At 58.9% G+C, this 113895-nt stretch carries 106 protein-coding genes, 1 tRNA gene, 1 other RNA gene and 1 riboswitch (2 of these 109 running past the window's edge); of the genes, 72 read left to right on the forward strand and 36 right to left on the reverse strand.

The window, feature by feature from the left end; all coding sequences use genetic code 11:
• The 3 genes from ACV8MC_RS11465 to ACV8MC_RS11475 form a co-directional block, all read right to left on the reverse strand.
• Positions 1-381: the 5' portion of a TMEM165/GDT1 family protein gene (locus tag ACV8MC_RS11465; protein ID WP_016773243.1), read on the reverse strand. 204 nt of this gene lie to the left of the window's left edge; only the first 381 of its 585 coding nucleotides appear in the window; the start codon lies at positions 379-381; its stop codon lies off the left edge, out of view.
• An 88-nt stretch (positions 382-469) separates the two neighbouring features.
• Positions 470-594, reverse strand: a riboswitch (yybP-ykoY riboswitch).
• Positions 595-633: 39 nt separating this feature from the next.
• The gene (locus tag ACV8MC_RS11470) at positions 634-1632 is read right to left on the reverse strand and encodes a methyltransferase (protein WP_457265311.1); all 999 of its coding nucleotides are present in this window, start codon (positions 1630-1632) and stop codon (positions 634-636) included.
• 32 nt (positions 1633-1664) lie between these two features.
• Positions 1665-2630 (reverse strand): 2-hydroxyacid dehydrogenase, encoded by a 966-nt coding sequence (locus ACV8MC_RS11475; protein ID WP_457265313.1) that lies wholly within the window; start codon positions 2628-2630, stop codon positions 1665-1667.
• Positions 2631-2870: 240 nt separating this feature from the next.
• Here ACV8MC_RS11475 and ACV8MC_RS11480 point away from each other — a divergent pair, with 240 nt between their 5' ends.
• The 7 genes from ACV8MC_RS11480 (at position 2871) to ACV8MC_RS11510 (ending at position 13541) form a co-directional block, all read left to right on the forward strand.
• On the forward strand, positions 2871-3500 hold the full coding sequence (locus tag ACV8MC_RS11480) for a LysE family translocator (RefSeq protein ID WP_056790244.1): 630 nt from the start codon (positions 2871-2873) through the stop codon (positions 3498-3500).
• A gap of 268 nt (positions 3501-3768) precedes the next feature.
• The gene (locus ACV8MC_RS11485; RefSeq protein ID WP_252876884.1) at positions 3769-5451 is read left to right on the forward strand and encodes a fatty acid--CoA ligase; all 1683 of its coding nucleotides are present in this window, start codon (positions 3769-3771) and stop codon (positions 5449-5451) included.
• Positions 5452-5788: 337 nt separating this feature from the next.
• Positions 5789-7678 carry a DUF1302 domain-containing protein gene (locus ACV8MC_RS11490; protein ID WP_056790239.1) on the forward strand — a complete coding sequence of 630 codons (1890 nt, stop codon included), beginning with the start codon at positions 5789-5791 and terminating at the stop codon, positions 7676-7678.
• A gap of 27 nt (positions 7679-7705) precedes the next feature.
• Positions 7706-9070 carry a DUF1329 domain-containing protein gene (locus tag ACV8MC_RS11495; protein ID WP_024014265.1) on the forward strand — a complete coding sequence of 455 codons (1365 nt, stop codon included), beginning with the start codon at positions 7706-7708 and terminating at the stop codon, positions 9068-9070.
• 175 nt (positions 9071-9245) lie between these two features.
• Complete coding sequence (locus ACV8MC_RS11500) at positions 9246-11981, forward strand: LuxR C-terminal-related transcriptional regulator (protein WP_457265316.1); 2736 nt, start codon at positions 9246-9248, stop codon at positions 11979-11981.
• Between the two features lie 60 nt (positions 11982-12041).
• On the forward strand, positions 12042-12686 hold the full coding sequence (locus ACV8MC_RS11505) for an MBL fold metallo-hydrolase (protein ID WP_041479973.1): 645 nt from the start codon (positions 12042-12044) through the stop codon (positions 12684-12686).
• Between the two features lie 120 nt (positions 12687-12806).
• On the forward strand, positions 12807-13541 hold the full coding sequence (locus ACV8MC_RS11510) for an OmpA family protein (RefSeq protein WP_041479972.1): 735 nt from the start codon (positions 12807-12809) through the stop codon (positions 13539-13541).
• 255 nt (positions 13542-13796) lie between these two features.
• On the opposite strand, the gene ACV8MC_RS11515 is transcribed toward ACV8MC_RS11510, so the two are convergent.
• Positions 13797-14231: a YhcB family protein gene (locus tag ACV8MC_RS11515; RefSeq protein WP_042609742.1), complete on the reverse strand. Its 435-nt coding sequence runs from the start codon at positions 14229-14231 to the stop codon at positions 13797-13799.
• Between the two features lie 144 nt (positions 14232-14375).
• Here ACV8MC_RS11515 and ACV8MC_RS11520 point away from each other — a divergent pair, with 144 nt between their 5' ends.
• The 3 genes from ACV8MC_RS11520 to zapE all read left to right on the forward strand — a co-directional run bounded on the left by ACV8MC_RS11520 (position 14376) and on the right by zapE (position 17570).
• Positions 14376-15005: an alpha/beta hydrolase gene (locus tag ACV8MC_RS11520; protein WP_252878192.1), complete on the forward strand. Its 630-nt coding sequence runs from the start codon at positions 14376-14378 to the stop codon at positions 15003-15005.
• A 24-nt stretch (positions 15006-15029) separates the two neighbouring features.
• Positions 15030-16385 (forward strand): tryptophan--tRNA ligase, encoded by a 1356-nt coding sequence (locus ACV8MC_RS11525; RefSeq protein WP_457265319.1) that lies wholly within the window; start codon positions 15030-15032, stop codon positions 16383-16385.
• A gap of 90 nt (positions 16386-16475) precedes the next feature.
• Positions 16476-17570 carry a cell division protein ZapE gene (gene zapE, locus ACV8MC_RS11530; protein WP_150638826.1) on the forward strand — a complete coding sequence of 365 codons (1095 nt, stop codon included), beginning with the start codon at positions 16476-16478 and terminating at the stop codon, positions 17568-17570.
• Between the two features lie 46 nt (positions 17571-17616).
• Here zapE and ACV8MC_RS11535 read toward each other — a convergent pair whose 3' ends face one another.
• The 5 genes from ACV8MC_RS11535 to ACV8MC_RS11555 form a co-directional block, all read right to left on the reverse strand.
• Positions 17617-18603, reverse strand: coding sequence for an asparaginase (locus ACV8MC_RS11535; RefSeq protein ID WP_150741837.1), 987 nt, complete (start codon positions 18601-18603; stop codon positions 17617-17619).
• Between the two features lie 69 nt (positions 18604-18672).
• On the reverse strand, positions 18673-19878 hold the full coding sequence (locus ACV8MC_RS11540) for a hypothetical protein (protein WP_457265322.1): 1206 nt from the start codon (positions 19876-19878) through the stop codon (positions 18673-18675).
• A 14-nt stretch (positions 19879-19892) separates the two neighbouring features.
• Entirely contained in the window at positions 19893-20780 is an 888-nt protein-coding gene (locus ACV8MC_RS11545; protein WP_038860996.1) for a nitrilase family protein, read from the reverse strand.
• 176 nt (positions 20781-20956) lie between these two features.
• On the reverse strand, positions 20957-22906 hold the full coding sequence (locus ACV8MC_RS11550) for a flavin monoamine oxidase family protein (RefSeq protein WP_457265324.1): 1950 nt from the start codon (positions 22904-22906) through the stop codon (positions 20957-20959).
• A gap of 183 nt (positions 22907-23089) precedes the next feature.
• Entirely contained in the window at positions 23090-23986 is an 897-nt protein-coding gene (locus tag ACV8MC_RS11555; protein WP_163012735.1) for a GlxA family transcriptional regulator, read from the reverse strand.
• A 250-nt stretch (positions 23987-24236) separates the two neighbouring features.
• On the opposite strand from ACV8MC_RS11555, the gene ACV8MC_RS11560 reads away from it, so the two are divergent.
• Positions 24237-25373: an acyl-CoA dehydrogenase family protein gene (locus ACV8MC_RS11560; RefSeq protein ID WP_041479969.1), complete on the forward strand. Its 1137-nt coding sequence runs from the start codon at positions 24237-24239 to the stop codon at positions 25371-25373.
• 156 nt (positions 25374-25529) lie between these two features.
• On the opposite strand, the gene ACV8MC_RS11565 is transcribed toward ACV8MC_RS11560, so the two are convergent.
• Positions 25530-26570, reverse strand: coding sequence for an NADP(H)-dependent aldo-keto reductase (locus ACV8MC_RS11565; protein ID WP_039761359.1), 1041 nt, complete (start codon positions 26568-26570; stop codon positions 25530-25532).
• 244 nt (positions 26571-26814) lie between these two features.
• Here ACV8MC_RS11565 and rplM point away from each other — a divergent pair, with 244 nt between their 5' ends.
• The 7 genes from rplM (at position 26815) to ACV8MC_RS11600 (ending at position 31704) form a co-directional block, all read left to right on the forward strand.
• Positions 26815-27243, forward strand: a complete 429-nt coding sequence (rplM, locus tag ACV8MC_RS11570) for a 50S ribosomal protein L13 (protein ID WP_003228062.1) — start codon at positions 26815-26817, stop codon at positions 27241-27243.
• 14 nt (positions 27244-27257) lie between these two features.
• Complete coding sequence (rpsI, locus tag ACV8MC_RS11575) at positions 27258-27650, forward strand: 30S ribosomal protein S9 (RefSeq protein ID WP_003228056.1); 393 nt, start codon at positions 27258-27260, stop codon at positions 27648-27650.
• A 273-nt stretch (positions 27651-27923) separates the two neighbouring features.
• Positions 27924-28517 carry a ubiquinol-cytochrome c reductase iron-sulfur subunit gene (petA, locus tag ACV8MC_RS11580; RefSeq protein ID WP_041479967.1) on the forward strand — a complete coding sequence of 198 codons (594 nt, stop codon included), beginning with the start codon at positions 27924-27926 and terminating at the stop codon, positions 28515-28517.
• A complete protein-coding gene (locus ACV8MC_RS11585; protein WP_016773261.1) occupies positions 28517-29728 on the forward strand; it encodes a cytochrome b in 1212 nt (403 codons plus the stop codon). Before petA ends, ACV8MC_RS11585 begins: the two co-directional genes overlap by 1 nt.
• Positions 29728-30510, forward strand: coding sequence for a cytochrome c1 (locus ACV8MC_RS11590; RefSeq protein WP_016773262.1), 783 nt, complete (start codon positions 29728-29730; stop codon positions 30508-30510). Before ACV8MC_RS11585 ends, ACV8MC_RS11590 begins: the two co-directional genes overlap by 1 nt.
• A 146-nt stretch (positions 30511-30656) precedes the next feature.
• Positions 30657-31274 carry a glutathione S-transferase N-terminal domain-containing protein gene (locus ACV8MC_RS11595; RefSeq protein ID WP_007961620.1) on the forward strand — a complete coding sequence of 206 codons (618 nt, stop codon included), beginning with the start codon at positions 30657-30659 and terminating at the stop codon, positions 31272-31274.
• 16 nt (positions 31275-31290) lie between these two features.
• Positions 31291-31704 (forward strand): ClpXP protease specificity-enhancing factor, encoded by a 414-nt coding sequence (locus ACV8MC_RS11600; RefSeq protein ID WP_016773263.1) that lies wholly within the window; start codon positions 31291-31293, stop codon positions 31702-31704.
• A 153-nt stretch (positions 31705-31857) separates the two neighbouring features.
• Here ACV8MC_RS11600 and ACV8MC_RS11605 read toward each other — a convergent pair whose 3' ends face one another.
• The 4 genes from ACV8MC_RS11605 to ACV8MC_RS11620 form a co-directional block, all read right to left on the reverse strand.
• Positions 31858-32436: a BON domain-containing protein gene (locus tag ACV8MC_RS11605; RefSeq protein WP_024014250.1), complete on the reverse strand. Its 579-nt coding sequence runs from the start codon at positions 32434-32436 to the stop codon at positions 31858-31860.
• Positions 32433-33026: a phosphoheptose isomerase gene (locus ACV8MC_RS11610; RefSeq protein ID WP_008082788.1), complete on the reverse strand. Its 594-nt coding sequence runs from the start codon at positions 33024-33026 to the stop codon at positions 32433-32435. The genes ACV8MC_RS11605 and ACV8MC_RS11610 overlap by 4 nt, the downstream gene beginning before the upstream one ends.
• 101 nt (positions 33027-33127) lie before the next feature.
• Positions 33128-33490 carry a YraN family protein gene (locus ACV8MC_RS11615; RefSeq protein ID WP_016773265.1) on the reverse strand — a complete coding sequence of 121 codons (363 nt, stop codon included), beginning with the start codon at positions 33488-33490 and terminating at the stop codon, positions 33128-33130.
• The gene (locus ACV8MC_RS11620; RefSeq protein WP_095181681.1) at positions 33490-35301 is read right to left on the reverse strand and encodes a penicillin-binding protein activator; all 1812 of its coding nucleotides are present in this window, start codon (positions 35299-35301) and stop codon (positions 33490-33492) included. The genes ACV8MC_RS11615 and ACV8MC_RS11620 overlap by 1 nt, the downstream gene beginning before the upstream one ends.
• A 177-nt stretch (positions 35302-35478) precedes the next feature.
• Between ACV8MC_RS11620 and rsmI the strand changes: the two genes are divergently transcribed.
• The 18 genes from rsmI to lpxC all read left to right on the forward strand — a co-directional run bounded on the left by rsmI (position 35479) and on the right by lpxC (position 55067).
• A complete protein-coding gene (gene rsmI, locus ACV8MC_RS11625) occupies positions 35479-36384 on the forward strand; it encodes a 16S rRNA (cytidine(1402)-2'-O)-methyltransferase (protein WP_016773267.1) in 906 nt (301 codons plus the stop codon).
• A 73-nt stretch (positions 36385-36457) separates the two neighbouring features.
• An RNA gene (gene rnpB, locus ACV8MC_RS11630) (RNase P RNA component class A) lies at positions 36458-36810 on the forward strand.
• Positions 36811-37212: 402 nt separating this feature from the next.
• Entirely contained in the window at positions 37213-37668 is a 456-nt protein-coding gene (gene mraZ, locus ACV8MC_RS11635; protein ID WP_007917012.1) for a division/cell wall cluster transcriptional repressor MraZ, read from the forward strand.
• Positions 37665-38612 carry a 16S rRNA (cytosine(1402)-N(4))-methyltransferase RsmH gene (gene rsmH, locus ACV8MC_RS11640; RefSeq protein ID WP_024014247.1) on the forward strand — a complete coding sequence of 316 codons (948 nt, stop codon included), beginning with the start codon at positions 37665-37667 and terminating at the stop codon, positions 38610-38612. Before mraZ ends, rsmH begins: the two co-directional genes overlap by 4 nt.
• Entirely contained in the window at positions 38609-38902 is a 294-nt protein-coding gene (ftsL, locus tag ACV8MC_RS11645; protein WP_016773269.1) for a cell division protein FtsL, read from the forward strand. The genes rsmH and ftsL overlap by 4 nt, the downstream gene beginning before the upstream one ends.
• Positions 38902-40641, forward strand: coding sequence for a peptidoglycan D,D-transpeptidase FtsI family protein (locus tag ACV8MC_RS11650; protein ID WP_174823877.1), 1740 nt, complete (start codon positions 38902-38904; stop codon positions 40639-40641). Before ftsL ends, ACV8MC_RS11650 begins: the two co-directional genes overlap by 1 nt.
• Complete coding sequence (locus tag ACV8MC_RS11655; protein WP_016773271.1) at positions 40641-42104, forward strand: UDP-N-acetylmuramoyl-L-alanyl-D-glutamate--2,6-diaminopimelate ligase; 1464 nt, start codon at positions 40641-40643, stop codon at positions 42102-42104. The genes ACV8MC_RS11650 and ACV8MC_RS11655 overlap by 1 nt, the downstream gene beginning before the upstream one ends.
• Positions 42097-43464: a UDP-N-acetylmuramoyl-tripeptide--D-alanyl-D-alanine ligase gene (locus ACV8MC_RS11660; RefSeq protein WP_457265329.1), complete on the forward strand. Its 1368-nt coding sequence runs from the start codon at positions 42097-42099 to the stop codon at positions 43462-43464. Before ACV8MC_RS11655 ends, ACV8MC_RS11660 begins: the two co-directional genes overlap by 8 nt.
• A complete protein-coding gene (mraY, locus tag ACV8MC_RS11665; RefSeq protein WP_016773275.1) occupies positions 43464-44546 on the forward strand; it encodes a phospho-N-acetylmuramoyl-pentapeptide-transferase in 1083 nt (360 codons plus the stop codon). Before ACV8MC_RS11660 ends, mraY begins: the two co-directional genes overlap by 1 nt.
• A 5-nt stretch (positions 44547-44551) precedes the next feature.
• On the forward strand, positions 44552-45898 hold the full coding sequence (gene murD / locus ACV8MC_RS11670; protein WP_375122668.1) for a UDP-N-acetylmuramoyl-L-alanine--D-glutamate ligase: 1347 nt from the start codon (positions 44552-44554) through the stop codon (positions 45896-45898).
• Positions 45895-47112: a putative lipid II flippase FtsW gene (gene ftsW, locus ACV8MC_RS11675; protein ID WP_016773276.1), complete on the forward strand. Its 1218-nt coding sequence runs from the start codon at positions 45895-45897 to the stop codon at positions 47110-47112. Before murD ends, ftsW begins: the two co-directional genes overlap by 4 nt.
• Positions 47102-48172 carry an undecaprenyldiphospho-muramoylpentapeptide beta-N-acetylglucosaminyltransferase gene (gene murG, locus ACV8MC_RS11680; RefSeq protein WP_236168914.1) on the forward strand — a complete coding sequence of 357 codons (1071 nt, stop codon included), beginning with the start codon at positions 47102-47104 and terminating at the stop codon, positions 48170-48172. Before ftsW ends, murG begins: the two co-directional genes overlap by 11 nt.
• Positions 48165-49625, forward strand: a complete 1461-nt coding sequence (murC, locus tag ACV8MC_RS11685) for a UDP-N-acetylmuramate--L-alanine ligase (protein ID WP_024014243.1) — start codon at positions 48165-48167, stop codon at positions 49623-49625. The genes murG and murC overlap by 8 nt, the downstream gene beginning before the upstream one ends.
• A complete protein-coding gene (locus tag ACV8MC_RS11690) occupies positions 49622-50596 on the forward strand; it encodes a D-alanine--D-alanine ligase (protein WP_457265332.1) in 975 nt (324 codons plus the stop codon). The genes murC and ACV8MC_RS11690 overlap by 4 nt, the downstream gene beginning before the upstream one ends.
• Before the next feature lie 4 nt (positions 50597-50600).
• Positions 50601-51467: a cell division protein FtsQ/DivIB gene (locus ACV8MC_RS11695; RefSeq protein WP_039761388.1), complete on the forward strand. Its 867-nt coding sequence runs from the start codon at positions 50601-50603 to the stop codon at positions 51465-51467.
• 15 nt (positions 51468-51482) lie between these two features.
• The gene (ftsA, locus tag ACV8MC_RS11700; RefSeq protein WP_016773282.1) at positions 51483-52742 is read left to right on the forward strand and encodes a cell division protein FtsA; all 1260 of its coding nucleotides are present in this window, start codon (positions 51483-51485) and stop codon (positions 52740-52742) included.
• A gap of 104 nt (positions 52743-52846) precedes the next feature.
• The gene (ftsZ, locus tag ACV8MC_RS11705) at positions 52847-54043 is read left to right on the forward strand and encodes a cell division protein FtsZ (protein ID WP_016773283.1); all 1197 of its coding nucleotides are present in this window, start codon (positions 52847-52849) and stop codon (positions 54041-54043) included.
• 112 nt (positions 54044-54155) lie between these two features.
• Entirely contained in the window at positions 54156-55067 is a 912-nt protein-coding gene (gene lpxC, locus ACV8MC_RS11710) for a UDP-3-O-acyl-N-acetylglucosamine deacetylase (protein WP_007916984.1), read from the forward strand.
• A gap of 179 nt (positions 55068-55246) precedes the next feature.
• On the opposite strand, the gene ACV8MC_RS11715 is transcribed toward lpxC, so the two are convergent.
• The 7 genes from ACV8MC_RS11715 to ACV8MC_RS11745 form a co-directional block, all read right to left on the reverse strand.
• Positions 55247-56755 (reverse strand): sensor domain-containing diguanylate cyclase, encoded by a 1509-nt coding sequence (locus ACV8MC_RS11715; protein ID WP_457265335.1) that lies wholly within the window; start codon positions 56753-56755, stop codon positions 55247-55249.
• Between the two features lie 185 nt (positions 56756-56940).
• A complete protein-coding gene (locus ACV8MC_RS11720) occupies positions 56941-58299 on the reverse strand; it encodes an OprD family porin (RefSeq protein ID WP_457265337.1) in 1359 nt (452 codons plus the stop codon).
• A gap of 152 nt (positions 58300-58451) precedes the next feature.
• Positions 58452-58673 (reverse strand): hypothetical protein, encoded by a 222-nt coding sequence (locus ACV8MC_RS11725; protein ID WP_016773285.1) that lies wholly within the window; start codon positions 58671-58673, stop codon positions 58452-58454.
• A gap of 299 nt (positions 58674-58972) precedes the next feature.
• Entirely contained in the window at positions 58973-60337 is a 1365-nt protein-coding gene (locus ACV8MC_RS11730; protein WP_252868270.1) for a heavy metal sensor histidine kinase, read from the reverse strand.
• Positions 60327-61004 carry a heavy metal response regulator transcription factor gene (locus ACV8MC_RS11735; RefSeq protein ID WP_016773287.1) on the reverse strand — a complete coding sequence of 226 codons (678 nt, stop codon included), beginning with the start codon at positions 61002-61004 and terminating at the stop codon, positions 60327-60329. Before ACV8MC_RS11735 ends, ACV8MC_RS11730 begins: the two co-directional genes overlap by 11 nt.
• Positions 61005-61011: 7 nt before the next feature.
• Positions 61012-64125 carry a multidrug efflux RND transporter permease subunit gene (locus ACV8MC_RS11740; protein WP_252876876.1) on the reverse strand — a complete coding sequence of 1038 codons (3114 nt, stop codon included), beginning with the start codon at positions 64123-64125 and terminating at the stop codon, positions 61012-61014.
• On the reverse strand, positions 64122-65282 hold the full coding sequence (locus ACV8MC_RS11745; RefSeq protein ID WP_457265339.1) for an efflux RND transporter periplasmic adaptor subunit: 1161 nt from the start codon (positions 65280-65282) through the stop codon (positions 64122-64124). Before ACV8MC_RS11745 ends, ACV8MC_RS11740 begins: the two co-directional genes overlap by 4 nt.
• Positions 65283-65688: 406 nt before the next feature.
• On the opposite strand from ACV8MC_RS11745, the gene ACV8MC_RS11750 reads away from it, so the two are divergent.
• Positions 65689-65928, forward strand: coding sequence for a hypothetical protein (locus tag ACV8MC_RS11750; RefSeq protein WP_016773292.1), 240 nt, complete (start codon positions 65689-65691; stop codon positions 65926-65928).
• Positions 65929-66063: 135 nt separating this feature from the next.
• Here the strand turns inward: ACV8MC_RS11750 and ACV8MC_RS11755 are convergent, their stop codons facing one another.
• From ACV8MC_RS11755 to norR, 5 genes are all read right to left on the reverse strand, one after another.
• A complete protein-coding gene (locus ACV8MC_RS11755) occupies positions 66064-66813 on the reverse strand; it encodes a YkgJ family cysteine cluster protein (protein WP_457265342.1) in 750 nt (249 codons plus the stop codon).
• A gap of 83 nt (positions 66814-66896) precedes the next feature.
• Positions 66897-67223 carry a hypothetical protein gene (locus tag ACV8MC_RS11760; protein ID WP_056790191.1) on the reverse strand — a complete coding sequence of 109 codons (327 nt, stop codon included), beginning with the start codon at positions 67221-67223 and terminating at the stop codon, positions 66897-66899.
• 144 nt (positions 67224-67367) lie between these two features.
• Positions 67368-67850 carry a GNAT family N-acetyltransferase gene (locus tag ACV8MC_RS11765; RefSeq protein ID WP_236168920.1) on the reverse strand — a complete coding sequence of 161 codons (483 nt, stop codon included), beginning with the start codon at positions 67848-67850 and terminating at the stop codon, positions 67368-67370.
• 3 nt (positions 67851-67853) lie between these two features.
• A complete protein-coding gene (locus ACV8MC_RS11770; RefSeq protein WP_016773296.1) occupies positions 67854-68756 on the reverse strand; it encodes a chemotaxis protein CheV in 903 nt (300 codons plus the stop codon).
• Between the two features lie 579 nt (positions 68757-69335).
• Positions 69336-70898 (reverse strand): nitric oxide reductase transcriptional regulator NorR, encoded by a 1563-nt coding sequence (gene norR, locus ACV8MC_RS11775; RefSeq protein WP_252882656.1) that lies wholly within the window; start codon positions 70896-70898, stop codon positions 69336-69338.
• A 163-nt stretch (positions 70899-71061) separates the two neighbouring features.
• On the opposite strand from norR, the gene hmpA reads away from it, so the two are divergent.
• The 10 genes from hmpA (at position 71062) to ACV8MC_RS11825 (ending at position 80088) form a co-directional block, all read left to right on the forward strand.
• Positions 71062-72243, forward strand: a complete 1182-nt coding sequence (hmpA, locus tag ACV8MC_RS11780) for an NO-inducible flavohemoprotein (protein ID WP_305381505.1) — start codon at positions 71062-71064, stop codon at positions 72241-72243.
• 223 nt (positions 72244-72466) lie between these two features.
• Positions 72467-72976 (forward strand): disulfide bond formation protein B, encoded by a 510-nt coding sequence (locus ACV8MC_RS11785; protein ID WP_256809626.1) that lies wholly within the window; start codon positions 72467-72469, stop codon positions 72974-72976.
• 827 nt (positions 72977-73803) lie between these two features.
• Positions 73804-74745, forward strand: a complete 942-nt coding sequence (gene cyoA / locus ACV8MC_RS11790) for a ubiquinol oxidase subunit II (RefSeq protein ID WP_024014231.1) — start codon at positions 73804-73806, stop codon at positions 74743-74745.
• 3 nt (positions 74746-74748) lie between these two features.
• On the forward strand, positions 74749-76779 hold the full coding sequence (gene cyoB / locus ACV8MC_RS11795) for a cytochrome o ubiquinol oxidase subunit I (RefSeq protein WP_041479948.1): 2031 nt from the start codon (positions 74749-74751) through the stop codon (positions 76777-76779).
• A gap of 3 nt (positions 76780-76782) precedes the next feature.
• Positions 76783-77406 (forward strand): cytochrome o ubiquinol oxidase subunit III, encoded by a 624-nt coding sequence (gene cyoC / locus ACV8MC_RS11800; protein WP_024014230.1) that lies wholly within the window; start codon positions 76783-76785, stop codon positions 77404-77406.
• The gene (cyoD, locus tag ACV8MC_RS11805) at positions 77406-77741 is read left to right on the forward strand and encodes a cytochrome o ubiquinol oxidase subunit IV (RefSeq protein ID WP_011335842.1); all 336 of its coding nucleotides are present in this window, start codon (positions 77406-77408) and stop codon (positions 77739-77741) included. Before cyoC ends, cyoD begins: the two co-directional genes overlap by 1 nt.
• A 10-nt stretch (positions 77742-77751) precedes the next feature.
• The gene (cyoE, locus tag ACV8MC_RS11810) at positions 77752-78639 is read left to right on the forward strand and encodes a heme o synthase (protein ID WP_016773305.1); all 888 of its coding nucleotides are present in this window, start codon (positions 77752-77754) and stop codon (positions 78637-78639) included.
• A gap of 115 nt (positions 78640-78754) precedes the next feature.
• Positions 78755-79099 carry a hypothetical protein gene (locus tag ACV8MC_RS11815; RefSeq protein WP_041479945.1) on the forward strand — a complete coding sequence of 115 codons (345 nt, stop codon included), beginning with the start codon at positions 78755-78757 and terminating at the stop codon, positions 79097-79099.
• Entirely contained in the window at positions 79096-79410 is a 315-nt protein-coding gene (locus ACV8MC_RS11820; protein WP_041479944.1) for a helix-turn-helix domain-containing protein, read from the forward strand. Before ACV8MC_RS11815 ends, ACV8MC_RS11820 begins: the two co-directional genes overlap by 4 nt.
• 186 nt (positions 79411-79596) lie before the next feature.
• Complete coding sequence (locus ACV8MC_RS11825; RefSeq protein WP_016773306.1) at positions 79597-80088, forward strand: RidA family protein; 492 nt, start codon at positions 79597-79599, stop codon at positions 80086-80088.
• 361 nt (positions 80089-80449) lie between these two features.
• On the opposite strand, the gene ACV8MC_RS11830 is transcribed toward ACV8MC_RS11825, so the two are convergent.
• Both ACV8MC_RS11830 and ACV8MC_RS11835 read right to left on the reverse strand, forming a co-directional pair.
• A complete protein-coding gene (locus tag ACV8MC_RS11830; RefSeq protein ID WP_016773307.1) occupies positions 80450-81151 on the reverse strand; it encodes a hypothetical protein in 702 nt (233 codons plus the stop codon).
• A 134-nt stretch (positions 81152-81285) separates the two neighbouring features.
• Positions 81286-82212, reverse strand: coding sequence for a LysR family transcriptional regulator (locus ACV8MC_RS11835; protein WP_236168923.1), 927 nt, complete (start codon positions 82210-82212; stop codon positions 81286-81288).
• A 102-nt stretch (positions 82213-82314) separates the two neighbouring features.
• Between ACV8MC_RS11835 and ACV8MC_RS11840 the strand changes: the two genes are divergently transcribed.
• Positions 82315-83487: an aspartate aminotransferase family protein gene (locus ACV8MC_RS11840; protein ID WP_305381502.1), complete on the forward strand. Its 1173-nt coding sequence runs from the start codon at positions 82315-82317 to the stop codon at positions 83485-83487.
• 123 nt (positions 83488-83610) lie between these two features.
• Here ACV8MC_RS11840 and ACV8MC_RS11845 read toward each other — a convergent pair whose 3' ends face one another.
• From ACV8MC_RS11845 to ACV8MC_RS11855, 3 genes are all read right to left on the reverse strand, one after another.
• Positions 83611-85530 carry an alkaline phosphatase D family protein gene (locus ACV8MC_RS11845; RefSeq protein ID WP_457265348.1) on the reverse strand — a complete coding sequence of 640 codons (1920 nt, stop codon included), beginning with the start codon at positions 85528-85530 and terminating at the stop codon, positions 83611-83613.
• Positions 85531-85601: 71 nt separating this feature from the next.
• On the reverse strand, positions 85602-86336 hold the full coding sequence (locus ACV8MC_RS11850) for a hypothetical protein (protein WP_457265349.1): 735 nt from the start codon (positions 86334-86336) through the stop codon (positions 85602-85604).
• Between the two features lie 100 nt (positions 86337-86436).
• Positions 86437-86802, reverse strand: a complete 366-nt coding sequence (locus ACV8MC_RS11855; protein ID WP_016773311.1) for a hypothetical protein — start codon at positions 86800-86802, stop codon at positions 86437-86439.
• A gap of 115 nt (positions 86803-86917) precedes the next feature.
• Here ACV8MC_RS11855 and ACV8MC_RS11860 point away from each other — a divergent pair, with 115 nt between their 5' ends.
• Positions 86918-87667, forward strand: coding sequence for a hypothetical protein (locus ACV8MC_RS11860; RefSeq protein WP_252882648.1), 750 nt, complete (start codon positions 86918-86920; stop codon positions 87665-87667).
• Positions 87668-87702: 35 nt separating this feature from the next.
• Here the strand turns inward: ACV8MC_RS11860 and ACV8MC_RS11865 are convergent, their stop codons facing one another.
• Positions 87703-88032 (reverse strand): hypothetical protein, encoded by a 330-nt coding sequence (locus ACV8MC_RS11865; protein ID WP_016773313.1) that lies wholly within the window; start codon positions 88030-88032, stop codon positions 87703-87705.
• Between the two features lie 221 nt (positions 88033-88253).
• Between ACV8MC_RS11865 and ACV8MC_RS11870 the strand changes: the two genes are divergently transcribed.
• The 5 genes from ACV8MC_RS11870 to ACV8MC_RS11890 all read left to right on the forward strand — a co-directional run bounded on the left by ACV8MC_RS11870 (position 88254) and on the right by ACV8MC_RS11890 (position 94820).
• Entirely contained in the window at positions 88254-88472 is a 219-nt protein-coding gene (locus ACV8MC_RS11870) for a DUF6429 family protein (protein ID WP_236708192.1), read from the forward strand.
• A 171-nt stretch (positions 88473-88643) separates the two neighbouring features.
• Entirely contained in the window at positions 88644-89000 is a 357-nt protein-coding gene (locus ACV8MC_RS11875; protein ID WP_236249004.1) for a DUF7079 family protein, read from the forward strand.
• Positions 89001-89791: 791 nt separating this feature from the next.
• Positions 89792-92437 (forward strand): ORC-CDC6 family AAA ATPase, encoded by a 2646-nt coding sequence (locus tag ACV8MC_RS11880; RefSeq protein ID WP_457265351.1) that lies wholly within the window; start codon positions 89792-89794, stop codon positions 92435-92437.
• Positions 92434-93585, forward strand: a complete 1152-nt coding sequence (locus ACV8MC_RS11885) for a hypothetical protein (protein ID WP_457265353.1) — start codon at positions 92434-92436, stop codon at positions 93583-93585. Before ACV8MC_RS11880 ends, ACV8MC_RS11885 begins: the two co-directional genes overlap by 4 nt.
• On the forward strand, positions 93585-94820 hold the full coding sequence (locus ACV8MC_RS11890; RefSeq protein WP_457265355.1) for a hypothetical protein: 1236 nt from the start codon (positions 93585-93587) through the stop codon (positions 94818-94820). The genes ACV8MC_RS11885 and ACV8MC_RS11890 overlap by 1 nt, the downstream gene beginning before the upstream one ends.
• Here ACV8MC_RS11890 and ACV8MC_RS11895 read toward each other — a convergent pair.
• The 3 genes from ACV8MC_RS11895 to ACV8MC_RS11905 form a co-directional block, all read right to left on the reverse strand.
• The gene (locus tag ACV8MC_RS11895) at positions 94807-96021 is read right to left on the reverse strand and encodes a Druantia anti-phage system protein DruA (protein ID WP_457265357.1); all 1215 of its coding nucleotides are present in this window, start codon (positions 96019-96021) and stop codon (positions 94807-94809) included. The genes ACV8MC_RS11890 and ACV8MC_RS11895 overlap by 14 nt on opposite strands.
• Before the next feature lie 804 nt (positions 96022-96825).
• Complete coding sequence (locus tag ACV8MC_RS11900) at positions 96826-97392, reverse strand: hypothetical protein (protein WP_457265359.1); 567 nt, start codon at positions 97390-97392, stop codon at positions 96826-96828.
• Between the two features lie 66 nt (positions 97393-97458).
• A tRNA-Leu gene (locus ACV8MC_RS11905) sits at positions 97459-97543 on the reverse strand.
• Between the two features lie 108 nt (positions 97544-97651).
• Between ACV8MC_RS11905 and queA the strand changes: the two genes are divergently transcribed.
• The 6 genes from queA to ACV8MC_RS11935 all read left to right on the forward strand — a co-directional run bounded on the left by queA (position 97652) and on the right by ACV8MC_RS11935 (position 103756).
• A complete protein-coding gene (queA, locus tag ACV8MC_RS11910) occupies positions 97652-98716 on the forward strand; it encodes a tRNA preQ1(34) S-adenosylmethionine ribosyltransferase-isomerase QueA (protein ID WP_016773315.1) in 1065 nt (354 codons plus the stop codon).
• 14 nt (positions 98717-98730) lie between these two features.
• Positions 98731-99846: a tRNA guanosine(34) transglycosylase Tgt gene (gene tgt / locus ACV8MC_RS11915; RefSeq protein ID WP_160768392.1), complete on the forward strand. Its 1116-nt coding sequence runs from the start codon at positions 98731-98733 to the stop codon at positions 99844-99846.
• A 43-nt stretch (positions 99847-99889) separates the two neighbouring features.
• Positions 99890-100228, forward strand: a complete 339-nt coding sequence (gene yajC, locus ACV8MC_RS11920) for a preprotein translocase subunit YajC (protein ID WP_016773317.1) — start codon at positions 99890-99892, stop codon at positions 100226-100228.
• Positions 100229-100293: 65 nt separating this feature from the next.
• On the forward strand, positions 100294-102162 hold the full coding sequence (gene secD / locus ACV8MC_RS11925) for a protein translocase subunit SecD (RefSeq protein WP_016773318.1): 1869 nt from the start codon (positions 100294-100296) through the stop codon (positions 102160-102162).
• 9 nt (positions 102163-102171) lie between these two features.
• Positions 102172-103086: a protein translocase subunit SecF gene (gene secF / locus ACV8MC_RS11930; protein WP_041479932.1), complete on the forward strand. Its 915-nt coding sequence runs from the start codon at positions 102172-102174 to the stop codon at positions 103084-103086.
• 121 nt (positions 103087-103207) lie between these two features.
• Complete coding sequence (locus tag ACV8MC_RS11935; RefSeq protein ID WP_039761427.1) at positions 103208-103756, forward strand: glycine zipper 2TM domain-containing protein; 549 nt, start codon at positions 103208-103210, stop codon at positions 103754-103756.
• A 249-nt stretch (positions 103757-104005) separates the two neighbouring features.
• Here the strand turns inward: ACV8MC_RS11935 and suhB are convergent, their stop codons facing one another.
• Complete coding sequence (gene suhB, locus ACV8MC_RS11940) at positions 104006-104824, reverse strand: type III secretion system regulator SuhB (protein WP_016773320.1); 819 nt, start codon at positions 104822-104824, stop codon at positions 104006-104008.
• Positions 104825-104969: 145 nt separating this feature from the next.
• On the opposite strand from suhB, the gene trmJ reads away from it, so the two are divergent.
• From trmJ to rlmN, 12 genes are all read left to right on the forward strand, one after another.
• On the forward strand, positions 104970-105740 hold the full coding sequence (gene trmJ / locus ACV8MC_RS11945; protein ID WP_041479930.1) for a tRNA (cytosine(32)/uridine(32)-2'-O)-methyltransferase TrmJ: 771 nt from the start codon (positions 104970-104972) through the stop codon (positions 105738-105740).
• Between the two features lie 3 nt (positions 105741-105743).
• A complete protein-coding gene (gene cysE, locus ACV8MC_RS11950; RefSeq protein WP_024014221.1) occupies positions 105744-106520 on the forward strand; it encodes a serine O-acetyltransferase in 777 nt (258 codons plus the stop codon).
• A gap of 240 nt (positions 106521-106760) precedes the next feature.
• Positions 106761-107252, forward strand: coding sequence for a Fe-S cluster assembly transcriptional regulator IscR (iscR, locus tag ACV8MC_RS11955; RefSeq protein WP_016773323.1), 492 nt, complete (start codon positions 106761-106763; stop codon positions 107250-107252).
• A 50-nt stretch (positions 107253-107302) separates the two neighbouring features.
• Positions 107303-108517: an IscS subfamily cysteine desulfurase gene (locus ACV8MC_RS11960; protein WP_016773324.1), complete on the forward strand. Its 1215-nt coding sequence runs from the start codon at positions 107303-107305 to the stop codon at positions 108515-108517.
• A 100-nt stretch (positions 108518-108617) separates the two neighbouring features.
• On the forward strand, positions 108618-109004 hold the full coding sequence (gene iscU / locus ACV8MC_RS11965) for a Fe-S cluster assembly scaffold IscU (RefSeq protein ID WP_003227907.1): 387 nt from the start codon (positions 108618-108620) through the stop codon (positions 109002-109004).
• Between the two features lie 34 nt (positions 109005-109038).
• Positions 109039-109362, forward strand: coding sequence for an iron-sulfur cluster assembly protein IscA (gene iscA / locus ACV8MC_RS11970; RefSeq protein WP_003227904.1), 324 nt, complete (start codon positions 109039-109041; stop codon positions 109360-109362).
• An 8-nt stretch (positions 109363-109370) separates the two neighbouring features.
• A complete protein-coding gene (gene hscB, locus ACV8MC_RS11975) occupies positions 109371-109892 on the forward strand; it encodes a co-chaperone HscB (RefSeq protein WP_016773325.1) in 522 nt (173 codons plus the stop codon).
• A 50-nt stretch (positions 109893-109942) separates the two neighbouring features.
• Positions 109943-111808 carry a Fe-S protein assembly chaperone HscA gene (gene hscA / locus ACV8MC_RS11980; protein ID WP_457265365.1) on the forward strand — a complete coding sequence of 622 codons (1866 nt, stop codon included), beginning with the start codon at positions 109943-109945 and terminating at the stop codon, positions 111806-111808.
• Positions 111808-112149, forward strand: a complete 342-nt coding sequence (gene fdx / locus ACV8MC_RS11985) for an ISC system 2Fe-2S type ferredoxin (protein ID WP_016773327.1) — start codon at positions 111808-111810, stop codon at positions 112147-112149. The genes hscA and fdx overlap by 1 nt, the downstream gene beginning before the upstream one ends.
• 14 nt (positions 112150-112163) lie before the next feature.
• Positions 112164-112364, forward strand: a complete 201-nt coding sequence (iscX, locus tag ACV8MC_RS11990; RefSeq protein WP_315435904.1) for a Fe-S cluster assembly protein IscX — start codon at positions 112164-112166, stop codon at positions 112362-112364.
• Between the two features lie 88 nt (positions 112365-112452).
• Entirely contained in the window at positions 112453-112878 is a 426-nt protein-coding gene (ndk, locus tag ACV8MC_RS11995) for a nucleoside-diphosphate kinase (protein ID WP_024014216.1), read from the forward strand.
• A gap of 28 nt (positions 112879-112906) precedes the next feature.
• A protein-coding gene (rlmN, locus tag ACV8MC_RS12000) for a 23S rRNA (adenine(2503)-C(2))-methyltransferase RlmN (protein WP_024014215.1) crosses the window boundary here: on the forward strand, positions 112907-113895 show its 5' portion. Its footprint extends 160 nt past the window's final position; 989 of the gene's 1149 nt are visible here — the first part of the coding sequence; it begins with the start codon at positions 112907-112909; its stop codon lies off the right edge, out of view.

Raw genomic sequence — 113895 nt, forward strand, 5'->3', positions numbered from 1 at the left:
GAGCATCACCGTGGCGATCTGGGTCTTGTCGCCGATTTCCGCCAGGAAGAATGCGATCAGTGTGGTCAGGAACGGCCCGAACTTGCGCGCCGTGCTGGCCTCGTCGTCATCCATCTTGTCCGGGACCAGTGTCCACAGTGCCGTGGCGGCGAAGCTGGCGGCGAGGATCCAGTGCAGAACGGCGTCGGAGAAGAAACTGCCGAACCAGGCGCCTACCGCACCGGCTGCTGCGTGGTTGGCCAAAGTCGCGGCGACAATCCCGGCAATGATCGGCCAGGGTTTGCGAAAGCGAGCGGCGAGAATCAGCGCGAGCAGTTGCGTCTTGTCGCCGATTTCGGCCAAGGCAACGATAGCGGTGGGAACGAGTAGCGAGTCCAGCATCAGGGATTTCCTAAGGGGCGGGTCGACACGGCTATGACACGTACAGCCTTCCCGCCCCGGGTAAGGTGTGCGTGTCATAGGTCTTGTCAAACCCTGCGATCCGTCTGGTGCGGACGCTTGGGTCGCATACGCCATGATCTGAGGATCAAGTATGTTGACGTATGCCGGACGAGCTTGGCGCTCGTGGGAGACTACTCCCCTAGGACGGAGCGGATTCTGCCTAGGCAAATCCGATTGGGCAAGAACAAATTTTCAACCGCGCTTGGCCCGGTAAATCCGGAAACCGTTGCCTTCAGCCTTGATCGCACACACGCCCAGGTGCTCCTCGATCAACGGCTGATACTTGAGAAAGCTGTTCGCCACAAGGCGCAGTTCGCCACCGTTTTTCAGATGTTTCGCCGCTTTTCGCAGCAGGTTCTCCGTAGCGAAATAATCGGTGTGCACGCCGACATGGAACGGCGGATTGCTCAGAATCGCGCTCAAACCCATCGGCGCCGCATCGATGCCGTCCCCGGTCAGCACTTCCGCCTCCAGGCCGTTGGCGGCCAGGGTCAGACGGCTGCTGGCGGCGGCGAACGCGTCGACATCCAGCAAGGTGACCTGATTGTGCGGATAGCGACGTTTCACCGCAGCCCCGAGCACGCCGGCGCCGCAACCGAAGTCGAGCAGATGGCCGCTCGGCAGTTTGTCCAGATGCTCCAGCAGCAGGGCGCTGCCGCGATCCAGTCGACCGTGGCTGAACACGCCCGGCAGGCTGATGACTTTCAACGGCCCTTCGGCCAGCGGCAGTTCGTAGGTCTGCGCCAGGCTTTCCAGCGGTTTCGCTTCAGGCGCATCGGCCACGGTGACTTGCCAGAGCTGGCAGTGACGGGCGCTGTCGAGTTTGCGCGGCTTGCCAAACGGATTGAGCTGCTTGGACGCTCCTTCGATGCCGCTGCGTTTTTCCCCGACCAGAAACACCTCACGCCCGGCCAGACGCGACGCCACGGCGTTGAGGATGTAATCGGTCAGGTCCTTGGATTTGGGCAGGAACACCACAGCGCTGTCGAACTCGCGCTCCGGGACATTCACGCCGAACTGGCTGCGGCCCTCGAAACGCGCGTCCAGTGCGGCTTGGTCGCCAGCGTGCCAGCACCAGCCGAACGCATTGGGCAGGCGTCCGAGCAGATCATCGGCGGGCAGGCCGGCCAACAGCAGCGAACCCTGGAATAACTCGGCCTGACGAAGCAGTACTTCACTGCGCGGATCCATAACTGCTCCTTGAAAAAAAGTGCCGCAGTTTATCAACTGACGACCCGCAGCGCCTCACCGCTGAAGAACGCCTGGGCGTTTTCGCTCAGTTGGCCGACGATACGCTGGCGTGCCTCGCGGCTGCCCCAGGCGTTGTGCGGGGTGACGATCAGGCGCGGGATATCGGCGGCGAGCAGCGGATTGCCCTGGGTCGGTGGCTCGACACTCAACACATCGGTCGCCGCACCGCCGAGGTGACCGCTGCGCAAAGCGTCGGCCAGCGCCTGCTCATCGATCAGGCCGCCCCGGGCGGTATTGACCACAAATGCGCCAGGCTTCATCGCGGCCAGTTGGCGGGCACCGATGAAATGCCGGGTGTGCTCGTTGAGCGGGCAGTGCAGGGTCAGGGCGTCGATCTGCGGCAGCAGTTCTTCCAGCGGCAAGCGATCCGGCCGAGCCGGGCGCCCGGGAATCTGCCCGAGCAACACACGCATGCCGAACGCTTCGGCCAACCGCGCCACGGCACCACCAAGTTCGCCATGGCCGAGCAGGCCGAGGGTTTTGCCTTGCAGTTCGATGATCGGGTAGTCGAGCAGGCAGAACTGTTTCGCCTGTTGCCAGCGGCCTTCGCCCACTGCTTGCTGATAGTCGGCCAGGCGCGTAGCGAGGTTGAGCAACAGCATGATCGTGTGTTGCGCCACCGACGGCGTGCCGTAAGCCTGGCAATTGCACACGGTGATGCCGTGAGCGCGGGCGGCAGCGAGGTCGACATTGTTGGTGCCGGTGGCGCTGATCAGGATCAGTTTCAGTTGCGGGTTGGCGGCTATGGCAGCAGCGTCGATCACGACTTTGTTGGTGATCGCCACACTGGCGCCGTGCAGGCGTTCGCTGACCTGTTCCGGCAGAGTCTGGGCGAACAGCTGCAAGTCGCTGAAGCATTCGCGCAACGGACCGAGGTCCAGATCGCCGAGATCCAGCGAAGGGTGATCAAGGAATACCGCGCGGCGCGTGTTCGTCATCAACTGTACCTTTTGTGCTGTGAGCGGAGGGCGTACTCTGCCGAGCCTACCAGATGAAACAATTGGTTACTCGACACCGAGATGCCTTGAACTCTTGTGGGAGCGAGCCTGCTCGCGAAAGCTCTGGCCCAGTCAACATCTCTGTTGGCTTACCCAGCGCTTTCGCGAGCAGGCTCGCTCCCACAGGGAAAGCATTCGGCAATGAGTCCAGTGTGAACATTCGAATCCTGAGGAGCCCCCATGTACTGGACCGAGTTCTTGACCGTTGCCCTGATCCATCTGCTCGCCGTTGCCAGCCCCGGCCCGGACTTTGCCGTGGTCGTGCGCGAGAGCGTGACCCACGGGCGTCGCGCCGGCACCTGGACCGCGCTGGGCGTGGGCTCGGCGATTTTCCTGCATGTCGGCTATTCGTTGCTCGGCATCGGTCTGATCGTGTCGCAATCGATCGTGCTGTTCAACGCGCTGAAGTGGGCCGCCGCCGCGTATCTGCTTTACATCGGCTTCAAGGCCTTGCGCGCGCAACCGGCGAAAACCGTCACCGATGATTTGCACCGGGAAACCGGCGTACGCACCGCGCGGGGCGCGTTTACCTCGGGCTTCGTCACCAACGGCCTGAACCCGAAAGCCACGCTGTTTTTTCTCTCGCTGTTCACCGTGGTGATCAATCCGCACACGCCGCTGGCCGTGCAGGCCGGTTACGGCGTTTACCTGGCGGTGGCGACGGCGATCTGGTTCTGTCTGGTGGCGATGCTGTTCAGCCAACACCGCGTGCGCGCCGGCTTCGCGCGCATGGGCCATTGGTTCGACCGCACCATGGGCGCGGTGCTGATCGCTCTCGGCGTGAAAATCGCGTTCACCGAGATGCACTGACCGGGCCGCATTGTTCTCTTGTAGGAGCTGACGAGTGCAACGAGGCTGCGATCTTTTGATCTTGTCTTTTCATAAGCAAATCAAAAGATCGCAGCCTTCGGCAGCTCCTACAGGGGCCATATCCAATTTCCCGATACCTGGGGTGCTGGCGCAAAGCTAGCATTTGTACGGCTCTGCAAATCATTCCTTTGGCTGATTTGACTGTCATGCAGGCGCACTAGAGTACGAATCTCTCCGCCAACACCGTGCAGTCAGAAAAGGGATTCTTATGTTGCAGACTCGGGTCATTCCGCCGGCCGATGGGGCCTACCAGTATCCATTGCTGATCAAACGGTTGCTGATGTCCGGCGCCCGTTACGAGAAAACCCGCGAAATCATCTACCGCGACCAGTTGCGCTATAGCTATCCGACCCTGATCGAGCGGGTTGCGCGGCTGGCCAACGTGCTCACGGCTGCCGGGGTCAAGGCCGGTGACACCGTGGCGGTGATGGACTGGGACAGCCACCGTTATCTGGAATGCATGTTCGCCATTCCGATGATCGGCGCGGTGATCCACACCATCAACGTGCGTCTGTCGCCCGAGCAGATCCTCTACACCATGAACCATGCCGAGGACCGCTTCGTGCTGGTCAACAGCGAGTTCGTCGGGCTGTATCAGGCGATTGCGCCGCAGCTGACCACGGTGGAGAAAACCCTGCTGCTGAGCGATCTGCCGGAGAAAACCGCAGAGCTGCCGAACCTCGTCGGCGAATATGAGCAACTGCTGGCCGCTGCGAGTGCGCAATACAATTTCCAGGACTTCGACGAAAACTCGGTCGCCACCACGTTCTACACCACCGGCACCACGGGCAATCCGAAAGGCGTGTATTTCACCCATCGGCAACTGGTGCTGCACACCATCGGCGTGGCGACGATCATGGGTTCGATCGACAGCGTACGGCTGCTCGGCACCAACGATGTGTACATGCCGATCACGCCGATGTTCCACGTTCACGCCTGGGGTTTGCCGTACGTGGCGACCATGCTCGGGCTCAAGCAGGTCTACCCGGGGCGTTACGATCCGGAGTATCTGGTGGAGTTGTGGCGCAAGGAGAAGGTCACTTTTTCCCATTGCGTGCCGACCATCCTGCAGATGCTGCTCAACGCCAAGGCCGCGCAGGGTGCCGACTTTGGCGGCTGGAAAATCGTCATCGGCGGCAGCGCGCTCAATCGCAGCCTCTATGAAAACGCCAAGGCCCGTGGCATTCAGCTGACAGCCGCATACGGCATGTCGGAAACCGGGCCGCTGGTGTCTTGCGCGCACCTCAACGACGAACTGATGGCCGGCAGCGAAGACGAGCGCACCACTTACCGGATCAAGGCTGGCGTGCCGGGGCCGTTGGTCGAAGCGGCGATTGTCGACGGCGACGGCAATTTCCTTCCCGCCGACGGTGAAACCCAGGGCGAACTGGTGCTGCGCGCGCCGTGGCTGACCGAAGGCTATTTCAATGAACCGCAGAAGGGCGCCGAGCTCTGGGCCGGTGGCTGGTTGCACACCGGCGACGTCGCCACGCTCGACAGCATGGGCGTGATTGATATTCGTGATCGCATCAAGGACGTGATCAAGACCGGCGGCGAGTGGATCTCCTCCCTTGACCTCGAAGACCTCATCAGCCGGCATGCGGCGGTACGCGAAGTAGCAGTGGTGGGCATCGCCGATCCGCAGTGGGGCGAGCGCCCGTTTGCCTTGCTGGTGGTCCGCGAAGGGCAGGTGATCGGTGCACGGGAACTGAAGGAACACCTCAAGCCGTTCGTCGAGCTGGGACACTTGAGCAAGTGGGCGATCCCCAGTCAGATCGCCCTTGTTACCGAAATTCCCAAGACCAGCGTCGGCAAGCTCGACAAGAAGCGCATTCGCCTCGACATCACCGAGTGGCAAGCCAACAACAGCACCTTCCTTTCCACACTTTGAGTGCCTGCTGGCGCGCCGAAACCGGCGCGCCAGACCCACCAAGCAAGCGCTTGGCTTGTGAAATAGAAAAAATCAGCCATCCTTGCCCTGCCGACGTGTGTCGGACTGGCGAAAGGACTGTTCCAGAGTGGTTGGCGGCTGCAAATCACACTTTAGAGGGATCAAGCACTACCACCCGCTGGATATAGTCCGCTCAAGGACTTTTTAGAAACGGAGCACACGCACTGATCGGGGCGAGCAACTCTGGAGCGATTTCGGGCAGCCTTGGCGCCCGGTCCTCCACAGCGTTTTTAAAAGTACTCACTGCCATAACAATAATGCACATGGAGTAGCGTCGATGACCTCAGTAAACCAGTTCTGGCGCCGGGCGAAACTGCCTCTGGCGGTCAGTCTTGCCTCCTCGCTCGCCGGGCCTGCATTCGGCGTCAGTTTCAACGTCGGTGAAATCGAAGGCCAGTTCGACTCGTCCCTGTCGATCGGTGCCAGTTGGTCTACTCAGAGCCCGAACAAGAACCTTATCGGCGTCAACAACGGCGGCCGTGGCCTGTCGCAGACTTCCGATGACGGGCACGCCAACTTCAAGAGCGGCGAAACCTTTTCGAAGATCTTCAAGGGCATCCATGACCTTGAATTGAAATACGGCGACACCGGCGTGTTCGTCCGTGGCAAATACTGGTACGACTTCGAACTGAAGGACGAGAGCCGCGAATTCAAGGACATCAGCGACAGCAACCGCAAAGAGGGCGCCAAGTCCTCCGGCGGGCAGATCCTCGACGCCTTCGTCTACCACAACTACGCGATTGCCGATCAGCCGGGCTCCGTGCGTCTGGGCAAGCAGGTAGTGAGCTGGGGTGAAAGTACCTTCATCGGCGGCGGCATCAACTCGATCAACCCGATCGACGTCTCCGCGTTCCGTCGTCCGGGCGCCGAGATCAAGGAAGGCCTGATTCCGGTCAACATGTTCTACGTGTCGCAGAGCCTCACCGATAACCTCTCGGCCGAAGCGTTCTACCAACTGGAATGGGACCAGACCGTCGTCGACAACTGCGGCACCTTCTTCTCCCAGCCGGACATCGTTGCTGACGGTTGCGACAGCAATCTGCGCGTACTGAACAAGCGTTCGCAGATTCCGGCGATCGCTTTGGGGCCGTTGGCCGCCAACGGTGTGAACGTCGACCAAGAAGGCGTGCTGGTGCGCCGTGGGCCGGACCGTGACGCGCGCGACAGCGGGCAGTGGGGCGCGTCCCTCAAATACATGTTCGAGCCACTCGACACCGAGTTCGGCGCCTACTTCATGAACTACCACAGCCGTGCGCCGATCTTCAGTGCAACCGGCGCACCGCAGTCGGTCTACAACACTGCCGCCGCGCTGCCGGGGCCGTTCGCCGCACTGGCACCGCTGCTGGTCGCGGGCAATTCGAATTACTTCATCGAATACCCGGAAGACATTCGTCTCTACGGCCTGAGTTTCTCCACCACCCTGCCTACCGGTACGGCGTGGAGCGGTGAGATCAGCTACCGTCCGAACGCGCCGGTACAACTGAACTCCACCGACATCCTGTTTGCCGGCGTGCGTCCACTGGGCGGCGCGCTGACCAACGCTTCGTTGCTCACTGGCGTGCCGGGTCAGGACCTGCACGGCTATGAGCGCAAGGAAATCACCCAGATCCAGACGACGTTCACGCACTTCTTCGATCAGGTCATGGGCGCCAGCCGTCTGACCCTCGTCGGTGAAGTCGGCGCCACCTACGTCGGTGGCCTGGAAAGCCGTTCCGACAAGCGCTATGGCCGTGATCCGGTCTACGGTCCGGGTGAGTTGCCGGCTACTGGCACAGTCGATACCTGCGCCAACATCCTCAACAACAGCACCATCAACGGCGCAGGTCCCGGTTCGCCGCAGAACAACCGCAGCCGCAATTGCGAAAACGACGGCTTCACCACGTCGATGTCGTGGGGCTACCGTGGTCGGGCGATCTGGGAATACAACGACGTGTTCGCTGGCGTGAACCTGAAGCCGAACGTGGCCTGGTCCCACGACGTCAGCGGTTACTCGCCAGGCCCTGGCGGCAACTTCGAGGAAGGTCGCAAAGCGGTCAGCCTGGGCGTCGACGCCGAATACCAGAACACCTACACCGCGAGCCTGGCTTACACCAATTTCTTCGACGGCAAGTACACCACCGTGGATGACCGCGACTTCGTGGCGCTCAGCTTCGGCGTGAACTTCTAAGCACTGCATTTCAGGACGAACGAATTTATGAAAATAACAAAGAGTCTGTTCCACGCCGGTGTTCTGGGCCTGTCGCTGCTGGCGACCAGCGTCATGGCGGCGGTGCCTGCTGCCGAAGCGGATAAACTGGGCAAGAGCCTGACGCCGATGGGCGCGGAAATGGCCGGTAATGCCGACGGTTCGATCCCGGCCTGGAAACCGCTGCCGAAAAATGCCGGCAGCGTCGACAGCAAGGGCTTCCTGTCCAACCCTTACGCCAGTGAGCAGCCGCTGTTCACCATCACCGCCAAGGATGTCGACAAGTACAAGGACAAGCTTGCGCCGGGCCAGTACGCGATGTTCAAGCGCTACCCGGAAACCTTCAAGATGCCGGTCTATCCGTCCCATCGCGGCGCCACCGTGCCGGATGACGTGTTCGCCGCGATCAAGAAGAACGCCACCAGCACCAACCTGGTGTCCGGCGGCAACGGTCTGGAAAACTTCGATACCGCCGTACCATTCCCGATCCCGAAAACCGGTGTGGAAGTGATCTGGAACCACATCACCCGCTATCGCGGCGGGAGCGTGACCCGTCTGGTGACCCAGGCCACGCCGCAACCGAACGGCTCGTACAGCCTGGTGTACTTCCAGGATCAGTTCGTGTTCCGCGACAAGATGAAGGACTACGATCCGGCGAACCCGGGCAACATCCTGTTCTACTTCAAGCAGAAAGTGACCGCGCCGGCGCGTCTGGCCGGTGGCGTACTGCTGGTGCACGAGACGCTCGATCAGGTCAAGGAGCCGCGTTCGGCGTGGGTCTACAACGCCGGGCAGCGTCGTGTGCGCCGTGCACCGCAAGTGTCGTATGACGGCCCGGGTACTGCCGCCGACGGCCTGCGTACCTCGGACAACCTCGACATGTACAACGGCGCGCCGGATCGTTACGACTGGAAGCTCGAAGGCAAGAAAGAGATGTACATCGCCTCCGACAGCTACAAGCTCGACGATCCGAAACTGAAGTACTCGGACATCATCAAGGCCGGTCACATCAACCAGGACCTGGCACGCTACGAGCTGCGCCGCGTCTGGCACGTGGTCGCGACCCTGAAGGAAGGCCAGCGCCACATCTACGCCAAGCGTGACTTCTACATCGACGAGGACACCTGGCAGGCAGCGGTCATCGACCACTATGACGGTCGCGGCCAACTGTGGCGTGTAGCCGAGGCGCATGCCGAGAACTACTACGACAAGCAAGTGCCGTGGTACGCCCTCGAAACCCTCTACGACCTGCAGTCCGGCCGCTATCTGGCACTGGGCATGAAGAACGAAGAGAAGCAGGCGTATGACTTCGGCTTCACCGCTACCACCAGCGACTTCACCCCGGCCGCTCTGCGTCAGGATGGTGTTCGCTAAACCTGCGTAAACCCGAGGCCGCATCCTCGTGAAAACGCCCCGACCGGTTCGGGGCGTTTTTGTGTCTGTAGCCTTTTTGTAGCCATTTGTAGCAGCGACCTTCATTACCTCTTCGTTTAAGGCTAGGCTGCGGACATCTGCAACGCCGCCAATCGCCTTCGAACAAGAGCCGGCCATGACTGATCTGTCCCCACTTCCGGGTCCCGCAAGCATCACCGTCGCAGCACTGGACGGGCGTTTTTTCCGCCCGCCGCTGCCTGATGGCTATGTCTTGCGGCCGCGCCTTTGCCAGCGTCTGCAGGCCGGGCTCGGAGGTCGGTTGCTGCTGGTCAGCGCCCCGGCCGGGTTCGGCAAAAGCTCGCTGGCGGTGGAGTTCTGTCAGAGCCTGCCGGCGCACTGGCAAAGTCTCTGGCTGGGCTTGAGTCCGCGTGACAATGATCCCGGACGTTTTCTCGAGCGCTTGCTCGAAGGTCTGCAGGACTACTTTCCGGCCTTGGGCGCTGGCGCTCTTGGTCTGCTGAAAATGCGTCAGCGTCATCAGCCATTCGCTTTTGAAGAATGGCTCGACGGTCTGCTCGATGAGCTGGCGCTGCATCTCGATCCTGCCGCGCCGTTGCTGCTGGTTCTCGACGACTACCACCTCGCCCAAGGGCCGGTGCTGGATCGTTGCCTGCAATTCTTCCTCAATCATCTGCCCGATGGCTTGCTGGTGATGGTCACCAGCCGTCAGCGCCCGGACTGGCATCTAGCGCGTCTGCGCCTGTCGCGGCAGTTGCTCGAGCTGCACGAACAGGACTTGCGCCTGACCCACGACGAAGCCCTGACCTTGCTCGACCGCCACAGCAGCTCACTGCGCGGCGAAGCACTGGAAAGCCTGATCCAGCGCAGCGAAGGCTGGGTCGCCGGCCTGCGCTTCTGGCTGCTGGCGGTGGCCGAGGCGGGCAACGATGCCGCGCTGCCGCAAGCATTGAACGGCGGGGAAGGGCTGATTCGCGACTATCTGCTCGAAGAAGTCATCGATTGCCTGCCCGCCGAAGTGCAATCCTTCCTCTACGAAACCGCTCCGCAGGAACGCTTTTGCAGCGAGCTGTGCGACGCCGTCCGCGAAGCCCACGACAGCGCCGAGATCCTGCGTTTTCTCCTCGCTCACCAAGTGTTTCTGGTGCCGCTGGACGAGCACGGTCACTGGTATCGCTATCACCATTTGTTTTCTGACTTGTTGCGCAGCCGGCCGATCGCCCAGGCGATGGTGCCCAACGCTACCCTGCATTTGCGCGCCTGCCGCTGGTTCAATGCGCAAGGCCTGCTCGACGAAGCGGTGGAGCAGGCGTTGCGTGCCGGGCATCTCGACGTCGCGGCGAATCTGGTACAGAACCTGTCCGAAGAACAGCTGCTCGCCGAGCAGAACGTCGGCATGCTGCTGCGCTGGAAAATGGACTTGCCCGACAGCCTGCTGATCAGCACGCCACGGCTGATCGTGCTCTACAGCTGGGCGCTGGGGCTGGCCTGTCAGCTCGACGCCGCTGAAGAGCTGGCCAGCCATTTGAGCCGTTTCCTGCCGGCGCCTTCGGCCACCGCGCAGAAGTCGATGCTGGCGCAGTGGCTGGCGCTGAGCGGGATCATCGCTCGCGGGCGCGGCCATCGCGATTTGACCCTGCGTTATTGCAGTGAAGCGCTGGAGAGCCTGCCGGCCAAGCGTTATGGCCAGCGGCTGATGTGCCTGTCGACCTTGTCCAATCTGGCGATCGCCGACGGCGATCTGTGGCGCGCCCGTGGGCTGAACCGTGAATCCCTCGAGCTGGCGCAACGGGTCGGCAATCCATTATTCGAAGCACTGGCGCATTACGACAGGGCGCGGGTTCTGCAATCGCGGGGCGAGATTCTGCGCGCGCTGGATGAAGTGCATCAGGGCCTGGAACGCTTGCGCGGTCTGTCGCCGCAACGCCTGTACGCCGTGCGCGCGCGGCTGACGTTGTACGAAGGTTTCCTGCTGGCGATGCGTTTGCAGCCGCAAGCCGCACGCGTGCGTCTGCTGGCCGGCATTGGCGAGGCGCGCGCCTGTCGCGACATCAGCGTGCTGATCGGCCACTGCGTGATCGCTCGGCTGGACGGCGCCAGTGGCGAATTCGCGAAGGCCTTCGCCGAACTCGCCGAAGCCGAACGCCTGATGCACATCTGGGACGTACCGCCGATCTACTATCTGGCGATGATCACCCTGGTCAAATGCGAACTGTGGCTGGCCCAGGGCCGGATTGATCTTGCCGAGGCGTGGCTTGCACGATTGGGCCAGACCTACACCGGCGAACACGCTGCGGCACCGCCAGAGTTTCATCCGCAGCTGCCGCTGCATGTGGAACTGCAACAGGCGCTGCTTGATGTGATTCAGGGGCAACCGATGCTCGCCGAAGGGCGGCTGAACGTGTTGCATGAAAACGGCCAGCGGACCGGCCGGCAGTTGCTGAGCGTGATGGCGTTGACGCAGAAGGTGGCGCTGTTGCTGTCCAGTGGACGCGAGCCCGATGCGCGCAAGGTGTTGAGTCAGGCGCTGGAAGCTGCGGCCGGCGGCGTCTTCCAGCCCTTCGATGCGCTGCTGAAAAGTCATGCCGACTGGATGCGCGGGCAATTGCAGGCGCTTTCCTGCCACGCCGTCAGCCAGCAATTGCTCACACAGTTCCCAACAGCCGCGCCGCGACCGAGCGTAGAAAGCTCAACTACCGAACAACTCAGCAGCCGGGAATTGGCCGTGCTGCGCCTGATCGCCCAAGGCTGTTCCAATCAGGAAATCAGCGAGCAGTTGTTCATTTCCCTGCACACCGTGAAAACCCATGCCAGCCATATCAACAGCAAGCTCGGGGTTGAGCGGCGTACGCAGGCGGTGGCGCGGGCGAAGGCGTTGGGGTTATTGCTCTAGCGACGGTAAAATTCGCCATCGGCCGTTGCCAACGGCGTTGACCCTGTCCAGGATTTTTCCATGACCACGCCCAGCCCTGCGCTTATCCGCGAAACCTTCCCCGTCGGCCCGCTCCAGTGCAACTGCACGATCATCGGCGACCCGCTCACAAAAAAAGCCATCGTCGTCGACCCGGGCGGCAACCCAGACTTGATCATGGCGCGCCTCGACGCCCATGGCCTGAAAGTCGTCAGCATCATCCACACCCACGCCCATCTCGATCACTTTCTCGCTTCCGGGCAGATGAAGGAGAAAACCGGCGCGACCCTGCATCTGCACAAGGAGGATCAATTCCTCTGGGACAACCTTGAAATGCAATGCCAGATGTTCGGCGTGCCTTACACCCCGGTGCCGTCGCCGGATCGCTGGTTGAGCGATGACGAAGAACTCGCCTGCGGTTGCGGTGTGGCACTGCACACGCCGGGACATACACCCGGGTCCATGAGCTTTTGGTTTTCCGAGGCTAAGCTGTTGATAGCCGGCGACACGCTGTTTCGTCGCGGGGTAGGGCGCACGGATTTGTGGGGTGGCGATCAGGCGACCATCGTGCGTTCGATCAAACAGCGGCTGTATACGCTGGACGAGGACGCAACGGTTGTCACCGGGCACGGTCCGGACACGCGTCTGGGTGATGAGATGCGTGAGAACCCGTTTGTGCGTGCCTGAATTTTTTGTCACGGGCAGCGGGCGGAATTTTTAGGCATTGTCATGATCCAACGCCCGCGCAGGTCCATTGATTGATCAGTGGCCGCTGCACCACAGAATGCAGAAAACCAGGAGCTCTCCATGTTCACCACGCGTCGTTTGATTATTGTCGCTACTGCCGTGGCCGTGCTGTCCGGCTGCGCCTCGCCTAATCCGTATGACAATCAGGGTCAGGCCGACGGTGGCTCGCAAGGCATGAGCAAAACCGCCAAATACGGTGGCCTTGGTGCACTGGCCGGCGCACTCGCCGGTGCCGCCATCGGTCACGACAACCGTGGCAAGGGCGCCTTGATCGGCGCTGCTGTCGTCGGTGCCTCCGCAGCAGGCTACGGCTACTACGCCGACCAGCAGGAAAAGAAACTGCGCGCGAGCATGGCCAACACTGGCGTTGAAGTGCAGCGGCAGGGCGATCAGATCAAGCTGATCATGCCGGGCAACATCACCTTCGCCACCGATTCGGCGAACATTGCCCCGAGTTTCTACCAGCCGTTGAACAACCTGGCCAACTCGCTGAAGGAGTTCAACCAGAACCAGATCGAAATCGTCGGTTACACCGACAGCACCGGCAGCCGCCAGCACAACATGGACCTGTCCCAGCGTCGTGCGCAGAGCGTGGCGACCTACCTGACCTCGCAAGGTGTCAGCGGTGCCAACCTGTCGGCCCGTGGCGCCGGCCCGGATAACCCGATTGCCAGCAACGGCGACGTGAATGGCCGCGCGCAGAACCGCCGGGTCGAAGTCAACCTGAAGGCGATTCCGGGCCAGCAGTATGGTGGTCAGCAGCAACAGCCGGGTACGGTGCAGCAGTATCCATAAGCGATTGCCTGAATGAAGAAATGCCCGATCCTGTGATCGGGCATTTTTTTGTCTGGGCAGTGCCGGCCTCTTCGCGGGCAAGCCCGCTCCCACAGGTATTGGCGGTGGCCACAAAATCTGTGTTCCACACCTGACCCCTGTGGGAGCGGGCTTGCCCGCGAAAAGGCCAGTGTTGTCACCGCAAAATCAGCCGATACAAAAAAGCCCCCGGACAACAGCATTGTCCGGAGGCTTTTTGTTGGGCGCGAAACCCGATTACTTCTTCAGACCATAATGCTCATCGAGCATGCCCGGCGAGTTTGGATTCTTCGGTGCATAGTCACGCGGTGGTTCCTGATCGCGCGGTGGCGTCAGGCGTTCACGTGGTGCCTGCGCTGCGTCGGCGTGCAGGGCGGCGATCAGGCGCTGGCGGGTCTGCTCGTCCAGGGCCAGACGATTGGCGCCCTCGGCGAGGTGGTCCTGCACTTCCTGATAGCTCTGGGTCAGTTTCTTGACCAGCATCGCTGTGCTGTTGAAGTGGGTGACCACTTCGTTCTGATAACTGTCGAAACGCTCCTGGATATCATCCAGTTGACGCTGCGTGCGGCTCGGTGCGGCGTTCGGCGCAACGCGCGCGATCAGGAATCCAATGGCGACACCCACAACCAGGGCAAGAGTCGGTAACAACCAAACTAAGAGCGAGTGTTCCACGAGTCCTTCCTCTATAAACGGCTTTGCTTTACGTTAACGGCTCGAACCTGCGCTGTATACCGCGATTCACTCGCAATAGATTGGCACAGACAATTTGCTAGACGAGTCGACCCGATTCGAGGTCACGGAGTTCCTCCCTTGCTGATGCGTGAAACCCCTGTAGTGATTGACGGCCCTGTCGGCCAAATTGAGGCTTTGTATCTGGATAACGAGCAGCCGCGCGGCATCGCGCTGATCTGCCATCCGAACCCGGTACAGGGCGGCACCATGCTCAACAAGGTCGTCTCGACCCTGCAGCGCACCGCGCGCGACGCAGGCCTGATCACCTTGCGTTTCAACTATCGCGGCGTCGGCGCCAGCCAGGGCACGCATGACATGGGCACCGGTGAAGTCGACGACGCCCAGGCCGCCGCCACATGGCTGCGGGAAAAACACCCGGATCTGCCGCTGACCCTGTTCGGTTTCTCCTTCGGCGGATTTGTTGCAGCAAGTCTCGGCGGCCGTCTCGAAGCCCAGGGCGTGCAGCTTGAGCACCTGTTCATGGTTGCCCCGGCGGTGATGCGTCTGGGCGAGGAGGATCAACTGCCGCAGCACGGCGGGTTGACCGTGATCCAGCCGGAAACCGATGAAGTCATCGATCCGCAACTGGTCTACCAGTGGTCGGAACAACTCCAGCGCCCCCATGAGCTGCTGAAAGTGGCAGAATGCGGACACTTTTTTCACGGCAAGCTGACCGATCTCAAGGATCTGCTGCTGCCGCGTCTCTCGAATTGATTGCAGTCTGACAAGCGATTACCCATGACCAACCGTACCCGCATTCTCACCGGCATCACCACCACTGGCACGCCGCACTTGGGCAACTACGCTGGGGCCATTCGCCCGGCAATCCTCGCCAGCCGCGACAGCCAGGCCGATTCGTTCTATTTCCTGGCCGACTACCACGCCCTGATCAAATGCGATGACCCGCTGCGCATCCAGCGCTCGCGTCTGGAAATCGCCGCGACCTGGCTGGCCGGTGGCCTCGATGTCGACCGCGTGACGTTCTACCGCCAGTCCGACATCCCGGAAATCCCCGAGCTGACCTGGCTGCTGACTTGCGTCGCTGCCAAGGGCCTGCTCAACCGCGCGCACGCCTACAAGGCCTCGGTGGACAAGAACGTTGAGACGGGTGAAGACCCGGATGCCGGCATCACCATGGGCCTCTACAGCTATCCGGTGCTGATGGCGGCGGACATCCTGATGTTCAACGCGCACAAGGTGCCGGTCGGTCGCGATCAGATTCAGCACGTGGAAATGGCCCGCGATATCGGTCAGCGTTTCAACCATCTGTTCGGCCAGGGCAAAGAGTTCTTCACCATGCCCGAAGCGCTGATCGAAGAAAGCGTGGCGACCTTGCCAGGCCTCGACGGTCGCAAGATGTCGAAGAGCTACGACAACACCATTCCGCTGTTCAGCAGCGCGAAAGAAATGAAGGACGCGATCTCGCGGATCGTCACCGACTCCAAGGCCCCGGGCGAAGCGAAAGATCCGGACAACTCGCACCTGTTCACTCTGTTCCAGGCCTTCGCCACCCCGGCGCAGGCTGACGAATTCCGCAGCGAACTGCTCGGTGGTCTGGGTTGGGGCGAGGCGAAGAATCGCCTGTTCCAGTTGCTAGACAATGAGCTGGGCGAGGCGCGCGAGAAGTATCACCAGTTGATCGAGCGTCCGGCGGACCTGGAAGACATCCTGCAGATTGGTGCGAAGAAGGCCCGCGCCGTGGCCACTCCGTTCCTCAACGAATTGCGTGAAGCCGTTGGCCTGCGTTCTTTCGTCAATCAGGTTCAGGTCGCCGCCGCCACCAAGAAGAAAGCCGCGAAAGCCGCACGTTTCGTCAGCTTCCGCGAGGACGACGGCAGCTTCCGTTTCCGTCTGCTGGCGGCCGATGGCGAGCAATTGCTGTTGTCGCGCAACTTCGCCGAAGGCAAGACTGCCGGCCAGGTGACCAAACAGTTGCAGTCCGGCGAGTCGCTGGATGTGCGTACTGATGACCTGAGCTTCAGCGTCTGGCTGGCCGGTGAGTGCGTGGGCGACAGCCCGGCGTTTGCCAGCATCGGTGCGCGGGACGCCGCCATCGAGGCGTTGCGCGTCGCACTGACTCCAGCTCAAGACTGATCGGCGGCACGACCCGACCAAGGGCCGATTGCCATTCCCATAGGCCGTCGCTACAGTGACGGCCCGTTTTTGTTGCCTTGCTAACGAATTATGACGCCCCTAGAACGATATCAAGCTGATCTGAAACGCCCGGACTTCTTCCATGACGCCGCGCAGGAAACTGCCGTGCGTCACTTGCAGCGTCTGTACGACGACTTGATCGCCGCTGACCAGAACAAGCCGGGTCTGTTCGGCAAGCTGTTTGGCAAAAAGGATCAGGCGCCGGTCAAGGGCCTGTATTTCTGGGGCGGCGTCGGTCGCGGCAAGACTTACCTGGTCGACACCTTCTTCGAAGCGCTGCCGTTCAAGGAAAAGACCCGCACGCACTTCCACCGCTTCATGAAGCGTGTGCACGAAGAAATGAAGACCCTGGGCGGCGAGAAGAACCCGCTGACCATCATCGCCAAGCGCTTCGCGGCCGAGTCGCGGGTGATCTGCTTCGATGAATTCTTTGTCTCCGACATCACCGACGCGATGATCCTCGGCACGCTGATGGAAGAGTTGTTCAAGAACGGCGTGACCCTGGTCGCGACGTCGAACATCGTGCCGGACGGCCTGTACAAGGATGGCCTGCAGCGCGCGCGCTTCCTCCCCGCCATCGCGTTGATCAAGCAGAACACCGAGATCGTCAACGTCGACAGCGGTGTTGACTATCGTCTGCGTCACCTCGAGCAAGCCGAGCTGTTCCACTATCCGCTCGACGAAGCCGCCCACGAAAGCCTGCGCAAGAGCTTCAAGGCACTGACGCCGGAGTGCACGGCAGCGGTGGAAAACGATGTGCTGATCATCGAGAACCGCGAAATCCGCGCTCTGCGCACCTGCGACGACGTGGCCTGGTTCGACTTCCGCGAACTGTGCGACGGCCCGCGCAGCCAGAACGACTACATCGAACTGGGCAAGATTTTCCACGCCGTGCTGCTCAGCGGCGTCGAACAGATGAGCGTCACCACCGACGACATCGCCCGTCGCTTCATCAACATGGTCGACGAATTCTACGACCGCAACGTCAAACTGATCATTTCTGCCGAAGTCGAGTTGAAGGATCTGTACACCGGCGGACGCCTGACCTTCGAGTTTCAGCGCACGCTGAGCCGACTGCTGGAGATGCAATCCCACGAGTTTCTGTCGCGGGCGCACAAGCCTTAAGCGGAGTCTCGGCGACAAAAAAGGGCCTGCGATTGCAGGCCTTTTTTTATGGGGCCAGTTCAGCGAGGCAGGTTGCCAACGTTGATTGCTGTTGGCAGCCAACCAGAAGCCAGAGCAGAATTCTTGCTTTGCGCGGGCATAGGAACCCAGCCATCACGGCACCTTTACGCGTCATATCGATTTCACTGCCGACGAAGCCATAGGTCACTTGCGCCGTCGCGCCACAACCGGTGCGGGTGGCGATGATCACCGGAATATGTCGGGCAATGCCTTCGATGACGTTGGCCCAGTCCGCTGAAACATGGCCGGCACCGAAGCCAGCGATCACTAGGCCGGCGTAACCTAGCTCCACAACCTTCTCTAGCAGCAGACTGTCTGCACCGAGCGAAGCTTCCAGCAAAGCAATATTCTGGCGGGTGTCTCGGGGCATCGGCAAAACATGGCGCGCAACCGGCGCATGGAAGTAGCGCGGAGCGCCTTCCACTATCAAGCCAGCAGGGCCGGTCAAGGGCGAGGCGAAGGCGTGCATGGCCATTGAATCGACTTTGCGCACGCTACTGGCGCGGTGAATCTCGCCGTTGATAACCACCTGTGCTCCGCGCCCATGACTGCATGCCGCCAACGCAACGCGACCAGCATCCAGCAGGTTTGCCGGGCCATCAGCCCCCGCTTGCATGGCAGAGCGCATGGCGCCAGTCAGCACCAATGGCTCGTCGTGCGCCCACAGGTAATCGAAGAAAGTGGCGGATTCCTCCAGAGTGTCCGTGCCCTGGATGATGATGACTGCGGCCACGCCTTGGCTGATCTGCGCGTTGGCCCAGTTCAATACGTCCAAGAGGTATTCGAAATCCAGCGAAGCGCTGGGTAACAGACCGAAAGTCTCGACGGTTGCTCGTGCGAGCATATTCAACTCCGGCACGGTGTTCAGCAACGCTTCGCCGGACACCGCCGGAACGACGCCTTGGCCGTTTTGCGTCGATTGCATGCTGACAGTGCCGCCGAGCGCGGCAATGGCCAGTTTTGGCAGTTCCATGTGATACCTCGCGAAGAAAGACCGACTGTACCGGGGACTATCCAGATGCCAGCCGGGGCAGGGGAAAGATCAGTGGCTGGCCAGCCATCCGACGATTGGCAGGATCAATAGCGTACTGAGAGCCATCGACAACACGTTACCGATAAAGCCATGCATGAAGCCTGGCAGCCGCTGCGCGAGGGCGCAGGCCAGTGGCGGGGCGATCAGGGCGCCGAGCAGCGCACTGGAGATGATCACTTGCCAAGCGCCGCCGAAGGTAAGGATCGCAGCCGGAACAACGGACACCAGCGGCACATAAGTCGGATACCAACCGCGCTCCATCCACTGCCTGCGCCAGATCACCACGCCCAGTGCCGAGGTCAGCGCCTGACCGACCAGCAATTGCGGCAGCAGACCAGTGCCGTAGACCGGGCTCATCGGGTTGAGTGTAAATGCGAGCAACGCACCGACAATCAGTCCCAGGCTCGCCCATTCATTGCCGAAGAAAGGTGCCTCGGAGAAATCCGCCAAGACCCGGCGCATGCTCCATACCACGCCATAACCCGGCGCCTTGCCGGACACGGTCATGCTGACTTCCTCGGCAGCCGGCTCGGGCTCCGCTGGTCTCACCAGGCTTGGCACGTAGCGACAAAGCACGAAGGCGCCGATGCTGGCGATGGCCATGCCCGAAACATTGCCAATCACCACGGGCAAACCGAGTGGGTTGCATACGTAATTGACCATCAGCAGACACAGAGGTGTCACGAACAGGGCGCCCATGATGGCTCCGTTGATCGCGACCTTCCAGCCTGCACCGAACATCAATACCATTGCGGCAGGCAACGACACGAATGCCGCGAAGGTGGGCTGCCAACTGGTCGCGGTGACGGTCCAGCCCCACAGCAAATTGCTCAGCACCAGACCCAGTAGTGAGCTTGTCACCAGCCACGGCCAGAGCCCGCTGCCGTAACAGATCGTGAAGCCTTGCCAGGCTTTTCCCGTTCGATTAGCCCAATAGCCCAGATATGCACCGGCCAGAAGGCCAATCGAGGCAAACTCGTGTTTATAAAACGCCACCTCGCTGATATCTCCAAGCACCCAACGCAGCCAGGCAGCAGCGTCGGGAAAACTCGAAACCATATGGCTGTAGTCCGGCCAGCGCGCCGACCACAACGAATGATGGGTGAGCGATAGCCAGCCAATCAAAACCGTCGCACCCAGAATCAGGCCGATAATGGTGCTGTCCATCGCGGTTCTGGCCACGATTGTTTTGCGTTGCTTTGCGTGAATGTCCATAGCCCGGCCTCCGGTTAACGCGGCAGGCACGGATGCTGGGTGTAACCGAGCATTCGATCGTAGACATCACAGCGCCGATCACGGTGCAAATCGTTCAGGTCGTTCCAGATTGGCGCACTGCGCGAGCTGGTCAGGTCGATATCGGCGTAGAGGATTTCCTGCTGGTCGGCGGACGCCACGCGGCCAATCGGCCAGCCGTTAGTGCCAGCAATCAAAGAGCATCCAAGGTAACGAGCGCCACGCTCTTCGCCGATTCGGCTGGCCGCCGCAATGAACACATTGTTGACGTGCGCCGCGGTCATGGTCAGGTACGAAGCCATGCACTTGCCGGCGTCATCGAACAAGGGCGGTGGTGTCCAGACCCAGTTGTTCAGGCTGCAGATAATGTCCGCGCCCTGCTGGCTGAGGATTCTCGGGACCTCGGGAAACCAGATGTCCCAGCAGATCAGCAGACCGATACGACCGATCGGCGTTTCGAACACCGGGAAACCGCTATCGCCTGCGGTGAACCAGAGCTTCTCCAGATTCCACAGGTGCGCCTTGCGGTATTTGCCGATGAAACCGTCAGGTCCCAACAACACGGCTGTGTTGTACAACCGTGCCCCTTCGCGCTCGGTCAGCCCTGCTACCAGATACACCTGATGCTGGCGGGCAAAATCCTCCCATCGGCTCACGCTCGGCCCATCCGGAACCGATTCGGCGTGATCGAACGCATCCTGTCGAGTGCGAAAGAAATAACCGGTGTTTGTCAGCTCGGGCAAAACGATGAGGTTGGCACCGCCATTGACCGCCTGCAGTGCCAACTCCAGGCTATTACTCAGATTCGCTGCACGATTTTGCGTACCGACCTGCGGATCACATTGCACAACCGCAACACGAACAGGGCTTGTTGACTCACTCATTTTTCATGATCCCTTATTGTTGTTTTCACGCCATCGGGTGGCGGGGAACATAAGAGTCGAGTCAGCACTGGAAGGTAAGTCGGCGCTTTCCGGTTAAGTTGTAGTACGCCTCCTAGGACGATTAAACACATATCGACGATGCACGTTCAGGACGCTGAATTGCGTGACTGAAAACTTCATGGTCCGGCCTGGTAGTGTGGATAGTCGGTTATCTGGAAGCCGCCATTGAACTGCGCCGAGGTTTTTTCGCAAATATGAATCACCGCATCGATGGCACCGCGAAAGCAGGGCTCGGTCCAGCCGGCATCCACTGAAAACGACTCGCCAGAAAGATACAGCCCGGAAACACTGGAATAGTCGCGGTTGTATTTCATCAGGCTTACAGCGTCGTAGTAGGCGCCGGGGCGGTAAAGTTTGGCGCACCCCAGTGAGTTCTTATCGGTGATCCAGCGCTGTACGACGGCCTGATTGAGGCCAATGAAAGGCGAGATGCGCTGCCCGATATTGCTGCAGTTCATCAGGATTCGATCAAGTTCTTCGGCACATTTGGCGACCAGCTCCTTGTCGCTGAAACAGCAGAGTTTGGTAGCGTCATCTTCCCAGGTGTAACTGAGAAGAATGCAGTCGTAGCTGTAGTGATCGTTATAGCGGTAGGTATAAACATCGTGGATAAAACTGTCCGTGACGATCGCTTGGGGGATGGCGGTATTGCCGGACAGGAAGGATTTCTTCAGCGGCGCGAACACTTTGCAGCTGGTTTCCCAATGTGCAGTCTTGTACGCATTGATCGTTTCGAACGGCAGCATTTGTGCCGTGAAGTTTTCAAGCCTGATTCGTGTTTCGATCAACCACGAAGGCAGCGTCATGATCACGGAGTCATAATCGCTGAAATGTTCCTGGGCCTGATGGGGGCGACTTTGCTTCCAGTTGTAGTAGACACGGGTTTTACCGCTGTCGAGCTTTTTCAGCCGAGTGACGGCGCTATCAGTCAGCAAACCTTCGCGGTATTGCAGGCTGTGTTCGTGGAAAGACTTCGCTGTTTCATCAGGTTTGATGAACATAAGGCTTTCACTCAGCGCCGCGAGACCGAGGTAGCGCGGGCCTTCGAACTGCAGCCCGGTTGAATCGAAAACCGCATTGCTGCGGATATGCGGTGAGTCAGGCAGAGGATCGCCTTTTTCATCTACCCGACCCAGCACCAGTTGCAAGTGACTGCTGAACCCGAATATGGCAGTGCGCAGCGGGTACAGTGCACAGACATCATAAAATGCGCCCCAGCTGCCGTCACCGATGCCGATGGCATAAAAAATGGCCGATTCCTCTGGCGACATTCCCATCCCGCCAAAATCGCCCGGCGCGTCTTTTTTCCAGCGTTGCAGCACCGGCATGCTCACCAGATCACGGAAGGAAATGGCGTGATACCTGGCGACAATAGCTGCCCACATGGACTCCCATTCCTCGCTCGCATAACTGTCGCAAACGTGCCGGGTCATGCGGTCGGCGAACGCTCTCCATTTTGCATACACCGCTCGCAGCTCCTCGCCGGGAGGGCGGGTCTGACCGTCGGCGTTTTTCCAGATAAGCATTTGCGGCGTAGCCTGCTCTGACAGGCTGCCCTCGCGCAGATAGATGCCGGTTGATTTGACCCATTGGCTGCCGGGATTGGCAAAGTCTGAAAGGGCCAGGTCGAATATCGTCGCGTAGTAGGCCATCAGCGAACGACCTTCCTTCGGCGATTCTCCTTCGCGATTGAACAAAGGCATACGCATCGCACCCATTTCGAACGGGGTATGGCTGGCCTTGGATTGAGGACTGCCGGGAACGGTCAGGTGCCTGCCGCCGATTCGCGAGGACTGTTCGATCAGCGTGATCTGGGTGAAGCCGCAGCGCAGCAATTCTCTCGCTGCCGTCAGGCCTGTGATGCCTGCGCCGATGATGCAGATTCGATGGCTCGAATCAGTCGCTCGGGCGATTCCGCCTGGCTGCTCCAGTAACGCGCGGTAGTCAAAACACAGGTCCGGCGGATTGGGGAAACGGGCTTTCCAGTTGTTCTGTGGCGAACGTTTTTTGCGTTTTTCAAGGCCAGGAGCCCGTGAGGGATAGTTGTAGCTGGAGCCGATGGTCACTGTTGATCTTCCCTGATGCGATGTGCTTGGGAAGTAGTCTGGTCGGCGCAGGCACGTCCGAACAGTCGTAAAACACAGCCAGACGCTGTTCTGTTTTCGTTCATTTGTGTCGGACGAATCACAACTTACAAGTCGGTCCCCGTGGAAGGACTACACCCACAGGGACGTCAGTCTGGCGGAAGTTTACGCAGCCTGCTGAAACTGTTGCCGATACTGGTTAGGCGACAGTTCGGTGTGCTGGCGGAACAGTCGCGCGAAGAAGCTCGCATCGTCGTAACCGACCTCATAACTGATGGTCTTGATGCTCTTGCGCGTGCCCGAAAGCAGGCCCTTGGCCGTCTCGATGCGCAGGCGCTGCAAGTAGTGCAGCGGTTTGTCGCCGGTGGCGGTCTGGAAGCGGCGCATGAAGTTGCGGATGCTCATGCCGTGCTCGCGGGCGACGTCTTCGAAGCGGAACTTGTCGGCGAAATGCTCTTCGAGCCACTGCTGGATCTGCAGGATGATCACGTCCTGATGCAGCTTCTGCCCACCGAAACCGATACGTCCCGGCGAATAGCTGCGCTGCACTTCGTAGAGGATGTCGCGGGCCACGGCTTGCGCCACGTTCGCGCCGCAGAAGCGTTCGATCAGATAGATATAGAGATCGCAGGCCGAGGTAGTACCGCCGGCGCAGTAGAGATTGTCGGCATCGGTCAGGTGCTTGTCCTGATTCAGATAGACCTTGGGGAAGCGCTCGGCGAAGGCATTGAAGAAGCGCCAGTAGGTGGTCGCTTCCTTGCCGTTGAGCAACCCGGCTTCGGCGAGCCAGAACACCCCGGTGGCTTCGCCACACAACACCGCGCCGCGCGCATGCTGTTCGCGCAGCCACGGCAGGATTTGCGGGTAACGGCCGCACAGCGTATCGAAGTCGTCCCAGAACGCCGGGAGGATGATCACATCGGCGTTTTCCAAGCCACCGTCGACTGGCATGACCACGTCGCTGAAGCTTTTTACCGGTTTGCCATCGGGGCTGACCAGGCGCGTTTCAAACGCCGGTGTCAGGCCGTGGCCCAGTTGTTTGCCGTAACGCAGGCTGGCCACATGGAAAAAATCCTTGGCCTGCATGAGGGTGTAAGCGAAAACCCGGTCGATGGCCAGGATGCTGACGCGCCGCAAGGGCGGGGAGACGTGCTTAGACATAATTCAACTTTTGTTTTGTTTTTATAAGGGAAAGTGGTCACCAGACGGCTGGATCGTCTTATTTTTTGTCGGATGTGTCCAGTGTCCCGTAGCGGAAGCGGGGCTTAGTCTCTGAGAGCCGAATCCCTCCAACAACAAAGAAAGGTGCCGCATGATCCCTAGAACCCTGTTCAGCCCCGAACACGAATTGTTCCGCGACAGCGTGCGAACTTTCCTCGAAAAAGAGGCCGTGCCGTATCACGCGCAGTGGGAGAAGCAGGGGCACATCGATCGCGCACTGTGGAACAAGGCGGGGGAGGCGGGGATGCTTTGTTCGCATCTGCCGGAGGAGTACGGTGGGCTGGGCGCGGATTTCCTCTACAGCACCGTGGTGATTGAAGAAGTCGGGCGTCTGGGACTCACCGGCATCGGCTTTTCCCTGCACTCGGATATCGTCGCGCCGTACATCCTGCATTACGGCAGCGAGGCGCTGAAACACAAATACCTGCCGAAACTGGTCTCGGGCGAAATGGTTACGGCGATTGCCATGACCGAGCCTGGCGCCGGTTCCGACCTGCAAGGGGTGAAAACCACGGCGGTGCTCGACGGCGACGAATATGTGATCAACGGCTCGAAAACCTTTATCACCAACGGCTTTCTGGCTGACCTGGTGATCGTGGTGGCCAAGACCGACCCGAAGGCCGGGGCCAAGGGCACCAGCCTGTTCCTGGTGGAGGCGAATACGCCGGGCTTCGAGAAGGGCAAGCGCCTGGAGAAGGTCGGCATGAAGGCGCAGGACACCTCGGAACTGTTCTTCCAGGACGTGCGCGTGCCGAAGGAGAACCTTCTCGGCCAGGCGGGGGCCGGGTTTGCCTATCTGATGCAGGAGTTACCGCAAGAGCGCCTGACCGTGGCGATTGGCGGCCTGGCCTCGGCTGAAGCGGCGTTGCAATGGACGCTGGATTACACCCGTGATCGCAAGGCGTTCGGCAAGTCGATTGCCGATTTCCAGAACACCCGCTTCAAACTGGCCGAGATGGCTACCGAGATCCAGATCGGCCGGGTTTTTGTCGACCGCTGCCTGGAGTTGCATCTGCAAGGCAAACTCGATGTGCCGACGGCGGCGATGGCCAAATATTGGGGCACCGACCTGCAATGCAAAGTGCTCGACGAATGCGTGCAACTGCATGGCGGCTACGGCTTCATGTGGGAATACCCGGTGGCCCGGGCGTGGGCGGATGCGCGGGTGCAGCGGATTTATGCCGGCACCAATGAAATCATGAAAGAGATTATTGCGCGGTCGCTCTGATGATCGTTCCTACGCTCTGCGTGGGAATGCCGCCGGGGACGCTCCGCGTTCCGCTGTTGAGGTAATCCGACTGGCCTCTTCGCGAGCAGGCTCGCTCCCACAGGGGATCACGGTACCTGTGGGAGCGAGCCTGCTCGCGAAGCTTTTGGCGGTCAGTTACGGCGCGGGATTCGGATGATCCTTGTGAATCGCCTCGATCCCGGCCAGCACTTCATCGGACAGTTTCAGATCAAAACTGGCAATGTTGCTGTCCAGTTGCTCAAGCGTCGTCGCGCCAATGATGTTGCTGGTGACGAACGGTTGCTGGGTCACGAAGGCCAGTGCCATTTGCGCCGGGTCCAGACCGTGTTCACGGGCCAATGCAACGTAACGGCTGCACGCCGCTTCGGATTGCGGGTTGAAATAGCGGCTGAAGCGGCTGTAGAGGCTCAGACGGCCTTTCGGTGGTCGGGCGCCGCCTTCGTACTTGCCGGAAAGGAAGCCGAACGCCAGTGGCGAGTAGGCGAGCAGGCCGCACTGTTCGCGGATGGCGATCTCGGCCAAGCCGACTTCGAAGCTGCGGTTGAGCAGGTTGTACGGGTTCTGGATCGACACTGCACGCGGCCAGCCACGGGCTTCGGCCAGAGCCAGAAAGCGCATGGTGCCCCACGGCGTCTCGTTGGACAGACCGATGTGGCGAATCTTGCCGGCCTTCACCTGTTCGTCGAGGGCTTCGAGGGTGTCTTCCAGCGGCGTCAGGTTGGCTTCGATCTTGTGCTTGTAGCCCAGCTGTCCGAAAAAGTTGGTGCTGCGTTCCGGCCAGTGCAGTTGATACAGATCGATGTAATCGGTCTGCAGGCGCTTGAGACTGCCGTCCAGCGCCTCGGTGATGTGCTGGCGGTTGTGGCGCAGGTTCTTGTCGCGGATGTAATCGATGGTGTTGCCGGGGCCGGCGATCTTGCTGGCGAGGATCCAGTCGGCACGGTCACCGCGACTCTTGAAGTAATTGCCGATGTAGCGCTCGGTGGTGGCGTAGGTTTCGGCTTTGGGCGGCACCGGATACATTTCGGCAGTGTCGAGGAAATTGATCCCGGCTTCCTTGGCCCTTTCGATCTGGGCGAAGGCTTCAGCTTCAGTGTTTTGCTCGCCCCAGGTCATGGTGCCGAGGCAGATTGCACTCACGTTCAGATCGGTACGGCCTAGCTGGCGATAGTCCATCGGGTGCTCCTTGGGCAAAACAATCATAAAAGCAGGTTGAAAAATTTTTCGCAATCTGCATAATTGCCGACCTCTTTCTGCAGTGGAAGTGATGCGCCGCCGCCGAAGAATCTTGCCGTTGAACGGACGCGCCGACCCGAGCCCCCGAAAGCGTCTGTATCCGGCTGCCTTTGACTTGTCAAAGTACGCACTATTCAGTAAGATCCGCCGTCTTATTTACAGGCGGCCCCTGAGGCTATAAAGAATGAAAACTTTTACTGCTAAACCGGAAACAGTAAAGCGCGACTGGTTTGTCGTCGACGCTGCTGGTCAGACCCTGGGTCGTCTGGCCACCGAAATCGCGAGCCGTCTGCGTGGCAAGCACAAGCCTGAGTACACTCCTCACGTTGACACCGGCGACTACATCGTCGTCATCAACGCCGAGCAGATCCGTGTTACCGGCGCTAAAACCACTGACAAAATGTACTACTCCCACTCCGGTTTCCCGGGCGGCATCAAGTCGATCAACTTTGAAAAGCTGATCGCCAAAGCCCCTGAGCGCGTGATCGAGACCGCGGTTAAAGGCATGCTGCCTAAAAACCCACTGGGTCGCGACATGTACCGTAAGCTGAAAGTCTATGCGGGCGCTGCACACCCTCATACTGCTCAGCAGCCCCAAGAACTGAAGATTTAACGGAATAGTTCATTATGTCGGCGACTCAAAATTACGGCACTGGCCGTCGCAAGACCGCAACCGCACGCGTTTTCCTGCGTCCGGGTACTGGTAACATCTCCATCAACAACCGTTCGCTGGATAACTTCTTCGGCCGCGAAACTGCCCGCATGGTAGTTCGTCAGCCGCTGGAGCTGACCGAGACTGTCGAGAAGTTCGACATCTACGTCACCGTGATCGGCGGTGGTGTAAGTGGTCAGGCTGGCGCAATCCGCCACGGCATCACCCGCGCTCTGATGGACTACGACGAAACCCTGCGTAGCGCTCTGCGCAAAGCTGGCTTCGTTACCCGCGACGCCCGTGAAGTTGAACGTAAGAAAGTTGGTCTGCGTAAAGCGCGTAAGCGTCCGCAGTACTCGAAGCGTTAATTCCGCTTCCGCGTTCAAAAAAGAACGCCCGCCTCCTCACGGAAGCGGGCGTTTTTTTATGCGTGCGATTTATCAAAGAATTGCGTTGTGACAACTTGCCACAGCCGTAGACCCCCTATACTCCAAGGCTTGAGGGGTTGATCCCCGGGGAATTAACCTTGTCAGAATTGGGGGTTTTCATTACCATTCGGGCAAAATTTTTATAAGTAACATTTGATTTATTTAGTAGACGCCTGATTTAACAGGCCAAAAAAGCTGATGGGAGAGGACTGAATGAGCAATGACGGCGTGAATGCAGGCCGGCGTCGCTTCCTGGTGGCAGCCACATCCGTGGTGGGTGCTGCAGGAGCGGTGGGGGCTGCGGTCCCGTTCGTGGGGTCATGGTTTCCCAGTGCCAAGGCGAAAGCTGCCGGTGCACCGGTGAAAGTGAATGTCAGCAAAATCGAGCCAGGCCAGCAGATGATTGCTGAATGGCGCGGCCAGCCGGTGTTCATTGTCCGCCGTACCGAGGAAATCCTGGGGAATCTCAAGAAGATCGAGGGTCAGCTCTCCGATCCGACCTCCAAAAACTCCACGCAACCCACTTATGTCGACCCGGAAGTACGCTCGATCAAGCCGGAAATTCTCCTGCTGATCGGGATCTGTACGCACTTGGGTTGCTCACCGACCTTCCGTCCCGAAGTGGCACCTGCGGATCTGGGCAAAGACTGGGTAGGCGGCTATTTCTGCCCGTGCCACGGTTCCCACTACGATCTGGCTGGCCGCGTCTACAAGTCGCAACCTGCGCCTTTGAACCTGCCAGTTCCCCCGCATTCCTATGAGACCGATGAGCTGATTGTCATTGGCGTCGATACGGAGAAAGCGTGATGAGCAAGTTCATGGATTGGGTTGATGCGCGCTTTCCCGCGACCAAAATGTGGGAAGACCATCTCAGCAAATATTACGCACCAAAAAACTTCAACTTCTTCTATTTCTTCGGCTCGCTGGCGCTGCTGGTGCTGGTCAACCAGATCGTCACCGGCGTCTGGCTGACGATGAGCTACACGCCGTCGGCAGAAGAGGCCTTCGCCTCCGTCGAATACATCATGCGCGACGTCGAGTACGGTTCGATCCTGCGTCTGCTGCACTCGACCGGTGCTTCGGCGTTTTTCATCGTCGTCTATCTGCACATGTTCCGCGGCCTGCTCTATGGTTCGTACCAGAAGCCGCGCGAGCTGGTCTGGGTGTTCGGCATGCTGATCTACCTGGCACTGATGGCCGAAGCGTTCATGGGTTACCTGCTGCCTTGGGGCCAGATGTCGTACTGGGGCGCCCAGGTGATCATCTCGCTGTTCGGTGCGATTCCGCTGATCGGCGATGATCTGACCCAGTGGATTCGTGGTGACTACCTGATCTCCGGAATCACCCTGAACCGCTTCTTCGCCTTGCACGTTGTCGCGCTGCCGATCGTGATTCTCGGTCTGGTGGTGTTGCACATTCTGGCGCTGCACGAAGTGGGCTCGAACAACCCTGATGGCGTCGATATCAAGAAGCACAAAGACGAAAATGGCATCCCGCTGGACGGCATCGCGTTCCACCCGTACTACACGGTGAAGGACATTGTCGGCGTCGTGGTGTTCCTGTTCATCTTCTGCTTCATTGTGTTCTTCTTTCCGGAAATGGGCGGCTACTTCCTCGAAAAACCAAACTTCGAGCCGGCTAACCCGTTCAAGACGCCTGAGCATATTGCCCCGGTCTGGTACTTCACTCCGTTCTACGCAATCCTGCGTGCGGTGCCGGATAAGCTCATGGGCGTTATCGCCATGGGCGCGGCGATTGCGGTGCTGTTCGTGCTGCCATGGCTGGATCGCAGTCCGGTGAGATCGATGCGCTACAAGGGCTGGATGAGCAAAATCTGGCTGGTGGTGTTCTGCATTTCTTTCGTGATTCTCGGCATCCTCGGCGTTCTTGCGCCGACGCCGGGGCGCACGTTGCTGTCGCAGGTCTGCACCTTCCTGTATTTCGCCTACTTCATTCTGATGCCGTTCTACACCCGGCTCGAGAAGACCAAACCGGTTCCGGAAAGGGTGACTGGCTGATGAAAAAGTTATTTCTTGCTCTGATTTTTACTGCGCTGCCTTCCCTGGCTTTTGCTGCCGGGGGCCATGGCCCGGAACTGGAAAGTGTCGATATCGACGTCTCCGACAAAGCTGCCCTGCAGGATGGCGCGCGGACCTTTGCCAACTATTGCATGGGTTGTCACAGTGCCAAGTTCCAGCGTTACGAGCGCGTCGCCGATGACCTCGGCATCCCGCACGAGTTGATGCTGGAGAAGCTGGTGTTCACCGGTGCCAAGATTGGCGACCACATGAACATCGGCATGCAGCCGGCCGACGCCAAGACCTGGTTCGGCGCAGCGCCGCCGGACCTGACTCTGGTAGCGCGGGTACGCGGCACCGACTGGCTCTACGGTTACCTGAAGTCGTTCTACGAAGACCCGGCGCGTCCATGGGGCGTGAACAACAAGGTCTTCCCGAACGTCGGCATGCCTAACGTGCTGGTCGGCCTGCAGGGTCGTCAGGTCGTCGGCTGCAAACAGGTGCAGATCGTCGAGGACGGCAAGAAGCAATACGATCCGCTGACCGGCACGCCGCTGACCCATGAAGCGTGTGATCAGTTGACCATCGTGCCGAAGTCCGGTGCTCTGAACGAAGAGCAGTTCGATGAGAAGGTCAAGAATCTGGTAACCTTCCTGGCTTACTCGGCTAACCCGGTTAAGCTGCAACATCAGCGCATCGGTACTTATGTCTTGCTGTACCTGGCGTTCTTCTTTGTGTTCGCCTACCTGCTCAAGCGTGAATACTGGAAAGACGTGCACTGATACGCTTCAAGCATTGCTGTTAATCGCGCGCGCCCAAGGGCGCCTCCGCTAAAGCAGGGTCTGCTCAGTCAGACCCTGCGGGAGGTGCCCTCTGGGCGCGCGCGTTTTTCCGGTTCCGACAAATTCAACAAGCGAGGAGGATCGCCATGGGCGTGACCAATCGGTTGGCCTGTTACTCCGACCCCGCCGACCACTATTCCCACCGAGTGCGCATCGTGCTTGCAGAGAAGGGTGTCAGCGCCGAAATCATTTACGTGGAAGCGGGCCGCCAGCCGCCTAAACTGATTGAGGTGAACCCTTACGGCAGTCTGCCGACGCTGGTCGATCGTGACCTGGCGTTGTGGGAGTCGACCGTGGTGATGGAGTATCTGGATGAGCGTTACCCGCACCCGCCGCTGATGCCGGTTTACCCGGTGGCCCGGGCCAACAGTCGTCTGCTGATCCACAGGATTCAGCGTGACTGGTGCGGGTTGGTGGATCTGATTCTGGATCCCAAGAGCAAAGAGGCTGCACGGGTCGTGGCGCGCAAGGAACTGCGCGAAAGCCTGACCGGCGTTTCGCCGCTGTTTGCCGACAAACCGTTCTTCCTCAGTGAGGAACAAAGTCTGGTGGATTGCTGCCTATTACCCATACTCTGGCGTTTGCCGATTCTGGGTATTGAACTGCCGCGGCCGGCCAAGCCGCTGCTTGATTATATGGAGCGCCAGTTTGCGCGTGAGGCTTTCCAGGCGAGTCTGTCTGGTGTCGAACGCGATATGCGCTAAGGCTTAAGGAGCCGCTATGAACTCCAGTCGACCTTATCTGGTCCGCGCGCTCTACGAGTGGATTGTGGATAACGATTGCACCCCGCACATGCTGGTCAACTCCGAGTACCCGGCGGTGCAGGTGCCACAGGGTTTTGCCAGTGACGGCCAGATCGTCCTGAACATCTCGCCGAGTGCCGTGCGTCATCTGCACATGGACAACGACGTGGTGACGTTCGAAGGCCGCTTCGGCGGTGTTCCGCACAGTCTCTACGTGCCGATCAGCGCGATCCTGGGCATTTATGCGCGGGAGAACGGCCAGGGCATGGTGTTTGACCTCGAGTTGCCGATGGACGACGAGGAAGACATCGATCCGGATGACGACTCGCCGCCACCGGGCAGCGAGCCGCCACGTCCGAGTGGCCGGCCAAGCTTGAAGGTTGTGAAATAAAAAAAGGCGATCCGGATGGATCGCCTTTTTTGTGCCTGCATTGGTCGCGTAGGAGCTGCCGGAGGCTGCGATCTTTTGATTTTTAAAAGCAAGATCAAAAGATCGCAGCCTCGTTGCACTTGTCAGCTCCTACACAACTCCTGCGTAATCAGGTCAGTCGATGTATTCGAACAGCTTCACAATCTTCTGCACACCAGACACACCCTGAACCAGATTGGTTGCCTGAGTGGCTTCCTGTTTGGTCAGCAGGCCCAGCAGGTAGACGATGCCGTTCTCGGTCACGACTTTGATGCGCGAGCCAGGAATGCTGGCGTCGGTGAGCATCTGGGTCTTGATCTTGGTGGTCAGCCACGCGTCGTTCTGGCGCGCGAGCAGGGAGGACGGTTGCAGCACTTGCAGTTCGTTGTGCACCTTCTTCACGCGCTGGACGTTGGCGGCGGCCTGTTCGGCTTTGGCCTTGAGGTCTTCGCGCGGAGTCTGGCCGGCGAGCAGGACGACGCCGTTGAAGCTGGTGATGACGATGTGCGAGTCGTTGTCCAGTGCCGGATCGGCCTTGGCGATGTTCACGCCTGCTTTGGTTTCGATCAGCGAGTCGTCGATCTTGCTGCCGAAGGTGCGCGTGCCACGGTCGTCTTCGATCGGCGCTTCACGGCTGGCGTTCACCACCGAGGTGCAGCCGCTGATGCCGAGGCACAGGGTCAAGGCCAGAAGGCCAAGGCGATTAGGGGTCATTCTTCACTCCCGAACAGTTGGCTGTCGATCAGATCGCAAAGGCAATGGATCGCCAGCAAGTGGACTTCCTGAATACGTGCAGTGACGTTGGCCGGTACGCGAATCTCGACGTCCTCGGGCAACAGCAGCGACGCCATGCCGCCGCCATCGCGTCCGGTCAAAGCTACGACAATCATTTCGCGATCATGTGCGGCCTGGATCGCTTGAATAATGTTCGCCGAGTTGCCACTGGTCGAAATCGCCAGCAACACATCGCCCGGCTGGCCGAGCGCGCGGATCTGCTTGGAGAACACTTCGTTGTAGCTGTAATCGTTGGCGATCGAGGTGATCGTCGAAGTGTCGGTAGTCAGCGCAATCGCCGGCAGGCTCGGACGCTCGCGCTCGAAGCGGTTGAGCAGCTCCGAAGAAAAATGCTGGGCATCGCCGGCCGAACCACCGTTGCCGCACGAGAGCATTTTGCCTTCGTTGAGCAGGGCGTTGACCATGATCTGGCTGGCTTGCTCGATGTGCGGTGCAAGTACGTCCATCGCCTGTTGCTTGGTGTCGATACTGGCCTGGAAAAGCTGGCGAATTCGGGATTGCATGTCCATCTGTGTGACCTTAAGTGGCGCGGCTGTTCGGCACGTGAATGTGCAGCCGGCAAAGCAAAGAGCAAAATGTGTCGGACGAAAACAGGGCAGGGTGCAGGCGATCAACTGTCGAAAGCATTCTGCAACCAGTTCAGCTGATTCGGGTGGCTGTCGATCGCCACCACATCGAAGCGGCAGGGGGAATTGGCCCAACGCGACTCGCGCTGAAGAAAATACTGTGCTGCAAAGATCAGTTTCTGCTGCTTGCGCTCGTCGATACTGGCGAGCGCGCCACCCCATTGAGTGTTTTTTCTGTAGCGAACTTCAACGAATACTACTGTATCGCCATCAAGCATGACCAGATCAAGCTCGCCGCGTTTGCATAACCAGTTCTGCGCCAGCAGGCGCAGACCTTGTTGTTGCAGATGTTCGAGCGCCTGGCGCTCGGCATCCTTGCCGCTTTGCGAGCGTGACCTGTCGGGCATCAGCGCGGGGTGTCCGGCAGACGCTGCACCTGACCGCTGACGAACTGTGCCCACGGCAACTGGCGCACAACGCGCTGGGTCTGGGTCATGCCGAGGCTGCCCGACTGACCTTCGATGCGGCTGTCCGGCAGGGCCTTGAGTTGGCCCAGGCGCGGTGCCAGGCGATAGGCATCGGCGCCCATGGCGTACAGGCGGCCGAGGCTGCCATTGGCTTGCGGCCACTGCGCAGCCACTTGCTGGCGCAGCGGATCGCTGGTTTCCAGCAACCATGGGGTTTCGCAGAAGCGAATGCCGTTCATGTCGTTGTACTGGTTGACGTCGCCGCTGGCGCTGTACACATGGGAGGTCGCGTAGACCGGCACGTCACCGGCGTACTGGAAGTTCAGGGTCGGCTTGATCTGCTGGGCCTGTTGCGGCGTGGCGGCCAAGAAGATGAATTCGATGTCCTGGCGACGCGAAGGCTGCGCGGCGACATTGGTGCCGGCAACATTCTGCAGGCTCTTGGCGCGGGCTTCGCTCTGGCGCAGCTGGAACATGTCGGCGATCTGCTGGGCCAGTTGCACCGGCTGATCGACACGTTCGGTGGCAACGATGCTGCCGCCATTGGCTTGCCAGTCCTGGCTGAAGGCACGCAGGACGCGATCGCCCCATTCGCCTTTCGGCACCATGATCGCGGCGCGATGCAGGCCGTCGGCGCGGGCGCGACGGGAGACTTCGCGAGCTTCATCTTCAGCAGCGAGGCCGAACTGGAACAGTTGCGCCGGGCCTTGTTCGCCTTCGCTGTAGTTCAGCGCCAGGGTGGTGATCGGCAGTTGCGGGCGAGTGCTCAGTTGCTTGACCAGTGGTTTTTCCAGTGGGCCGACCACCAGTTGCACGCCGTCAGCCTGAGCCTTGCGATAGAACTCGTCCATCGAGGTCAGCTTCGAGCTGTCGTAGAACTCGATGGCAGGTGGGTTCTGGCCGGCCTGTTGCGCCTGATAATGCGCGGCCATGAAGCCTTCGCGCAGCGCTTTGCCGACCGACGCCAACTGGCCGTCCTGTGGCAGCAGCAGGGCGATTTTGCTCAGTGGCTGGCTGGCCAGTTCCTTGAGCTTGGTCAGCGGCAGCGGCAGGTTGATCGCCGCCGGGTGCTTTGGATTCTGCGCACGCCAGTTGTCGATCGCGGCTTGTTGCTGTTCCAGCGTGCCTGCGGTTTTCACCGCTTGCGCCAGTGCCATCCAACCGCCGAGATCGTCGGTGTTGTTCGGTTGCAATTGATCGGTTGGCAGCGAAGCGATCAGGGTCCAGATCGCTTCGTGGTTCTTGCTCGCCGCTTCGCCTTCCAGCATCGGTGCGATGAACACACGCTCACGGGCAGCGGCCAGCGTCTGGCCATCGGCTTCAAGGGCGCGGGCGTGAACAGTGCCAGTGCGCACTTGCTGCTCTTCCGGCATTTCGCTGAGCTTCTGGAAGCTCGGATGGCTCAGGGCGGTCAGCGCAGCTTTAGGCTGATTGCGCGTCATGGCCAGTTCGGCGGACAGCGTATTGGCGAAAATCTGCTGGCCTGGCTTGAGTTGCTCCACCGGCACTTGTTGCAGGATTTGCGCGGACTGGCCGGCATTGCCTTGGCGGTAAGCCTGGTCCGCCGCGCTCAGGCGCAGCAGGGCGGCTTGTTCCGGGGTTTTAGCCTGGGCAGCCTGTTCGAGCAGTTGCTCGATGCTGGCGTCCGGAGTCCGTGGAAGTTCGCCAAGGCTGGAGGAAGGGGAGCTGGCACACGCGGCCAACAAGGCAGCGAGGCAGAGGGCAGTGAACAGCCGCAGGCAAGCGATCATGTAAGTGTTCCTGATACTCGATCAAATTAGCGTGGAATTGTACCCAAGCACTGGCCGGGGCGCGATGTTACTGGCGTGAATCGGTCAATTTAGCTGGAGTAAATGTTGCGGCAGCGCACAACCGGGCGAAAAACCGCACTCGGCGGGAGCGCATCGCAAGCCTCATGACGCGCTACAATGGCCGCTTTTACCGATCACGAGGTGTGCGCTTTGACTGCTCCAGGTCCTTTGAATTCCGCTGCTGGCTCGCTTTATGTGGTGGCGACGCCCATCGGCAACCTGGACGACATCAGCGCCCGGGCCTTGAAAATCCTGCGTGAAGTGGCGCTGATTGCAGCGGAAGACACCCGGCATTCGGCGCGCCTGATGCAGCACTTCGGCATCGGCACGCCGCTGGCCGCATGTCACGAACACAACGAACGGGATGAGGGTAGCCGCTTTATTACCCGGTTGCTGGCGGGCGACAACGTCGCGCTGATCTCCGATGCCGGCACGCCGCTTATCTCCGATCCGGGTTATCACCTGGTGCGTCAGGCCCGTGCGGCCGGCATCAACGTAGTGCCCGTGCCGGGTGCCTGTGCGTTGATCGCAGCGCTGTCGGCGGCGGGCTTGCCGTCCGACCGTTTTATCTTCGAAGGTTTTCTGCCGGCCAAGTCGGTCGGGCGCAAGGCGCGGCTGGAAGCAGTCAAAGAAGAGCCGCGCACCCTGATTTTCTATGAGGCGCCGCATCGCATTCTCGAATGCCTGCAGGATATGGAAGCAGTGTTTGGCGGCGAGCGTCAGGCTCTGCTGGCGCGGGAAATCACCAAAACCTTCGAAACCCTTAAAGGCCTGCCGCTCAGCGAGCTGCGTGCGTTCGTCGAGTCCGACAGCAATCAGCAGCGCGGTGAGTGCGTAGTGCTGGTGGCCGGCTGGACCGCGCCGGAGTCGGAGGACGCGGTCAGCAGCGAAGCCATGCGCATCCTCGATCTGCTTCTGGAGGAAATGCCGCTCAAGCGCGCCGCCGCACTGGCAGCGCAAATCACCGGCGAGCGCAAAAACGTGTTGTATCAGGTGGCGCTGGATAAACAGAAAGGCGTGTAAGCCGTCGCCCATGGCGGTATGGAGGGTTTTAGCGCTTGTTCTTCCGGCGCTCTGCCGTTAACCTTCGCGGCGGAGAGTCGATCGGACAGTCGCTGCCCTCTATGAGAATTAGGGGGGGAGGAAAGTCCGGGCTCCATAGGGCGAAGTGCCAGGTAATGCCTGGGAGGCGTGAGCCTACGGAAAGTGCCACAGAAAATAACCGCCTAAGCGCGCAAGCGCCGGTAAGGGTGAAAAGGTGCGGTAAGAGCGCACCGCACGTCTGGCAACAGTTCGTGGCTAGGTAAACCCCACTTGGAGCAAGACCAAATAGGGTCCCAAGGCGTGGCCCGCGCTGGGACCGGGTAGGTTGCTAAAGATGTCCAGTGATGGCCATCGTAGACGAATGACTGTTCAAGACAGAACCCGGCTTACAGATCGACTCTCCACCTTTTTCTTTCCCTGCTTGAAACAAAGAAGACGCGGCTGTGTAATATCAGCCGGCCTGGTCTGAAATTCCGGCAGCGGCAAACGCGGTAATAGCCTTTTCCCACCCTGCTTCAATCAACAGCCGAAGCGCCTTTGTAATACCGAAAAAATCTTACTCTTAACAAACTACTTTAACTTTCGAGCGCAGCTTTCAGTGCTGCATCAAGTTATTGACCAAAACTTCACGTCAGATTCTCGTTGAGCCTCCTTTTACGTCGCTAAATCTCCGTTCTGTAAGGCTTTTCCTTTAATCCGCGCCTTGACGGTGTGGTGGGCGCATTCCTATAGTGTGCGCAAGTGGCGGAAAGTGGCATGAAGTGGGTTTTTTGAGCTCAAAACGATAAAAATTGGAGAAACGCTGACGTGTTTCGCGGAGCTAACGCTATCAGTCTCGATGCAAAGGGCCGTCTCGCCATGCCGAGCCGGTACCGTGACGAGCTCGATTCGCGCAGTTCCGGCCAATTGATCGTGACCATTGATGCCGTTGATCCATGCCTGTGTGTCTATCCGCTCGATGAGTGGGAAATTATTGAAACCAAGTTGCGCGCACTCCCTTCGCTTCGCGAAGAGAACCGTCGCCTGCAACGTTTATTGATTGGTAATGCCGTCGACCTCGAACTCGATGGCAGTGGTCGTTTCCTGGTTCCGCCGCGTTTGCGCGAATACGCCAAGCTCGATAAGCGCGCGATGCTGGTCGGCCAACTGAACAAGTTCCAATTGTGGGACGAGGATGCATGGAATGCGGTATCTGCCGCTGACCTTGCTGCTATTCAACAACCGGGCGCGATGCCTGATGAACTGCGTGATTTGATCCTGTGACTATTGATAGCGGCTTTAACCACATCACCGTACTGCTTGACGAAGCCGTCGAGGCTCTCGCCGTACGTCCTGATGGCTGCTATCTGGATGGCACGTTCGGGCGCGGCGGGCACAGTCGGTTGATCCTCAGCCAGCTCGGGCCGGACGGTCGACTCATCGGATTCGACAAGGATCCTCAAGCGATTGCCACCGGGCAAACGCTAGCGGCCGAAGACGGCCGCTTTGTCGTTGTGCAGCGCAGCTTTGCCGAGCTCGGTTCGGTGGTTGCCGAGCAAGGCCTGACCGGCAAGGTCAGCGGCATTCTGCTCGACCTCGGTGTGTCTTCGCCGCAGCTCGATGACGCCGAGCGCGGCTTCAGTTTCCTCAATGACGGGCCGCTGGACATGCGCATGGACCCGTCCCGTGGCATCAGCGCTGCCGAATTCGTCAACACCGCGCCTGTGGAAGAAATCGCCCGGGTGTTCAAGGAATACGGCGAAGAACGTTTCTCCGGGCGTATGGCCCGTGCCGTTGCCGAGCGTCGTGACATCAAGCCGTTCGAGCGCACCGCCGATCTGGCCGAAGTGCTGAAAGTCGCCAACCCGGCGTGGGAAAAGGGCAAGAACCCGGCCACCCGCGCGTTCCAGGGGTTGCGCATTCACGTCAATAACGAACTCGGCGATCTGGAAGCCGGTCTCGACGCCGCGCTGGAAGCGCTGGAAGTTGGCGGCCGTCTGGTGGTGATCAGCTTCCACTCGCTGGAAGACCGCATCGTCAAACTGTTCATGCGCAAGCTGGTGAAAGGCGAGGCCGACAATTTGCCGCGCAACCTGCCGGTTCGCCACGTCGCCTTCGAACCGAAAATCAAAATCCACGGCAAAGCGCAGACGGCCTCCGACGCCGAACTCAAAGCCAACCCACGTTCCCGTAGCGCCGTCATGCGTGTCGCGGAGAAGTTGCGGTGAGCAAGCTTTTCGCCAAACCACTGCCCGGCGGCAGCTTTCTGATGCTGCTGCTGTTTATCGGCGTGCTGTTTTCGGCCATTGCCGTGTCGTACAGCGCGCACTGGAACCGGCAGTTGCTCAACACCCTTTATAACGAACTCAGCGTGCGCGACAAGGCGCAGGCCGAGTGGGGCCGCTTGATTCTCGAGCAGAGCACCTGGACTGCGCACAGCCGCATCGAAGTGCTGGCCACCGAACAACTGAAGATGCACATACCTGGCGCGGCTGACGTGAAGATGGTGGCGCCATGATGAAACTCGAAGGCGCGCTGTTCCCATGGCGCTTCCGCCTGATGGTGGCGCTGCTCGGTCTGATGGTCGCGGCGATCTGCTGGCGCATCATCGACCTGCAAGTGGTCGACCGTGACTTCCTCAAAGGGCAGGGCGATGCGCGCAGCCTGCGGCATATTCCCATTCCCGCGCACCGTGGCCTGATCACCGACCGTAACGGCGAGCCTCTGGCTGTCAGTACCCCAGTGACCACGCTGTGGGCCAACGCCAAGGAAATGCAGTCGGCCAAAGAGAAGTGGCCGGCACTCGCCGCCGCGCTGGGCCAGAACCCGAAAGCCCTGAGCGAACGCCTCGAAGCCCAGGCCAACAAAGAATTCATTTATCTGGTGCGCGGGCTGACCCCCGAGCAGGGTCAGGCTGTGCTCGATCTGAAAGTGCCGGGCGTCTATGGCATCGAAGAATTCCGTCGTTTCTATCCGGCCGGTGAAGTCACCGCGCACATGGTCGGCTTTACCGACATCGACGATCACGGTCGCGAAGGCGTCGAGCTGGCCTATGACGAATGGCTGGCCGGGGTGCCGGGCAAACGACAAGTCATCAAGGATCGCCGTGGCCGGTTGATCAAGGATGTTCAGGTCACCAAGAACGCCAAGGCCGGCAAGCCCTTGGCGTTGTCGATTGACCTGCGTCTGCAATACCTGGCCAACCGCGAGCTGCGCAACGCGATCATCGAAAACGGCGCCAAGGCCGGCAGTCTGGTGATCATGGACGTAAAGACCGGCGAGATCCTGGCCATGGTCAACCAGCCGACCTACAACCCGAACAACCGTCGCAACCTGCAACCGGCGATGATGCGCAACCGCGCCATGATCGACGTGTTCGAGCCGGGTTCGACCATGAAAGCCATTTCCATGAGCGCGGCAATCGAAACCGGCCGCTGGAAACCGAGCGACACCGTCGAGGTGTATCCGGGCTCGTTGCAGATCGGCAAATACACCATTAAAGACGTGTCGAAGACCGAAGGGCCAGTGCTCGATCTGACCGGCATCCTGATCAATTCCAGTAACGTCGGCATGAGTAAAGTCGCCTTCGATATCGGCGGCGAAACCATTTTCCGTCTCGCGCAGAAAGTCGGCCTCGGTCAGGACACCGGCCTGGGCTTCCCCGGCGAACGCGTCGGCAATCTGCCCAACTACCGCGAATGGCGCAAGGCTGAAACTGCAACCTTGTCTTACGGCTATGGTATTTCCGTGACCGCGATCCAGTTGGTGCACGCGTTCTCGGCACTGGCCAACAACGGTCGTCTCGCGCCACTGACCCTGATCAAAACCGACAAGATGCCGCAGACCACCCAAGTGCTGCCGGAAGCCGTGGCGAAAACCATGCAGGGCATGTTGCAGCAGGTAATCGAAGCGCCGCGCGGCGTGTTCCGTGCGCAGGTGCCGGCTTATCACGTCGGCGGCAAGTCGGGTACCGCGCGCAAGACCTCGGTCGGCACCAAGGGCTACGCAGAAAATTCCTACCGTTCGCTGTTCGCCGGCTTCGGCCCGATGAGCGATCCGCGTTACGCCATCGTTGTGGTGATTGATGAGCCAACCAAGGCCGGTTACTTCGGTGGTCTGGTGTCGGCGCCGGTGTTCAGCCGTGTGATGTCCGGCACCCTGCGCCTGATGAACGTGACCCCGGACAACTTGCCGACCACCCAACAGGCCAACGCCACCCCGGTCGTTCCGCTGAAAGCCAATGGAGGGCGCGGCTGATGTCATTAAGTCTGAACAAGATATTCCCCCACGCCGGCCACGATCTGTTGATCCGTGAACTGGCGCTGGACAGCCGCAACGTGCGCGCCGGCGATCTGTTTCTCGCCGTGCCCGGCGGCCGTTTCGATGGCCGTGCGCATATCGCGGATGCCTTGCAACGCGGCGCGGCTGCCGTGGCTTATGAAGTCGAAGGCGCCACCGTGCTGCCGATCACTGACGTGCCGCTGATTCCGGTCAAGGGTCTGGCGGCGCAGCTGTCGGACATCGCCGGGCGTTTTTACGGTGAGCCGAGTCATCACCTGAACCTGATCGGTGTCACCGGCACCAATGGCAAGACCAGCGTGACCCAACTGGTCGCGCAGGCGCTGGATCTGCTCGGCCAGCATTGCGGCATCGTCGGTACGCTGGGTTCCGGTTTCTACGGCGCGCTGGAAAGCGGCCTGCACACCACGCCGAACCCGATTGCCGTGCAAGCGACCCTGGGTGACCTGAAAAAGGCCGGTGCCAAAGCCGTGGCCATGGAAGTCTCGTCCCACGGTCTGGATCAGGGCCGGGTCACCGCGCTGGCGTTCGACGTGGCGGTGATGACCAACCTGTCCCGCGATCATCTGGATTATCACGGCACCATGCAGGCGTACGCCGAGGCCAAGGCCCGGCTGTTCGCCTGGAATGACCTGAAGTGCCGCGTGGTCAACCTCGACGACGATTTCGGCCGGCAACTGGCGGCGGAAAAACGCGAGTCGCGTTTGATCACCTACAGCCTGCTCGACAGCAGTGCCTACCTGTTCTGCCGCGAAGCGCAGTTCGACGACCATGGTGTACGCGCCACGCTGGTCACGCCGCAGGGCGAGCATCACCTGCGCAGTACGCTGCTTGGTCGTTTCAACCTGAGTAACGTGCTGGCCGCAGTCGGCGCCTTGCTCGGTCTGGATTACGCTCTCGACGAAATTCTCAAAGTGCTGCCGAAGCTCGAAGGCCCGGCCGGTCGCATGCAGCGTCTGGGTGGTGGCACGCAGCCGTTGGTGGTGGTCGATTACGCCCACACCCCGGATGCACTGGAAAAAGTTCTCACAGCACTGCGCCCGCACGTAAAAGGCCAATTGCTGTGCCTGTTCGGCTGCGGCGGTGATCGCGATCGCGGCAAACGTCCGTTGATGGCCGAAGTGGTCGAGCGTCTCGCCGACCAGGTGCTGGTCACCGATGACAACCCGCGCACCGAAGATCCTGCTGTGATTTTCGACGACATCCGCGCCGGTTTCACCGCTGTGGATAAAGTCACTTTCGTCGCCGGTCGCGGCCAGGCCATTGCGCAATTGATTGCCGGCGCGACCGCTGACGACGTGATTGTGCTCGCCGGCAAAGGTCACGAGGACTATCAGGAAATCAACGGCGTGCGCCATGCCTTTTCCGATCTGGTCGAGGCAGATCATGCCCTGACCGCGTGGGAGGTGGCCCATGCTTAAGGCCCTGACACTCAGCGCACTGACCAACGCACTCGAGGCCCGTTTGATCGGCGCTGATGCGAGTTTCGACGGCGTCAGTATCGACAGCCGTGCGATCCAGCCCGGCCAGTTGTTCATCGCCCTGACCGGCCCGCGTTTCGACGGTCATGATTATCTGAACGACGTTGCCGGCAAAGGCGCCGTGGCGGCACTGGTCGAGCGCGAAGTCGCCGACAGCGCGTTGCCGCAATTGCTGGTCAAGGACACCCGTCAGGCGCTGGGCCAACTCGGCGCGTTGAACCGTGCTGCGTTCACCCAGCCAGTGGCGGCGGTGACCGGTTCCAGTGGCAAGACCACGGTCAAGGAAATGCTCGCGAGCATCCTGCGCACGCGCGGTCCGGTGCTGGCGACCCGTGGCAACCTGAACAACGACCTCGGCGTCCCGCTGACCCTGATCGAACTGGCGCCGGAACACACCTCCGCCGTGATCGAACTGGGCGCTTCGCGTCTCGGTGAAATCGCCTACACCGTCGGCCTGACCAAGCCGCACGTAGCGATTCTGAACAACGCCGGCACCGCTCACGTCGGTGAGTTCGGCGGTCCGGAAAAAATCGTCGAAGCCAAAGGTGAAATCATCGAGGGTCTGGCCGCCGATGGCATCGCCGTGCTCAACCTCGATGACAAGGCCTTCGGTATCTGGAGGACCCGCGCTGCCGGTCGTCAGGTGCTGACCTTCGCTCTCAGCAACAGCGAGGCGAATTTCCACGCCAGCGATCTGGCCACCGATGCCCGTGGTTGCCCGGCGTTCAATCTGCACACGCCTGAAGGTAGCGAGCGCGTGCAACTGAACCTGCTCGGTACTCATAACGTCGCCAATGCCCTGGCTGCCGCCGCTGCTGCTCACGCCTTGGGCGTGTCGCTGTTCGGCATCGCCACCGGCCTCGGTGCGGTGCAACCGGTCAAGGGGCGCACCGTCGCGCAACTGGCAAAAAACGGCATGCGCGTGATCGATGACACCTACAACGCAAACCCCACCTCGATGTGCGCGGCCGTTGATATACTCGCCGGCTTTTCCGGCCGCACCGTCCTGGTGCTCGGCGATATCGGCGAGTTGGGCGACTGGGCGGAGCAGGGGCACCGCGACGTGGGCGAGTACGCCCGAGGCAAGGTTTCTGCGCTTTACGCGGTCGGGCCGAACATGGTCCACGCGGTAAACGCTTTCGGTGAGCAGGCGCAGCACTTCGGCACCCAGGCCGAGCTGATCCAGGCCCTCGCCGCCGAGCAGGACACAAACACCACCATTTTGATCAAGGGTTCGCGCAGCGCAGCGATGGAAAACATCGTTGCGGCTCTGTGCGGGTCCAGTCTGGAGAAACATTAATGCTGCTGCTGCTAGCGGAGTATCTGCAACAGTTCTACAAAGGCTTCGCGGTCTTCCAGTACCTGACCCTGCGCGGGATTCTCGGTGTGCTGACCGCGCTGGTCTTGTCGCTGTGCTATGGCCCGTGGATGATCCGTACTCTGCAGAACCGTCAGATCGGCCAATCGGTGCGTAACGACGGTCCGCAATCGCACCTGTCCAAATCCGGTACGCCGACCATGGGTGGCGCGCTGATTCTGTCTTCGATCGGCGTCAGCACCTTGCTCTGGGCTGACCTGAGCAACCGCTACGTCTGGGTGGTGCTGCTGGTGACCCTGCTGTTCGGCGCCATCGGCTGGGTCGACGATTACCGCAAAGTCATCGAGAAGAACTCCCGTGGCCTGCCGAGCCGCTGGAAGTATTTCTGGCAGTCGGTGTTCGGCCTCGGCGCTGCGATCTTCCTTTATATGACTGCCGCGACGCCGGTGGAAACCACGCTGATTCTGCCGATGCTCAAGGACTACAGCATCCCGCTGGGCGCCGGTTTCATCGTGCTGACCTACTTCGTCATTGTCGGTTCGAGCAACGCGGTCAACCTGACTGACGGCCTCGACGGCCTGGCGATCATGCCGACGGTGATGGTCGGCGGCGGCCTGGGGATTTTCTGCTACCTGTCGGGCAACGTGAAGTTCGCCGAATACCTGCTGATTCCTTACGTGCCGGGCGCAGGCGAATTGATCGTGTTCTGCGGTGCACTGATCGGTGCCGGCCTCGGTTTCCTCTGGTTCAACACCTATCCAGCGCAGGTGTTCATGGGCGACGTCGGTGCCCTGGCACTCGGCGCGGCACTGGGCACCATCGCGGTGATCGTCCGTCAGGAAATCGTCCTGTTCATCATGGGCGGCGTGTTCGTGATGGAAACCCTGTCAGTGGTCATTCAGGTTGCCTCCTTTAAGCTGACCGGTCGCCGCGTGTTCCGCATGGCGCCGATTCACCACCACTTTGAACTCAAGGGCTGGCCCGAGCCGCGCGTGATCGTCCGTTTCTGGATCATCACCGTGATTCTCGTCCTGGTCGGCCTTGCCACCCTGAAGCTGAGGTAGAACGAGTGTCTCTGATCGCTTCTGACCACTTCCGCATCGTTGTCGGCCTCGGCAAGAGCGGCATGTCCCTGGTTCGCTTCCTGGCGAATCGGGGCACGTCGTTTGCTGTGGCCGACACGCGGGAAAATCCACCGGAACTGGCCACGCTCAAGCGTGACTATCCGCACGTGGAAGTGCGTTGTGGCGAGCTGGACGTCGAATTCCTCTGCCGTGCCGACGAGCTCTACGTGAGCCCCGGCCTGGCGCTGGCGACCCCGGCCCTGCAAGCCGCCGCTGCCCGTGGCGTGAAAATGTCCGGCGACATCGAACTGTTCGCGCGTAACGCGCGGGCGCCGATCGTCGCGATCACCGGCTCCAACGCGAAAAGCACCGTGACCACGCTGGTCGGCGAGATGGCGGCTGCGGCGGGCAAACGCGTCGCCGTTGGCGGCAACCTCGGCACCCCGGCGCTGGATCTGCTCAGCGATGATGTCGAGTTGTACGTCATGGAGTTGTCGAGTTTCCAGCTGGAAACCACCGACCAGCTCAACGCCGAAGTCGCCACCGTACTGAACATCAGCGAAGACCACATGGATCGCTACAGCGGTCTGCCGGCCTATCACCTGGCCAAGCACCGGATCTTCCGGGGCGCGAAGCAGTTTGTGGTCAACCGTCAGGATGCCCTGAGCCGTCCATTGATCGGTGAAGGTCAGCCATGCTGGACCTTTGGCCTGAGCAAACCGGATTTCAAAGCGTTCGGCATTCGCGAAGAAGACGGCGAGAAGTACCTCTCCTTCGAATTCCAGAACCTGATGCCCGTGCGTGAACTGAAGATTCGCGGTGCGCATAACCAGTCCAACGCGCTCGCCGCATTGGCACTGGGTCACGCTGTGGGTCTGCCGTTCGACGCCATGCTCGCGGCGCTGCGCACGTTTGCCGGGCTCGAACACCGCTGCCAGTGGGTGCGCGATCTCGATGGCGTGGCCTATTACAACGATTCCAAAGCCACCAACGTTGGCGCCGCTCTGGCGGCCATCGAAGGCCTCGGTGCGGACATCGACGGCAAGGTCATTCTGATCGCCGGCGGTGACGGCAAAGGCGCCGAATTCAACGATCTGCGCGATCCGGTGGCGGCCAACTGCCGCGCCGTGGTGCTGATGGGGCGTGACTCCGACAAGATCGGCGAGGCCATTGGCGATGCCGTGCCGCTGATCCGCGCGACCTCGCTGGTCGACGCCGTCGCGCAATGCCGCGCAGCTGCCCAGCCGGGTGACGTGGTGCTGCTGTCTCCGGCCTGCGCCAGTTTCGACATGTTCAAGAATTACGAAGACCGTGGTCACCAGTTCGTCCGCGCTGTGGAGGAACTGGCATGAACTTGAGAAACATCATCAAGCCGTACCCGTCGCCGCTGATCACCGGGCGTGGCATCGACCTCGACTTCCCGATGCTCGCCGGTTGCCTGGCGCTGCTCGGCCTGGGCCTGATCATGATCGCTTCGGCGTCCACCGAAGTGGCGGCGGCGCAGTCGGGCAGTCCGCTGTATTACATGATTCGCCACCTTATCTATGTGGTGCTGGGTCTGGGCGCGTGCATTGTCACCATGATGATCCCGATCGCCACTTGGCAGCGCCTCGGCTGGATGATGCTGATCGGTGCGTTCGGCCTGTTGGTGATGGTGATCATCCCCGGCATCGGCCGCGAAGTGAACGGTTCGATGCGCTGGATCGGTTTCAGCTTCTTCAACGTGCAGCCGTCGGAAATCGCCAAGGTGTTCGTGGTGATCTACCTCGCCGGTTATCTGGTGCGCCGGCAGAAAGAAGTGCGCGAGAGCTGGATGGGCTTCTTCAAGCCGTTCATCGTCCTGCTGCCGATGGCGGGTCTGTTGCTGATGGAACCGGACTTCGGTGCCACCGTAGTCATGATGGGCGCGGCGGCGGCGATGCTGTTCCTTGGCGGGGTCGGGCTGTTCCGCTTCTCGCTGATGGTGGTGCTGGCGGTTGGCGCGGTGGTTCTGCTGATTCAGATGCAGCCGTATCGAATGGCGCGTCTGACCAACTTCGCCGACCCGTGGGCCGACCAGTTCGGTGCCGGCTATCAGTTGTCGCAGGCCTTGATCGCTTTCGGTCGCGGCGAGTGGCTGGGCGTCGGCCTGGGCAACAGCGTGCAGAAACAGTTTTATCTGCCGGAAGCGCACACCGACTTCGTGTTCTCGGTACTTGCCGAAGAACTGGGCGCCGTGGGTTCGTTGTGCACCGTCGCGCTGTTCGTGTTCGTGTGTATTCGCGGCATGTACATCGGCCTGTGGGCGGAGAAGGCCAAGCAGTTCTTTGCCGCTTACGTGGCTTACGGCTTGTCGTTCCTGTGGATTGGTCAGTTCCTGATCAACATCGGTGTGAACGTCGGCCTGCTGCCAACCAAGGGTCTGACCTTGCCGTTCCTCAGTTACGGCGGCAGCTCGCTGGTGATCTGCTGCGCCTGTCTGGGCCTGTTGCTGCGCATCGAGTGGGAGAGTCGAACCCACCTGGGCAGCGAAGAGATGGAATTCCAGGAGAGCGACTTCGCCGAGGAGCCGACTCATGGGCGCTAACGTATTGATCATGGCCGGCGGTACCGGCGGCCACGTGTTCCCGGCGCTGGCCTGTGCCCGCGAGTTTCAGGCGCGCGGCTACACCGTGCACTGGCTCGGCACGCCACGGGGGATCGAAAACGAACTGGTCCCGGCGGCAGGGCTTGAACTGCACCGGATCAACGCCAGCGGTTTGCGCGGCAAGGGCAAGCTGTCGCTGCTCAAGGCGCCGCTGATGCTGCTGAAATCGGTGTGGCAGGCGCGGGCGATCATGCGCCGCTTGAAACCGGTGTGCGTGGTTGGCTTCGGCGGTTATGTGACCGGCCCCGGCGGTCTTGCCGCAAAACTGGCCGGCGTGCCAGTGATCGTTCACGAGCAGAACGCTGTCGCCGGCACCGCCAATCGGTTGCTGGTGCCGTTCGCCGCCCGAGTGTGTGAAGCGTTCCCCGACACCTTTACTCTGTCGGACAGCCGCCGTACCACCGGTAATCCGGTGCGCAGCGAGCTGTTCCTCGACACATCGCGACCGGCGCTGACCGGGCGCAAAGCGCGTTTGCTGATCCTTGGCGGCAGCCTGGGCGCAGAACCGTTGAACAAATTGCTGCCTGAAGCCCTGGCCCAAGTCGCTGCCGACCTGCGCCCGGAAGTGTTTCATCAGGCCGGTAAAAACCACGATGAAGTGACTGCCGAGCGTTACCGCGCCGTGGGCGTGGAGGCGCAGGTGCAGCCGTTCATCAAAGACATGGCCCAGGCCTATGGCTGGGCTGACCTGGTGGTGTGCCGCGCTGGCGCGTTGACCATCAGTGAGCTGGCGGCCGCCGGTCTGCCCTCGATGCTGGTGCCCTTGCCCCACGCGATCGACGATCACCAGACCCGCAACGCCGATTATTTGGCCCGCGAAGGCGCTGCCTTCCTGATGCCGCAAAGAACGACTGGTGCCGCGGATCTTGCCGCGCGCCTGACAGAGGTCTTGATGCAACCGCAACGACTCGAAGCAATGGCCCAAGCGGCCCGCCGACTGGCCAAACCCGATGCCACCCGTAGCGTGGTCGATACCTGTCTGGAGGTGGCCCATGGTTGAGAATCAGAAAGCCATGCCACAACCGGAAATGCGCCGCATCCGTCGCATCCACTTCGTCGGCATCGGCGGCGTGGGCATGTGCGGTATCGCTGAAGTGTTGTTGAACCTGGGCTATCAAGTCTCCGGTTCCGACCTGAAAGCCTCGCCGGTCACCGAGCGCCTGGAAACCTTCGGCGCGCAGATCTTCATCGGTCACCGTGCCGAGAACGCCGCTACCGCCGACGTGCTGGTGGTGTCGAGCGCGGTAAACACGTCCAACCCGGAAGTGGCGACTGCCCTTGAGCGCCGCATTCCAGTGGTGCCGCGCGCAGAAATGCTCGCCGAGCTGATGCGCTATCGCCACGGCATCGCCGTTGCCGGTACCCACGGCAAAACCACCACCACCAGCCTGATCGCTTCGGTGTTCGCGGCCGGTGGTCTGGACCCGACATTCGTGATCGGTGGTCGCCTCAATGCAGCGGGCACCAATGCCCAGCTCGGCACCAGCCGTTACCTGATTGCCGAAGCCGACGAAAGCGATGCGAGCTTCCTGCATCTGCAGCCGCTGGTGGCCGTGGTCACCAACATCGACGCCGACCACATGGCGACCTACGACGGTGACTTCAACAAACTGAAGAAAACCTTCGTCGAGTTCCTGCACAACCTGCCGTTCTACGGGCTGGCGGTGATGTGCCTGGACGATCCGGTGGTGCGTGAAATCCTGCCGCTGGTCAAGCGTCCGACCGTGACCTACGGCTTCAGCGAAGACGCCGACGTACGCGCAATCAATGTGCGCCAGCAGGGCATGCAGACCTTCTTTACCGTGCTGCGCCCGGATCGCGAGCCGCTGGACGTGTCGGTGAACATGCCCGGCAACCACAACGTGCTCAACTCGCTGGCGACCATCTGCATCGCCACCGACGAAGGCGTCAGCGATGAAGCCATCGTTCAGGGCCTGTCGGGCTTCCAGGGTGTTGGCCGACGCTTCCAGGTCTACGGTGAACTGCCGGTGGACGGCGGCAACGTGATGCTGGTCGACGACTACGGTCACCACCCGACCGAAGTCGCTGCGGTGATCAAAGCCGTGCGCGGTGGCTGGCCGGAGCGTCGTCTGGTGATGGTCTACCAGCCGCACCGCTACAGCCGCACCCGTGATCTGTACGACGACTTCGTCAATGTACTGGCCGACGCCAACGTGCTGCTGCTGATGGAAGTCTATCCGGCCGGCGAAGAGCCGATCCCGGGCGCCGACAGCCGCAAGCTGTGCAACAGCATCCGCCAGCGCGGTCAGCTCGACCCGATCTACATCGAGCGTGGCGTTGACCTGGCGCCGTTGGTCAAGCCGCTGCTGCGCGCCGGCGACATTCTGCTGTGCCAGGGCGCTGGTGATATCGGCGGTCTCGCGCCGAAGCTGTTGAAAAGTGAATTGTTCGCCGGCGCCGTGGCGGCGCCGGTCGAGGGGAAGTTGAAATGACTGCTGCCTACGCCAATCTGTTCTCCACCATCGCGCCGAAAGACTTCGGCCGCGTCGCCGTGCTCTTCGGCGGCCTGAGTGCCGAGCGTGAGGTTTCGCTGAAATCCGGCAACGCCGTGCTCGAGGCGCTGCAAAGCGCTGGCGTCGATGCGTTCGGCATCGATGTCGGTGAAGACTTCCTGCAGCGTCTGCTCAGCGAAAAGATCGACCGTGCGTTCATCATTCTCCACGGTCGCGGCGGTGAAGACGGCAGCATGCAGGGCCTGCTCGAGTGCGCGGGCATCCCGTACACCGGCAGCGGCATCCTCGCCTCGGCACTGGCGATGGACAAGCTGCGTACCAAGCAGGTCTGGCACAGCCTCGGGATTCCGACGCCGCGTCACGCCGTGCTGTGCAGCGAAGCCGATTGTATTTCCGCAGCGACGGAACTGGGCCTGCCTTTGATCGTCAAACCGGCGCATGAAGGTTCAAGTATCGGGATGGCCAAAGTGAATTCTGCGTCCGAGTTGATCGACGCATGGAAAGCGGCCAGTACCTACGATTCGCAAGTGTTGGTCGAGCAATGGATTCAAGGTCCGGAGTTCACCATCGCCACCCTGCGTGACCAGGTGTTGCCTCCAATCGCCCTGGGTACACCGCACACATTTTACGACTACGACGCCAAGTACATCGCCAACGATACCCAGTACCGCATTCCGTGCGGGCTGGACGCGGCCAAGGAACAGGAACTCATGGAACTCACGGCCAAGGCCTGTGAGGCGCTGGGTATCGCCGGTTGGGGCCGGGCGGACGTGATGCAGGACGCCGATGGGCAGTTCTGGTTCCTCGAAGTCAATACCGCACCGGGCATGACCGATCACAGCCTGGTGCCGATGGCGGCGCGGGCTGCCGGTCTGGACTTCCAGCAACTGGTTCTGGCCATTCTGGCCGCCAGCGTTGAAGACGCAGGCGCAACAGAGGCGCGAGGTTAAGACCATGCAAGGCGCTCATCTCAGACATCAGCCACCCGCACCCGGCCGCAAGCCGGTGCCGCGGGGTGCCAGCCGAATGGTGGCGAAAGAGCCGATGTCCGCGCGCCTGCCGAAAGCCAATTTCAGCTTTCTGAAAAGCCTGTTCTGGCCAGTGCTGCTGGTGGCGCTGGGGTTTGGCACCTACGAAGGCGCGCAGCGTCTGCTGCCGTACGCGGACCGGCCGATCAGCAAGATCGCGGTGCAGGGCGACTTGAGCTACATCAGCCAGCAGGCGGTGCAGCAGCGGATCGCGCCGTTCGTGGCGTCGAGCTTCTTCACCATCGACCTCGCCGGTATGCGTACCGAGCTCGAGCAGATGCCGTGGATCGCCCATGCCGAAGTGCGTCGGGTGTGGCCGGATCAGGTGGTGATCCGCCTGGAAGAGCAATTGCCGGTGGCGCGTTGGGGCGACGAGTCGTTGCTCAACAACCAGGGCCAGGCGTTCACGCCCAAGGAACTGGCGAACTACGAACACCTGCCGCAGCTGTTCGGCCCACAACGGGCTCAGCAGCAGGTGATGCAGCAGTATCAGGTGCTGAGCCAGATGCTGCGCCCGCTGGGTTTTTCGATTGCACGCCTGGAATTGCGTGAACGCGGCAGCTGGTTCCTGACCACCGGTGCCGGCAGTTCCGGCCCCGGCATCGAGTTGCTGCTGGGACGCGGCAACCTGGTGGAAAAGATGCGCCGCTTTATCGCCATCTATGACAAGACGCTGAAAGAGCAGATTACGAACATTGCGCGCATCGATCTGCGCTACGCCAACGGCCTCGCTGTTGGCTGGCGGGAACCCGTAGCGCCGACGACAGCCCAACCCGCTGTCGCAAAGAATTAAGAAGAGGCAGGACCCATGGCAAACGTGCAAAGCGGCAAAATGATCGTCGGTCTGGATATCGGCACCTCCAAAGTGGTGGCGCTGGTAGGCGAGGTCGCGGACGACGGCCAGCTGGAAATCGTCGGGATCGGCACGCATCCGTCCCGCGGCCTGAAGAAGGGCGTGGTGGTCAACATCGAATCCACCGTTCAGTCGATCCAGCGCGCGATCGAAGAAGCCCAACTGATGGCCGGCTGCCGCATTCACTCGGCGTTCGTCGGCGTTGCGGGCAATCACATCCGCAGCCTGAACTCCCACGGCATCGTCGCGATCCGTGATCGCGAAGTCAGCTCGGCCGACCTTGAGCGTGTGCTCGACGCCGCTCAGGCCGTGGCGATCCCGGCTGACCAGCGCGTGCTGCACACCCTGCCGCAGGATTACGTGATCGATAACCAGGAAGGCGTGCGCGAGCCTCTGGGCATGTCCGGCGTGCGTCTGGAAGCCAAGGTTCACGTGGTCACCTGCGCCGTCAACGCTGCACAGAACATTGAAAAATGCGTGCGTCGCTGCGGTCTGGAAATCGACGACATCATCCTCGAGCAACTGGCCTCGGCCTACTCGGTGCTGACCGACGACGAGAAAGAACTGGGCGTGTGCCTGGTCGACATCGGCGGCGGCACCACCGACATCGCGATCTTCACCGAAGGCGCGATCCGTCACACCGCCGTGATCCCGATTGCCGGTGATCAAGTGACCAACGACATCGCCATGGCGTTGCGCACCCCGACCCAGTACGCCGAAGAGATCAAGATCCGTTACGCCTGCGCCCTGGCCAAACTGGCCGGTGCCGGTGAAACCATCAAGGTGCCGAGCGTTGGCGACCGTCCACCGCGTGAGCTGTCGCGTCAGGCCTTGGCCGAAGTGGTCGAGCCGCGTTACGACGAACTGTTCACCCTGATCCAGGCCGAGCTGCGTCGCAGCGGCTACGAAGACCTGATCCCGGCGGGCATCGTGCTCACCGGCGGTACGTCGAAAATGGAAGGCGCCACTGAACTGGCCGAAGAAATCTTCCACATGCCGGTGCGCCTCGGTGTGCCGCATGGCGTGAAAGGTCTGGATGACGTGGTGCGCAACCCGATTTATTCCACTGGCGTCGGTTTGTTGATGTACGGCCTGCAGAAGCAGTCCGACGGAGTTTCGTTCTCCGGCATCGGCAGCCGCGACAGCTACAGCAGCGAAGAGCCTCAGGCGCCGCTGCTGGACCGACTGAAAAAGTGGGTTCAGGGCAATTTCTAAAAGCAGCCTGGAGCGACAAGCTTCAAGCGGCAAGCAACTGCAGTAGATACACCGCAACAAACAGCAGTAGGCGAAAAAAACTAGAGAATGTAAGGAGAGGGAAAATGTTCGAACTCGTAGACAACATCCCCGCAAGCCCGGTAATCAAAGTTATCGGTGTCGGCGGTGGCGGCGGCAACGCTGTCAATCACATGGTCAAGAGCAACATCGAAGGCGTTGAGTTCATCTGCGCCAACACCGATGCTCAAGCGCTGAAAAACATCGGCGCGCGGACCATCCTGCAACTGGGCACCGGCGTGACCAAAGGCCTGGGTGCCGGCGCCAATCCTGAGGTCGGCCGTCAAGCCGCTCTGGAAGACCGCGAGCGCATCGCTGAAGTGCTGGCCGGCACCAACATGGTGTTCATCACCACCGGCATGGGCGGCGGTACCGGTACCGGTGCAGCGCCGATCATCGCTGAAGTGGCCAAGGAAATGGGCATCCTGACCGTTGCGGTCGTGACCCGTCCGTTCCCGTTCGAAGGCCGCAAGCGTATGCAGATCGCCGACGAAGGCATTCGCATGCTTTCGGAAAGCGTCGACTCGCTGATCACCATTCCGAACGAAAAACTGCTGACCATCCTCGGCAAAGACGCAAGCCTGTTGTCGGCTTTCGCCAAGGCTGACGATGTTCTTGCCGGTGCCGTTCGCGGTATCTCCGACATCATCAAGCGTCCGGGCATGATCAACGTCGACTTCGCCGACGTACGCACCGTGATGAGCGAAATGGGCATGGCGATGATGGGCACTGGCTGCGCCAGCGGTCCGAACCGTGCACGTGAAGCTACCGAAGCGGCAATCCGCAACCCGCTGCTGGAAGACGTCAACCTGCAAGGCGCGCGCGGCATTCTGGTGAACATCACCGCCGGTCCTGACCTGTCCCTGGGTGAGTACTCCGACGTGGGTTCGATCATCGAAGCCTTCGCTTCCGAGCACGCGATGGTCAAGGTCGGTACTGTTATCGATCCGGACATGCGCGACGAGCTGCACGTGACTGTGGTTGCCACCGGTCTGGGCGCGAAAATCGAGAAGCCTGTAAAGGTCATCGACAACACCGTTCACACCTCCATGGCCTCGGCGCAGGTGCAACAACCGGCTCCGGCCCGTCAGGAGCAGCCAGCGGTGAACTACCGTGATCTGGACCGTCCGACCGTCATGCGCAACCAGGCTCAGGCCGGTGCTGCGGCTGCCGCGAAGATGAATCCGCAGGATGACCTGGATTACCTGGACATTCCGGCATTCCTGCGTCGTCAGGCCGATTGATGGAATGTATCAGGGCTATGAAGGTGATTGGTGTTCAGCAAAGGCATGGTCTGCTATCATCGCCAGCCTTTGTTGATACCAGTTCGCAATTTGCGCTGAAGCGGCCCAAGCCATGATTAAACAACGCACACTGAAAAATATTATCCGTGCCACAGGTGTAGGCCTGCATTCCGGCGAGAAGGTCTATCTGACCCTCAAGCCTGCGCCTGTCGACACTGGCATTGTGTTTTGTCGCGCTGACCTCGACCCTGTGGTGCAGATTCCTGCCCGCGCGGAAAACGTCGGTGAAACCACTATGTCGACGACGCTGATCAATGGCGACGTCAAAGTGGACACGGTAGAGCACTTGCTCTCGGCCATGGCTGGCCTGGGCATCGATAACGCCTACGTCGAGCTCTCCGCGTCCGAAGTCCCGATCATGGATGGCAGCGCTGGACCCTTCGTATTCCTGATTCAATCGGCAGGCCTGGAAGAACAGGACGCCGCCAAGAAATTCATCCGCATCCTGCGTGAAGTGACAGTGGAAGACGGCGACAAGCGCGCCACTTTCGTCCCTTTCGAAGGCTTCAAGGTGAGCTTCGAGATCGATTTCGATCACCCGGTATTCCGGGACCGCACCCAGAGTGCAAGCGTGGATTTTTCCAGCACTTCGTTCGTAAAAGAAGTCAGCCGCGCCCGTACCTTTGGTTTCATGAGTGACATCGAGTACCTGCGCAAGCACAACCTCGCACTCGGCGGCAGCGTGGAAAACGCGATCGTGGTCGACGCTGATGGCGTGTTGAACGAAGACGGTCTTCGTTATGAAGACGAATTCGTCAAACACAAGATCCTCGACGCGATTGGCGACCTGTACCTGCTGGGCAACAGCCTGATTGGTGAGTTCAAAGGCTTCAAGTCCGGTCATGCACTGAACAACCAGCTGCTGCGCAAATTGATTGAGCAGACAGATGCGTGGGAAGTGGTGACGTTCGAAGACGCCAGCACCGCACCGATCTCTTACATGCGCCCGGTTGCGGCGGTGTAAGTAAAAAACCTCTCTAGTTTTTTGAAGGCCATCCTCGGATGGCCTTTTTTTATGCCTGTGGTTTCTCTAGTGCCTGATCAGGCCTCTTCGCGAGCAGGCTCGCTCCCACCTTTGAAAAGCATTCCAACCGTGGGAGCGAGCCTGCTCGCGAAGGCGCCGGTGCCTTCACCCTGGAAACATCAGGCTGACACTACAACGCGATTGCGCCCGCCTTCCTTGGCCTGATACAGCGCCTTGTCCGCTGCAAACAGCAGCTGCTCAAGTGTCATCTCGCTCGCCGATGTCCAGGTGGCGATGCCGATACTCACCGTCATCGCCCGCTCAGCGCCTTCAACCCATGGCAAGTTTTCCACAGCCCGGCGAATCTGCTCGGCGATCTGCTGCGCCCCGGCGCTGTCGGTCTCGGCGAGAATCACCGAAAACTCTTCACCGCCATACCTCGCGACCAGATCCGCCGGGCGCCGCACGTTCGCGGTGATTACCTTGGCCAGTTCGCGCAACACCTGATCCCCGGCCTGATGGCCATGGCGATCATTGAAGGCCTTGAAGTGGTCAGCATCGATCATCATCACCGACAGCGGCTGGCCGGAGCGCTGCGCGCGGAACCATTCGTGGCGCAGGGTCTGGTCGAGCATGCGTCGGTTGGCAACGCCGGTCAGATCATCGGTCGCAGCCAGTTGCGCCAGTTCGCGTTCGGCGCGATGGCGCAAACGCAGTTCCCGAGCGAGCAGCCAGGTCAGCCACAACAGCCCCAGGCACAACACGCCGGTGGCGCCGCTGATCAGAATCGCTGTGCGGCGCCAGGTGCCGAACACCTCCTCGCTGGACAGCGCGACCATCACCGTCAACGGCAGATTGCCGACCCGCGAGTAGGTATAGAGCCGGCGTTGTTTATCCATGCTCGAGGTACTGGTGAAACTGCCGCTGCCATCGCGATCGTTGAGAATCCGCACGACGTTGGGCCGGTTGCCGAAACTCTTGCCGACCGAATCGCTTTGCAAATAGGGCTTCTGCGCGAGCAGCACGCCATCGCTGTTGATGATGTTCAGTGTGCTGTCGGTGCCGATGTCGAGGCTTTTGAACAGGTCGTCGAAGTAGTCGAGTTTCAGCGACGCCACCGCTACGCCGAGGAATTCACCGGTCTGCGCGGAGATGCGCCGGCTGAAGCTGATGCGCCACTGATCGGCTTCTTCACAATCGCAACGGGTCTTGAACGGGCGGCTGATGAACATGCCCATGTCACGGTTGAACGCATGGGCGAGGAAATAATCGCGGTCGGCGAAATTGCCCGGTTTCGGTTCGATGCGCGAGGAGTCGGCGATCACCTCGCCATGCTTGTCGAGCAGCAGGATGTCGCCTTTGAAGCGCGCGGTGGCAGAGCGATCGAACAGCGCCAGATGACGGATCTGCGGCGAGACGTTCTGCAGGTCGTCACGCTGAGCGGCGGCGATCAGGCCTTGCAGCGTCAGGTCGTACAGCTCGACGGTGCGCAGCACATCGGCGTCGATCAATTGCGCAATGGTCGTGGCGCGGCGCGTCGCGACTTCCTGCGCACTGGCGTACTCGCGGATCAGCAGAAATGTGACGATGCACACCATCGCAATCACCGTCAGCAGGCTGCCGAGGATCAGCAGGCGCTCGGGGCGACCGGTAAGGCCTGTGATGGAGGGCGTGCGGCTGGCGATCATGATGGGGAGCCGATTGGAGTGGTTTCATAAGCTTAGTTGGGCTGACGCCGGACGAACCTGTGGGAGCGAGCCTGCTCGCGAAAGCGGTGTGTCATTCAACACAGATGTTGACTGACAATCAGCTTTCGCGAGCAGGCTCGCTCCCACAGGGTAGATCACAGGATCTGAAAAACGCAGCGCCGATCTTAGAAGACGTTGACCGGGTAGTCGATGATCACGCGGTATTCATCTGTATCCGAATCAATCGCGCCGTAGCCGTTGCCGCCACGGTTGGTGGCCCATTGCAGGCGCACCGCGAGATCCTTGGCCTGGCCGCTTTGCACGACGTACTGCAAATCGATGTCGCGTTCCCAATGCTTGGCGTTATGGCCGTCGGCGCTGTACCAGCTGGAATAGCCTGCGCTGTTCGGGTCGGCTTTGGTCAGATCCACCGTGCCGCGTGAATAGGACAGCGCCGAGGTCAATCCGGGCATGCCGAGGCCAGTGAAGTCGTAAGCGTACTTGAGCTTCCAGGAGCGTTCGTTCGGACCGTTGAAGTCCGAATACTGCTGCGAGTTGTCTAGATAAACGCTGTCGCCCTGGCTGATGTAGTCGAACGGCGTGTTGCCGTTGACCCGCTGATAGGCGGCAGTGACGCTGTGGCTGCCGATGCCGACGGTGAGATGCGCGCTCCAGGTGTTGTTGTCGATATCGCCGAGCAGCGCATCACCGGTGTCTTGCGTGTGGTAGAAGTGCACGCCCGGATTGAGGCTGACCAGATCGTTCAAGTGCCACGTGTAATCCAGGTCGTAGTAGTACTGGTTCCAGATGTCCTTGAGCTCGGACGCGTAAAGGCTGCTGGTCAGGCCCTCAACGCCGCTCCAGGCCACACCGGCCCAGTTCAAGTGTTGGCTGTCATCGCCATCGGCCAGCGTGCCGTAGGACGTGCCGATTCGGGGATGACCGCTCTGGTTATACGGCTTGGTGAAACTGGCCTGGCCACCTTCGATCAGCCAGCCGTCGAAGCTGCGGTTACTCAGGCTGATGCCACGAAACGTCTGCGGCAGCATGCGTGTATCGCCGCCGGCAATCACCGGGTTGGTGAGGAACAGGTCACCGGCCTTCAGTTCGGTATCGAATGCTCGCAGCTTCAGGGTCCCGCCGGCGGTTGAAAACGAGCCCGGCGCTTTGCCGTTGCCGTCGCTGATCGGCAGGATGCTCGAACCGTCGGTACCGCCTCCGCCATCGAGTTTCAAGCCGAGCATGGCATGAGCATCGACGCCGAAGCCGACCGTGCCTTCGGTATAACCCGATTCGAAAACCCCGAGAAAACCTTGCCCCCATTCAATGTTGTCGTCCGCTTTCTGCAAGCGGTTGCGATTCATGTAGTAGTTGCGGGCATTGAGGCTGAGGCTTGAGCCTTCGACGAAACTTTGTTCAGCGAGCTCGTCGGCGTGGGCGGCGGAAGCAATCGTTGCGGCAATTGCAATGAACAGCGGGGTGAGGCGGGCAGGGTAAAACACGTGCGGTGGAGCTCCTTGGGTCAGCGGGCCGCTCTGGTTCATGAGCGGCTTGATGTTTCTTGTTTTTTCAGACGCGCCAGACGGCTTTCAGACCACAACGAAAAAAGGCCGCTGAATGGCAGCGGCCTGGAGTGACGACGGTTGAACGGGAAGAGCCAAACAACCGCGTCGAGGGAAACCTTTCGCGGTGCGACTCAGCTGTCTTTCTCGAGCGCTTGAGCCTGGGAAGTAGCGGCTTGCGGGGATTGCGTCGCGTCTTGAGCCTTGGCCATCACTTCGGCCTGATGCTGATCGAATGCCTGCGCGCGAGCGACGTTGTGCGCCACGAACGCTTGCGATTCTTCAGCCATCGCCATCGGCGACAGGATCAATGAGGACAAAACGAATGCGCTGGCAATACCCATACTGTTGGACATCTTGAAAACCTTCTCGCTTGGCGAGTGCTGTTTGGTGCGGGCAAAGATAAGGTTGCCGAGGGTTGGGAAACAGCGCGATTTTCATAAATGACTGTTACAGCAAAAGCAAAGATCGGCACGGGTAACAACCCGGTCTGTGCGTGATGGTGGCCTGTGGCGAGGGGATTTATCCCCGTTGGGCTGCGAAGCGGCCCCAAGAATTCCAGCCTCAAAGATTCTTGGACCTTGTGCACAGGATTTGCGACTGCTGCGCAGCCGAGCGGGGATAAATCCCCTCGCCACAGGGCTTGGCTGAGCATTCAGACCGGGAGATGGATGCCAAAGGTGTTCATGCCCCGATCACTGCGCACAAACACATCCCCGCCATGCATCAGCGCAATCGCCTTGACGATCGCCAGCCCCAGGCCGTGGTTATTGCCGCTGTTGCTACGCGAGGCATCGACCCGATAAAACCGTTCGAACAACCTCGGCAGATGCTCGCTGGCAATCGGCGTCCCGGGATTGGCCACGCCAATGCTCACCTGGTGTTCTTCAACCTCGATGCGCACCTCGATCACCTGGCCCGGATCGGTATGCTGCACCGCGTTGCTGAGCAAGTTGATCAACGCCCGGCGCAGGTGCGCGACCTCGATTTGCACTTGCGCATCGCCGCTGACCTGCACTTCAACCTGCGCGTCCTCAAGAATGAAATCCAGATAGTCCAGTGTCGTCGCCACCTCATCAGCCAGTGACGTCGAGGTCAGTTTGGTCGCCTTGTTGCCCTGATCGGCGCTGGCCAGAAACAGCATGTCGTTGATGATCGAGCGCAGTCGCTCAAGCTCTTCGAGATTGGATTGCAGCACTTCGAAATAGTGTTCGGCGGAGCGCCCGCGAGTCAGTGCGACCTGGGTCTGGCCGATCAGGTTGGTCAGCGGCGAACGCAGTTCATGGGCGACGTCGGCGTTGAACGATTCCAGCCGCGAATAGGCCAGTTCAACCCGTTCCAGAGTTGAGTTGAACGATTCGACAAACTGCTCCAGTTCCGGCGGCAGCGGCGACAGACGCAAGCGCCCGGCGCGCAGTGGTGGTGCCAGACGCTGGGCTTCCTGCGACAGTTTGATCAACGGCTTCAGACCGATTCTTGCGACCCAATAGCCCAATGCCGAGGCCAGCAGCACCCCGACAATCGCCAGACTGATCAGGGCGATGAGCAAGTGATGCTGGGTCTGATGCAGCGTCTCGGTGTCGATGCCGATCATGAAGCGCAGCGGCGGGCGCTGATCCTTGGCCGGGAACTGACTGACCAGCACTTTCAGTGGGTAGGGTTGATCGGGCAGTTGCAGATCGTGCATGCCCAACGGGCCATTGATGGCGGCACGAATCTGCGGGGTGAGATTGCCGTATTCGTAGCGCGGATCACCGCTGCTGATCCAGAAACTGATGCGCTTGTCTTCCTCGCCGAGCAGTTTGAGCTTGTTGTTGATCTTCACCCAATGCTCCGGCGTGCCGTAACGCCCGACGGTGGATTCGAGCACGCTGTACCGCGCATCCAGCTCGGCTTCGGGCAACAATCCCAAGCCCTTGTCGACCTGTTGATACAGCGCGCCGCCAATTAACAGAAACACCACCAGCGCCACCAGCGTGAACATGCCGCTCAGGCGCAAGGCAATCGAGTTACTGGACACCACGGCTCTCCAGCACATAACCCATGCCGCGAATGGTGTGCAGCAGTTTTTCGTTGAACGGCCCGTCGAGCTTGGCGCGCAGGCGTTTGATCGCGACTTCGACGACGTTGGCGTCACTGTCGAAATTGATGTCCCAGACCATTTCCGCGATGGCGGTTTTCGAGAGAATTTCGCCTTGGCGCCGGGCGAGCACACTGAGCAGGGAAAATTCTTTCGCCGTCAGGTCCAGGCGCGTGCCGGCGCGGGTGGCCTTGCGGCTGATCAAATCGATCCACAGGTCGGCGATGGTCACTTGCACCGGTTCGTGGCCGCCGCTGCGCCGGGTCAGCGCTTGCAGGCGGGCGACCAGTTCGAGAAAGGAAAACGGTTTGCCGAGATAATCGTCGGCGCCGTCGCGCAGGCCCTTTATCCGATCTTCGACGCGCTCGCGGGCGGTGAGCATGATCACCGGGGTCTGCTTGCGCGCACGCAATGCGCGCAGTACGCCGAAGCCATCGAGCCCCGGCAACATGACGTCGAGGACGATCACGGCGTAATCGCATTCCAGCGCCAGATGCAGGCCTTCGACGCCGTCGCGGGCAAGGTCCACGGTATAGCCCTGTTCGGTCAGGCCCCGGTGCAGATAGTCCGCGGTTTTTTCTTCGTCTTCGATAATCAGAACGCGCATGACCGCCTCAGTCTGTGGTCGCCAGTGCCGTTGCGGGCGTTGGGGCTGGTGGGTGTGAGTGCCGGTGAAACAGCCGCTCGAGCCATAAGTATATGACCGGCGTGGTGAACAGCGTCAGCATCTGGCTGACCAGCAAACCACCGACCACGGCAATGCCCAACGGCTGGCGCAGTTCGGCGCCGGTGCCGTAACCGAGCATCAGCGGCAATGCGCCGAGCAGGGCGGCGAGGGTGGTCATGATGATTGGCCGGAACCGGGTGATGCACGCTTCGAAAATCGCCTCCTGCGGCGCCAGGCCGCGCTGGCGCTGCGCCTCGAGCGCAAAGTCGATCATCAGGATGCCGTTCTTTTTGACGATGCCGATCAGCAGCACCAGACCGATCAACGCCATGATCGAAAAGTCCTGGCCGCAGATCCACAGCATGATCACCGCGCCGAGGCCTGCTGCCGGCAGGGTCGAAATGATCGTCAGCGGATGCACGAAGCTTTCATAAAGCACGCCGAGAATGATGTACACCGCCACCAGCGCCGCGAGAATCAGCCATGGCTGGCTGGCCAGCGAACTCTGGAACGCCTGCGCCGCGCCCTGGAAATTGCCGCTGATCGCGATGGGCATGCCGATCTCGGCCTTGGCTTGATTGAGCTGAATCACCGCATCGCCCAATGCCACGCCGGGGGCGAGGTTGAATGACATATTGGCGGCGGGGAACATACCGTCATGGGCAATCGACAGCGGGCCGATGGTCGGCGCGTCGAATCGGGCCAGAGCCGAGAGCGGCACCATTTCCCCACTGAGTGGTGAGCGCAGGTAAAAATAGTTGAGGCTTTCGGCCTTGCCGCGTTGTTTGGTATCCAGTTCCAGAATCACGTTGTACTGATTGACCTGAGTCTGGAATTCATTGATCTGCCGTTGGCCGAACGCATCGTACAGCGCCTCGTCGACATCGCTTGCCGTCAAGCCGAAACGCGCCGCTGCGCTGCGATCGATGCTGATGTGGGTGATGCTGCCGCCCAGTTGCAGATCGTTGGAAATGTCGCGAAACGCCGGGTTGCTGCGCAGTTTCTCGGTCAGGCGCTGGGTCCAGGTGGCGAGGGTCGCGCCGTCATTGCTCTTGAGTACGTATTGGTACTGCGCACGGCTAGGGCCGGAGCTGAGGTTGATGTCCTGCCCGGCGCGCAAATAAAGGACGATGCCTGGCACTTTCATCAGTTGCGGGCGGATGCGATCGATGAACTGGCTGGCGCTGACATCGCGATCGCCACGTTTTTTCAGGGCGATCCAGAAGCGCCCGTTGGCGATGGTCTGGTTGCTGCCGGAAACCCCGACGGAGTGCGAGAACGCCTGCACCGCCGGATCGGCTGCAACGATTTCGGCCATCGCCAAGTGTTTTTTCACCATGTCGCCGTAGGAAATATCCGCAGCGGCTTCGGTGGTGCCGAGGACGAACCCGGTGTCCTGCACCGGAAAGAAACCCTTGGGAATAAAGATGTAACCGGCAACAGCCAGCGCCAAAGATAAGCCGAACACACCAATCATCAGTTTCTGATGATCGAGGGCGCGGCGCAGGCCTTTTTCGTACCAGCCGAGCAAGCGCTCGCTGAAACCCGGTTTGGCGCTGGCGTGATGCACCGGTTTGCGCATGTACAGCGCAGCAAGGGTTGGCGCCAGCGTCAGCGACACCACCACGGAAATCATGATGGTGGACGTCGCGGTCAGGGCGAATTCCTTGAACAGGCGCCCGACCACACCGCCCATGAACAGCAGCGGAATGAATGCCGCCACCAGCGAGAAACTGATCGAAACGACGGTGAAGCCAATCTCGCCGGCTCCCTTGATCGCCGCCTCGCGCATATCGTCACCGGCCTCGAGATGGCGATGAATGTTTTCCACCACCACGATCGCATCGTCCACAACGAAGCCGACCGCGACGACGATCGCCACCAGCGTCAGGTTGTTCAGGCTGAAGCCGAGGACGTACATCAGGGCGAAACTGGCGATCAGCGAGACACCGAGCACCGCCGAGACAATCAGCGTCGCCGACAACTGGCGCAGGAACAGCGCCATGACCGCGACCACCAACAGGATCGCGATCAGCAAAGTGATTTCCACTTCATGCAGCGAGGCGCGAATGGTCTGCGTGCGGTCGATCAGGGTTTTCACCTGCACCGAGGCCGGCAGCATCGCTTCGAGGCCGGGCAGGGCGGCCTGAATGCGATCAACGGTCTCGACAATGTTGGCGCCAGGCTGGCGGAAAATCACCAGATTCACACCAGGTCGATCTCCGGCCCAAGCCTGCACGTAGGCATCTTCCGCACCGTTGACGACTTTGGCGACATCGCGCAGGTGAACCGGGGCGCCATCCTTGTAGGAAACGATGAGCTGGCTGTAGTCCTCAGGGTGGAACAACTGGTCGTTGGTCGACAACGTGGAAATGCTCGACTCGCCGTACAGCGCACCTTTGGCCAGGTTGAGGCTGGTCTGCTGAATCGCCAGCCGAATGTCGGCCAGGGTCAGGCCGATGGCCGCGAGTTTGTCCGCCGAAGCTTGTACGCGAATCGCCGGGCGTTGCTGACCGGTGATGTTGATCTGGCCGACGCCGTCGATCTGACTGATCTGACGCGAGAGCAGGGTTTCCACCAGGTCGCTGAGTTCGGTGCCGGGCATTTGCGTCGAGCTGACGCTGAGAATCAACACCGGGCTGTCGGCCGGGTTAACCTTCTTCCATGTTGGCAGCGTCGGCATGTCTTTGGGCAACTTGCCGGCGGCGGTATTGATCGCCGCCTGCACTTCCTGGGCGGCGGTGTCGATGCTTTTGTCGAGAGTGAACTGCAAGGTCAGCAGGGTTGAGCCCAGCGCGCTGCTCGAGGTCATCTGGGTCATGCCGGGGATGGCGCTGAATTGCACCTCCAGCGGCGTCGCCACCGAGGAAGCCATGGTGTCGGGGCTGGCGCCGGGCAACTGCGCCGACACTTGAATTGTAGGAAACTCCGCTTCCGGCAGTGGCGCAATCGGCAAACGCGGGAAGGCAATTACGCCGACCAGTACCAGAGCGAACGTCAGCAAAATCGTCGCTACCGGGTGATCGATGCACCAGGTCGAGATGCCCTTGTGCGAGTTCATGGCTTGGGCTCCGCCTGCACCACTTGCGGCGGCTCGCTCATGATTTGCACGCTCGCCCCGGGCTTGAGCCGCGACTGGCCGTCGGTCACCAGTACGTCACCAGCGTTGACGCCTTTGATGATGTCCTGACCGCTGCCCTGATAAATCATCTGTACCGGCACTGCCTCGACCTTGTCGTCCTTCACGCGGTAAACGAAGTGTTGTTCGAGGCCACGCTGTACGACGGTGGGCGGAACCGCCAACGCATCTTTATCCACAGCGGTCTGAATTTTTACCGTCACCAGCAAACCCGGCCAGAGCTTCTGGCTGGCATTGGCGAACTCGGCCTTGGCGCGGATGGTGCCGGTGTTGGCGTTGATCTGGTTGTCGATCAGGGTCAGCTGACCTTCGCCGAGCAGATTGCCGGTTTCGCCATCAGTATCGGCTCCGATGTACGCCTTGACCGGGGCGCGTTGCGGGTCGCTGATCAGGCTCTGCAGGGTCGGCAGCATCTGCTGCGGCAGGGAGAACTCGACGGCGATCGGGTCGATCTGCGTGACGGTGAACAGGCCCTGGGTGTCGGTCATGCGCAGGAAGTTGCCTTCATCGACCGTACGAATGCCGACGCGCCCGGTGACCGGGGAGCGAATCTGCGTGTAGGACAGTTGCACCTGCGCCGCATCGATCGAGGCCTGATTGCCTTGCGCGGTGGCTTTGAGCTGATTGACCAGCGCTTGCTGCTGGTCGAAGGTCTGCTTCGACACGCCGTCGTCGACGCTGAGCAGTTTGTAGCGCTTGAGATTGACCAGCGCGACCTGCAACTGCGCCTGACTCTCGCCCAACTGCGCGCGGGCCTGGTCGAGGCTGGCGCGGATCGAGCGGTCGTCAATGGTGGCGAGCAGGTCGCCTGCTTTGACCAGCTGACCTTCCTTGACCAGAATCTTCGTCAGAATGCCGTCGATCTGCGGACGCACCACCACGCTGTGCAGCGAGAGCACGGAGCCGATGCCGCTGGTATAGCGCGGCACGTCTTTTGCGCTGACCGTCACCACCCGCACCGGGATGGCAGTCGGTGTAGCCAGTTTGGCCGGCGCCGGTTTCAGCGCGAACCACAGGCCGGCGGCTGCCAGCAGAATCAGGAGAGTGGCCAGCAGGATTTTGTTTTTCTGGATGGACATGCGCGGCGCCGAAGTCTGGAGTTTGGGCAGATTGACCAGTTATAAACCGCTCAGGCGGTCGGCAGGGTGACGGCTGGCTGTCAGGATTGTCAGTTTCGTTTGTATAGATGGGGAGTAGCAGTGTGCGGCGATGCTCTTGTGTTGGATTCGCCCCTCACCCCAGCCCTCTCCCCAAGGAGAGGGAGCCGATTTGTGGGCTTTTCGAACCTGAGTTCGACTCGGTATCCCATGTCGGCGAACCTCGAGTAAACACCTCACCCTAACCCTCCCCAGGGCGAGGGTTAGGGTGAGGGGAAAACCGTTCAGCGCACGGTGCAAATCTTCAGATGCCGAGCCAGAGCGCACAGGTATACTGCGCGCCTTTGCGGCTCACTGATCGGGCCGACTTTTTGTTCCCGGAGCTTTTATGACTTCCCCGACCCAACCGCCGGTTGACGACGCTGTGAGCGACGTCCCGGCTGAAGTGGCTGACGCCAGCGAAACCAAGGCCGAGATCCCGGCGTTCAAGTTCCCGTTCAAGCCGGGCGAGCTTGCCTCGGCGAAAGGCTCGAATCAGCCGTGGTACAAGAATGGCGCGAAGAATGGCCACACCAAAACCCCGGGCATGGCGCCGCCGGGGACGCGTCGGTCGATGGGCAAGCGCTGACATCGGAAAGTGATGGTGCTTGTGCTGGCCTCTTCGCGAGCAGGCTCGCTCCCACAGGTTTTGTGTTTGGCGCAGATCCAATGTGGGAGCGAGCCTGCTCGCGAATGCGACAGCCGCTACAGCACAAATGTCAGATCAAGCCGCGCGCAATGAAATAAACGCATAAGTCTGCGCCGGTTCAGTCACCACCAGCCCACCCGCAGCCAGCACCTGTCCGGCCACGTCATCGCCGGACAAATGAAACAGCCATTCACTGGTTTGCGCCGCTAGCGGTTGCGCGCTCACTTGGTCGATCACTGCCGCAAAGGCATCCATGTTCGGCAAGTACGCGGTGAACCCGTCACCCTTGAGCGCCGTGGTGCGAATTCCCAGGATTGCGCAGATCGCATCCTTGAGTCTGATGTCGTCCCGATCCGCCTGACGTGAACGCTGAATCAACTCAACCAGTTCCCGATCAACCAACTCGCCCCCCACAATCAGCTCCGGTCCCTGTTCCCAGGACTCCGGTGGGCAATCCTTGGCAGCAGGATTGAGCGGGATGTGCGGATTGATTTCCGCCGGGTAAATCCGGCACACCAGCGGGCGACGCTCGTAGATCCGGCAGCGCTTTTCGTCGTCAAGATTCCGGCAGGGGCCGACGTTGTAGGCGGCAAAGGTGATCGCCACGTGAGCATCAGTAGTGCCACTGCGAACCACCGCCGAACGGCGCTCGGCATGTTCGCGCTGTTGCGCTGGCAGCCCCAGGCCATTGCCGAGAAACGCCTCGACCAGCACGATCACCTGACCGCCATCCGCCGCCCACATGCGGGCTTCGGCGAGCGTCAGTGGGACATGGTGATCGGTGCAGCATTTGCCGCAACCTACGCAGGAAAACGTCGTATTCATTGAGCGATCTGTCTTCAATCAGGGTGTGAAACGGTGGCGGAAAACCACCGCACAGGGCCGGGTCGAAGCAAGTTGTGCGCCATTCACTGAGGTTTGGCGGTCGGGCGAATCGAATCCCACTCGGTGACGTACGCGGTTTTCGACTGTTTGTTGTACAGGCACAGCTCGCTGCCTTGCTGGCCTTTCATGTGTTTTTGCGGGTATTGGCCTTGCAGCAGAACGGCGGTGTAACCGACGCGGTCGTCGAATTGCGCCGGTGTGCCGACCGGTTTGACGTTTTTCAGGCCACTGGCCTTGGTGCAGCTGGCGAGGACGGTCTTGTCATAGGCAGCCCAGGCGTCGGGGCTGGAGGCATGGGCCTGGGAGGCGAGGGCGATGAGGCTGAGCAGCGCCAGGGTGATGGCTTTCATGGTTGGGGCATCCTTGGTTATGGCCAAGGTTGGAGTCTGTCGGATAGCGGAAGTTGCCAGTGCTGCCCTTCGCGAGCAGGCTCGCTCCCACAGTTTGAAATGCAATCCACCTGTGGGAGCGAGCCTGCTCGCGAAAGCGGTAGATCAGTCGGGCACAGGCTCGCGCCGAACCACAACCATCCCGGCATTTTCATACAACCGCCGCGCCCGCAGGTTGTCCTCCAGAACCCGCAAATCGACAAACCCCTCGCGCCGCTGTTGAAAGACGCTGAAGGCATGCAGCAACAACGCGCGTCCAAGCCCCCGGCCCTGCATTCGCGGGTGCACCACCAGATTCTTGATATACGCACTGGTCCAGCACTGCGCCACGCCCACCACACCCTCGGCATCGCAGGCGACGAAACACAGCGCTGGATCGTATTCAGGGTCGCTGGCAAAGCGCCGCTGCCAATCGTCCAGTGACGGCACTCGACCGCCACCTTCCAGCTGTCCGAGCTGCATCAGCTGATGCACTGCCGGCGCCAGTTCCTCGCGGTAGACGGACAGCTCAATCCCGTCCGGCCACTGAGCATCCGGCAGAGGTCCACTCAAGTCGCGGCGCAGCAGAAAGCAAAACGTCTCGGCCAAGACTCAGTGCCCGTTGGCCGCGACGTGCTTGGCGGCTTCGATCAGGCGTTGGGTCAGCTCCGGCGAGGAGAACTTGGTCAGCACCGCGTTGGCACCGGCCAGGCGAGCTTTTTCACTGTTCATCGCGCTGTCGAGCGAGGTATGCAGCAAGACGTACAAGTGAGCGAAATCCGGGGTTTCGCGCAGGGTACGGGTGAAGGCGTAGCCGTCCATTTCCGACATTTCGATGTCGGAGACGATCAGATTGATCTGCTGCGCGGTGCCTTGCAGGTCGAGCAGGCAGTCGATGGCTTCCTTGGCACTGCGCGCGGTGTGGCATTGCAGGCCGAGGTTGCGCAGGGTGTGCACCGATTGCTGCAGGGCCACCTGGCTGTCATCGACCACCAGAATGCGCGCGTTGCCGAGCACTTCGGCGTCTTCCATGGTCAGGTCGGTCGGCGCCATTTCGATCTGCGCCGGGGCGATGCTGTGGATGACTTTTTCGATATCCAGCACCTGCACCAGCGTGCCGTCCACCGAGGTCACGCCGGTGATGTAGGCACGCGAGCCGCCGGAGCCGAACGGTGGCGGCTTGATGTCGGTGGTCAGGCAATGGACGATCTTGCTCACCGCCTGCACATGCAAACCCTGCTTGGAACGGCTGACATCGGTGACGATCAGGCAGCCACCGTTGGGATCTTCCAGCGGCCGCTCGCCGATCGCGCGGCTGAGGTCGATCACCGACAGCGATGCACCGCGCAGCGAGGCGATGCCTTTGACGTGCGGGTGCGACTCCGGCAGCTTGGTCAGCGGCGGGCAGGGAATGATTTCACTGACTTTCAGCAGGTTGATCGCCATCAGCTTGCCGCTGCGCAAGGTAAACAGCAGAAGCGAAAGTGAATCTGCGCGGGCTTTGGTGGAGGACATAAGAACCTTCTGTGGGGCGAGAGTGGAAATCGCCAGAAACCTTTGATGCCGTGTTATCGGCGTTAAAGGGGTGGGCTTTAGGTTAGTTGTCGGCTAGTCGGCTTGAGTTGATCGCTGTTCTCTCTATCACTGCCCCTCACCCCCAGCCCTCTCCCAGAGGTAGAGGGGGCCGACGGAGGTGTCTGGCGTTTTACACCGACCTGAACGACCGAGTCGATTATGGATTCGGAAGAAATCTTTCACGTCAGTGGAATTCTTCAATATCCCCCGATCAGTCCCCTCTCCCAGAGGTAGAGGGGGCCGACGGAGGTGTCTGGCGTTTTACACCGACCTGAACGACCGAGTCGATTATGGATTCGGAAGAAATCTTTCACGTCAGTTGAGTTCTTCAATATCCCCCAATCAGTCCCCTCACCCAGTGGTAGAGGGGGCCGACGGAGGTGTCTGGCGTTTTACACCGACCTTAACGACCGAGTCGATTATGGATTCGGAAGAAATCTTTCACGTCAGTGGAGTTCTTCAATATCCCCCAATCAGTCCCCTCTCCCTCTGGGAGAGGGCTAGGGTGAGGGTGTGCTTTTAGCTCTTCATGCCTAGTCGTTTGGCCATGCGCCCAAGATTCGCCCGATCCACCCCCAACTCTCGCGCCGCGCTCGCCCAGTTATCCTGATGACGCTCCAGCGCTGCACTGATCAGGCGCCGCTGAAACTCATCGGTGGCACTGCGCAAATCACCACCGATCATCGGCATCACACTGGCCAAGTCTGCATTGGCAGGCGCAACCACGTTATCCACAACCTCACGGGGCAAATCCAGATCCGCCGCGCTCAGACTCAAAATCTTCGGCCGCACTTTGCAGTTACCCAGCGCCTTCAGCGCACTGCGCCCGATCAAATGCTCCAGCTCCCGGACATTCCCCGGCCAGGTGTAGGCCAGCAGCGCTTCCTGAGCATCACTGTTCAAGCGCAGGCTGTTGAGGCCCATGCGCGAGCGGTTCTGTTCCAAAAAGAAGCCACTGAGCAGCAACACATCACGTCCACGATCGCGCAGCGCCGGCACCCGCAGCGGATACACGCTCAAACGGTGATAGAAGTCGGCGCGGTAGCGACCGCTGCGCACTTCCTCGGCCAGATCGCGATTGGTCGCTGCAATCAGACGCACATCGACCTGATGCTCCTTGTCCGAACCCAGGCGCTGCAACTGACCGCTCTGCAGCACGCGCAGCAACTTGGCCTGGACCGTCAGCGACAGCTCGCCGACTTCATCAAGAAACAGCGTGCCGCCATTGGCCAGTTCGAACTTGCCACGCCGATCGCTGGTGGCGCCGGTGAAAGCGCCGCGCACGTGGCCGAACAGTTCGCTTTCCACCAGCGTGTCGGGGAGGGCGGCACAATTGAGGCTGATGATCGGTTTGTCGGCGCGCGCGGAGGCGGCGTGGATGGCTTGGGCTACCAGCTCTTTGCCGACCCCGGTTTCGCCGGTGATCAGAACAGTCAGATCACTGCCGCCGACCAGATTGATTTCTTCCACCAAACGTTTATGCGCCTTGCTCTGGCCGATCATTTCGCGGTGCTGCTGGCCGCTGGCCTGACGGTAGACCTCGGCGCGCTGATGCTCGTCTTCGGCGCGGGTGGCCAGACGTTCGATGCGTTCGGCGGCGTTGACCGTGGCCGAGGCGAGGCTGGCGAAGGCTTGCAGTGCGTCGAGTTCGATCGGCTCGAAACGCTCCGGGTCCAGCGCGTCGAGGGTGATCAGGCCCCAGAGTTTTTCATCGACGAATAAAGGACAGCCGAGGCAGTCGTGAACTTCAAGATGATCGTCGAGGCCATCGACCAATCCGTCATAAGGATCGGGCAGGTCGCTGTCGGCAGCGAAGCGCGTCGGCCCGGCGCCGGCCAGCAGGATTTCAAAACGCGGATGCTCGCTGACCTTGAAGCGGCGGCCGAGGGTGTCGGTACTCAAGCCATCCACCGCCAGCGGCACCAATGATTCGCCATCCAGACGCAACAACGCGGCGGCATCGCAAGGCAGCAAAGCGCGCATGGCTTCGAGCAGGCGCCGATAGCGCTCGCCCTCGGGCAGTTCGCGGGACAGGTCAGCGACCAGAGGCAGCAGGGCGGTAAGCAGGGATTTGGCGGTCATGGGTATGTAGTCAAATAGACAAGATGTAGTCGCGATGACTATACGTTCATTTGTGTCGAAATGACTATGAAGGTTTCAAGTTATTGAATTAAAAGGATTAATTAGTTGGCATGAAAGCTGATATCCCTAAGGCAATCTTTCCAGAAAGCCCAGGAGTCACCTTATGCTTAGCGTCCAGGATCGTGCCATCGTCAAATCCACCGTGCCTCTGCTGGAAAGCGGCGGCGAGGCGTTGATCACGCATTTCTACCGCATGATGCTCTCCGAATACCCGCAGGTGCGCCCGCTGTTCAACCAGGCGCATCAGGCCAGTGGCGATCAGCCGCGTGCCTTGGCCAACGGCGTGCTGATGTACGCCCGGCACATCGATCAGCTCGACCAGTTGGGCGATCTGGTGGCGAAGATCATCAACAAACACGTCGCCCTGCAGATTCTGCCGGAGCATTACCCGATCGTCGGCAGCTGCCTGCTGCGCGCCATCTCCGAGGTGCTCGGCGAAGAGATCGCCACGCCTGAGGTGATGAGTGCCTGGGGCGCTGCGTACGGGCAACTGGCCGACATCCTGATCGGCGCGGAAGCCGCGATCTATGACCAGAAGGAACAAGCGGTCGGCGGCTGGCGCGGTGCGCGTGAATTCATCGTCGCGGCGAAGGTGCAAGAGAGCGCGGAAATCACCTCGTTCTACTTCGAACCGGCGGACAAAGGGCCGATTCTTGCGGCCGAACCGGGTCAGTACATCGGCATGAAGCTGATGCTCGACGGCGAAGAAATCCGTCGCAACTATTCGCTGTCGGCACTGGCCAACAATGGTCAGTACCGCATCAGCGTCAAGCGTGAACCGAACGGTCGCGCGTCCAACTATCTGCATGATCAACTGCACGTCGGCTCAAGCATTCAGCTGTTCCCGCCGTCGGGCGAATTCACCCTGGCGGCCAGCGACAAGCCGCTGGTGCTGATCAGTGGCGGCGTCGGCATCACTCCGACTCTGGCGATGCTGGAAGCAGCGCTGGCAACCGAGCGTCCGGTGCACTTTATCCACTGCGCGCGCAACGGCAGCGTCCACGCGTTCCGCGACTGGGTCGATGGGCTGGCGGCGCGTCATCCGCAGCTCAAACGCTTCTATTGCTACGCCGAAGAAGATGGCGTCAGCCCGGCGGCGGACAAGGTTGGCCTGCTCAGCGAAGAACTGCTCGGCCAGTGGCTGCCGGCGCAGCGTGATGTCGATGCTTACTTCTTGGGACCGAAAGGGTTCATGGGCGCGATCAAACGGCACCTGAAAGCGTTGGGCGTGCCGGAGAAGCAGAGCCGTTACGAGTTCTTCGGCCCGGCTGCTGCTCTGGAGTGATCCGAGACCGCCTTGTCTCGTTCGCGAGCAGGCTCGCTCCCAGCGGATTTGCGTTCGACGCAGATCCATTGTGGGAGCGAGCCTGCTCGCGAATCTTCTGCGCCCCGCAAAAGCCATGTTGGTTAATCATTCCTTAACCGCTCTATCGTTTATTGCCCCGGTGTAGACTTGCGACAATTTCAGCCGCCGGCTGGCTGGACCATGGACTTACAAAGGAAAGGCAATGAGCGAGGAAACGATGCGGTTGGGGCGTGAGCGGCGCTATCTGGTGTTGCTGGGGATCATCTGCCTGGCGTTGATCGGCGGCGCACTTTACATGCAGGTCGTGCTCGGCGAAGCACCTTGCCCGCTGTGCATCCTGCAGCGCTATGCACTGTTGCTGATTGCACTGTTCGCCTTCATTGGCGCGGGCATGCGCAGCCGTCGCAGCATCACCGTGTTCGAGACACTGGTAGTGATCTGTGCGATCGCCGGGGCCGGTGTGGCCGGGCATCACGTCTATACGCAGTTCTATCCGGCGGTGAGTTGTGGCGTCGATGTGCTGCAACCGATTGTCGATGATCTGCCGTTGGCGAAAATTTTCCCGCTGGGCTTCCAGGTCGACGGTTTCTGCTCGACGCCGTATCCGCCGATCCTCGGCCTGTCGCTGGCACAGTGGGCGCTGGTGGCGTTCGTGCTGGTGGTGATTCTGGTGCCGTTGCTGACCTCGCATAATCGAAAAGCGCTGCGCTGAGTCAACTTCTCGGCAGAGCTGCCGATAAACAAAACGCCCCGATTTTCGCTGATGAAAATCGGGGCGTTTTGCATTTCAGAGCGTTTGTGAAAACACCGTGACGAACGGCAATGAAGCGTGCGGCAAATGTGCGACATGTTGTCACACAGGGGCTGTCGCAGGGACTCGGGAAGCGGCGGATTGGCCGCCTGTTACATAAAAACATTGGCCAGTTTTATCGTTTTCGGGCTTGAGCACGGACGTACCAGAGCAGGCAGTTTTAACAGGCGCCGGCAGATGGACGAAGCCCTTGGAACATCGGGCTTTGCGCCGCTCCAGCGTTTGTAGAACGGGTGCAGAGCTGTCTGATTTGAGGCGGTTACGCTGGCAGATTTTGCCGCTTTTATTGAGAAACGCTTTCGATAACTTGCGCAACTTTTGCAAAAATGGCGATGGATTGTTGCTCTGAGTGATAAAAATTATTTCGGGATAAGACATGGTGTATAGGGCGCTACCTATCTACAATCGCCCGCACTGAATTCCCGACGCTGTTCAGCCTTTATCAAGGAACTGATCAGGAGGTCGGGTGTCGAGCGAGCCGCGAGGCTTTCGAGACACCCTGGTGTCGGTGCCTTTCCAATTTTCCGCACCAAATGGAATTGGTCTGTAACAAGGCCTTTGACCACGAATTCGAATAAGAACTGAACGCTGTCCCAAGGTTTTGTCGAGCGTGAGACGCGCGACGGGCGGCCCTTATTCAATCCAAAGAAAATGCCAACCCTTGGCAGGGTGAAGTGTTGGCGATCAAAACCCAACTGCATTGCGCAAGCTGCTTTAGAGGTCGTGAGATGAGTAAAAACAGGTACCCCAGATTACTAGGCCTAGTGCCGCTGCTCGGCACGTTGTTGCTGGGAGGCTGCAACATGACCTTGCTCAATCCAACGGGCCAGGTCGGCCTGGAACAGCGCAACCTGATCATCACCGCCACGCTGCTGATGCTGTTGGTCGTCGTGCCGGTCATCGTCATGACCTTCCTGTTTGCCTGGAAGTACCGCGCTTCGAACAAGAACGCCGTCTACACGCCGAAGTGGTCGCACTCGACCAAGATCGAAGTGGCCGTATGGACCATCCCGGTGCTGATCATCATCGCCCTGGGCTACATCACTTACATCTCGACTCACGAGCTGGACCCGTATCGTCCGATCGAGTCTGACGTCAAGCCGGTGACCATCGAAGTCGTCGCGCTGGACTGGAAGTGGCTGTTCATCTACCCGGAACAAGGCATTGCCACGGTCAACAAGATCGTGTTCCCGGCGCACACGCCAATCAACTTCAAGATCACCTCCGACGCCGTGATGAACTCGTTCTTCATCCCGGGCCTGGGCGGCCAGATCTACGCGATGGCGGGCATGCAGACCAAGCTGCACCTGATCGCTGACCGCAACGCTGAAATGGACGGTATCTCCGCCAACTACAGCGGTGCCGGTTTCACCGGTATGAAATTCAAGGCTATCTCCACCACTCAGGAAGATTTCGACGCCTGGGTAAGTGAAGTCAAGAAGTCGCCTAAACAGCTTGATCAGGCTGAATACGCGGCCCTGGCCAAACCGAGCCAGAACAACCCAGTCGAACTCTACTCGTCGGTCACGCCGAACCAGTTCCAGATCATCGTCGACAAGTACGAAGGTATGAAGCCGGGCAAGCCGCTGAAGCACGAGAAGAAAGAGAAAGAAGTGGCGGCCACGGATATTGACGCGGGTTCGCATTCAGCTGCCGGGGCAGAGGAGTAAACGATGTTTGGTAAATTAAGTTGGGAAGCAGTCCCATTCCACGAGCCGATCGTGATGGTGACCATCGCCATGATCGCCCTCGGTGGTCTGGCGCTGTTCGCTGCGATCACTTACTTCAAGAAGTGGACGTACCTGTGGACCGAGTGGCTGACTTCGGTCGACCACAAGAAAATCGGCGTGATGTACATCATCGTCGCCATGGTCATGCTGCTGCGCGGCTTTGCCGACGCGATCATGATGCGTACCCAGCTGGCCATGGCCACCGAGGGTTCGCCTGGCTACCTGCCACCTGAACACTATGACCAGATCTTCACCGCTCACGGTGTGATCATGATCATCTTCATGGCGATGCCATTCTTCACCGGCCTGATGAACCTTGCAGTGCCGCTGCAGATCGGCGCGCGTGACGTTGCGTTCCCGTTCCTGAACTCCCTGAGCTTCTGGCTGCTGGTGTCCGGCGTTGTGCTGATCAACCTGTCCCTGGGCGTCGGCGAGTTCGCCAAGACCGGTTGGGTTGCGTATCCGCCGCTGTCGGGTCTGCAATACAGTCCTGGCGTGGGTATGGATTACTACATCTGGGCGCTACAGCTATCCGGATTGGGTACGACGTTAACCGGGGTCAACTTCCTCGCGACCGTACTGAAAATGCGTACCCCTGGCATGAAACTGATGGACATGCCGATCTTCACCTGGACCTGCACCTGGGCAAACGTTCTGATCGTGGCTTCGTTCCCGATCCTGACCGCTACCCTGGCACTGCTGACCCTTGACCGTTACATGGATTTCCACATTTTCACCAATGAACTTGGTGGCAATCCAATGATGTACGTCAACCTGTTCTGGGCCTGGGGCCACCCTGAGGTTTACATCCTGATCCTGCCGGCATTCGGCATCTTCTCGGAAGTGATCTCGGCGTTCACCGGCAAGAAACTGTTCGGCCACCACTCGATGATCTACGCCTCGGGCGCGATCTCGGTACTGGGCTTCATGGTCTGGCTGCACCACTTCTTCACCATGGGTTCGGGTGCGAGCGTCAACGCCTTCTTCGGTCTGGCGACGATGCTGATTTCCATCCCGACGGGTGTGAAGCTGTTCAACTGGCTGTTCACCATCTACCAGGGTCGTCTGCGCTTCACCAGCCAGGTAATGTGGACACTGGGCTTCATGGTGACCTTCGCCATCGGCGGCATGACCGGCGTACTGCTGGCCATCCCGGGTGCTGACTTCGTGCTGCACAACAGCCTGTTCGTGATCGCGCACTTCCACAACGTGATCATCGGCGGTGCGGTATTCGGTTACATCGCTGGCTTCGCGTTCTACTTCCCGAAAGCGTTCGGCTTCAAGCTGCACGAAGGCTGGGGTAAAGCAGCGTTCTGGTTCTGGATCTCGGGCTTCTTCGTCGCGTTCATGCCGCTCTATGCACTGGGCTTCATGGGCATGACCCGTCGTCTGAACGCCACCACCAACCCTGAGTGGGTACCGTACCTGTACGTTGCCATGTTCGGTGCGGTGATGATTGCTGTGGGTATCGCCTGCCAACTGATCCAGCTGTACGTCAGTGTGCGTGACCGCAACAAGCCAGAGAACGTTTGCGATCACGGTGACCCGTGGAATGCACACACCCTGGAATGGTCGACCTCGTCGCCACCACCGTTCTACAACTTCGCTGTGCTGCCTAAGGCTGACTGCATCGACCCGTTCACCGAAGCCAAGGAAAACGGTACTGCGTACCAGCGTCCGGCCAAGTACGAGCCGATCCACATGCCGAACAACACCGCCACTGGCGTGGTGATGGGCGCGCTGTTGACCGTCTTCGGTTTCGCGATGATCTGGCACATCTGGTGGCTGGCGATCGCGAGCCTGGTGGGCACCGTCGTTTACTTCGTGATCCACGCTGCACGTGACGACCAGGGCTATATGGTTCCGGTTGAAACGATCGAGCGTATCGAAGCCGAGCAGCACAAGCGTCTGGTCGCGGCAGGGAAAATCCCGGCCAATGCCACCCGTGTTGAAACCTCGTTGGAACAGGCTTAAACCATGTCGAACTTAGTGACCAATGTTGGACACGCCCATGGTGACCATGGGCACGATGACCATCACCACGACTCGGGCGAGATGACCGTATACGGTTTCTGGCTCTACCTGATGACCGACTGCATTCTGTTTGCGTCGATCTTCGCGGTGTACGCAGTACTGGTAAACAACGTTGCCGGTGGCCCGTCGGGCCACGAGATCTTCGAACTGCCTTACGTGCTGGGCGAAACCGCTCTGCTGCTGTTCAGTTCGATCACCTACGGCTTCGCCATGCTGGCGTTGTACAAGGGCAAGAAGCAGGCGGTCCTGGGCTGGTTGTTCATGACCTTCCTGCTCGGCGCGGGCTTCATCGCCATGGAGATCAACGAGTTCCACCTGCTGATCTCCGAGGGCTTCGGTCCTAGCCGTTCGGGCTTCCTGTCGGCGTTCTTCACCCTGGTCGGTACCCACGGTCTGCACGTTTCGGCCGGTCTGATCTGGATGGGCATCATGATGTATCAGGTCAACAAGCATGGCCTGACGTCGACCAACAAGACCCGTCTGAGCTGCCTGAGCCTGTTCTGGCACTTCCTGGACGTGGTCTGGATTTGCGTCTTCACCGTTGTTTACCTGATGGGGACTCTGTAATGGCTAATGCACACTCCCATGACAGCCACGATGCTGGCCACGGCAGCGTCAAGTCGTACGCCATCGGCTTCATCCTGTCGGTAATCCTGACCGTCATTCCGTTCGGTCTGGTGATGTACCCGACCCTGCCGAAGTCGACGACGCTGGCAATCGTTCTGCTGTTCGCAGTGATCCAGGTGATCGTTCACCTGTATTACTTCCTGCACCTGGACCGTTCCATTGCACAGCGTAACAACGTGATCGCGTTCGTCTTCACGGCGATTGTGATCGTGCTGCTGGTTGGCCTGTCGCTGTGGATCATGTTCAGCATCCACACGTACATGATGGCGAAGTGAGGTAGACCCGATGTCGCTCAAGCACTTTATCCAAATCACCAAACCGGGGATCATTTTCGGTAACGTGCTTTCTGTGGCAGGCGGGTTCTTCCTGGCCTCGAAAGGGCATGTCGATCTGGCGGTGTTTCTGGCCGCCATGATCGGTACTTCCCTGGTCGTGGCCTCCGGTTGCGTGTTCAACAACTGCATCGACCGCGACATCGACCTGAAGATGGAACGCACCAAGAACCGTGTGCTGGTCCAGGGCCTCATCTCCCTGAAACTGGCCCTGGTTTACGCGACCATTCTGGGTGTTCTCGGCGTTGCCTTGTTGTACAAGGTGGCCAACCCGTTGGCTGCCTTGTTCGCAGTAATCGGCTTCATCATCTACGTCGGCTTCTACAGCCTGTACCTCAAGCGCAAGTCGGTTCACGGCACGCTGGTGGGCAGTCTGTCGGGCGCCATGCCGCCAGTGATCGGTTACGTTGCCGTGACCAACAGCTTCGACATGGCCGCACTGACCCTGCTGGTGATGTTCAGCCTGTGGCAGATGCCGCATTCCTACGCCATCGCGATTTTCCGTTTCAATGATTACCTGGCCGCATCGATTCCGGTGCTGCCAGTGAAACGCGGCATTCAAGTGGCGAAGAAGCACATCCTGCTCTACATCCTGGCGTTCCTCGTGGCGACCTTGATGCTGACCTTCAGCGGCTACGCCGGCATGAGCTACCTCGCCGTCGCCGCCGCCATGGGCATGTACTGGCTGTACATGGCCTGGACCGGCTACAAGGCAGTCGATGACACCGTCTGGGCACGCAAGCTGTTCGTGTTCTCGATCTTCACCATCACTGCGTTGAGCGTCATGATGTCCCTGGACTTCAAGGTGCCGACAGAGCTGTTGCTGACGTACGCGCCGTAAGGTTTGCAAGCTTCAGGAAAAACCCCGCACGTTGAGAGATGTGCGGGGTTTTTTGTTTATTCGAGCAGCGATTTGTTGATAGGCTGTCTATAGTCAAGCTGCTTATAGTTTGGCTATGCGAACAATCTTTTTTGAAACAACGATATTTACCAAAAGCGTTGGTCGCTATCTGACGGACGACGAATATCGAACATTGCAGAACTACCTTCAGAGCAATCCGCTTGCGGGCGATGTAATGCCTCGAACGGGTGGCTTCCGTAAGCTGCGCTGGGCTGATTCTCGCCGTGGCAAGGGAAGACGAGGCGGCTTGCGGGTTCTCTACTATTGGCTTATGAATGATGGTCAGTTCTGGATGTTCGCCATTTACGACAAAGATGAGCTTGAGAAGCTGACTGCCGAGCAAGAGAGGGCACTCAGGACAGCCATTGATAAAGAGTTGAAAAAACGAGGTACCCCATGAAAAAACGCGACCTGTTTGCAGAGTTAATGCAGGGCGTTGATGAGATGGCGGCTCAACGCGAGGGCAAGATCACACTGCGCAATACAGTGCTTGAGGACAAGCCTGTACCTGAAGTGGGCGCACAGGAAATTGTTGCTCTTCGAGAAAAACTGCATATGTCTCAAGCTGTTTTTGCCAGTCGAATCAGGACAAGTCCAAACACCCTTCGAAATTGGGAGCAGGAAAAGTCGAAGCCCAATGCTCAAGCAGCCTTATTGATACGACTGGTTGAAAAATTTCCAGATATGGTTGAGCGCTTGAACACTGTTTGAGCGCCGCTGAAGACCAGCTTGTGGTCCGGGGCATCCGAAAGGTTGAGGGCCTATTGTTCCATCTACGCTGGTTGCACAACTTAGGCAAACGCCATAGATTTGGATCCAACCCCGACAGTAGTAGCTCCAAGCCGTCTCCGGTGCTCGACTGTCTCAACCCCTGCATTGATCAAAAGGCTGGGCGCAATGACCGAACGGATGACCTGCGATGAGCGTTTTATCGCCCTGGCCGAAGAACTCAACTACGACATCTATGGCGAGAACACCGCCGGTGGCAATTACGCGCCGCTGATCCGTCATCACGACGAGCTCTACATCAGCGGCATGGTGCCGCGGGTCAATGGCAAGATCCTCTATCCCGGTCGCGTGGGGCTGGAATTGAACCTCAAGGATGCGCAAGCCGCGGCGAGCATCAGCGCCATGCGTTGCCTGGCGCTGATTGTCGATGCGGTCGGTTCGCTGGACAAGATTCGCGCGTTGTTGCGGGTCACGGTGTATGTGAAGTCGACTGCTGACTTTGTGGACCTGAGCGAAGTGGCCAACGGCGCTTCGGATGTGTTCAGCCATGTGCTGGGCGATGCCGGACGGCATACGCGCACGACCATCGGCGTGTATCAGTTGCCGAAGAATGCGGCGATTGAAGTGGACATGATTGCGGCGTTGCATCCGTCGGCTTGAGGGGGGGGGTAGCGGTTTGCCCTCACCCTAACCCTCTCCCGGAGGGAGAGGGGACTGACTGAGGGGCTTTCAAGATATACGCCGACCTGAAATACCGAGCCGAACTCAGGTTTGAAAATCACACAAGTCGGCTCCCTCTCCCTCGGGAGAGGGGACTGACTGAGAGGCTTTCAAGATATACGCCGACCTGAAATACCGAGCCGAACTCAGGTTTGAAAATCACACAATTCGGCTCCCTCTCCCTCGGGAGAGGGCTGGGGTGAGGGGCGACGATTTTCGCCTCCTCACGAATCACAAGCCGGACAACAAAAAGCCCCGCCTGAATCTCAGTGCGGGGCTTTTTCGTACAGCGGCTGCGCTATTACTGCGCCGCGATGCTGTACCCGTCAAACGCCGTCTGCTGCTGCAGCGCGGTGATGATGTTCTTGCGGTTCACCGCCTGTTCGGTACCGGCGTTATCGACGAAGGTTTCGCTTTCCAGCTCGGCTTCATCGCCTTCACCCACGAAAGTGAAACCGAGGAATTCCAGTGCCTCACGGTCAACATTCAGGCGCGAACGCGGCGTGCGCATTGGCAGGGTCACGCTGGCGCCGTCCTTGCTGATGGTGAAGATTTCCACTTCTTTCTTCTTCGCAGCTTTGCTCTTGCCGCCGCTCGGATTGCTGATCGCCTGATGGGTCTGATTCAGCACTTTCAGCGCCAGGCCATAAACGATTTCCTGGAATGCCGGATCGTCCTTGAAGCTGGACAGAATGCGTCCGATCGAGAACTTGCTGCTCAGGTCTTCCAGCGCGGCAATATCGGCTGCCTCAGCGTCTTTCAGGCGCTTGAGTTCGCCCATCAGCTCGTACGCCTTGTCGTCATCAAAACTGTCATGCGCCTGACGGATCGCCGCACGCAATTCGCGGATCTGGTCGCTTTCGCGGGTCGACTGGAACGCGTCCAGGACCATCTCGCTGATGATTTTGGCTTGAGGCAGGTGTTGTGAAAGATTGATGGAGTTTTCGTATTCCGCTTTGGACGACTGGGTGACTACGGATTCAGCGGTGTTGAAATCGGACATTGAAATTTCACTACTTTTTAACTTGAGTTGAGGCGAGAAAGCACGAGGTCTTTTTCAGGCCGACTAATTTAGGGGAGCGGGGCGGCGTTGTCACGGAGCAACGGTCTGGTGGTCGGGATTTTTCCCGGCGTGCGTTATTTTCCGAGCATGGCGTCAGCGGGTTTCCCCCAAGTACGCATCGCAAACTCGACAAAGCGTCTCAGCTTCGGCAGTCGATAGCGATCCTGCGCATACAGCAGATGCATCGGCCTGCTCGGCGGTTGGTAGTCCGTCATTACCCTGACCAGTTTGCCGTCGCGCAGATCCTGTTCCACCAGCGCGTCGGGCAGCATCATGATGCCCATGCCGTTGCGCGCTGCCTGGTGCAAACCGGCGGAGCTGTTGATCAACATCGGCCCGCTGACGTCGACGAGGACTTCGCCTTCCGGGCCGCTCAGACGCCAGCGTTTTTCCACCGATTGCCAGTCATCCCCAGCCGGGTAGGCGAAGGACAGGCAATCGTGCTGCTGCAAATCCTGGGGCGTGTGCGGCATGCCGCGCCGCGCGATGTATTGCGGGGAGGCGCAGACGGTCAGGGTGTAGTCGATCAAGGGCCGGGCGATCAGGTTGGACTGGTCGAAATTGCCTAAACGGAAGGCAACATCGAGGCCGTTTTCCAGCAGATCCGGGCGGCTGTTAGTCAGCACCACGTCGAGTTTCACTTGCGGATACAGCAAGGAATATTCGCTGAGAGCCGGGGTCAGTCGTTCGACGCCGAAGGTCAGCGGCGCGGTGATACGCAGCAAACCGCGCGGCTCGTCCGACGCTTGTTCGGCAAGGCGTTCGGAGTCGGCCACCAAGCCAAGCACTTCCAAGCAGCGTTGATAATAGACGCTGCCGAATTCGGTCAGGCGCTGGCGGCGCGTGGTGCGTTGCAGCAGTTGCACGCCGAGCCGTTGCTCCAGCGCGCGCAGATGATTGCCCACCATCGTCGTCGACATTTCGCACTTCGCCGCGGCGGCCGTCATGCTCCCGGTTTCGACCACTTTGACGTACACGCCCATCGACTGAAACAAATCCATTATCAAGCTCGGCTTTTAAATGATTGAAGTTTTTCCGGGTTTATCCAGCTCAGGTGGCTAACCATACTGCAAAAACACCGACCTGCAATGGAGTTTCACGTCATGACCGCCGCCCTGATGAACACCTACCAACCACTGGCCCTGAGTTTCACCAAGGGCCTGGGCACGCGCCTGTGGGATCAGGCGGGGCGCGAGTATCTGGATGCCGTTGCTGGTGTGGCAGTGACCAACGTCGGCCACTCGCATCCGCGTATCGTCTCGGCGATCAGCGAGCAAGCGGGGCTGCTGCTGCACACCTCAAACCTGTACAGCATCGACTGGCAGCAACAACTGGCCAAACGGCTGGCGGTGTTGTCGGGCATGCAGCGCGCGTTCTTCAACAACTCCGGCGCCGAAGCGAACGAAACGGCGCTGAAACTGGCGCGTCTGTACGGCTGGCGCAAAGGCATCGAGGAGCCGCTGGTGGTGGTCATGGCGAACGCTTTCCATGGCCGCACCCTCGGCACGCTGTCCGCCAGCGATGGCCCGGCGGTGCGGCTTGGCTTCAACGAACTGCCGGGGGACTTCGTCAAAGTGCCGTTCGGCGATCTCGCCGCGCTGGAGCAAATACAGCGCAAACACGGCGCGCGCATCGTGGCGATTCTGGTCGAGCCGATTCAGGGCGAAAGCGGCGTACAAGTCGCACCGCCGGGTTATCTCAAGGCCCTGCGCGACCTGTGCAATCGCCACGCGTGGCTGCTGATGCTCGATGAAATCCAGACCGGCATCGGCCGCACCGGGCAGTGGTTTGCATTTCAGCACGAAGGCATCGTGCCCGATGTCATGACCCTCGCCAAAGGCTTGGGCAATGGCGTGCCGATCGGCGCCTGCCTGGCCCGTGGCCGCGCGGCCGACCTGTTCACCCCGGGCAGCCATGGCAGCACTTTCGGCGGCAATCCACTGGCCTGCCGGGTCGGCTGCACGGTGCTGGACATCATCGAAGAACAAGGCCTGCTGGCGAATGCGCGGGTGCAGGGCGCACGGCTGCTGGAACGCTTGCGCGCCGAATTGGCAGACAACCCGAACGTGCTGGCAATCCGGGGGCAGGGCCTCATGATCGGTATCGAACTGAAACAACCGGTGCGCGACCTGACGCTGATCGCTGCGCGGGATCACGGCTTGTTGATCAACGTGACTCGTGGCAAGACCATCAGGTTGCTCCCGCCGCTGACGATTGATGAGCGCGAGGTGGGGATGATTGTCAGAGGGGTTGGGCGGGCTCTGGCCGCACATTGATTGGTCTGCGCAAAACCCTGTGGGAGCGAGCCTGCTCGCGAAAGCGGTCGACTATTCACAGTAGATGTCGACTGAAATTGCGCCTTCGCGAGCAGGCTCGCTCCCACAGATCAGCGCATGGCTTTAGTCCGGCACATCTTTAAACTCCGGCGCCAGCATCCTCGTCTTCTCCGCCCCATTCGAGTTGTGCTGAACAATCTCGCTCGGCTGCCCCTGTTCATTGAAAAACACCTGTCCGATCCCCGCCGAATTCCACAGCCGTTCCCCGGCCTCGGCATGTTCCGGAGTATACGGGACAATGCGCATCAGGCGGCGTTTGGTGAACCAGTTCAATGGCGAGCGCGGTGAGTAGAGCCAGCGGTTGAGACGGTCGAACCATTCCAGCAGCGTTGGCGGAAATTCGTTCTTGATGCCGCTGCTGGTGATCTGCCAGATCCGTGGGCCGGCCTTGCGGTGGCGGATCAGGACTTCGTAGACGAAGGAATAATGCACATCGCCGGACAGCACCACGTAGTTTCCGGGTGTGCGCGAGTGTCGGAAAATGTTCAGGATCACCTGCGCCGCGCCGCGATGGGCCATCCAGTTTTCCGCGTCGACCAGCAGCGGATAACCGCACCAGCTGAACACTTTCTGCACGGTTTCAATCAGCTTCACGCCAAAGATCGGCGCCGGCGACACGATGATTGCCGAAGGGTGATCGAGCAGTTCCTGTTGCAGTTCGCTCAAGGCTTCCCAGTCGAGCAGGCCCGACGGTTGCTTGAGGGCCATCTCGCTGCGCCAGCGCCGGGTGCGCGTATCTATCACCACCAGTGCCGGACTGCTCGGCAACACAAAATGCCACTGCTGAAAACGCAGCAACTGATCAATCAGATCGTCCTGCACCGGCATGTCCAGATAGCCGTCATCACCGCTGGCGCTCAGTTGCGCGGTCTGTTCCAGCACGTCCTTGAAGGCATCCGGATTGTTGCCCCAGCCCTGACACAACAGATAAGCAATCAGCGCGTTGCCGATGATGCGTTTGGAGAACGGATGGCCGTAGGCGGTTTCCTCCCACTGCGCAGAAAGATTCCAGTCATCGGTGATGTCGTGATCATCGAAAATCATCAGGCTCGGCAGATGCGCCAGCGCCCGCGCGACGTTGCCTAGGCCCGTATTGAAGGCATCAATGCGCGTCTGCTCGAGGTGGTAGCGCTTGCGGCGTTCCGGCGTCAGCGTCGGCGCGCTCGGATTGATCAGCGACCACGGCGTCGGCGACCACACCAGCATGTACATGGCCATGACTTCGGCGAACGTCACCAGATGGTTGTCGGCACTGCTGCTGGTGAAAATCGGCTTACGCGCGCCACCGAAAAATCGCTCGCGCAAGGTCTCGTTGCTCTCTAGCGCCGGTAACAAATCCGCACGGTGGTAGTAGCTGGCCGGGTGTTGGTAGAGCTTGGCGCTGTCGCTGACCACGGCACCGTCAAGGTGCTCATCGAACAGACCCAGACGCTCGATCAGGGCATGAATCGCCCGCAGCATCGGCCCGGCGACGTCGTCGGCATAAACCTGATCACCGCTCATCATCAGCAGCGCCGGACGGAGTTGCGCATCGGCTTCGTCGGCCAACAATTGATCGACGCAGAGCAAACCATCGGTTGCCGGATGATGCGGCTTGCGGCAGGAACCGTGGAGCAATTGGTCGATCCGCGAACGCACGACGAGGTTCGCGCAGCTGGCACCAGGGTAAAGCAGATGAGGCGCCCACTCAGCCATACCGATGGCGTCATCGATCAGCAGGTCGTAAGCGATAAACGTGTCGCAGGGCAGGGCGCTTTCAAGCTGAACGTCTATCAGATGCACGAACGCATGACGGCCTACGGCAATGACCGTGCATTTCTCTGAGTCGAGCGGAATATCTCCTACACCTTGCAGGTGCAAGGTCAGCGCCAGTTCACGCGAGCCCACCAGCCACAGCACCACGCGCGTCGGCTCCAGCCGCCGCAGCAGCGGGCCGGCCAGGACAGGAGGCAGAGAGATCAGGTCATCAGGTGTTGAAAACATTGAGGGCAAGGTTCAAGGCGCACAGGCCGGCGATGATAGCGCAGCCGGCGCCCTGATCCCTTAAATCAGCCTTAAGAGTCGGCTTTTTGCAGTTTCAGCGCCAGCAGACGCCACTCCCCAGCCGTCGCATCAACCCGTGGCAATTCCTGCACGGAGCAATCGAAACGGTAGGTGACATCGTCGCCATTCATGTTGCGCGCAGTGACGCTGTTGCTGAAGCTGTAGACCTGATCCTTGTAGCGATGACTGACCAGCGCTTTGCTGTCAGCAAAACGCGCCGAAGCGGGATAACGCAGGGTGCTGATGACAAACGGGCTGCACATGACATACGCGATCATCGACTTGTCGGCCTGTGCGTCGCCGCGCAACTTCTTGTTCAGCGCGGCGAGGGCCATGCGACCCTCGTAGTCGCTTTGATTCAGCACCGTCTGTACCGCCATTGATTTCGGTGCCCGGCTGACGTTATTCGGCAACAGTGCGGAGTCCGGGGGGGAAGGCTTGTCATCCGCTTCGATGGCAGCAAAAACCGGCGCATCTTTCAGTTCGGTGGCGGGCGTGACTGCCTCGGCTTCAGGCAGTACAGAGGTCGACTCGACGACTGGCGTGTTTTGCGCCTGCGCCTCGTGATCGAACGACGAAGGAAACAGCGAAAAGGTGATCGACAACATCACCAGCCCGACAATGAACCCACCCGCCGCGCCAACGATGTTGCCGTAGAAAATGTTCCAGCTGCCGCGGTTCTTCACCACCCAGCGCCACATGAAACCCCAGACAGCGACGAACGCCAGAAAACGCAAAAACTCCATTTGATCCTTTCCTTACCTTTCAACAATCCAAGCGCGGCGCGAGACGATCAGCGAGCCCCAACGATGCGCGGCAAGATAGCAAAATAGACGCGCCGTCCGGCTACGGTTGCGGAAAATAATTCGCCGCCAGAAAAATCAACGTGACCATGCCGGCGGCAACGCCACAGGCGCCCGCGAGCAGTTGACGTGCAACCGGATGCGCCGGCTGTCGACGCTTGGCGATCCACAACCACACACCCGCCAGAACGCCCGCGCTGGTCATGAACACCACCAGGCTGTTATGCAGTCCCGGCGCTGCCATGGTGGTGCCGAACAGACCGTCATAAAGCAGTGTGAAGACAATGCCCGCCACCACGGCGCTGCCCGCTCCGGCGAGGTTTGCCAACAACAGATTCCAGTGCCCGCGCTGTCGCACCACCCAGAACCACATTGCCGCCATGACCACTAAACACAACACAGCATCCATCGGATTTCTTTCCTTGCCACGAGACAGAGGCGACAACTTGTTCGCCTGTTGAGAGTGGACGGAACGATAGCAAAATAGTAGCGTCGCGCCATGCCTTCTCTGTAATGGACTACCCATGTTTTCCACAACCCGTTTGCTGCAACTGCTCGGCGCTCTCACCCTTGCCGTCTCCATTACCCCAGCCTTCTGCTTCGCGAAAGAACACCCGCAAGCCAGCTGGGATTACTACCTCGCCAATTGCCAGCGCATGCAGGAGACAATCGCCGACGTCCAGAGCGGTCGCGTCTCCGCTGCCTATGCACTAACGTCCGGCCTGCAAGACAGCCTCGCCTCCATGAACGAGCGCCGCCTTAACCTGCTACCACAACACCTCGACTCCAGCGAGTATGCCCACTGCGAAAACGTCGCGGCCCACGCCGAGGCAACCCTGGCCCAAGGCAAAGCCGAGTTCGCCGCGCAAATGCAACGCGGTGTGGAGGAGGGCAGAATTGCACACCAGAACTCCCCCGCCTACCAACGCGCCCGTTCCCTCGGCTACAGCGACGTCGGCGATATCTCCTTCCTGAAACTGCACGAAGACACCGACGGCGAAGCCCGCCTGAAAACCATGCTGATTACCGTCGACGAAATCTGCGGCCAATACTTCCGCGCCACGCAATACGTGAAGCCGTATGTGATCTATACCGTGCGACCATCGGATGGCGGCTGTGGCGAAGTGAAGCGTGTTGCGATAGTTGGCGGCGGGCAGCCAGAGAAGGGCGACTACATTGATCCCAAGGGCGAATTTCAATACATGGGCTGGAAAAAACTGGTGGGCGCTGACGGCTTCCCAACAGATATTCGAGTGCTTAAAGCACGTCGCTGATCAGGAGAGATACCGGCATGGCTGTAGCGCGGCATTCAAAGAATGTCGCGCAGATACCCCTTCAGCGCGAGCAGCGGCTGACCCAGCTGCTCCACCGACCGCGCCTGAGCCAACTCCGCCGACAACTTGCGCAACTCCCGCCCCAACGGCTTCTCGACCCCTCCCAAGGCATCCAGCGCCAGGTTCAGGCATTCGTTCATCTTGAACTGAATGGCCTCGACATCGCCGCGTTTCACCAGTAGTTCGAAAACGTCTTTCTGATAATCGCCCATGACCATGTCATCGCGCAGGATCGGGCTCAGGCCCTCTTCCTCGTAGGCGAGTTTGAGGGAGAAGAGGGCGACGGTTTCCAGTGAGGTTTCCATGGGGATGTCTGTCAGTGAAGTGGAAGGCTTGAAACCAATGCGCAAAACGCCAGAGGAGGTTTGCCGTGCGGGCGTGATTATACGGGCGGGGATCGCATGCAAGGCAACCAGCAATCGGACATCTGAAACCTACAAGCTCGCGCAGCATTGACATCCACTTTGATACGACGCTTTGATTACAAACACTGAACATCAGCGGAGTGACCATCATGGAATACGACATGAAACTGATCGACGACGCCGTCCTTGCTCTCCTGGCTGCCTATAGCTCCGACGACGGCAATGCGTGGAAGGGCTATGACTTCGAAATCATGAACCGCTTGCACGAACAGGGTTTGATCAGTAATCCGGTGAACAGGAACAAGTCGATATGGTTGACGAAGGAAGGGATGGAGCGGGGGCGGGAGATTGCTGAGCGGATGTTTGGGGCTAAGGAATAGGTTGGGCAAGCGCCCGATTCTGGACTTGAGCTGTTGCTCGGCAAGATGACGTCAGTTTTGGCCATGGCTCGCCATGGGGATATGCATACGATTGTCGTTGGTGCGGTTACACGCAGTTCTGCAGGCGAAACGGCAGCGAGTTACTGGATAAGGAATCGGAGGATTTTTGCATTGGGACATCTTCTGAATGAACCACAACTGACTAGGGTCAGAGATGCGTTATCAGAGCCTTTCAATCATTTCCCCACTGATTACGACTACGTCGTTCGTCAGCTCAAGGGCGTTGATCCAGCGGTGCTCTACAAGATTTTTTACTCAGAAGTAGCACCAGTGTGTTTCACAAACATTGCTGCAGTTCTGGCCACTGTATGGACTGGGTTTGACCCTGATTGGCTCAGAACCGAGATAGAGGAGAGGCTCGCGGCGCGACGGCGCAATTGGTTTCGCAGGCAGTACGACAGATTGTTGGTGCGTTGGTTGGAGTACAACTATGACTACATGTGGAAGGAGATAGCCTCTAGGCTATGAGGACGGTTGCATGCGGTTTGGTATTCCTCGATGGTAAAAGTCACCTTTTGTTTCACCTATGCGGTGATTCAGGTCGCTTCAAGCTCAATCGTCGGGCGGGGCTTTAGTGGCCGGCATTGCACCAACCACTTTCCGCCAGACGAAAAAAAAGGCCCTGCTTTCGCAAGACCTTTTTCTCTGTGTTGGTGCCCGAGGGAGACTCGCATGCACCATATGATCCGTGTCTTGCAGAGATATTATATCTGTAGGGATACACATAGGGATACACAACAACTGATGCTAGTGATGACCCGGTGTAGCGTCCCTGAGCGCAGATTACGTTTTTTAATGCTTCGGGTGAATGATCGTTTCCCAGATTAATCTGCAGCTCAGGTCATGATCACTTCCATTGAAGAGCGGCGGATCGCTCTCGACTTCTTGCAAGAGATCGATTTCATCCCTACTGGCCTATGCTGGTTTCGATCAAGGAGGCTAGCTATCACGAACATCTTAAGACCGCATCTTATGGGGGAGAAGGTGTTACCCCCTAGGGAAATGAGACGTTGACCTAGCACTTGCTAGGCTTGGTAGTGACGCTGGCGAGACCAGGAAAGCGGGCCAATTGCCCAGCAAAGCCGCTTGGTCATGCTAGAAAAAACTGAAATTTGAGCGTAGAACTGGAAAATAATGTAGGTGAGCGCGAGATTTATAATTCGCTCAAGCATTGGGACGCGCGCTGTGAACACAGCATATAACCGGCCAGTCTCATATTTGCCATGGGTGGTAATCCACCCCCTTGCGAGGGAACGTTTGTGCATGAAAATAAAGGACCAGTCATTTCTGATGACATCTATGAGTGGCTTAAGCGTGGTGGTCCATTTCCCGCGACGTTCTCGCTTATTACTGATTCCAGCGGCAATGCAAAATCCTATGAGATTTTAGAACGAGATGAAGACGGATTCATTCAAGACTTGCATCTTCGCTCCGGAAAGAAGAGTTTCGTATTGCGTGTCATTGATCCTGTAACAAGGCGGGAACTGGCTGCGAAATTTTGCATACCATCAGATTATAAAGATAAATCACCGCTGAGGGAGGCGGAATTAGCGTCAAAGCTACGTGGTGCTGAGGAGTTTATTCATCTGCTTGCCGTAGTTGGGCGTGTTGAACCATTTGAAAGTCAACCTGCTACAGCGGATCGTCGGAAGTGGGTGTGCTTCTTAAGTGATTGGCTAGAGGGAGAGACATTAAAAGACTGTTTAGAAAAGAATCCGCATAAAATAGACGCGCTGTTGGTGGCCAAAATAGCGGAGTCATTGATATTCTCAATACTTCTCCTAGAACGTAAAGGTTATAAGCACGATGATCTCCATTTGGCCAACATTATGTTGGTGGAGACTGATCCAGATTTATTGGCAATAGATCCAAATTTGCCACCACACACCGTAAAAATAATAGATTTGGGGAGCGTAAAACCTTTAGATAAAGAAACTCTAAAGTCTGATGATGATTGGTCTTCTGTCGCAAAGTGTCTCGCCATTCTTCACAACCACTTGCATTCTGATCGCGGTGTTGCTTCACGTCATTCCAGATTTTTAAAATCGCTCCTAGAAATTATCCAAGCGTTTGCTGATGATGATCCAGGGCGCTATTTTCCTGAGCCATCGATGTATGTAGAACGCATCAGAGAAGCAGCGTTATCACTGACAATGCTTCCTCAAGTGAAAACAAAGTTTCATCCATTTGAAGCTATTAGCGCGGAGCATTTAGCTAGTGATGAACTTTTACTTAAACTGTTTGTTGATCACTTACCTTGGATCTCTTTGCTTCAAACCCCAGAACCATCCGTATTAGTCGGGCCGCGTGGTTGCGGTAAATCAATGGTCTTTCGACACCTAAGTATAAGAACGCACGTTTCTCAGTCCAAAAGTGATCCAGATATACTTACCAAGCTTGGTTTTTTTGGAGTTTATATTGGTTGCGCAAGCGACCTTCAGAATGATTTGCTTTGGATTGCTCGAAAGGAGGGCCGCCCTCAAGAACTCAGTGAGGAGATAACTAGTTATTTCAATCTGGTTCTGACTCGCGAGCTATTGCGTTCATTGGCAATGTGTGCGGTAACTCCGGTAATGATGCAGGCGCTTGGACTTACGGAGGGGGCGAGAATTAAGCTCTCTAAGTTTATTTTTGAACAAGTAGGTGTCGATGTTGATGTGATACGTGTGCCAGGTATGGATCCACTGCAGGCTTGTGCAGACGTGCTTGACAGATTCAGACTGCAGCTCAGTCGTGACATGTTAGAGGAACAAAAAACAATAATTAAATTGGCTCCAACGTTTATTCGAGAATTGTGCCGTTACGCACGCACTTTGATCCCTGGCCTACAGGAGTGGCGAATCGCTTTTCTGCTTGATGATTACACATCACATAGGTTATCACCCGCGATACAGTCAATTCTGAATACTGTGCTTTGGCAGCGCGATGATAGTCATGTATTTAAAGTGTCCAGTGAGCCGTATGGTTTCAAGCCTGATCATGTAGACAACTCGCGAATCGATGTGAATAGAGAGTTTACTTTGATTGATGCGGGGCAAATATCAATTCCGCAAGAAAATGAAAAAGAGCGACGGGATTTTATTACTAACCTGCTCGATAAGCGCTTGGGTGCAGCTAAGTATTCAGGAACTACTCAAACTTTGATTGGTGATAGTGCATATAAGCGAGACCCAGAGCTTGCTGCTGCTATCCGTTCAACAAAGGGAAGTCGGACCGGGCAAAAGAGTTTTTATTTCGGGATTCATGTTCTTTCAAATGCTTGGAGTGGGGATGTTTCGACGATTCTTCATATGGTTAGGGAAATGTTTGCCCGTGCCTCCATCAACGAAAGCTCTGTAACGCTAATTCCAGACCATATTCAGCACAAATCTATTACTAAAGTCTCTACCGCACTCAGAGATAGAGTTAATGGGTTTCACCCTTTTGGTGCCGAAATGGCTGGGATCCTTTCTAGTTTTGGTCAGCTTGTAAAAAATCTCTTGGTCGACTCCCCTGATAGAAAAGATCGAAATGGGAAAACCAAGCTTCATCGCCGATATCGGTTGGAGATGAGCCTAGATTTTGGTGTTGAAGTAGATAGCGAGTTAAGAAAATTAACTAATGGGAAAGACTTAATAGCTCTCAAAGAGGAGCTGATTCGTAGAGCTATTTTCATAGAGCTTCAACCCAGCAGAGGCAAAGAATCTGCCAGTACGCAGACGATGAGGTGGCAACTTCGATCTTCCTTGTTGCCAAGTTTTGGTACCTCGCTTATACGTGAAGATTATATTGATATAAAACAGATAGAGGATTTCGCGGAGCTGTTGACCAACCCAGTTGCTTTTGCTGCAAAAGCTTATATCCGATATGCCCCTCCGCCAGTTGATCTACTTTATAAAGATCTTTTCACGGAAGAAGATGAATGAGTATTCGTAAGAGGTTCATTGTAAAGCAGAGAAATATTTCTGACTCATTGGCTGGTCTTTCAGAGCTAAAATTGATAGGCGATAAGCTTTTTGATTTGGATTTTTTTATAGGTGCTTGTGGTTTTGAAGAAAGGATACTAGCTGTTCCTGACCTTCTTTGTGAAAAAAGTGTAAGTGTAAAAAATAAAATTCTTCTAGGGACGTATGAAACAAATCCTCTGGATAATGAAAAGCGGAAAAGGGATCTGCTTCCGAAGTTAGAAATGTTGAGTGGGCAGATCGAGTATTTTAGTGCTGAAAGTCCGGAGGATACTTACAGGTGTATTCTTGATGCTTTAGGTAAGAACGATCCGGCCAACAAAATAAAGGTCGGATTTGATATAAGCGGGAGCTCCGCAACATTTATTATCTCGACAATACTAGGGTTGATCCGGACCGGTGCTGATATTGATTTGAGTATTTTTTATACTACGGCTGATGAGTACCATGAGCCCTCCACAGTTACTTTAGATGAGCCAGTTGCAGTTTGGAGAGACTGTGACTTGAGGGAAACAGGCGTAACAGATGTAAGTGCGAATGAGCTGGCTCCTGGTATTCAACATGATCATCTCCCTAGCTATGTGATCGCGTTGCCCTCTATGTTTCCTGCACGTCTCCAGCGTGGATTAAGTTTTTTGGGGATGGGAACCCTCAGTGGTGCAGATGAAAATGTATATTGGGTTTTACCGTTTACAGATAACCCTAAGCATCAATGGCGGCAGGAACAAGTTAAAGCATCATTGCTTAACATGATTTATGGCGCTACAGAGGAGGATGAAACACAGCGAGTGTTGCCTCCCGAGCAGTGGGGGTACTGCGACGCTTTGGACTATCGCGCGTGTATTCGCCTGATAATGAACCAGATTGAAGAGCACTCTGGTGCCAATATATCTATTATCCATTCTGGAACGAAGCTGCAAGCGGTTGGAGTTGGGTTGGCCTTGTCTGCTCGGAGAGAAGTAGCTTTAATTAAATCCAGACCGCAGTCGTTTTCTGCTGATCATTACTCCAGTGGAATTGGTAGTGTATACATGATTCAGTTGGATAATCTTCAAGATATCAGTCGCGGGCTTTCTGCGATAGGTAGCCTCAATATAGAGAATAATTAATGTTCTTTAAAGGAAAGAATCACGAAGCTCAGGCGTATGGGAAAAAGGAAAAACCTATACTGTGTTTAACGACACTTCATCATAGAAGGTATGTCGAGGATATTATTCATAGTATCGGCCTTCCAATCGGGTCGCATGTGCGTTTGCGTTACAGGAAACTGTATGTTTGTCCCATATTGTGGGCGGAAGTGGACTCAAATGAAACTGTCTCCAGCCGAAATGTGCTGATCGCTTTGGCTGGAAAAAACTCAGTTGGAACTACGGAGGTAGTGCCAATCAGAAAAGGGAAGGTCTTCAAGGCTTCTTGTCAGGGGGAACTTCTGATTCTGGATGTGGTGCTGGGCAATTACGTATTTTCTTCGAGTGCTAATAGTGTAGATGTGCTGGCCTTACTTCGGTCGAGAACTACAAGTTTTCCTAGTTTTGTTTCAGGTAACCAAAATTCGCCAAATATTTATCTTCAACGTTTAGCTGCACCTATACCTGAGCTGAAGTCTAATCCGTCAGTGTTGGGTTGGGAGAAAGTTGCCAGTTCATTCTTCAAAGTTGATACTGCTCAAGGCGGAAATGAATTAAATGCTCCTTTTTTGTATCATATAAACAAGTTGCAGCGGGGGGTGCAGGCGAAACTTGAAAGGTCAGGTAAGCTGAAGGTGGCAATGGGGAAACAGCTTGAGCTAGAAATTCACACAATAGCAAGAGCAAGTAGTGAAGCAATAAAGAATCCGCTGGGAGAGGTGGTTTTGGATCTTTCTCACTCTGCTGCTAGCTTTATTAGTTCTCGCCGGGTGAGAGCAGATTCAAGTAGGGATATAAAAAGTATTGGTATTATAACTACTCCACTTTTTAGCGCGGCGGATGGACATTTATCCATCAGGACTTGTATCTTTAAGCCAAAAGCACCCGCACCCGCACCCGCACCACCAGCAGCTATAGCAGCGCCGGTCCCAGGAGCGCAGAGTTTAGCGACTTCTGTGGTTCTTACATCAAATGGCAATCAAGATATGCTATCTGCTGATAAGCGGACTGAAATAATCGTCGCTCGCTACGACTTTCCGTTAAGAGTGGGTGGCTATCGCCCATGGCTAGCGTGCTGGCTTATCGCAGTGGCTGCTGCGCTGTCTGTTTTTAAGGTGTCAGCTTCTGGTGAGTTTAAAAAAATAGACTTAATTGTGCCGGGTATAGTTTTTGTTCTGACTTTTTTTGGCCTAAAGTTTGGAATCATAAAGAAGTAGTCAGCGCACTAGATGTCAGGGAGTCTTTGATTATTTCGTATGAATTAATAGACTTCCAGCGCTCATCGCGAATGGAGCGGGGAATCGCCCACCGCTCCTTCCAGAAATGCACCCAATTATCATCATTGAAACTAACAATGTCTGGTGTGGCGCCATTTGAGCAAACTGCTTGTAAGTTATGAACAAGCTCAAAAATAAAAACTTCTCTTCTAATTCCGTGTGATAGGTAGTCTCTGGAAATGCCGAGATCCAGCAGCGCTCTCATGATATTTTGCCATCTTACTTTAGGGCCATTGCCGAATCCGGCTGGTACGTGGCGCCCAGTGGTCTTCAGCCATTCGACTAGTTGGGGGTATAATTCCTCTAAGTGAATCGTTCCATAGCCCTTGGTATAACCCAAAGATTTTGCAAGAGTTCGATTTTTATCTCGAAGGCGATTGTATATAGAGCTGCGTCCAAAAGCGCTTGCCGTTGTAATTGCGAGTAAAGGCTGAGGTATGCGTCTATTCAGTTGAGTAGTCTTTTTGTTTCCGTACAGGCGCCAATACTGCTGTCGAATGGTTTCGGAATGTAAAAGTCCTGCAATTAGCTTTCCACCAAGAAGTGCTGCATAAGCGGGCGTTGCGCCAATGGTATATGCATCAAGTGTGTTGTTTACTAACTCAAGTTTTTGTGTCTTTTCCGCGCCTAGATATTTATCTCTGCAAGCCAAATCCGCTGACGGCGATTGTAGGCCGATAATGCCTATTACAGCATTGTGATAACGGTCCATGACTATAAATCGTAGTCTACGACCATAGCCTTTGGAATAGGGCATGGACCAAAAGCCACGCGTTATTTTGAATAGACTCTCTTCAAGAGATCTCTCAGTGACTAAAACTAGCTCTGCTTCAATTTTTTGTGGGTCAATAGTGTTGCCGGGAGGAAAGTAATCCTTGTGACGTTCAAGTTTTGCTTTCAGCTGAGTGTAATCTACAGAGCGATCCCATTTTTTTGCTGCTAAATGAAAACCCCGAATGATATTTTTATCTCCGGTGGCAACTGAGTCACGACAAAGTGCCCATGCTCTATGAATCTCTTCGCACAAAACGTTGCGAGAATGGTCATCCAGCGGGAGAGCAAGATCAACCAGGCTCTCTGGCTCTTTCAGAGCTGGTTGGCCCGGCTTAGATGCTACTTTCAATTTTTGTCGGGCAGTCACTCTAGTTTTTCACTCAATTTTCAGAATACGCATCAGAAACCTAAACATCGAGAGCTTTTACTGCAATCTACCCTCTGGTCGGCAATTTTCATATCGACAAATGCCATCCGGCTATTCAGAAACGGCCGCTGCCAGGTTCGCTTCAATCATCAGTTTCCAGCTTGTGACCCTCGTGTATCCCAGCCTTCCAAAGCAAATTTCGTGCTTCTAGGAAAGCTATAGAGCTGATCAGTACACAGGATAGCATCTACGCTCACTTGCATATCATCTGCGAATGAACTGCGTATCTTTAGGGGGGAAAGCTCTGGCTTCACCCTTGCGTACAAGAAGCGCACTTGATCGACAGTGATCGGCTACCACATCGTGAGTTCACCCAGGTATTTTAAAAGACGGACATCTCAAGAGAAATCTCAGCTAGAGGAAAACTGCGAGTCTGATAACCCGTGTAGGGGCCCCCCCTTCAGGAGGACCCGAAAAATCTGCCGCTACGGCTCCTCGCCTGGGATTAGTCGCACACAGCAATCGGCAGATCCGGAGCTATCCGTAGCGTCCATTCGCGCTGAAGGTTCACGCCGTGAAAAGGGGCGAGGGGAAAGCTAATCCGTAGGTAGCGAAATGGCAGTGTTCCACGTGTTCCATGTGTTCCAGAAACGTCGGAGGCCACGGAATACGGGGCTTTCAGAGGCGGAGCACTAAATGCGAATAACCGGAACACCAGTTACGCGGAACACGTTTGGTGTTCCGCGATTTGGTGATCCGGTTAAGGGTGGAAAGCAACACCGTAGGTATTTGCGATGCGGTGAATCATGCGGCTAGCAACTGCTCCATGGACAGTGCATAGGCTTTATCTTTGATTGTCTTCTCGCTGATGCACAAAGCCCCATGCGGGGTTTGCAAGGGCACATAGAGCTCACTCAACGAGCTTGTCCATCCCAAGGCTTTCTCGGTGGCTTCCAAGTGCGCCGCGACGGTGGCGAATTCCTGAGCGGCCTTGTCCATGCGGTCAGCCCACATGATCCGCGCTACGCGTAGCTGGCGCTGACGAAGATCTTTCAAAACGTCTCTGATCTCTGCAATTTCCACATCGAGCTTCTCGACTTCGTTTTTCAAGGCCTGCGCGGTCGCTGCCAATCCTCGCTTGCCACGTGTCACCATTGCCAGTGCTTCGGAGGCGAGACGCAGCACCTTCTCCGCACGCTGCTCATCTGCGTCGTCTCCGTCACTGAGAGCTACCGCATAACTCGCCGCGGCTTGTTTCTCCGCATATTGGGCCTTCTCGACTTCGGCTCGTTTTATTCGCCGACAATGCCGACGGTCTGAATCATTTGGCGATTGAATAAGATGAATCTGCGAGGTGATAGTGCTCGGCATTGCACCAACCACTTTCCACCAGACGAAAAAAAAGGCCCTGCTTTCGCAAGACCTTTTTCTCTGTGTTGGTGCCCCGAGGGAGACTCGAACTCCCACTCCTTTCGAAAACGGATTTTGAATCCGCCGCGTCTACCAATTCCGCCATCAGGGCTCAATGGCGGCGAAGTATAGAGAGGTGATTACCGTTGGTCAATCACGTTTCATGGTCAATTTTCGATATTTCCGCTAGACTTTCCGGCCCTGCTAGACGAACCCCATCATGCGCGTTGCTGACTTTACTTTCGAGCTTCCTGATTCGCTGATCGCCCGCCATCCGTTGGCCGAGCGTCGCGGTAGTCGCCTGCTGACCCTTGATGGGCCGAGCGGCGCCCTGGCACACCGTCAATTCACTGATTTGCTTGAGCATTTGCGCCCGGGCGATTTGATGGTGTTCAACAATACCCGGGTGATTCCGGCGCGGCTGTTCGGGCAGAAAGCGTCCGGCGGCAAGCTGGAAATTCTCATCGAGCGCGTGCTCGATGCGCACCGTGTGCTGGCCCATGTGCGCTCCAGCAAGTCGCCGAAACCGGGTTCGAAGATCCTTATCGACGGCGGTGGCGAAGCCGAGATGCTCGCGCGTCATGATGCGCTGTTCGAGCTGGGTTTTGCCGAGGAAGTGTTGCCGCTGCTCGATCGCGTCGGGCACATGCCATTGCCTCCTTATATAGACCGCCCGGATGAAGGCTCGGATCGCGAGCGTTATCAGACCGTGTACGCCCAGCGTCTGGGTGCGGTCGCTGCGCCGACGGCGGGGCTGCATTTCGATGAGCCGCTGATGCAGGCGATTGCCGCCAAGGGCGTCGAGACTGCGTTCGTGACGTTGCACGTCGGCGCGGGGACGTTCCAGCCGGTGCGCGTCGAGAAGATCGAAGATCACCATATGCACAGCGAGTGGCTGGAAGTCGGCCAGGATGTGGTCGATGCGGTCGCTGCGTGCCGGGCGCGTGGCGGTCGGGTGATTGCGGTCGGCACCACCAGCGTGCGTTCGCTGGAAAGCGCGGCGCGCGATGGTGTGCTCAAGCCGTTCAGTGGCGACACCGACATCTTTATCTATCCGGGCCGGCCGTTTCATGTGGTCGATGCCCTTGTGACCAATTTCCATTTGCCGGAATCCACGCTGTTGATGCTGGTTTCCGCGTTTGCCGGTTATCCCGAAACCATGGCCGCCTACAAGGCCGCCGTGGAAAACGGTTACCGCTTTTTCAGTTACGGGGATGCGATGTTCATCACCCGCAATCCCGCTCCAACTGCCCCTGAACAGACAGGCCCAGAGGAAACAGAATGAGTCGCGAATGTCGAATGTCCTTTGAGCTGCTGGCCACCGATGGCAAGGCTCGTCGTGGTCGCCTGACCTTCCCCCGTGGCACCGTCGAGACCCCGGCGTTCATGCCGGTCGGCACCTACGGCACGGTCAAGGGCATGCTGCCGCGCGACATCGTCGCCACTGGCGCGGAAATCATTCTGGGCAACACCTTTCACCTGTGGTTGCGTCCCGGCACTCAAGTGATCAAGGAGCACGGCGACCTGCACGATTTCATGCAGTGGAAAGGCCCGATCCTCACTGACTCCGGCGGTTTCCAGGTGTTCAGTCTCGGCGCGATGCGCAAGATCAAGGAGGAGGGCGTGACCTTCGCTTCTCCGGTCGACGGCGCCAAAGTGTTCATGGGTCCGGAAGAATCGATGCAGGTGCAGCGCGATCTCGGTTCCGACATTGTGATGATCTTCGACGAATGCACGCCGTATCCGGCTGACGAAGACGTCGCGCGGGTATCGATGGAGCTGTCGCTGCGCTGGGCGCAGCGTTCGAAGAATGCCCACGGTGACAACACCGCAGCGCTGTTCGGCATCGTTCAGGGCGGCATGCATGAAAACCTGCGCATGCGCTCGCTCGAAGGCCTCGACAAGATCGGCTTCGACGGCCTCGCCATCGGCGGTCTGTCGGTGGGCGAACCGAAGCACGAAATGATCAAGGTGCTGGATTATCTGCCGGGCCAGATGCCCGCTGACAAACCTCGTTACCTTATGGGCGTTGGCAAACCGGAAGATCTGGTTGAGGGTGTGCGCCGCGGGGTGGACATGTTCGATTGCGTGATGCCAACCCGTAATGCCCGCAATGGGCATCTGTTCATCGATACCGGTGTGCTGAAGATCCGTAACGCGTTCCATCGCCATGATGAATCGCCGCTGGATCCGACCTGCGATTGCTACACCTGCCAGAACTTCTCGCGCGCTTATCTGCATCACCTGGACAAGTGCGGCGAAATGCTCGGCAGCATGCTCAATACCATCCATAACTTGCGCCATTATCAGGTGCTGATGGCTGGTTTGCGCGAGGCTATTCAACAGGGTACATTGGCCGCCTTTGTCGATGCCTTCTACGCCAAACGCGGACTTCCCGTTCCGCCTTTGGACTGAGTTTTCTGACCCCAAGATTCAACATTTGCAACTGGAGTGCTAAATGAGCTTTTTTATCTCTAACGCCATGGCTGACGCAGCTGCACCGGCTGCTGCAAGCCCAATGGGCGGCGGCTTCGAGTGGATTTTCCTGGTCGGCTTCCTGGTCATCTTCTACCTGATGATCTGGCGTCCACAGGCCAAGCGCGCCAAAGAGCAGAAGAACCTGCTGAGCAGCCTGCAGAAGGGCGACGAAGTCGTGACCACTGGCGGCATCGCCGGCAAGATCACCAAGGTTGCCGATGACTTCGTGGTTCTGGAAGTTTCCGACACCGTGGAAATGAAGTTCCAGAAAGGCGCCATCGCCGCCACGCTGCCAAAAGGCACGCTGAAAGCGATCTAAGAGCAACAACTTCTACTCAATCGACGGGGCGCGCAAGGCGCCCCGCGTTCATAACGGGCGGCGTGATGCTGAACAAATACCCTCTGTGGAAATACATTCTGATCCTGGCGGTGCTGGCGATCGGTCTGATTTATTCCGCTCCCAATCTTTATCCTGATGACCCGGCCATTCAGATCAGCGGCGCCAGCACGGCTCTGCAGGTCAATGACGCCGATCTGGCTCGCGTCAGCACAGCGCTGAAAGAGTCCGGCATCAACGTCAAGGCGGCCACGCTGACGGCTGGCGGCAAGGGCGGTCTGATCCGTCTGAGCAAGGCTGAAGACCAGCTGCCGGCCAAGGATGTTGTGCGCAAGGCATTGGGTGATGACTACGTCGTCGCGCTGAACCTGGCACAGACCACTCCGCAATGGCTGCGCAACCTCGGTGCGCACCCGATGAAGCTGGGTCTGGACTTGTCCGGTGGTGTGCACTTCCTGCTCGAAGTGGACATGGACAAAGCCCTCGATGCGCGCCTGAAAGTCTACGAAGGCGACGTCAAGAGCCTGCTGCGCAAAGAGAAGCTGCGCTATCGCAGCCTGCCGCAACTGGGCGGTGCCATTCAGTTGGGCTTCAGCGATGAAGATTCCCGCGAACAGGCCCGTGCGCTGATCCGCAAGAATTTCAACGATTTCGACATTGTTCCGGCCGATCTCAACGGTCAACCGGTGCTGCGTCTGGCGATGACCCCGGCCAAGCTGGCGGAAATCCGTGAATACTCCATCAAGCAGAACCTGACCACGGTACGTAACCGCGTCAACGAGCTGGGTGTTGCCGAACCGATCGTGCAGCGTCAGGGCGCCAACCGCATCGTGGTTGAGCTGCCGGGCGTGCAGGACACTGCCGAAGCCAAGCGTATTCTCGGCAAGACGGCCAACCTCGAGTTCCGTCTGGCCGCCGAGCCGGGCGCTTCGAAAGCCACTTCCGAATCGTTCGAATTCCGCGAAGGCAACCGTCCTCCTGCGCAGATCGAGCGTGGTCTGATCATCACTGGTGACCAGGTCACCGACGCCAAGGCCGGTTTCGGCGAGCACGGCACGCCTGAAGTGAACATCCGTCTGGATGGCCACGGTGGCGAGCTGATGAGCCGCGCGACCCGCTCCAACGTCGGCCGCAGCATGGCGGTGATCTTCATCGAACAGCGTCCGGTCACCACTTACACCAAGCAAGTGGTTGATGGCGTCGAGAAAGACGTTGCGGTGCAGACGTTCAAGGAAGAGAAGAAGATCATCAGCCTGGCGACCATTCAGTCGCCGCTGGGTGCGCAATTCCGCATCACTGGCCTGAACGGTCAGGGCGAGTCGTCCGAGCTGGCGCTGCTGCTGCGTGCCGGTGGTCTGGCTGCACCGATGTACTTCGCTGAAGAGCGCACAATCGGTCCGAGCCTGGGTGCTGACAACATCACCAAAGGTATCGACGCTTCCCTGTGGGGCATGCTGTTCGTATCGCTGTTCATCATCGCCATCTACCGCTTCTTCGGCGTCATCGCCACCGTCGCGCTGGCGGTGAACATGGTGCTGCTGCTGGCATTGATGTCGTTGCTGGGCGCCACGCTGACCCTGCCGGGTATCGCCGGTATCGTCCTGACCATGGGTATGGCAGTCGACGCCAACGTACTGATCTTCTCGCGGATTCGTGAAGAGATCGCCGCCGGCATGACTGTGCAGCGGGCAATCAACGAAGGCTTCGGCCGGGCATTTACTGCGATTCTCGATGCCAACCTGACCACCTTGCTGGTCGGCGGCATTCTCTTCGCCATGGGCACCGGCCCGGTGAAGGGGTTCGCAGTGACGATGTCCCTCGGGATCTTTACCTCGATGTTCACGGCCATCATGGTGACCCGCGCAATGGTCAACCTGATCTTTGGCGGACGTGACTTCAAGAAGTTGTGGATTTAAGGGGCTGCCATGTTACGTACAATCAACTTCATGGGCGTTCGCAACTTCGCGTTCGGCGTCACCGTGTTGCTTACCGTCATTGCCTTGTTCAGTGTCGCCACCAAGGGCATGAACTGGGGTCTGGACTTCACCGGCGGTACGCTCATCGAGCTGACCTACGAGCGTCCGGCCGATGTCACCAAGGTGCGCGAGCAACTGGCGACTTCCGGTTATCACGAAGCTGTGGTGCAGAACTTCGGCGCCACTACTGACTTGCTGGTGCGCATGCCGGGTGAAGACCCGCAGCTGGGCCATCAGGTCGCAGACGCATTGCAGAAAGTCGGCGGCGACAACCCGGCGACGGTCAAGCGTGTCGAATTCGTCGGCCCGCAGGTTGGTGAAGAACTGCGCGACCAGGGCGGCCTCGGCATGCTGCTGGCGCTCGGCGGCATCCTGATCTACCTGGCGTTCCGCTTTCAGTGGAAGTTTGCGGTCGGCGCCATTGTGTCGCTGATTCACGACGTGATCGTGACCGTGGGTATCCTCTCGTACTTCCAGATCACCTTCGATCTGACGGTGCTGGCGGCGGTGCTGGCGATCATCGGTTATTCGCTGAACGACACCATCGTGGTTTTCGACCGGGTACGTGAGAACTTCCGTGTGCTGCGTAAGGCGACGCTGATCGAGAACATCAACATCTCGACCACCCAGACCCTGCTGCGCACCATGGCGACCTCGATCTCCACCCTGCTGGCCATCGCGGCACTGTTGTTCTTCGGCGGCGACAACCTGTTCGGCTTCTCCATCGCGCTGTTCATCGGTGTACTGGCGGGTACCTACTCGTCGATCTACATCGCCAACGTGGTGCTGATCTGGCTGAATCTGACCACCGAGGATCTGATTCCTCCGGCCAACACCGACAAGGAAGTCGACGACCGTCCATAACGGCCAGCGATTTCCCGGCTGTCAGCCAACAAAAGGCGCGAGTTGAACTCGCGCCTTTTTTTGTGCTCCAAGGCTGGGAGAAGCGCGGGCGCGTCCCGCATGTGATGGTCAGGAGGTTCATGTGAACAAGTCGTTGCTGGTTGGTGCGGTATTGGGTGCTGTCGGTGTCACAGCCGGGGGTGCTGTTGCCACCTACAGCCTGGTTAAAAGCGGCCCTGAGTATGCGCAAGTATTAGCCGTTGAGCCGGTCAAGACACAGATCAAGACTCCACGTGAAGTATGCAAGGATGTAACCGTGACCCGGCAGGCGCCGGTCAAGGATCAACACCAGATTCTCGGCACGGCGATCGGTGCCGTAGCCGGTGGTTTGTTGGGTAATCAGGTGGGTGGCGGTACCGGCAAGAAGATTGCCACCGTGGCCGGTGCAGTTGGCGGCGGTTATGCCGGTAACAAGGTGCAGGAAGGTATGCAGAACCGCGACACCTACACCACTACGCAAACTCGCTGCAACACGGTCAATGACATCAGCGACAAGGTCGTCGGCTACGACGTGCGTTACTCGCTCGATGGCAAGGAAGGCAAGGTGCGGATGGATCGCGATCCGGGCAACCAGATTCCGGTCGACAAGGAAGGCAAGCTGATCCTGTCGCAGAATGAGCCGGGACAGTAAGGCTCCACAGTTGTGAAAAGAAGCACCCTGCGGGGTGCTTTTTTTGTACCCGCGATTTCTTCGGCCAGTCGATCTCCTGTTGATTCACCTGATTAGTGTAGGAGCTGCCGAAGGCTGCGATCTTTTGACTTTGTTTTTTGAAAGCAAGATCAAAAGATCGCAGCCTTCGGCAGCTCCTACAGGGAACGGCGTTGAATTGCAGGCATAAAAAAAGCACCCCGAAGGGTGCTTTTTGGTTTCGCGGAAAGCTTAGCGCTTCAGCGAGGCCGGCAGGTGCGGCTGGATCGCCGTCAGCACTGCCTTGAAGCATTTGGTGTTGCCGGCAACGATGTGGCCTTTCTCAAGGAAGTCGTGACCACCGGTGAAGTCGCTCACCAGGCCGCCGGCTTCTTGAATCAGCAGGGCGCCTGCAGCCATGTCCCACTCGGACAGGCCCGATTCCCAGAACGCATCGAAACGACCGGCAGCTACGTAAGCCAGGTCCAGGCTCGCCGAACCGGCGCGGCGGATGCCGGCAGTCTGGCCAACCAGAGCGCGGAACATGCCCAGGTAGTTGTCGAGGTTGTCCATCTGGTCGTCACGGAACGGGAAGCCAGTGCCGAGCAGGGCGCCGTCGAGGCTGGTACGACCGCTTACGCGCAGACGACGACCGTTCAGTTGAGCGCCGCGACCACGGCTGGCGGTGAATTCTTCCTGGCGAACCGGATCCAGAACCACTGCGTGCTCCAGGCGGCCACGATATTTGCAGGCAATGCTCACTGCAAAGTGCGGAATGCCACGGAGGAAGTTGGTGGTGCCGTCCAGCGGATCGATGATCCACAGGTACTCTTCGCCTTCGATGCCGGTGCCAGCGTGCAGGCCGGTTTCTTCACCCTGAATCGAGTGATTCGGGTAAGCCTTGCGCAGGGCATCGATGATTTTCTGTTCAGCGGCGCGATCGACCTCGGATACGTAATCCTTGGCGTCTTTTTCGTCGACCTTGATGGTATCCAGGCGCTCGATGGAGCGGAAGATCAGTTCACTGGCGCTGCGGGCGGCGCGCAGCGCGATATTCAGCATGGGCTGCATGGATGTGTCACCTAAGGTTGTTAAAGAAAGCCGCGCATTCTATCAGAACTTTTCTTCAGGTGAAGGACGCTGTTCGCTTTCATAGCTTAACGGTAGGCTGTTCTGTAAGATTTGCCCCCCTTTCCCGTGTCCGAGAGCGCCTCCCTTGCTGCAGAACATTCGTGTCGTCCTGGTCAACACCAGCCACCCCGGCAACATCGGCGGGGCCGCGCGCGCCATGAAAAACATGGGTCTGTCGCGACTGGTGCTGGTCGATCCGCGGGTCTTCCCGCACCACGAGGCCGATGCCCGCGCCTCTGGTGCCGGTGACATCCTTGAAAACGCGCAAGTCGTCGCCACCTTGGAAGATGCTCTGGTCGGCTGCAATCTGGTGCTCGGCACCAGCGCCCGCGACCGGCGTATTCCCTGGCCGCTGCTCGATCCGCGCGAATGCGGCAACAAGGTGGTCGAGGAAGCCGGGCAGGGCGCCGAGATTGCTTTGGTGTTCGGCCGTGAAGATTCCGGCCTGACCAATGAAGAGCTGCAGCGATGTCATTTTCACGTGCACATCCCTTCCGACCCGACGTTCAGTTCGCTGAACCTCGGGGCGGCGGTTCAGGTGTTGAGTTATGAAGTGCGCATGGCCTGGCTGGCCGCACAGGGTCAGCCGAGCAAGGTCGAGAAAGAAGAAGTGGCCTCGGTGAAAAGCGCCGAGCTGGCGACCATGGATGAGCTGGAGCGATTCTATGAGCACCTGGAGCAGACGCTGGTCGCCATCGAATTCCTCGATCCGGAAAAGCCACGGCACTTGATGGCGCGCCTGCGCCGGTTGTACGGACGCAGCTCGGTCAGCCGGGCGGAAATGAATATTTTGCGTGGCATCCTCACGGAAACCCAGAAAGCGGCCCGTGGCGAGCTTCTAAAGCGGAAGGATTGAATGATGTTTGAGCGTTTGCGTGAAGATATCCAGAGCGTATTCCATCGAGACCCGGCGGCGCGTAACGCTTTTGAAGTCCTGACCTGCTACCCCGGCATGCATGCAATCTGGATTCATCGTCTGGCCGGCATGCTCTGGCGCAACGAGCTGAAATGGCTGGCGCGGCTGGTGTCGAACTTTGGTCGCTGGCTGACCGGGATCGAGATTCACCCGGGCGCCAAGGTCGGTCGGCGTTTCTTCATCGACCACGGCATGGGCATCGTCATTGGTGAAACCGCCGAGATCGGCGACGACGTCACCATCTATCAAGGCGTGACCCTCGGCGGCACCAGTTGGAACAAAGGCAAGCGTCACCCGACGTTGGGTGATGGCGTGGTGGTCGGCGCTGGCGCCAAGGTGCTTGGCCCGTTCACGGTGGGTGCCGGTGCCAAAGTCGGTTCCAATGCTGTGGTCACCAAAGAAGTGCCACCGGGCGCCACGGTGGTGGGGATTCCGGGGCGGATCATCGTCAAGACCGACGAAGAGCAGGACGCCAAGCGCAAAGCCATGGCGGAAAAGATCGGTTTCGACGCCTACGGTGTCAGCGAAGACATGCCCGACCCGGTGGCCCGCGCCATCGGCCAGTTGCTCGACCATCTGCAAGCGGTTGACGGGCGTCTGGAAGGCATGTGCGGCGCGCTGAAGGATCTGGGCAGCAATTACTGTGCGAAAGATCTGCCTGAACTGCGTGAAGAAGACTTCGCTTGCGTCAAAGGCAAGGACGAATCGAAAGCCGGCTGAACCGCGGCGCTGCTTTTCGCGAGCAGGCTCGCTCCCACAAGAGCAATGCATTCCAATGTGGGAGCGAGCCTGCTCGCGAAGAACGATCACGCGGTTCCGCTGGCTGTCCGCAGCCCGTCTTTGCTATAGTGCGCGCGCTCTTTTGCGGGTAAACCCGACTAAAGCACTAGGTCTTATAGTTGACTTAAATGCTCGGGAATTGCATACTCCCGCCCATTCCGAACTCCGTGGTAACTGTCCATGCGACTGACTACAAAAGGCCGATACGCCGTGACCGCCATGCTTGACCTGGCGTTGCACGCGCAGCACGGGCCGGTGTCTCTGGCCGATATCTCCGAGCGCCAAGGCATCTCCCTGTCCTACCTCGAGCAGCTGTTTGCCAAGCTGCGCCGCAGCAACCTGGTTTCCAGCGTTCGCGGTCCGGGTGGTGGCTACCAGTTGTCCCGCGACATGCAGGGCATCCAGGTCGCCCAGGTGATCGATGCGGTGAACGAATCGGTCGATGCCACCAAGTGCCAGGGCCAGGGCGATTGCCATTCCGGTGATACCTGCCTGACCCATCATCTGTGGTGCGACTTGAGCCTGCAGATTCACGAATTTCTGAGCGGTATCAGCTTGGCCGACCTTGTCACTCGCCGTGAGGTACAAGAAGTGGCCCAGCGTCAGGACCAGCGCCGTTGCAGCAGCAAGGCGCCACGCCTGGACAAGATTGAAGCGTCCGCCGTCGAATGACAGCCGAAGAGCTACCCGCGGCACGCCAGCCCTGATTTAGGAGATAGTCCATGAAATTGCCGATTTACCTTGATTACTCTGCAACCACCCCGGTTGATCCGCGCGTTGCGCAGAAAATGAGTGAATGCCTGCTGGTCGACGGAAACTTCGGTAACCCGGCGTCCCGTTCCCACGTGTTCGGCTGGAAGGCTGAAGAGTCCGTCGAAAACGCTCGTCGTCAGGTGGCCGATCTGGTCAATGCCGACCCGCGCGAAATCGTCTGGACCTCCGGTGCCACCGAATCCGACAACCTGGCGATCAAGGGCGCGGCACATTTCTACGCCTCCAAGGGCAAGCACCTGATCACCAGCAAGATCGAGCACAAGGCAGTCCTCGACACCATGCGCCAGCTGGAGCGTGAAGGCTTCGAAGTGACCTACCTCGAGCCGACCGAAGACGGTCTGATCACCCCGGCAATGATTGACGCCGCACTGCGCGAAGACACCATTCTGGTGTCGGTGATGCACGTCAACAACGAAATCGGCACCATCAACGACATCGCTGCCATCGGCGAGATGCTGCGCGCCAAAGGCGTGCTGTTCCATGTCGACGCGGCTCAGTCCACCGGCAAGGTCGAAATCGATCTGCAGAAGCTGAAAGTCGACATGATGTCGTTCTCCGCCCACAAGACTTATGGCCCTAAAGGCATCGGCGCGCTGTACGTCAGCCGCAAGCCGCGTGTGCGCATCGAAGCGACCATGCACGGCGGCGGTCACGAGCGCGGCATGCGTTCCGGCACCCTGGCGACCCACCAGATCGTCGGCATGGGCGAAGCGTTCCGCGTAGCCAAGGAAGACATGGCCGCTGAAAACGTGCGCATCAAAGCCTTGAGCGATCGCTTCTACAAGCAGGTCGAGCACCTGGAAGAGCTGTACGTCAACGGCAGCCTGACCGCCCGCGTTCCGCACAACCTGAACCTGAGCTTCAACTACGTTGAAGGCGAGTCGCTGATCATGGCGCTCAAGGATCTGGCGGTATCGTCCGGTTCGGCCTGCACCTCGGCGTCGCTGGAGCCTTCGTACGTACTGCGCGCCCTGGGCCGCAACGACGAACTGGCACACAGCTCGATCCGCTTTACCTTCGGCCGTTTCACCACCGAAGAAGAAATCGACTACGCCGCGCAGAAAGTCTGCGAGGCCGTTACCAAGCTGCGCGCTCTGTCGCCGCTGTGGGACATGTACAAAGACGGCGTCGATATCTCGAAAATCGAGTGGGCGGCACACTAACTATAGAAGCCGCCGGATACAGATCCTGTAGCGACGCGGCGTTAACGCAGCGCAGTTGCAGGGTCTCAAGAGCGGCCCTGATGAGTGAGGATTGAGAATCATGGCTTACAGCGAAAAGGTCATCGACCACTACGAAAACCCGCGCAACGTCGGCAAGATGAACGCGGAAGATCCTGATGTCGGCACCGGCATGGTCGGCGCTCCGGCGTGCGGCGACGTGATGCGTCTGCAGATCAAGGTCAACGATCAGGGCGTTATCGAAGACGCCAAGTTCAAGACCTACGGTTGCGGTTCGGCCATTGCCTCCAGCTCCCTCGCCACCGAGTGGATGAAGGGCAAGACCCTGGACGAAGCCGAAACCATCAAGAACACTCAGCTGGCCGAAGAACTGGCCCTGCCGCCAGTGAAAATCCACTGCTCCGTGCTCGCTGAAGACGCTATCAAAGCGGCTGTTCGCGATTACAAGCAGAAGAAAGGCTTGATCTGAATTTCAAGATTCGGCGACGAGTAAGGAGTCAACGATGGCTATCAGCATGACAGAAGCGGCTGCTCGACACGTGCGGCGCTCCCTCGATGGGCGCGGCAAAGGTGAAGGGATTCGTCTGGGTGTTCGCACCACAGGCTGTTCCGGCCTTGCCTACGTGCTGGAGTTTGTCGACGAGGTGGTGGCGGAAGATCAGGTGTTCGAGAGTCACGGCGAAAAAGTGATCATCGACCCGAAAAGCCTGGCCTACCTGGACGGCACCGAGCTCGACTTCGTCAAGGAAGGGTTGAACGAAGGCTTCAAGTTCAACAATCCCAACGTGCGCGGTGAATGTGGCTGCGGCGAAAGCTTCAACATCTGAGGCTGGTCGTGGGTATTCCTTGTCATTTCGCTTTATTCGAGCTGCAACCGAGCTTCCGCCTGGACCTCGAGCAGTTGGCCACGCGCTACCGTGAGTTGGCGCGCGGCGTCCATCCTGACCGCTTTGCCGACGCTTCCGAGCGCGAGCAGCGCTCGGCACTCGAGCAATCGGCGCGGCTCAACGACGCCTATCAGACGCTCAAGAGCCCGGCCCAGCGCGCACGCTACCTGCTGAAAATCAGCGGGCATGAAGTGCCGATGGAAGTCACCGTCCACGATCCCGAGTTTCTTCTGCAGCAGATGCAATGGCGCGAAGAGCTCGAAGATCTGCAGGACAGTGCCGACCTCGACGGTGTCGCGGTATTCAAGCGTCGTTTGAAGGCGGCTCAGGAACAGCTCAACGAAAGCTTCGCAGCCTGTTGGGATGATGCAGCGCAACGTGAACAGGCCGAACGCCTGATGCGGCGCATGCAGTTCCTCGACAAGCTCACCTACGAAGTGCGCCAGCTGGAAGAGCGCCTCGACGATTAACCCAGTGCTGCCCTGATTGCACGCTGACAGACAGACAAGACCTGATCACCATGGCTCTACTGCAGATCGCCGAACCCGGCCAAAGTCCTCAACCGCACCAGCGCCGTCTGGCTGTGGGCATCGACTTGGGTACTACCAATTCGCTGGTCGCTGCGCTGCGCAGTGGTCTTTCCGAACCGCTGGCCGACGCCAACGGGCAGGTCATCCTGCCGTCCGCCGTGCGTTATCACGCCGACCGCGTCGAAGTCGGTGAGTCCGCCAAGCTGGCGGCATCCTCCGATCCTCTTAACACCGTGCTTTCGGTCAAGCGCTTGATGGGTCGTGGTCTGTCCGACGTCAAGCAATTGGGCGAGCAACTGCCGTACCGCTTTGTCGGCGGCGAATCGCACATGCCGTTCATCGACACCGTGCAAGGACCGAAAAGCCCGGTTGAAGTCTCCGCCGATATCCTCAAGGTCCTGCGTCAGCGCGCTGAAGCGACCTTGGGTGGCGAACTGGTTGGCGCGGTAATCACCGTTCCTGCCTACTTCGACGATGCGCAGCGTCAGGCCACCAAAGATGCGGCCAAACTCGCCGGTCTGAACGTGTTGCGTCTGCTCAACGAGCCGACCGCTGCCGCTGTAGCGTACGGTCTGGATCAGCACGCCGAAGGTCTGGTGGCGATATATGACCTGGGCGGCGGTACTTTCGATATTTCCATTCTGCGTCTGACTGGCGGCGTCTTTGAAGTTCTGGCCACTGGCGGCGACAGCGCGCTGGGCGGCGATGACTTCGATCATGCGATTGCCGGGTGGATCATTGAGAGCGCTGGCCTGTCCGCGGATCTCGACCCGGGCGCACAACGCAATCTGCTGCAAACCGCTTGCGCGGCCAAAGAAGCTTTGACCGATGCAGCCAGTGTTGAAGTGGCCTACGGCGACTGGAAAGCGCCGCTGACCCGCGAAGCCTTCGATGCGCTGATCGAGCCAATGGTCGCGCGCAGTCTGAAAGCCTGCCGCCGCGCGGTTCGCGATTCCGGTATCGAACTCGAAGATGTCCACGCCGTGGTCATGGTCGGCGGTTCGACCCGCGTGCCACGTGTTCGTGAAGCCGTTGCAGAAGCCTTCGGTCGTCAGCCATTGACGGAAATCGATCCGGATCAAGTGGTGGCCATCGGGGCCGCGATCCAGGCCGACACCCTGGCTGGCAACAAGCGCGATGGCGGCGAACTGCTGCTGCTCGACGTGATTCCGCTGTCCCTGGGGCTGGAAACCATGGGCGGTCTGATGGAAAAGGTGATTCCGCGCAACACCACCATTCCCGTCGCCCGCGCTCAGGATTTCACCACCTATAAAGACGGCCAGTCGGCCATGGCAATCCACGTGTTGCAGGGTGAGCGCGAGCTGATCAGCGATTGCCGCTCTCTGGCACGGTTCGAATTGCGCGGCATTCCGGCGATGGTGGCCGGTGCGGCGAAAATTCGCGTGACCTTCCAGGTCGACGCCGACGGTCTGCTCAGCGTGTCTGCCCGTGAATTGGGCTCGGGCGTTGAAGCGAGTATTCAGGTCAAACCGTCCTACGGACTGACCGATGGCGAAATCGCCAAGATGCTCAAGGATTCGTTCCAGCACGCCAATGACGACAAGGTCGCCCGTGTTCTGCGTGAGCAGCAAGTCGATGCCCAGCGCCTGCTCGAAGCGGTGCAGGGCGCGCTGGAGGCCGATGGCGAGCGTCTGCTCGACGCCGAAGAGCGCATGGTCATCGAACTGCAAATGCAGGAACTGGCCGAACTGATGAAAGGTCCCGATGGCTACGCCATCGAGCAGCAGACCAAGCGTCTGTCGCAAGTGACCGATGCTTTTGCTGCCCGCCGCATGGATCTGACGGTGAAAGCCGCTCTGTCGGGGCGCAACCTGAATGAAATCGAGGATATCTGATGCCGCAGGTCATTTTTCTGCCCCACGAGAAGTTCTGCCCTGAAGGCATGGTGGTCGAGGCTGCGCCCGGCACATCGATTCTCGAACTGGCCCACGAACACCATATCGAGATGGAAAGCGCGTGCGGCGGCGTCTGCGCCTGCACCACCTGCCACTGCATCATCCGCGAGGGTTTTGACTCGCTGGAAGAGGCTGACGAGCTGGAAGAGGATTTCCTTGATCGTGCCTGGGGCCTTGAGGCGCAATCGCGTCTGGCTTGCCAGGCCATCGTCGGTGAGGAAGACCTCACCGTCGAGATTCCGAAATATTCGCTTAACCATGCGGCGGAAGCGCCGCACTGACTGGTAAGACTGTCATGAGCTACGGTTGGAATGATGTTCAACGCATTGCAGAAGAATTGGCGGAAGCCAAGCCGGATGTAAATCCGCTTTATGTCAATTTCGTCGACTTGCAGCGATGGATCATGGAACTGCCTGACTTCGACAACACCTCCGGCCGTGTCGGCGAGAAGGTGTTGGAAGCGGTTCAGGCGCTCTGGATCGAAGAAGTCGACTGATCGTCCTCGCAGGTTAGGCAATACCCAAGAACCCGCGTATAATTCGCGGGTTTAATTTTTCGCAAATTACCGTTTCTGGAGTTACACCATGGCTGTTCAACGTACTTTCTCCATCATCAAGCCTGACGCCGTTGCTAAAAACGTGATCGGCAAGATCACCACTCGCTTCGAAGACGCTGGCCTGCGCGTTGTAGCTTCGAAACTGAAGCAACTGTCCAAAGCCGAAGCCGAAGGCTTCTACGCTGAGCACAGCGAGCGCGGTTTCTTCGGTGACCTGGTTGCTTTCATGACTTCCGGCCCGGTTGTCGTTCAGGTTCTGGAAGGCGAAAACGCTATCGCTCGCAACCGTGAGCTGATGGGCGCTACCAACCCTAAAGAAGCTGCTGCCGGCACCATCCGTGCTGACTTCGCTGAATCGATCGACGCCAACGCCGTTCACGGTTCGGACTCCGAAGCTGCTGCCGCTCGCGAAATCGCTTACTTCTTCGCAGCTACTGAAGTAACCACTCGCTAAGCATTGCTTGCAGAGTGAAGGTGAATCCATGACTACATCGACTGTTAAAACAAACCTGCTGGGTCTGACCCAGCCGGAAATGGAAAAATTCTTCGACTCAATCGGGGAGAAGCGTTTCCGTGCCGGTCAGGTAATGAAATGGATTCACCACTTTGGCGTCGATGATTTCGACGCCATGACGAACGTCAGCAAAGCCTTGCGCGACAAGCTCAAGGCCATTGCTGAAGTGCGTGGTCCGGAAGTGGTCAGCGAGGACATCTCCAGCGACGGCACCCGTAAATGGGTGGTGCGCGTGGCGTCCGGCAGCTGCGTCGAGACCGTGTACATTCCCCAGGGCAAACGCGGCACCTTGTGCGTTTCGTCCCAGGCAGGCTGTGCCCTGGATTGCAGTTTCTGCTCCACCGGCAAGCAAGGCTTCAACAGCAACCTCACCGCCGCCGAAGTCATCGGTCAGGTGTGGATTGCCAACAAATCTTTCGGCAGCGTCCCGGCCACCGTCGACCGCGCCATCACCAACGTGGTGATGATGGGCATGGGCGAGCCGTTGCTGAACTTCGACAACGTCGTCGCCGCCATGCATCTGATGATGGATGACCTCGGCTACGGGATCTCCAAGCGCCGCGTGACCCTGTCCACCTCGGGTGTGGTGCCGATGATCGATGAGCTGGCCAAGCACATCGACGTATCCCTGGCGTTGTCCCTGCATGCACCGAATGACGCATTGCGTAACCAATTGGTGCCGATCAACAAGAAATATCCGCTTAAGATGCTGCTCGAGTCGTGCCAGCGCTACATGTCCGCCCTTGGCGAGAAACGTGTGCTGACCATCGAGTACACCTTGCTCAAGGACGTCAACGACAAGCTTGAGCACGCAGTGGAAATGATCGAGCTGCTTAAAGACATCCCGTGCAAGATCAACCTGATCCCGTTCAACCCGTTCCCGCACTCCGGGTACGAGCGGCCGAGCAACAATGCCATCCGCCGCTTCCAGGATCAGTTGCATCAGGCCGGTTTCAA

The sequence above is a fragment of the Pseudomonas sp. PK-RTE-24 genome (assembly GCF_054052265.1).

Bases quoted from the DNA above. Each gene is read 5' to 3' on its own strand.
- ACV8MC_RS11470 (WP_457265311.1), bottom strand. From the start codon at position 1,632: ATGGATCCGCGCAGTGAAGTACTGCTTCGTCAGGCCGAGTTATTCCAG.
- ACV8MC_RS11475 (WP_457265313.1), bottom strand. From the start codon at position 2,630: ATGACGAACACGCGCCGCGCGGTATTCCTTGATCACCCTTCGCTGGAT.
- ACV8MC_RS11480 (WP_056790244.1), top strand. From the start codon at position 2,871: ATGTACTGGACCGAGTTCTTGACCGTTGCCCTGATCCATCTGCTCGCC.
- ACV8MC_RS11485 (WP_252876884.1), top strand. From the start codon at position 3,769: ATGTTGCAGACTCGGGTCATTCCGCCGGCCGATGGGGCCTACCAGTAT.
- ACV8MC_RS11490 (WP_056790239.1), top strand. From the start codon at position 5,789: ATGACCTCAGTAAACCAGTTCTGGCGCCGGGCGAAACTGCCTCTGGCG.
- ACV8MC_RS11495 (WP_024014265.1), top strand. From the start codon at position 7,706: ATGAAAATAACAAAGAGTCTGTTCCACGCCGGTGTTCTGGGCCTGTCG.
- ACV8MC_RS11500 (WP_457265316.1), top strand. From the start codon at position 9,246: ATGACTGATCTGTCCCCACTTCCGGGTCCCGCAAGCATCACCGTCGCA.
- ACV8MC_RS11505 (WP_041479973.1), top strand. From the start codon at position 12,042: ATGACCACGCCCAGCCCTGCGCTTATCCGCGAAACCTTCCCCGTCGGC.
- ACV8MC_RS11510 (WP_041479972.1), top strand. From the start codon at position 12,807: ATGTTCACCACGCGTCGTTTGATTATTGTCGCTACTGCCGTGGCCGTG.
- ACV8MC_RS11520 (WP_252878192.1), top strand. From the start codon at position 14,376: ATGCGTGAAACCCCTGTAGTGATTGACGGCCCTGTCGGCCAAATTGAG.
- ACV8MC_RS11525 (WP_457265319.1), top strand. From the start codon at position 15,030: ATGACCAACCGTACCCGCATTCTCACCGGCATCACCACCACTGGCACG.
- zapE (WP_150638826.1), top strand. From the start codon at position 16,476: ATGACGCCCCTAGAACGATATCAAGCTGATCTGAAACGCCCGGACTTC.
- ACV8MC_RS11535 (WP_150741837.1), bottom strand. From the start codon at position 18,603: ATGGAACTGCCAAAACTGGCCATTGCCGCGCTCGGCGGCACTGTCAGC.
- ACV8MC_RS11540 (WP_457265322.1), bottom strand. From the start codon at position 19,878: ATGGACATTCACGCAAAGCAACGCAAAACAATCGTGGCCAGAACCGCG.
- ACV8MC_RS11545 (WP_038860996.1), bottom strand. From the start codon at position 20,780: ATGAGTGAGTCAACAAGCCCTGTTCGTGTTGCGGTTGTGCAATGTGAT.
- ACV8MC_RS11560 (WP_041479969.1), top strand. From the start codon at position 24,237: ATGATCCCTAGAACCCTGTTCAGCCCCGAACACGAATTGTTCCGCGAC.
- ACV8MC_RS11565 (WP_039761359.1), bottom strand. From the start codon at position 26,570: ATGGACTATCGCCAGCTAGGCCGTACCGATCTGAACGTGAGTGCAATC.
- rplM (WP_003228062.1), top strand. From the start codon at position 26,815: ATGAAAACTTTTACTGCTAAACCGGAAACAGTAAAGCGCGACTGGTTT.
- rpsI (WP_003228056.1), top strand. From the start codon at position 27,258: ATGTCGGCGACTCAAAATTACGGCACTGGCCGTCGCAAGACCGCAACC.
- petA (WP_041479967.1), top strand. From the start codon at position 27,924: ATGAGCAATGACGGCGTGAATGCAGGCCGGCGTCGCTTCCTGGTGGCA.
- ACV8MC_RS11585 (WP_016773261.1), top strand. From the start codon at position 28,517: ATGAGCAAGTTCATGGATTGGGTTGATGCGCGCTTTCCCGCGACCAAA.
- ACV8MC_RS11590 (WP_016773262.1), top strand. From the start codon at position 29,728: ATGAAAAAGTTATTTCTTGCTCTGATTTTTACTGCGCTGCCTTCCCTG.
- ACV8MC_RS11595 (WP_007961620.1), top strand. From the start codon at position 30,657: ATGGGCGTGACCAATCGGTTGGCCTGTTACTCCGACCCCGCCGACCAC.
- ACV8MC_RS11600 (WP_016773263.1), top strand. From the start codon at position 31,291: ATGAACTCCAGTCGACCTTATCTGGTCCGCGCGCTCTACGAGTGGATT.
- ACV8MC_RS11605 (WP_024014250.1), bottom strand. From the start codon at position 32,436: ATGACCCCTAATCGCCTTGGCCTTCTGGCCTTGACCCTGTGCCTCGGC.
- ACV8MC_RS11610 (WP_008082788.1), bottom strand. From the start codon at position 33,026: ATGGACATGCAATCCCGAATTCGCCAGCTTTTCCAGGCCAGTATCGAC.
- ACV8MC_RS11615 (WP_016773265.1), bottom strand. From the start codon at position 33,490: ATGCCCGACAGGTCACGCTCGCAAAGCGGCAAGGATGCCGAGCGCCAG.
- ACV8MC_RS11620 (WP_095181681.1), bottom strand. From the start codon at position 35,301: ATGATCGCTTGCCTGCGGCTGTTCACTGCCCTCTGCCTCGCTGCCTTG.
- rsmI (WP_016773267.1), top strand. From the start codon at position 35,479: ATGGCCGCTTTTACCGATCACGAGGTGTGCGCTTTGACTGCTCCAGGT.
- ACV8MC_RS11650 (WP_174823877.1), top strand. From the start codon at position 38,902: ATGAAACTCGAAGGCGCGCTGTTCCCATGGCGCTTCCGCCTGATGGTG.
- ACV8MC_RS11655 (WP_016773271.1), top strand. From the start codon at position 40,641: ATGTCATTAAGTCTGAACAAGATATTCCCCCACGCCGGCCACGATCTG.
- ACV8MC_RS11660 (WP_457265329.1), top strand. From the start codon at position 42,097: ATGCTTAAGGCCCTGACACTCAGCGCACTGACCAACGCACTCGAGGCC.
- mraY (WP_016773275.1), top strand. From the start codon at position 43,464: ATGCTGCTGCTGCTAGCGGAGTATCTGCAACAGTTCTACAAAGGCTTC.
- ftsW (WP_016773276.1), top strand. From the start codon at position 45,895: ATGAACTTGAGAAACATCATCAAGCCGTACCCGTCGCCGCTGATCACC.
- murG (WP_236168914.1), top strand. From the start codon at position 47,102: ATGGGCGCTAACGTATTGATCATGGCCGGCGGTACCGGCGGCCACGTG.
- murC (WP_024014243.1), top strand. From the start codon at position 48,165: ATGGTTGAGAATCAGAAAGCCATGCCACAACCGGAAATGCGCCGCATC.
- ACV8MC_RS11690 (WP_457265332.1), top strand. From the start codon at position 49,622: ATGACTGCTGCCTACGCCAATCTGTTCTCCACCATCGCGCCGAAAGAC.
- ACV8MC_RS11695 (WP_039761388.1), top strand. From the start codon at position 50,601: ATGCAAGGCGCTCATCTCAGACATCAGCCACCCGCACCCGGCCGCAAG.
- ftsA (WP_016773282.1), top strand. From the start codon at position 51,483: ATGGCAAACGTGCAAAGCGGCAAAATGATCGTCGGTCTGGATATCGGC.
- ftsZ (WP_016773283.1), top strand. From the start codon at position 52,847: ATGTTCGAACTCGTAGACAACATCCCCGCAAGCCCGGTAATCAAAGTT.
- lpxC (WP_007916984.1), top strand. From the start codon at position 54,156: ATGATTAAACAACGCACACTGAAAAATATTATCCGTGCCACAGGTGTA.
- ACV8MC_RS11715 (WP_457265335.1), bottom strand. From the start codon at position 56,755: ATGATCGCCAGCCGCACGCCCTCCATCACAGGCCTTACCGGTCGCCCC.
- ACV8MC_RS11720 (WP_457265337.1), bottom strand. From the start codon at position 58,299: ATGAACCAGAGCGGCCCGCTGACCCAAGGAGCTCCACCGCACGTGTTT.
- ACV8MC_RS11725 (WP_016773285.1), bottom strand. From the start codon at position 58,673: ATGTCCAACAGTATGGGTATTGCCAGCGCATTCGTTTTGTCCTCATTG.
- ACV8MC_RS11735 (WP_016773287.1), bottom strand. From the start codon at position 61,004: ATGCGCGTTCTGATTATCGAAGACGAAGAAAAAACCGCGGACTATCTG.
- ACV8MC_RS11740 (WP_252876876.1), bottom strand. From the start codon at position 64,125: ATGAACTCGCACAAGGGCATCTCGACCTGGTGCATCGATCACCCGGTA.
- ACV8MC_RS11745 (WP_457265339.1), bottom strand. From the start codon at position 65,282: ATGTCCATCCAGAAAAACAAAATCCTGCTGGCCACTCTCCTGATTCTG.
- ACV8MC_RS11750 (WP_016773292.1), top strand. From the start codon at position 65,689: ATGACTTCCCCGACCCAACCGCCGGTTGACGACGCTGTGAGCGACGTC.
- ACV8MC_RS11755 (WP_457265342.1), bottom strand. From the start codon at position 66,813: ATGAATACGACGTTTTCCTGCGTAGGTTGCGGCAAATGCTGCACCGAT.
- ACV8MC_RS11760 (WP_056790191.1), bottom strand. From the start codon at position 67,223: ATGAAAGCCATCACCCTGGCGCTGCTCAGCCTCATCGCCCTCGCCTCC.
- ACV8MC_RS11770 (WP_016773296.1), bottom strand. From the start codon at position 68,756: ATGTCCTCCACCAAAGCCCGCGCAGATTCACTTTCGCTTCTGCTGTTT.
- norR (WP_252882656.1), bottom strand. From the start codon at position 70,898: ATGACCGCCAAATCCCTGCTTACCGCCCTGCTGCCTCTGGTCGCTGAC.
- hmpA (WP_305381505.1), top strand. From the start codon at position 71,062: ATGCTTAGCGTCCAGGATCGTGCCATCGTCAAATCCACCGTGCCTCTG.
- ACV8MC_RS11785 (WP_256809626.1), top strand. From the start codon at position 72,467: ATGAGCGAGGAAACGATGCGGTTGGGGCGTGAGCGGCGCTATCTGGTG.
- cyoA (WP_024014231.1), top strand. From the start codon at position 73,804: ATGAGTAAAAACAGGTACCCCAGATTACTAGGCCTAGTGCCGCTGCTC.
- cyoB (WP_041479948.1), top strand. From the start codon at position 74,749: ATGTTTGGTAAATTAAGTTGGGAAGCAGTCCCATTCCACGAGCCGATC.
- cyoC (WP_024014230.1), top strand. From the start codon at position 76,783: ATGTCGAACTTAGTGACCAATGTTGGACACGCCCATGGTGACCATGGG.
- cyoD (WP_011335842.1), top strand. From the start codon at position 77,406: ATGGCTAATGCACACTCCCATGACAGCCACGATGCTGGCCACGGCAGC.
- cyoE (WP_016773305.1), top strand. From the start codon at position 77,752: ATGTCGCTCAAGCACTTTATCCAAATCACCAAACCGGGGATCATTTTC.
- ACV8MC_RS11815 (WP_041479945.1), top strand. From the start codon at position 78,755: ATGCGAACAATCTTTTTTGAAACAACGATATTTACCAAAAGCGTTGGT.
- ACV8MC_RS11820 (WP_041479944.1), top strand. From the start codon at position 79,096: ATGAAAAAACGCGACCTGTTTGCAGAGTTAATGCAGGGCGTTGATGAG.
- ACV8MC_RS11825 (WP_016773306.1), top strand. From the start codon at position 79,597: ATGACCGAACGGATGACCTGCGATGAGCGTTTTATCGCCCTGGCCGAA.
- ACV8MC_RS11830 (WP_016773307.1), bottom strand. From the start codon at position 81,151: ATGTCCGATTTCAACACCGCTGAATCCGTAGTCACCCAGTCGTCCAAA.
- ACV8MC_RS11835 (WP_236168923.1), bottom strand. From the start codon at position 82,212: ATGGATTTGTTTCAGTCGATGGGCGTGTACGTCAAAGTGGTCGAAACC.
- ACV8MC_RS11840 (WP_305381502.1), top strand. From the start codon at position 82,315: ATGACCGCCGCCCTGATGAACACCTACCAACCACTGGCCCTGAGTTTC.
- ACV8MC_RS11845 (WP_457265348.1), bottom strand. From the start codon at position 85,530: ATGTTTTCAACACCTGATGACCTGATCTCTCTGCCTCCTGTCCTGGCC.
- ACV8MC_RS11850 (WP_457265349.1), bottom strand. From the start codon at position 86,336: ATGGAGTTTTTGCGTTTTCTGGCGTTCGTCGCTGTCTGGGGTTTCATG.
- ACV8MC_RS11855 (WP_016773311.1), bottom strand. From the start codon at position 86,802: ATGGATGCTGTGTTGTGTTTAGTGGTCATGGCGGCAATGTGGTTCTGG.
- ACV8MC_RS11860 (WP_252882648.1), top strand. From the start codon at position 86,918: ATGTTTTCCACAACCCGTTTGCTGCAACTGCTCGGCGCTCTCACCCTT.
- ACV8MC_RS11865 (WP_016773313.1), bottom strand. From the start codon at position 88,032: ATGGAAACCTCACTGGAAACCGTCGCCCTCTTCTCCCTCAAACTCGCC.
- ACV8MC_RS11870 (WP_236708192.1), top strand. From the start codon at position 88,254: ATGAAACTGATCGACGACGCCGTCCTTGCTCTCCTGGCTGCCTATAGC.
- ACV8MC_RS11885 (WP_457265353.1), top strand. From the start codon at position 92,434: ATGAGTATTCGTAAGAGGTTCATTGTAAAGCAGAGAAATATTTCTGAC.
- ACV8MC_RS11890 (WP_457265355.1), top strand. From the start codon at position 93,585: ATGTTCTTTAAAGGAAAGAATCACGAAGCTCAGGCGTATGGGAAAAAG.
- ACV8MC_RS11900 (WP_457265359.1), bottom strand. From the start codon at position 97,392: ATGCCGAGCACTATCACCTCGCAGATTCATCTTATTCAATCGCCAAAT.
- queA (WP_016773315.1), top strand. From the start codon at position 97,652: ATGCGCGTTGCTGACTTTACTTTCGAGCTTCCTGATTCGCTGATCGCC.
- tgt (WP_160768392.1), top strand. From the start codon at position 98,731: ATGTCCTTTGAGCTGCTGGCCACCGATGGCAAGGCTCGTCGTGGTCGC.
- yajC (WP_016773317.1), top strand. From the start codon at position 99,890: ATGAGCTTTTTTATCTCTAACGCCATGGCTGACGCAGCTGCACCGGCT.
- secD (WP_016773318.1), top strand. From the start codon at position 100,294: ATGCTGAACAAATACCCTCTGTGGAAATACATTCTGATCCTGGCGGTG.
- secF (WP_041479932.1), top strand. From the start codon at position 102,172: ATGTTACGTACAATCAACTTCATGGGCGTTCGCAACTTCGCGTTCGGC.
- suhB (WP_016773320.1), bottom strand. From the start codon at position 104,824: ATGCAGCCCATGCTGAATATCGCGCTGCGCGCCGCCCGCAGCGCCAGT.
- cysE (WP_024014221.1), top strand. From the start codon at position 105,744: ATGTTTGAGCGTTTGCGTGAAGATATCCAGAGCGTATTCCATCGAGAC.
- iscR (WP_016773323.1), top strand. From the start codon at position 106,761: ATGCGACTGACTACAAAAGGCCGATACGCCGTGACCGCCATGCTTGAC.
- ACV8MC_RS11960 (WP_016773324.1), top strand. From the start codon at position 107,303: ATGAAATTGCCGATTTACCTTGATTACTCTGCAACCACCCCGGTTGAT.
- iscU (WP_003227907.1), top strand. From the start codon at position 108,618: ATGGCTTACAGCGAAAAGGTCATCGACCACTACGAAAACCCGCGCAAC.
- iscA (WP_003227904.1), top strand. From the start codon at position 109,039: ATGGCTATCAGCATGACAGAAGCGGCTGCTCGACACGTGCGGCGCTCC.
- hscA (WP_457265365.1), top strand. From the start codon at position 109,943: ATGGCTCTACTGCAGATCGCCGAACCCGGCCAAAGTCCTCAACCGCAC.
- fdx (WP_016773327.1), top strand. From the start codon at position 111,808: ATGCCGCAGGTCATTTTTCTGCCCCACGAGAAGTTCTGCCCTGAAGGC.
- iscX (WP_315435904.1), top strand. From the start codon at position 112,164: ATGAGCTACGGTTGGAATGATGTTCAACGCATTGCAGAAGAATTGGCG.
- ndk (WP_024014216.1), top strand. From the start codon at position 112,453: ATGGCTGTTCAACGTACTTTCTCCATCATCAAGCCTGACGCCGTTGCT.